This window comes from Pseudomonas sp. AC083 (assembly GCF_979253165.1).
On sequence record NZ_CEEDDH010000002.1, the window covers coordinates 1 to 113,019 of the forward strand.

105 protein-coding genes, 1 rRNA gene and 1 pseudogene (1 of these 107 only partly in view) are annotated in these 113,019 nt (G+C 59.0%); 49 read left to right on the plus strand and 58 right to left on the minus strand.

All coding sequences use genetic code 11. From position 1 onward, the window contains the following. Positions 1-205 precede the first annotated feature (205 nt). A 5S ribosomal RNA gene (gene rrf / locus AC0IXA_RS03025) occupies positions 206-321 on the plus strand. A gap of 191 nt (positions 322-512) precedes the next feature. Then, positions 513-2,405, plus strand: coding sequence for a penicillin-binding protein 2 (gene mrdA / locus AC0IXA_RS03030; protein ID WP_341637048.1), 1,893 nt, complete (start codon positions 513-515; stop codon positions 2,403-2,405). Positions 2,406-2,450: 45 nt separating this feature from the next. Here the strand turns inward: mrdA and AC0IXA_RS03035 are convergent, their stop codons facing one another. Together AC0IXA_RS03035 and AC0IXA_RS03040 are read right to left on the minus strand one after the other, a co-directional pair. Beyond that, positions 2,451-2,855 (minus strand): lysozyme inhibitor LprI family protein, encoded by a 405-nt coding sequence (locus AC0IXA_RS03035; protein ID WP_341637049.1) that lies wholly within the window; start codon positions 2,853-2,855, stop codon positions 2,451-2,453. Positions 2,856-2,895: 40 nt separating this feature from the next. Next, positions 2,896-3,810 carry an ADP-ribosylglycohydrolase family protein gene (locus AC0IXA_RS03040; RefSeq protein WP_341637050.1) on the minus strand — a complete coding sequence of 305 codons (915 nt, stop codon included), beginning with the start codon at positions 3,808-3,810 and terminating at the stop codon, positions 2,896-2,898. Positions 3,811-3,986: 176 nt separating this feature from the next. On the opposite strand from AC0IXA_RS03040, the gene AC0IXA_RS03045 reads away from it, so the two are divergent. After that, the gene (locus AC0IXA_RS03045; protein WP_341637051.1) at positions 3,987-4,475 is read left to right on the plus strand and encodes an SRPBCC family protein; all 489 of its coding nucleotides are present in this window, start codon (positions 3,987-3,989) and stop codon (positions 4,473-4,475) included. Between the two features lie 314 nt (positions 4,476-4,789). Here the strand turns inward: AC0IXA_RS03045 and acnA are convergent, their stop codons facing one another. Continuing rightward, the gene (gene acnA / locus AC0IXA_RS03050) at positions 4,790-7,531 is read right to left on the minus strand and encodes an aconitate hydratase AcnA (RefSeq protein WP_471811643.1); all 2,742 of its coding nucleotides are present in this window, start codon (positions 7,529-7,531) and stop codon (positions 4,790-4,792) included. A gap of 222 nt (positions 7,532-7,753) precedes the next feature. On the opposite strand from acnA, the gene rlmM reads away from it, so the two are divergent. Both rlmM and tusA read left to right on the plus strand, forming a co-directional pair. Next, the gene (gene rlmM / locus AC0IXA_RS03055) at positions 7,754-8,827 is read left to right on the plus strand and encodes a 23S rRNA (cytidine(2498)-2'-O)-methyltransferase RlmM (RefSeq protein WP_041477361.1); all 1,074 of its coding nucleotides are present in this window, start codon (positions 7,754-7,756) and stop codon (positions 8,825-8,827) included. A 144-nt stretch (positions 8,828-8,971) separates the two neighbouring features. Then, on the plus strand, positions 8,972-9,220 hold the full coding sequence (tusA, locus tag AC0IXA_RS03060; RefSeq protein ID WP_122699495.1) for a sulfurtransferase TusA: 249 nt from the start codon (positions 8,972-8,974) through the stop codon (positions 9,218-9,220). A 48-nt stretch (positions 9,221-9,268) separates the two neighbouring features. Here the strand turns inward: tusA and AC0IXA_RS03065 are convergent, their stop codons facing one another. After that, positions 9,269-10,678: an MATE family efflux transporter gene (locus tag AC0IXA_RS03065; protein ID WP_471811646.1), complete on the minus strand. Its 1,410-nt coding sequence runs from the start codon at positions 10,676-10,678 to the stop codon at positions 9,269-9,271. Between the two features lie 160 nt (positions 10,679-10,838). On the opposite strand from AC0IXA_RS03065, the gene pdxB reads away from it, so the two are divergent. Then, positions 10,839-11,981, plus strand: coding sequence for a 4-phosphoerythronate dehydrogenase PdxB (gene pdxB / locus AC0IXA_RS03070; RefSeq protein WP_471811648.1), 1,143 nt, complete (start codon positions 10,839-10,841; stop codon positions 11,979-11,981). 167 nt (positions 11,982-12,148) lie between these two features. On the opposite strand, the gene AC0IXA_RS03075 is transcribed toward pdxB, so the two are convergent. Next, positions 12,149-12,328 (minus strand): PA1571 family protein, encoded by a 180-nt coding sequence (locus AC0IXA_RS03075; protein ID WP_016775501.1) that lies wholly within the window; start codon positions 12,326-12,328, stop codon positions 12,149-12,151. 258 nt (positions 12,329-12,586) lie between these two features. On the opposite strand from AC0IXA_RS03075, the gene AC0IXA_RS03080 reads away from it, so the two are divergent. Continuing rightward, entirely contained in the window at positions 12,587-14,359 is a 1,773-nt protein-coding gene (locus tag AC0IXA_RS03080) for an ABC transporter transmembrane domain-containing protein (RefSeq protein ID WP_471811651.1), read from the plus strand. Positions 14,360-14,450: 91 nt separating this feature from the next. Here AC0IXA_RS03080 and AC0IXA_RS03085 read toward each other — a convergent pair whose 3' ends face one another. Then, entirely contained in the window at positions 14,451-16,379 is a 1,929-nt protein-coding gene (locus tag AC0IXA_RS03085; RefSeq protein ID WP_071173063.1) for a transglycosylase SLT domain-containing protein, read from the minus strand. A 214-nt stretch (positions 16,380-16,593) separates the two neighbouring features. On the opposite strand from AC0IXA_RS03085, the gene AC0IXA_RS03090 reads away from it, so the two are divergent. Continuing rightward, positions 16,594-18,516 (plus strand): ATP-binding cassette domain-containing protein, encoded by a 1,923-nt coding sequence (locus tag AC0IXA_RS03090; protein WP_341637057.1) that lies wholly within the window; start codon positions 16,594-16,596, stop codon positions 18,514-18,516. A 192-nt stretch (positions 18,517-18,708) separates the two neighbouring features. Here AC0IXA_RS03090 and AC0IXA_RS03095 read toward each other — a convergent pair whose 3' ends face one another. After that, complete coding sequence (locus tag AC0IXA_RS03095) at positions 18,709-19,146, minus strand: universal stress protein (RefSeq protein WP_016775498.1); 438 nt, start codon at positions 19,144-19,146, stop codon at positions 18,709-18,711. A 103-nt stretch (positions 19,147-19,249) separates the two neighbouring features. On the opposite strand from AC0IXA_RS03095, the gene AC0IXA_RS03100 reads away from it, so the two are divergent. The 7 genes from AC0IXA_RS03100 (at position 19,250) to AC0IXA_RS03130 (ending at position 27,653) form a co-directional block, all read left to right on the plus strand. Then, positions 19,250-19,687, plus strand: a complete 438-nt coding sequence (locus AC0IXA_RS03100) for a hypothetical protein (RefSeq protein ID WP_341637058.1) — start codon at positions 19,250-19,252, stop codon at positions 19,685-19,687. 526 nt (positions 19,688-20,213) lie between these two features. Next, positions 20,214-22,361 (plus strand): fatty acid oxidation complex subunit alpha FadB, encoded by a 2,148-nt coding sequence (gene fadB / locus AC0IXA_RS03105; protein WP_024013640.1) that lies wholly within the window; start codon positions 20,214-20,216, stop codon positions 22,359-22,361. A 29-nt stretch (positions 22,362-22,390) separates the two neighbouring features. Beyond that, complete coding sequence (gene fadA, locus AC0IXA_RS03110) at positions 22,391-23,566, plus strand: acetyl-CoA C-acyltransferase FadA (protein ID WP_016775495.1); 1,176 nt, start codon at positions 22,391-22,393, stop codon at positions 23,564-23,566. A 93-nt stretch (positions 23,567-23,659) separates the two neighbouring features. Beyond that, a complete protein-coding gene (locus AC0IXA_RS03115; RefSeq protein ID WP_024013639.1) occupies positions 23,660-23,896 on the plus strand; it encodes a DUF1653 domain-containing protein in 237 nt (78 codons plus the stop codon). A gap of 114 nt (positions 23,897-24,010) precedes the next feature. Then, positions 24,011-26,644, plus strand: coding sequence for a type I DNA topoisomerase (gene topA / locus AC0IXA_RS03120; protein WP_016775493.1), 2,634 nt, complete (start codon positions 24,011-24,013; stop codon positions 26,642-26,644). Between the two features lie 144 nt (positions 26,645-26,788). After that, positions 26,789-27,313 carry a DUF6586 family protein gene (locus tag AC0IXA_RS03125; RefSeq protein WP_471811656.1) on the plus strand — a complete coding sequence of 175 codons (525 nt, stop codon included), beginning with the start codon at positions 26,789-26,791 and terminating at the stop codon, positions 27,311-27,313. A 106-nt stretch (positions 27,314-27,419) separates the two neighbouring features. Then, on the plus strand, positions 27,420-27,653 hold the full coding sequence (locus AC0IXA_RS03130; protein ID WP_003226592.1) for a hypothetical protein: 234 nt from the start codon (positions 27,420-27,422) through the stop codon (positions 27,651-27,653). Between the two features lie 96 nt (positions 27,654-27,749). Here AC0IXA_RS03130 and sulA read toward each other — a convergent pair whose 3' ends face one another. Then, positions 27,750-28,223: an SOS-induced cell division inhibitor SulA gene (gene sulA / locus AC0IXA_RS03135; protein WP_041477346.1), complete on the minus strand. Its 474-nt coding sequence runs from the start codon at positions 28,221-28,223 to the stop codon at positions 27,750-27,752. Between the two features lie 10 nt (positions 28,224-28,233). Then, entirely contained in the window at positions 28,234-28,842 is a 609-nt protein-coding gene (lexA, locus tag AC0IXA_RS03140) for a transcriptional repressor LexA (protein WP_016775490.1), read from the minus strand. 229 nt (positions 28,843-29,071) lie between these two features. Here lexA and AC0IXA_RS03145 point away from each other — a divergent pair, with 229 nt between their 5' ends. The 4 genes from AC0IXA_RS03145 (at position 29,072) to AC0IXA_RS03160 (ending at position 35,001) form a co-directional block, all read left to right on the plus strand. Continuing rightward, positions 29,072-29,779: a TetR/AcrR family transcriptional regulator gene (locus AC0IXA_RS03145; protein ID WP_016775489.1), complete on the plus strand. Its 708-nt coding sequence runs from the start codon at positions 29,072-29,074 to the stop codon at positions 29,777-29,779. Positions 29,780-29,937: 158 nt separating this feature from the next. Then, the gene (nagZ, locus tag AC0IXA_RS03150) at positions 29,938-30,948 is read left to right on the plus strand and encodes a beta-N-acetylhexosaminidase (protein ID WP_471811659.1); all 1,011 of its coding nucleotides are present in this window, start codon (positions 29,938-29,940) and stop codon (positions 30,946-30,948) included. A gap of 12 nt (positions 30,949-30,960) precedes the next feature. Then, positions 30,961-31,698 carry an S-methyl-5'-thioinosine phosphorylase gene (locus tag AC0IXA_RS03155; protein ID WP_071173058.1) on the plus strand — a complete coding sequence of 246 codons (738 nt, stop codon included), beginning with the start codon at positions 30,961-30,963 and terminating at the stop codon, positions 31,696-31,698. A gap of 9 nt (positions 31,699-31,707) precedes the next feature. Next, entirely contained in the window at positions 31,708-35,001 is a 3,294-nt protein-coding gene (locus tag AC0IXA_RS03160; protein ID WP_471811661.1) for a DEAD/DEAH box helicase, read from the plus strand. 122 nt (positions 35,002-35,123) lie between these two features. Here AC0IXA_RS03160 and AC0IXA_RS03165 read toward each other — a convergent pair whose 3' ends face one another. Genes AC0IXA_RS03165 through mfd form a run of 3 tightly spaced genes read right to left on the minus strand, consistent with a single transcriptional unit; the run spans position 35,124 to position 41,852 of the window. Further along, positions 35,124-37,814: an SNF2-related protein gene (locus AC0IXA_RS03165; protein ID WP_471811663.1), complete on the minus strand. Its 2,691-nt coding sequence runs from the start codon at positions 37,812-37,814 to the stop codon at positions 35,124-35,126. Positions 37,815-37,825: 11 nt separating this feature from the next. Next, entirely contained in the window at positions 37,826-38,392 is a 567-nt protein-coding gene (locus AC0IXA_RS03170) for a CsiV family protein (protein WP_471811665.1), read from the minus strand. Between the two features lie 10 nt (positions 38,393-38,402). Beyond that, on the minus strand, positions 38,403-41,852 hold the full coding sequence (gene mfd, locus AC0IXA_RS03175) for a transcription-repair coupling factor (RefSeq protein ID WP_024013632.1): 3,450 nt from the start codon (positions 41,850-41,852) through the stop codon (positions 38,403-38,405). Between the two features lie 354 nt (positions 41,853-42,206). Here mfd and AC0IXA_RS03180 point away from each other — a divergent pair, with 354 nt between their 5' ends. Beyond that, on the plus strand, positions 42,207-43,670 hold the full coding sequence (locus AC0IXA_RS03180; protein WP_101158759.1) for a glyceraldehyde-3-phosphate dehydrogenase: 1,464 nt from the start codon (positions 42,207-42,209) through the stop codon (positions 43,668-43,670). 172 nt (positions 43,671-43,842) lie between these two features. Here the strand turns inward: AC0IXA_RS03180 and tcuC are convergent, their stop codons facing one another. Continuing rightward, positions 43,843-45,141: an MFS transporter gene (tcuC, locus tag AC0IXA_RS03185; protein ID WP_016775481.1), complete on the minus strand. Its 1,299-nt coding sequence runs from the start codon at positions 45,139-45,141 to the stop codon at positions 43,843-43,845. 75 nt (positions 45,142-45,216) lie between these two features. Between tcuC and AC0IXA_RS03190 the strand changes: the two genes are divergently transcribed. Further along, on the plus strand, positions 45,217-46,263 hold the full coding sequence (locus AC0IXA_RS03190; protein ID WP_471811668.1) for an FAD:protein FMN transferase: 1,047 nt from the start codon (positions 45,217-45,219) through the stop codon (positions 46,261-46,263). A 201-nt stretch (positions 46,264-46,464) separates the two neighbouring features. Next, positions 46,465-47,859, plus strand: a complete 1,395-nt coding sequence (sthA, locus tag AC0IXA_RS03195; protein ID WP_016775479.1) for a Si-specific NAD(P)(+) transhydrogenase — start codon at positions 46,465-46,467, stop codon at positions 47,857-47,859. A 42-nt stretch (positions 47,860-47,901) separates the two neighbouring features. On the opposite strand, the gene AC0IXA_RS03200 is transcribed toward sthA, so the two are convergent. Beyond that, positions 47,902-48,624 (minus strand): glycerophosphodiester phosphodiesterase, encoded by a 723-nt coding sequence (locus tag AC0IXA_RS03200; RefSeq protein ID WP_008087738.1) that lies wholly within the window; start codon positions 48,622-48,624, stop codon positions 47,902-47,904. A gap of 14 nt (positions 48,625-48,638) precedes the next feature. Beyond that, positions 48,639-49,220 carry a PilZ domain-containing protein gene (locus AC0IXA_RS03205; RefSeq protein WP_350570859.1) on the minus strand — a complete coding sequence of 194 codons (582 nt, stop codon included), beginning with the start codon at positions 49,218-49,220 and terminating at the stop codon, positions 48,639-48,641. A 94-nt stretch (positions 49,221-49,314) separates the two neighbouring features. On the opposite strand from AC0IXA_RS03205, the gene AC0IXA_RS03210 reads away from it, so the two are divergent. The 3 genes from AC0IXA_RS03210 to AC0IXA_RS03220 all read left to right on the plus strand — a co-directional run bounded on the left by AC0IXA_RS03210 (position 49,315) and on the right by AC0IXA_RS03220 (position 52,564). Beyond that, positions 49,315-50,565 (plus strand): lipoprotein-releasing ABC transporter permease subunit, encoded by a 1,251-nt coding sequence (locus tag AC0IXA_RS03210; protein WP_471811672.1) that lies wholly within the window; start codon positions 49,315-49,317, stop codon positions 50,563-50,565. After that, a complete protein-coding gene (lolD, locus tag AC0IXA_RS03215; protein ID WP_471811674.1) occupies positions 50,558-51,256 on the plus strand; it encodes a lipoprotein-releasing ABC transporter ATP-binding protein LolD in 699 nt (232 codons plus the stop codon). The genes AC0IXA_RS03210 and lolD overlap by 8 nt, the downstream gene beginning before the upstream one ends. Before the next feature lie 63 nt (positions 51,257-51,319). Beyond that, complete coding sequence (locus tag AC0IXA_RS03220) at positions 51,320-52,564, plus strand: lipoprotein-releasing ABC transporter permease subunit (protein ID WP_024013627.1); 1,245 nt, start codon at positions 51,320-51,322, stop codon at positions 52,562-52,564. A gap of 97 nt (positions 52,565-52,661) precedes the next feature. Here the strand turns inward: AC0IXA_RS03220 and AC0IXA_RS03225 are convergent, their stop codons facing one another. Further along, positions 52,662-54,011, minus strand: a complete 1,350-nt coding sequence (locus AC0IXA_RS03225) for a heavy metal sensor histidine kinase (RefSeq protein WP_471811676.1) — start codon at positions 54,009-54,011, stop codon at positions 52,662-52,664. After that, positions 54,011-54,691, minus strand: a complete 681-nt coding sequence (locus tag AC0IXA_RS03230) for a heavy metal response regulator transcription factor (protein ID WP_123441992.1) — start codon at positions 54,689-54,691, stop codon at positions 54,011-54,013. Before AC0IXA_RS03230 ends, AC0IXA_RS03225 begins: the two co-directional genes overlap by 1 nt. A 166-nt stretch (positions 54,692-54,857) precedes the next feature. Here AC0IXA_RS03230 and copI point away from each other — a divergent pair, with 166 nt between their 5' ends. Both copI and queF read left to right on the plus strand, forming a co-directional pair. Further along, positions 54,858-55,391 carry a copper-resistant cuproprotein CopI gene (gene copI / locus AC0IXA_RS03235; RefSeq protein WP_471811678.1) on the plus strand — a complete coding sequence of 178 codons (534 nt, stop codon included), beginning with the start codon at positions 54,858-54,860 and terminating at the stop codon, positions 55,389-55,391. A gap of 61 nt (positions 55,392-55,452) precedes the next feature. Further along, entirely contained in the window at positions 55,453-56,283 is an 831-nt protein-coding gene (gene queF / locus AC0IXA_RS03240; protein ID WP_471811680.1) for an NADPH-dependent 7-cyano-7-deazaguanine reductase QueF, read from the plus strand. 187 nt (positions 56,284-56,470) lie between these two features. Here queF and AC0IXA_RS03245 read toward each other — a convergent pair whose 3' ends face one another. Then, on the minus strand, positions 56,471-56,734 hold the full coding sequence (locus AC0IXA_RS03245; RefSeq protein WP_471811682.1) for a DUF4404 family protein: 264 nt from the start codon (positions 56,732-56,734) through the stop codon (positions 56,471-56,473). A gap of 108 nt (positions 56,735-56,842) precedes the next feature. Next, positions 56,843-57,463 (minus strand): HAD family phosphatase, encoded by a 621-nt coding sequence (locus AC0IXA_RS03250; RefSeq protein ID WP_341637065.1) that lies wholly within the window; start codon positions 57,461-57,463, stop codon positions 56,843-56,845. 199 nt (positions 57,464-57,662) lie between these two features. Between AC0IXA_RS03250 and AC0IXA_RS03255 the strand changes: the two genes are divergently transcribed. The 3 genes from AC0IXA_RS03255 (at position 57,663) to rssC (ending at position 60,360) form a co-directional block, all read left to right on the plus strand. Further along, on the plus strand, positions 57,663-58,352 hold the full coding sequence (locus tag AC0IXA_RS03255; RefSeq protein WP_016775470.1) for an MlaA family lipoprotein: 690 nt from the start codon (positions 57,663-57,665) through the stop codon (positions 58,350-58,352). 344 nt (positions 58,353-58,696) lie between these two features. Beyond that, entirely contained in the window at positions 58,697-59,878 is a 1,182-nt protein-coding gene (rssB, locus tag AC0IXA_RS03260) for a two-component system response regulator RssB (protein ID WP_024013622.1), read from the plus strand. Further along, positions 59,878-60,360, plus strand: coding sequence for an anti-sigma factor antagonist RssC (gene rssC / locus AC0IXA_RS03265; protein ID WP_003226553.1), 483 nt, complete (start codon positions 59,878-59,880; stop codon positions 60,358-60,360). Before rssB ends, rssC begins: the two co-directional genes overlap by 1 nt. 221 nt (positions 60,361-60,581) lie before the next feature. On the opposite strand, the gene tal is transcribed toward rssC, so the two are convergent. After that, entirely contained in the window at positions 60,582-61,508 is a 927-nt protein-coding gene (tal, locus tag AC0IXA_RS03270; RefSeq protein WP_016775468.1) for a transaldolase, read from the minus strand. Between the two features lie 202 nt (positions 61,509-61,710). Next, complete coding sequence (locus AC0IXA_RS03275) at positions 61,711-62,667, minus strand: glycosyl hydrolase family 5 (protein WP_122508323.1); 957 nt, start codon at positions 62,665-62,667, stop codon at positions 61,711-61,713. A gap of 289 nt (positions 62,668-62,956) precedes the next feature. Between AC0IXA_RS03275 and AC0IXA_RS03280 the strand changes: the two genes are divergently transcribed. The 8 genes from AC0IXA_RS03280 to AC0IXA_RS03315 all read left to right on the plus strand — a co-directional run bounded on the left by AC0IXA_RS03280 (position 62,957) and on the right by AC0IXA_RS03315 (position 72,604). Then, positions 62,957-63,397, plus strand: a complete 441-nt coding sequence (locus AC0IXA_RS03280; protein ID WP_041477312.1) for a low molecular weight protein-tyrosine-phosphatase — start codon at positions 62,957-62,959, stop codon at positions 63,395-63,397. A 39-nt stretch (positions 63,398-63,436) separates the two neighbouring features. After that, entirely contained in the window at positions 63,437-65,659 is a 2,223-nt protein-coding gene (locus AC0IXA_RS03285; protein WP_471811686.1) for a polysaccharide biosynthesis tyrosine autokinase, read from the plus strand. Between the two features lie 40 nt (positions 65,660-65,699). Then, the gene (locus AC0IXA_RS03290) at positions 65,700-66,782 is read left to right on the plus strand and encodes a glycosyltransferase (protein ID WP_122603757.1); all 1,083 of its coding nucleotides are present in this window, start codon (positions 65,700-65,702) and stop codon (positions 66,780-66,782) included. Positions 66,783-66,797: 15 nt separating this feature from the next. Then, the gene (locus AC0IXA_RS03295; protein ID WP_041477306.1) at positions 66,798-67,910 is read left to right on the plus strand and encodes a polysaccharide pyruvyl transferase family protein; all 1,113 of its coding nucleotides are present in this window, start codon (positions 66,798-66,800) and stop codon (positions 67,908-67,910) included. Further along, positions 67,907-69,139: an oligosaccharide flippase family protein gene (locus AC0IXA_RS03300; protein ID WP_341637070.1), complete on the plus strand. Its 1,233-nt coding sequence runs from the start codon at positions 67,907-67,909 to the stop codon at positions 69,137-69,139. The genes AC0IXA_RS03295 and AC0IXA_RS03300 overlap by 4 nt, the downstream gene beginning before the upstream one ends. After that, a complete protein-coding gene (locus AC0IXA_RS03305) occupies positions 69,130-70,233 on the plus strand; it encodes a hypothetical protein (protein WP_024013616.1) in 1,104 nt (367 codons plus the stop codon). Before AC0IXA_RS03300 ends, AC0IXA_RS03305 begins: the two co-directional genes overlap by 10 nt. A gap of 12 nt (positions 70,234-70,245) precedes the next feature. Beyond that, entirely contained in the window at positions 70,246-71,295 is a 1,050-nt protein-coding gene (locus AC0IXA_RS03310; protein ID WP_341637071.1) for an acyltransferase family protein, read from the plus strand. Positions 71,296-71,473: 178 nt separating this feature from the next. Then, positions 71,474-72,604, plus strand: a complete 1,131-nt coding sequence (locus tag AC0IXA_RS03315) for an SGNH/GDSL hydrolase family protein (RefSeq protein WP_341637072.1) — start codon at positions 71,474-71,476, stop codon at positions 72,602-72,604. A 178-nt stretch (positions 72,605-72,782) separates the two neighbouring features. On the opposite strand, the gene AC0IXA_RS03320 is transcribed toward AC0IXA_RS03315, so the two are convergent. Together AC0IXA_RS03320 and galU are read right to left on the minus strand one after the other, a co-directional pair. Continuing rightward, positions 72,783-73,196, minus strand: coding sequence for a mannose-1-phosphate guanylyltransferase (locus AC0IXA_RS03320; protein ID WP_071173032.1), 414 nt, complete (start codon positions 73,194-73,196; stop codon positions 72,783-72,785). 31 nt (positions 73,197-73,227) lie between these two features. Beyond that, positions 73,228-74,061 carry a UTP--glucose-1-phosphate uridylyltransferase GalU gene (galU, locus tag AC0IXA_RS03325; protein ID WP_024013613.1) on the minus strand — a complete coding sequence of 278 codons (834 nt, stop codon included), beginning with the start codon at positions 74,059-74,061 and terminating at the stop codon, positions 73,228-73,230. Between the two features lie 387 nt (positions 74,062-74,448). On the opposite strand from galU, the gene galE reads away from it, so the two are divergent. The 6 genes from galE (at position 74,449) to AC0IXA_RS03355 (ending at position 80,650) form a co-directional block, all read left to right on the plus strand. Beyond that, the gene (gene galE / locus AC0IXA_RS03330) at positions 74,449-75,465 is read left to right on the plus strand and encodes a UDP-glucose 4-epimerase GalE (RefSeq protein ID WP_016775458.1); all 1,017 of its coding nucleotides are present in this window, start codon (positions 74,449-74,451) and stop codon (positions 75,463-75,465) included. Between the two features lie 230 nt (positions 75,466-75,695). Next, complete coding sequence (locus AC0IXA_RS03335; protein WP_016775457.1) at positions 75,696-75,932, plus strand: hypothetical protein; 237 nt, start codon at positions 75,696-75,698, stop codon at positions 75,930-75,932. A 91-nt stretch (positions 75,933-76,023) separates the two neighbouring features. Beyond that, entirely contained in the window at positions 76,024-77,139 is a 1,116-nt protein-coding gene (locus AC0IXA_RS03340; protein WP_177180896.1) for a polysaccharide biosynthesis/export family protein, read from the plus strand. Positions 77,140-77,151: 12 nt separating this feature from the next. Beyond that, positions 77,152-77,817, plus strand: a complete 666-nt coding sequence (locus AC0IXA_RS03345; protein WP_471811691.1) for a YjbF family lipoprotein — start codon at positions 77,152-77,154, stop codon at positions 77,815-77,817. After that, complete coding sequence (locus AC0IXA_RS03350) at positions 77,814-78,575, plus strand: capsule biosynthesis GfcC family protein (protein WP_471811693.1); 762 nt, start codon at positions 77,814-77,816, stop codon at positions 78,573-78,575. Before AC0IXA_RS03345 ends, AC0IXA_RS03350 begins: the two co-directional genes overlap by 4 nt. After that, entirely contained in the window at positions 78,572-80,650 is a 2,079-nt protein-coding gene (locus AC0IXA_RS03355) for a YjbH domain-containing protein (RefSeq protein ID WP_341637074.1), read from the plus strand. Before AC0IXA_RS03350 ends, AC0IXA_RS03355 begins: the two co-directional genes overlap by 4 nt. Before the next feature lie 340 nt (positions 80,651-80,990). On the opposite strand, the gene AC0IXA_RS03360 is transcribed toward AC0IXA_RS03355, so the two are convergent. The 3 genes from AC0IXA_RS03360 to AC0IXA_RS03370 all read right to left on the minus strand — a co-directional run bounded on the left by AC0IXA_RS03360 (position 80,991) and on the right by AC0IXA_RS03370 (position 84,453). Next, positions 80,991-82,385, minus strand: coding sequence for an undecaprenyl-phosphate glucose phosphotransferase (locus AC0IXA_RS03360; protein WP_016775452.1), 1,395 nt, complete (start codon positions 82,383-82,385; stop codon positions 80,991-80,993). Between the two features lie 390 nt (positions 82,386-82,775). Continuing rightward, a complete protein-coding gene (locus AC0IXA_RS03365; protein WP_122699470.1) occupies positions 82,776-83,435 on the minus strand; it encodes a winged helix-turn-helix domain-containing protein in 660 nt (219 codons plus the stop codon). A 277-nt stretch (positions 83,436-83,712) separates the two neighbouring features. Beyond that, a complete protein-coding gene (locus AC0IXA_RS03370; protein WP_341637075.1) occupies positions 83,713-84,453 on the minus strand; it encodes a winged helix-turn-helix domain-containing protein in 741 nt (246 codons plus the stop codon). Between the two features lie 490 nt (positions 84,454-84,943). Between AC0IXA_RS03370 and AC0IXA_RS03375 the strand changes: the two genes are divergently transcribed. Continuing rightward, positions 84,944-85,777 (plus strand): undecaprenyl-diphosphate phosphatase, encoded by an 834-nt coding sequence (locus tag AC0IXA_RS03375; protein ID WP_016775449.1) that lies wholly within the window; start codon positions 84,944-84,946, stop codon positions 85,775-85,777. Here the strand turns inward: AC0IXA_RS03375 and AC0IXA_RS03380 are convergent, their stop codons facing one another. Together AC0IXA_RS03380 and dusA are read right to left on the minus strand one after the other, a co-directional pair. Beyond that, on the minus strand, positions 85,778-86,149 hold the full coding sequence (locus tag AC0IXA_RS03380) for a DUF2388 domain-containing protein (RefSeq protein WP_073471416.1): 372 nt from the start codon (positions 86,147-86,149) through the stop codon (positions 85,778-85,780). A gap of 75 nt (positions 86,150-86,224) precedes the next feature. Beyond that, on the minus strand, positions 86,225-87,238 hold the full coding sequence (gene dusA / locus AC0IXA_RS03385; RefSeq protein ID WP_471811697.1) for a tRNA dihydrouridine(20/20a) synthase DusA: 1,014 nt from the start codon (positions 87,236-87,238) through the stop codon (positions 86,225-86,227). Positions 87,239-87,336: 98 nt separating this feature from the next. On the opposite strand from dusA, the gene AC0IXA_RS03390 reads away from it, so the two are divergent. Then, positions 87,337-88,488, plus strand: a complete 1,152-nt coding sequence (locus tag AC0IXA_RS03390; RefSeq protein ID WP_471811699.1) for a site-specific integrase — start codon at positions 87,337-87,339, stop codon at positions 88,486-88,488. Here AC0IXA_RS03390 and AC0IXA_RS03395 read toward each other — a convergent pair. The 9 genes from AC0IXA_RS03395 to AC0IXA_RS03435 all read right to left on the minus strand — a co-directional run bounded on the left by AC0IXA_RS03395 (position 88,463) and on the right by AC0IXA_RS03435 (position 94,411). Continuing rightward, on the minus strand, positions 88,463-88,738 hold the full coding sequence (locus AC0IXA_RS03395) for a pyocin activator PrtN family protein (RefSeq protein ID WP_186566141.1): 276 nt from the start codon (positions 88,736-88,738) through the stop codon (positions 88,463-88,465). The genes AC0IXA_RS03390 and AC0IXA_RS03395 overlap by 26 nt on opposite strands. A 592-nt stretch (positions 88,739-89,330) precedes the next feature. After that, complete coding sequence (locus tag AC0IXA_RS03400; protein ID WP_471811701.1) at positions 89,331-89,588, minus strand: hypothetical protein; 258 nt, start codon at positions 89,586-89,588, stop codon at positions 89,331-89,333. Between the two features lie 77 nt (positions 89,589-89,665). Further along, on the minus strand, positions 89,666-89,962 hold the full coding sequence (locus tag AC0IXA_RS03405) for a hypothetical protein (protein WP_471811703.1): 297 nt from the start codon (positions 89,960-89,962) through the stop codon (positions 89,666-89,668). 48 nt (positions 89,963-90,010) lie between these two features. Next, the gene (locus tag AC0IXA_RS03410) at positions 90,011-92,725 is read right to left on the minus strand and encodes a toprim domain-containing protein (protein WP_471811705.1); all 2,715 of its coding nucleotides are present in this window, start codon (positions 92,723-92,725) and stop codon (positions 90,011-90,013) included. A gap of 6 nt (positions 92,726-92,731) precedes the next feature. Next, the gene (locus tag AC0IXA_RS03415) at positions 92,732-92,965 is read right to left on the minus strand and encodes a hypothetical protein (protein WP_086793340.1); all 234 of its coding nucleotides are present in this window, start codon (positions 92,963-92,965) and stop codon (positions 92,732-92,734) included. 75 nt (positions 92,966-93,040) lie between these two features. Then, the gene (locus AC0IXA_RS03420) at positions 93,041-93,412 is read right to left on the minus strand and encodes a hypothetical protein (protein ID WP_258448566.1); all 372 of its coding nucleotides are present in this window, start codon (positions 93,410-93,412) and stop codon (positions 93,041-93,043) included. After that, positions 93,409-93,699, minus strand: coding sequence for an Ogr/Delta-like zinc finger protein (locus AC0IXA_RS03425; protein ID WP_038979812.1), 291 nt, complete (start codon positions 93,697-93,699; stop codon positions 93,409-93,411). The genes AC0IXA_RS03420 and AC0IXA_RS03425 overlap by 4 nt, the downstream gene beginning before the upstream one ends. After that, complete coding sequence (locus AC0IXA_RS03430; protein WP_471811708.1) at positions 93,696-94,169, minus strand: YmfL family putative regulatory protein; 474 nt, start codon at positions 94,167-94,169, stop codon at positions 93,696-93,698. Before AC0IXA_RS03430 ends, AC0IXA_RS03425 begins: the two co-directional genes overlap by 4 nt. A gap of 29 nt (positions 94,170-94,198) precedes the next feature. Then, positions 94,199-94,411 (minus strand): DNA-binding protein, encoded by a 213-nt coding sequence (locus tag AC0IXA_RS03435; RefSeq protein ID WP_471811710.1) that lies wholly within the window; start codon positions 94,409-94,411, stop codon positions 94,199-94,201. A gap of 84 nt (positions 94,412-94,495) precedes the next feature. On the opposite strand from AC0IXA_RS03435, the gene AC0IXA_RS03440 reads away from it, so the two are divergent. From AC0IXA_RS03440 to AC0IXA_RS03450, 3 genes are all read left to right on the plus strand, one after another. Then, on the plus strand, positions 94,496-94,843 hold the full coding sequence (locus AC0IXA_RS03440) for a helix-turn-helix domain-containing protein (protein WP_471811712.1): 348 nt from the start codon (positions 94,496-94,498) through the stop codon (positions 94,841-94,843). An 87-nt stretch (positions 94,844-94,930) separates the two neighbouring features. Further along, the gene (locus AC0IXA_RS03445; RefSeq protein ID WP_471811714.1) at positions 94,931-95,707 is read left to right on the plus strand and encodes a zinc ribbon domain-containing protein; all 777 of its coding nucleotides are present in this window, start codon (positions 94,931-94,933) and stop codon (positions 95,705-95,707) included. Positions 95,708-96,111: 404 nt separating this feature from the next. Continuing rightward, on the plus strand, positions 96,112-97,974 hold the full coding sequence (locus AC0IXA_RS03450; protein ID WP_471811716.1) for a P-loop NTPase fold protein: 1,863 nt from the start codon (positions 96,112-96,114) through the stop codon (positions 97,972-97,974). Positions 97,975-97,976: 2 nt separating this feature from the next. On the opposite strand, the gene AC0IXA_RS03455 is transcribed toward AC0IXA_RS03450, so the two are convergent. The 21 genes and pseudogenes from AC0IXA_RS03455 to AC0IXA_RS03555 all read right to left on the minus strand — a co-directional run. After that, on the minus strand, positions 97,977-99,242 hold the full coding sequence (locus AC0IXA_RS03455; RefSeq protein ID WP_471811718.1) for a phage late control D family protein: 1,266 nt from the start codon (positions 99,240-99,242) through the stop codon (positions 97,977-97,979). After that, the gene (locus AC0IXA_RS03460; RefSeq protein ID WP_150694807.1) at positions 99,239-99,679 is read right to left on the minus strand and encodes a phage tail protein; all 441 of its coding nucleotides are present in this window, start codon (positions 99,677-99,679) and stop codon (positions 99,239-99,241) included. Before AC0IXA_RS03460 ends, AC0IXA_RS03455 begins: the two co-directional genes overlap by 4 nt. 6 nt (positions 99,680-99,685) lie before the next feature. Continuing rightward, positions 99,686-102,409 (minus strand): phage tail tape measure protein, encoded by a 2,724-nt coding sequence (locus tag AC0IXA_RS03465; RefSeq protein ID WP_471811720.1) that lies wholly within the window; start codon positions 102,407-102,409, stop codon positions 99,686-99,688. Next, positions 102,399-102,518 (minus strand): GpE family phage tail protein, encoded by a 120-nt coding sequence (locus AC0IXA_RS03470; protein ID WP_041752072.1) that lies wholly within the window; start codon positions 102,516-102,518, stop codon positions 102,399-102,401. Before AC0IXA_RS03470 ends, AC0IXA_RS03465 begins: the two co-directional genes overlap by 11 nt. Before the next feature lie 8 nt (positions 102,519-102,526). Next, positions 102,527-102,859: a phage tail assembly protein gene (locus AC0IXA_RS03475; RefSeq protein WP_471811722.1), complete on the minus strand. Its 333-nt coding sequence runs from the start codon at positions 102,857-102,859 to the stop codon at positions 102,527-102,529. 32 nt (positions 102,860-102,891) lie between these two features. Then, positions 102,892-103,407: a phage major tail tube protein gene (locus AC0IXA_RS03480; protein ID WP_471811723.1), complete on the minus strand. Its 516-nt coding sequence runs from the start codon at positions 103,405-103,407 to the stop codon at positions 102,892-102,894. A gap of 46 nt (positions 103,408-103,453) precedes the next feature. Further along, a complete protein-coding gene (locus tag AC0IXA_RS03485; RefSeq protein ID WP_471811724.1) occupies positions 103,454-104,623 on the minus strand; it encodes a phage tail sheath protein in 1,170 nt (389 codons plus the stop codon). A gap of 120 nt (positions 104,624-104,743) precedes the next feature. Beyond that, positions 104,744-105,295, minus strand: a complete 552-nt coding sequence (locus AC0IXA_RS03490) for a DUF4376 domain-containing protein (protein WP_471811725.1) — start codon at positions 105,293-105,295, stop codon at positions 104,744-104,746. Then, positions 105,292-107,109 (minus strand): phage tail protein, encoded by a 1,818-nt coding sequence (locus AC0IXA_RS03495; protein WP_471811727.1) that lies wholly within the window; start codon positions 107,107-107,109, stop codon positions 105,292-105,294. Before AC0IXA_RS03495 ends, AC0IXA_RS03490 begins: the two co-directional genes overlap by 4 nt. After that, the gene (locus tag AC0IXA_RS03500) at positions 107,102-107,725 is read right to left on the minus strand and encodes a phage tail protein I (RefSeq protein ID WP_346833842.1); all 624 of its coding nucleotides are present in this window, start codon (positions 107,723-107,725) and stop codon (positions 107,102-107,104) included. Before AC0IXA_RS03500 ends, AC0IXA_RS03495 begins: the two co-directional genes overlap by 8 nt. Next, a complete protein-coding gene (locus AC0IXA_RS03505; protein WP_471811728.1) occupies positions 107,725-108,636 on the minus strand; it encodes a baseplate J/gp47 family protein in 912 nt (303 codons plus the stop codon). Before AC0IXA_RS03505 ends, AC0IXA_RS03500 begins: the two co-directional genes overlap by 1 nt. Further along, positions 108,633-108,977 carry a GPW/gp25 family protein gene (locus AC0IXA_RS03510; RefSeq protein WP_471811730.1) on the minus strand — a complete coding sequence of 115 codons (345 nt, stop codon included), beginning with the start codon at positions 108,975-108,977 and terminating at the stop codon, positions 108,633-108,635. The genes AC0IXA_RS03505 and AC0IXA_RS03510 overlap by 4 nt, the downstream gene beginning before the upstream one ends. After that, positions 108,974-109,546 (minus strand): phage baseplate assembly protein V, encoded by a 573-nt coding sequence (locus AC0IXA_RS03515; RefSeq protein ID WP_471811732.1) that lies wholly within the window; start codon positions 109,544-109,546, stop codon positions 108,974-108,976. Before AC0IXA_RS03515 ends, AC0IXA_RS03510 begins: the two co-directional genes overlap by 4 nt. A gap of 91 nt (positions 109,547-109,637) precedes the next feature. Beyond that, positions 109,638-110,180: a hypothetical protein gene (locus AC0IXA_RS03520; protein WP_471811734.1), complete on the minus strand. Its 543-nt coding sequence runs from the start codon at positions 110,178-110,180 to the stop codon at positions 109,638-109,640. Positions 110,181-110,224: 44 nt separating this feature from the next. Next, complete coding sequence (locus AC0IXA_RS03525) at positions 110,225-110,686, minus strand: phage virion morphogenesis protein (RefSeq protein ID WP_471811736.1); 462 nt, start codon at positions 110,684-110,686, stop codon at positions 110,225-110,227. Next, positions 110,683-111,159 (minus strand): phage tail protein, encoded by a 477-nt coding sequence (locus AC0IXA_RS03530; RefSeq protein WP_471811738.1) that lies wholly within the window; start codon positions 111,157-111,159, stop codon positions 110,683-110,685. Before AC0IXA_RS03530 ends, AC0IXA_RS03525 begins: the two co-directional genes overlap by 4 nt. Further along, positions 111,156-111,341, minus strand: a pseudogene (gene lysC / locus AC0IXA_RS03535) (Rz1-like lysis system protein LysC); the annotation flags it as partial. The pseudogene lysC and the gene AC0IXA_RS03530, both read right to left, overlap by 4 nt. Further along, positions 111,256-111,699 (minus strand): Rz-like lysis system protein LysB, encoded by a 444-nt coding sequence (lysB, locus tag AC0IXA_RS03540; RefSeq protein ID WP_471811740.1) that lies wholly within the window; start codon positions 111,697-111,699, stop codon positions 111,256-111,258. The pseudogene lysC and the gene lysB, both read right to left, overlap by 86 nt. Then, a complete protein-coding gene (locus AC0IXA_RS03545) occupies positions 111,696-111,902 on the minus strand; it encodes a hypothetical protein (protein WP_471811742.1) in 207 nt (68 codons plus the stop codon). Before AC0IXA_RS03545 ends, lysB begins: the two co-directional genes overlap by 4 nt. Beyond that, complete coding sequence (locus AC0IXA_RS03550; protein WP_471811744.1) at positions 111,899-112,741, minus strand: N-acetylmuramidase domain-containing protein; 843 nt, start codon at positions 112,739-112,741, stop codon at positions 111,899-111,901. The genes AC0IXA_RS03545 and AC0IXA_RS03550 overlap by 4 nt, the downstream gene beginning before the upstream one ends. Beyond that, positions 112,738-113,019, minus strand: partial view of a phage holin, lambda family gene (locus AC0IXA_RS03555; RefSeq protein WP_197047888.1) — the 3' portion only. 42 nt of this gene lie beyond the right edge of the window; only the last 282 of its 324 coding nucleotides appear in the window; the start codon falls outside the window, past its right edge; its stop codon occupies positions 112,738-112,740. The genes AC0IXA_RS03550 and AC0IXA_RS03555 overlap by 4 nt, the downstream gene beginning before the upstream one ends.

Sequence of the window (113,019 nt, forward strand, 5' to 3'; positions counted from 1 at the left end):
TGTGAGGCGTTGAGCTAACCAATACTAATTGCCCGTGAGGCTTGACCATATAACACCCAAGCAATTTGCTGACCTGAGAAGGCACCAGATTGCGGTGTGTGAAGACGAAATGAACCGAAAATTCGAAGCGCACAAACACCGAAAGCTGTCACATACCCAATTTGCTGAAGCGAGACCATCTGGTCACGAGTCAGTACCCGAATTTCTTGACGACCATAGAGCGTTGGAACCACCTGATCCCATCCCGAACTCAGCAGTGAAACGATGCATCGCCGATGGTAGTGTGGGGTTTCCCCATGTGAGAGTAGGTCATCGTCAAGATTAAATTCCGAAACCCCAATTGCGAAAGCAGTTGGGGTTTTGTTTTGCCTGCGGGAAAGTTTTCAGCCTGCTACCGGGGAAATTCATCCTGAAGTGGATGGCGAGTTTTGGTATGGTGCAGCTCGTTTTTTAACGGACTGATATCCGGCCCACGGATCGGCACTCATTTATGTCAAAGAGTTGCTGTAGAAATGCCTGAACCAATCCCAATCAAGGATCATGAAAAAGAGACGCGGCTGGTCAACAAACGATTGATCGCCTGCGCTCTGTTTGTCTTCGCCATCAGCTGCGCTCTGGTGGTGCGCCTGTACATCCTCCAGGTCGTGGAATTCGACTATCACTCGACCATCTCCGAAAACAATCGCGTCCATGTCCTCCCGATACCGCCGACGCGTGGATTGATCTACGACCGCAACGGTGTGTTGCTCGCCGACAATCGCCCCAGCTACAACCTGACCATCACCCGTGAGCGTGCCACCGACGTCAATCAAGAATTGGACGAAGTCATCAACTTGCTGCACTTGCCTGCTGAAGACCGCACGATATTCGACAAGGCGATGAAGCAATCCCGGCATCCGTTCACACCGGTCACCCTGTTTTATGAGCTGACGGAAGAGCAGATTGCCGTCCTGGCGGTTAATGAATTTCGTCTGCCGGGTATTGATGTCGAGCCGCAGTTTGTCCGGCACTATCCCCTTGGGGCCCATTTCGCCCATTCGATTGGTTATGTCGGTCGGATCAATGAAAAAGAATCGAAGACCCTCGATTCCGTTGAATACCGAGGTACGCAATCCATTGGTAAAACTGGTATCGAGCGTTTTTATGAAGCGCAGTTGCACGGCCATGTCGGTTACGAAGAAGTGGAAACCAATGCTCAAGGCCGCGTGCTGCGGGTGCTCAAGCACACGGATCCGGTTCCAGGTAAAAACATCATCCTTAGCCTCGATGTAAAGCTGCAGGAAGCTGCCGAAGCTGCTTTGGGTGACCGTCGTGGTTCAGTGGTAGCCCTTGATCCGTCCACGGGAGAAGTGCTGGCGATGGTCAGCAATCCGAGCTTCGATCCGAATCTGTTCGTGACTGGCATCAGCTCAAAGGAATATTCAGCGTTGCGTGATTCCATCGACCGTCCGCTGTTTAACCGCGTACTGCGCGGCCTGTACGCCCCAGGCTCGACGATCAAACCGGAAGTCGCCATCGCAGGGCTGGACGCAGGCGTCGTGACCCCGCAGACCCGCGTATACGATCCCGGCTACTACCAATTACCGGACTTCGATCACAAGTATCGCAACTGGAACCACAGCGGTGATGGTTGGGTGGACATGGACGCGGCGATCATGCGCTCGAACGACACCTACTTCTATGATCTGGCGCACAAGCTTGGCATCGATCGTCTGCACGACTACATGGCGATGTTCGGCCTTGGTGAAAAAGTCTCGCTGGACATGTTTGAAGAGTCCCCCGGTCTGATGCCGTCGCAAGCGTGGAAACGCGCTACACGGCGGCAGGCCTGGTATCCCGGCGAGACAGTTATTCTCGGCATCGGCCAGGGCTACATGCAGGTCACCCCGCTGCAATTGGCCCAAGCCACGGCACTGATTGCCAACAAAGGGATATGGAATCGGCCGCACCTGGCCAAGTCGGTCGACGGTGTAGCGCCGGTTGACGAGCACCCGATGCCGAACATTCTGCTCAAGGATCCGCGTGATTGGGAGCAGGTCAACCACGGTATGCAGATGGTCATGCACGATGCTCGAGGCATCGCCCGAGCGGCGGCTGCGGGGGCGCAATACCGCATCGCTGGCAAGAGTGGTACGGCGCAAGTGGTGGCGATCAAGCAGGGTGAGCGCTACAACCGTGAGAAAACCCTCGAGCGCCACCGTGACAACGCCCTGTTTGTAGGATTTGCACCGGCCGAACATCCAAAGATCGCCATCTCGGTAATGATCGAGAACGGCGAGGCGGGTGGTCGTGTTGCCGGTCCAGTAGTGCGGCAGATCATGGACGCCTGGTTACTCGATCAGGATGGTCACCTTAAACCTCAATACGCTGCGCCGAGCAAAGCGCCGGGCGATCCTCACGTCTGAGGCGTAACGGTTTCACAGCACAGGCTCCCGTAAGTGAGCCTGTGATTACGCACCGGGTACCGGGCAACTCATATCACCTTCCTCACATTTCAAATACTGCTTCAGCGTTTCTACTCTGGCCTTGGTTAACGCGTTAAGACAACTACTGTAAACCAATGGATAAACACTCCCGCCCGCCACCCCGGATGCCGAAAACTTGCACTCGGCATCCCGAAAGCTGACCCATGCCCGCTGCGCGTTGACCAGCAGCTTCTTTCCGTCCGGGTTGTCCTTAAGGCGCCCGGTGACCTGCTGATAGAGCGTATTCAATTCCTTGTCCGCCGCTTTGAAGGCTTGCCCCGCGCATTGATTCATCGTCGCCTGATCGCTGGCGTTGGCGCAATCAACGGCGGCATGGGCGAAAGGGGCAAACAAAAAAGGCACAGAGGCCATAAGCAAACGTACTGACATAAGGTTCTCGCTATCTCGAGTGGAAAGAGTGTATCGATTGTTATGTACGTAGCCGGGAGGCCTCAAGCAAGCGATCCGCAGTGGCGGTGATTTCCTCGCCTTCATGCAACTGCTCCAGCCAGTGTTCGGGAATCGCCCGAGCGCCGTAGTAAGCACCTGCCAACTGACCGACGATAGCAGCCGTTGTATCCGCATCATCACCGAGATTGGCTGCTTTCAACACCGCTTCGGCGAATGTCTGCGTATGGTGAAAGCACCACAAAGCGGCTTCCAGAGCTTGCACGCTGTAACCGCTGCCTTTGATTTCGTTTGCCGTTTTTTCGAGGTACTCACCTCGCGCAATCGCAACCACCTTAGGCTGGGAAAGCTGGAGCAGTGGCGACCGCCGAAGCTGTGTTTTCTCCGCTCCCTCAAGCGCTCGTGCGATCAGATCAGCCAGCAATTGGCAGCACTCGATTGCCTCCGGCGCCGCATGGGTTGTGCGCGAACTGTCGGCAGCTTGGATCTGGATCTGTCGAGCGTCCGGAAAATAAAACAGCACAACTGGTGCCAACCGCATCAGCGACCCGTTACCAGCAGTCAACGGATCAGTCGACCCTGCGAAAGGCTCTCCGGTTCGCTGATACTGTTGCAGCGCCTGGCTGACGGTCATGCCGATGTCGAAACATTCTCCGGTGGAGCTTAGGTATCCCCATTTCCACCAATTGAGATAGCGGCCCATCTGATCAGCCGCGTCGAAACCGTTTTTGCGCAGCAGGCTCTCAGCCAGGCACAGTGCCATTGAAGTGTCATCGGTCCATTGCCCTGGCTTGAGCTGGAACGGGCCACCGCCGACCATGTCGCTCAGCGGCTGGAATGATCCTCGCGGCTGGAACTCAACCGTTGTGCCGACCGCATCGCCGCAAGCCAGGCCGAGGAGGGCGCCGCGATACCGATCGGCAAGAGAGGGCTGCATGATTCGTCCTTGTTTCTGCGGATTCGCTGGAAAGATAACAGGTCATGCGGCGCCGATCACAGAGCGCAAACTACCGCAGAATGTGTCCGCTCGAATCGGTGTCTGCAGCGCTTCGATACAACTTCGCATTGGACATGTGGTCATACAAGCCTAGTGTTCAGAACAGGAGGTGACGTATGAAACCAGTACCTAACAGTTTCGAACGCAAGATCAAGCTCAAGGCGTCGCGTTCCCACGTCTGGCGTGCATTGGTCGATGCAGAGGCGTTTGGCCAGTGGTTTGGCGTGGCGCTCGAGGGCCGGCGTTTCATTGCCGGCGAGTGGACGCAGGGCCAGGTCACGTACCCCGGTTATGAACACGTATTGTGGAATGTGCTGATCGAGCGGGTCGAGCCGCAGCAGTTGTTTTCTTTCCGCTGGCACCCGTATGCGGTCAACCCGAAGATCGACTACTCACAAGAGCCGACCACGCTGGTCAAGTTCGAATTGCAGGACTTCGAAGACGGCACACTACTCAAGGTCTCGGAATCCGGCTTCGCGCACATCCCTGATATCCGTCAGAAAGAGGCGTATTACATGGACAGTCGCGGCTGGGAGGAGCAGTTGAGCAGGCTTGAACAGTTTCTCGCCGAAAGCGCCAGGGCTCGTGAAAGCGGCGGTGCCTGACAGGTCTAAGGGTTTTCGGAAGTGTTTGTATGGCGAATGTCTTACACGCGTTGGTAGCTTTTACGACTATTGCTGATTGGATCCACTGGGTAATCTACACACATCAACTGAGACACAGGGAGTGTTTCAGGATCATGGACGATCGACCATCGCAAGGATCGCTGCCGACAGGGAGTCGATAATGGTCTTGGGAAAAACCCGCTTCGGCGGGTTTTTTTTCGCCTGAATGCAGGAGCCGCCGAAGGCTGCGATCTTTTGATCCTGCCTTTGAAAGCCAAGTCAAAAAGATCACAGCCTGCGCGAATTTCACTCCATTACGAAGCAATCAACTGCCGCAACACATAATGCAGAATCCCCCCGGATTTGAAGTACTCAACTTCATTCAAGGTATCAATCCGGCACAAGACTTCAATCTTCTCCTGACGCCCATCCTCGCGAGTGATAACCAGCGGCAGGTTCATCCGCGGCGTCAGCTCGACGCCGGTCAATCCCAGAATCTCGAACGTCTCTTTGCCGGTCAGATTGAGGCTCTTGCGGTTCTGATCAAGCTTGAACTGCAACGGCAGCACACCCATGCCGACCAGATTCGAGCGGTGAATGCGTTCGAAGCTCTCCGCAATCACGGCTTTAACGCCCAGCAGATTGGTGCCTTTCGCCGCCCAGTCACGGCTCGATCCTGTGCCGTACTCCTGACCGGCAATCACCACCAGCGGCGTGTCCGACGCCTGATATTTCATCGCTGCATCGTAGATGGCCATTTTTTCCCCGGTGGGGATGTAAATGGTGTTGCCGCCTTCCTCGCCGCCAAGCATTTCGTTGCGAATACGGATGTTGGCAAACGTGCCGCGCATCATCACTTCATGATTGCCGCGACGGGAACCGTAGGAGTTGAAATCGCGCGGTTCGACGCCTTTTTCCTGCAGATACCGCCCGGCCGGGCTGTCGATCTTGATGTTGCCGGCGGGGGAGATGTGGTCGGTGGTCACTGAATCGCCGAGCAAGGCCAAAACCCGCGCACCTTTGACGTCTTTGACTTCCGGCAGCGGGCCGGAAATGTCGTCGAAGAAAGGTGGATGCTGAATGTAGGTCGAATCGTCCTGCCAGACGTATGTGGCCGCTTGCGGCACCTCGATGGCCTGCCATTGTTCGTCGCCGGCAAACACTTCGGCGTATTCCTTGTGGAACATCGCCGTATTGACCTGATTCACCGCTTCGGCGATTTCCCGGCTGCTCGGCCAGATATCGCGCAGGTACACCGGATTGCCCTGCTGATCCTCGCCCAGCGGTTCGCTGCTGATATCGGTGCGCACGCTGCCAGCCAGTGCGTAAGCGACGACCAGCGGAGGCGAGGCCAGCCAGTTGGTTTTCACCAGTGGGTGTACGCGACCTTCGAAGTTGCGGTTGCCGGACAGGACTGATGCGACGGTCAGATCGGCCTTTTGAATGGCTTTCTCGATCGGCTCCGGCAGTGGCCCGGAGTTGCCGATGCAGGTGGTGCAGCCGTAACCGACCAACGAAAAACCGAGCTGATCAAGGTACTGAGTCAGCCCGGCAGCCTTGTAATAGTCGGTGACGACTTTCGAACCGGGGGCCAGTGAGCTTTTGACCCAGGGCTTGCGCGTCAGACCTTTCTCGACGGCTTTCTTCGCCAGCAACCCGGCCGCCATCATCACGCTCGGGTTGGAAGTGTTGGTGCAGGAAGTGATCGCGGCGATGACCACGGCACCGTTTTTCAGGCGATAGGTCTTGCCCTCGTATTCGTAGTCCGCTTCACCGACCAGATCGGCGTTGCCCACCGCCACGCCGCCACCGCCCTCGCTTTCCAGGCGTCCTTCTTCCTTGCTGGTGGGTTTGAATTGCAGGTCGATGAAATCACTGAAGGCCTGCGCGACGTTCGGCAGCGAGACCCGATCCTGCGGCCGTTTCGGCCCGGCCAGACTGGCTTCGACGCTGCCCATGTCCAGCGCTAGGCTGTCGGTGAACACCGGCTCCTGACCCGGCAGACGCCACAGGCCTTGAGCCTTGGTGTAGGCCTCGACCAGCTTCACCACTTCCGGCGGCCGGCCGGACAAGCGCAGGTATTCCAGCGTGACATCGTCGACCGGGAAGAAGCCGCATGTCGCACCGTATTCCGGGGCCATGTTGGCGATGGTCGCGCGGTCGGCCAATGGCAGGTCGGCGAGACCGTCGCCATAGAATTCGACGAATTTGCCGACCACGCCTTTCTTGCGCAGCATCTGCGTCACGGTCAACACCAGGTCGGTTGCGGTGATACCTTCCTTGAGCTTGCCGGTGAGCTTGAAGCCGATCACTTCCGGAATCAGCATCGACACCGGTTGCCCAAGCATCGCCGCTTCCGCCTCGATCCCGCCAACGCCCCAGCCGAGCACGCCGAGACCGTTGATCATGGTGGTGTGGGAGTCGGTGCCTACCAGGGTGTCAGGGAACGCGTAGGTGCGGCCATCCTCGTCTTTGGTCCAGACGGTGCGGCCGAGGTACTCAAGGTTGACCTGGTGGCAGATGCCGGTACCCGGCGGGACCACGCTGAAGTTATCGAACGCACTCTGGCCCCAGCGCAGGAAGGCATAGCGCTCGCCGTTGCGTTGCATTTCGATGTCGACGTTCTGTTCAAACGCACTGGCGCTGGCAAACTTGTCGACCATCACCGAGTGGTCGATCACCAGATCCACCGGCGACAACGGGTTGATCCGCTGCGGGTCGCCTCCGGCCTTGGCCATCGCCGCACGCATGGCGGCGAGGTCGACCACGGCGGGCACACCGGTAAAATCCTGCATCAATACGCGGGCAGGGCGGTACTGGATTTCGCGATCGGAGCGGCGCTCCTTGAGCCAGGCGGCAATGGCCTTGAGGTCAGCGCCGGTGACGGTTTTTTCGTCTTCCCAGCGCAGCAGATTTTCCAGCAGGACCTTCAATGACATCGGCAGCTTGTCGAGATCGCCCAGGCTTTTGGCGGCTTCCGGCAGGCTGAAATAGTGGTAGGTCGTGGCGTCGATTTGTAGGGTTTTCAGTGACTTCAGACTATCGAGGGACGGCATTACGATCACTCCTTTGAGTCCGCACGGCTACGGACTGAGGGGACGGGCAGAGCATTAAACCTAGCCCTGTTTTGAGTAGCTGGCTAATAACTGGACTCTATCGGCGCAACCATGGTTCCGACTTCAGCTATCATGCGCCGGTTTTCGTGACAGGCATTGCGGCAACGCAAGGCTTGAGCATCGCGCAGCGGCCGAATGATCGACCGCTGCCCAGGAGTAAGAATGAACACCCTATTCATGCATTGCCGGCCCGGCTTCGAAGGCGAAGTCTGTTCGGAGATTTCCGATCTCGCCGCCCGTCTCAATGTCGCCGGTTACGCCAAAGCCAAAACCGCCACGGCCTGCGCCGAGTTTGTCTGCACTGAAGCGGACGGCGCCGAACGCCTGATGCGCGGTCAGCGTTTCGCCGAATTGATCTTCCCGCGGCAGTGGGCGCGGGGCTTTTTCATTGATCTGCCGGAAAACGACCGGATCAGTGTGATTCTCGCGCACATGGCCGATTTCCCGGTGTTTGGCAGTCTGTGGCTGGAAGTGGTCGATACCAATGACGGCAAGGAACTGTCGAACTTCTGCAAGAAGTTCGAAGGCCCGCTGCGCAAGGCGCTGACCGCCGCTGGCAAACTGGTGGAAGACGCCAGCAAGCCGCGTTTGTTGCTGACCTTCAAGAGTGGCCGCGAAGTATTTCTCGGCATGGCCGATGCCGGCAATTCGGCGATGTGGCCGATGGGCATTCCGCGCCTGAAGTTTCCTCGCGAGGCGCCGAGCCGTTCGACCTTGAAGCTGGAGGAGGCGTGGCACCACTTCATTCCACGTGATCAGTGGGAAGATCGTCTGCACAGTGACATGACCGGCGTCGACCTCGGTGCCGCGCCGGGCGGCTGGACCTGGCAACTGGTCAATCGTGGCATGCTGGTTACCGCCATCGACAACGGCCCGATGGCCGAAAGCCTGATGGAAACCGGACTGGTCCAGCATCTGATGGCGGACGGTTTTACCTTCAAGCCGAAGCAGCCGGTGGACTGGATGGTTTGCGACATTGTCGAGAAACCGGCGCGCAACGCGGCGATGCTGGAAGAGTGGATCGGCGAAGGACATTGCCGCGAGGCAGTGGTCAACCTGAAGCTGCCGATGAAGCAGCGTTATGCCGAAGTGAAACGTCTGCTCGAGCGCATTGCCGATGGATTCAAGGCGCGTGGGATCAAGGTTGATATCGGCTGCAAGCAGCTATACCACGACCGCGAGGAAGTGACTTGCCATCTGCGCCGGCACGACACCAGGAAAACCAAATCGCGCTGATACAACACTGAACCTGTGGGAGCGAGCCTGCTCGCGAAAGCGGTGGGGCTGACGGATTGCCTTCGCGAGCAGGCTCGCTCCCACATGGGTTGGACGATATCCCAAGCAATGCGCGACAATGCCGGCCAGTTTCTGGAGTGAACCATGAGTGAAATGATCGATACCCCGGTCGACGGCACCCTCGACGCCACCGGCCTCAATTGCCCGGAGCCGGTGATGATGTTGCACCAGCACATTCGCGATCTGGTACCCGGCGGCCTGCTCAAGGTGATCGCCACCGATCCCTCGACCAAGCGCGATATCCCCAAGTTCTGCGTGTTTCTTGACCATGAGCTAGTCAGCCAGCATGAACAGGCCGGCACCTATCTGTACTGGATTCGCAAGAAGTCCTGAATCAGGGCAAAAAAAGACCTGCAAAAGCAGGTCTTTTTTTATGGGTGTTCAACCCGCCGAACGACTGATCCGAATCCGCTTGCGCGCGCTGCGTGTCAGACGAATCGACAGCATCAACGCTGCGCAGCTCAAACCGACGATCAAACCCTGCCACAAACCGCTCGGACCGCGTGGCTCGCCGAGCCAATCGGTCAGGCCCAGCGCATAACCGACCGGTAAACCAATCCCCCAGTAGGCGAAGAGAGTCAGGATCATCGTCACCCGAGTATCCTGATAACCACGCAGTGCGCCTGCCGCAGTCACCTGGATCGCATCGGAAAACTGGAACAGCGCTGAATAGACAATCAGCATCGCCGCAATGTGAATCACCGTTGGATCAGCGGTATAGATCGCCGCAATCGGCTCGCGCAGCGCCAGCATCAGGCTCGCCGACAGGCAGGCGTAGGCCAGCGCCGTGCCCATGCCGACTCCAGCGGCAAAACGCGCCTCACGCGGTTCCTCGCGGCCCAGCGCCTGGCCGACACGCACGGTAACCGCCATGCCCAGCGAGTACGGGATCATGAACACCAGCGAGCTGACGTTCAGCGCGATCTGATGCCCGGCCACCACCGTCGCGCCGAGGCTGCCGATCAGCAGGGCGATCACGGCAAAAATGCTCGACTCGGCAAACACCGCGATGCCGATCGGCAAACCAATCGACAGCAGACGTTTGATCACCGCCCACTGCGGCGAGTCGAAACGGCTGAACAGTTCGCTTGAGCGATAGGCTGGTGCCCAGCTTTCGTAGCCGGCCAGGCCCAGCGCCATCACCCACATCACGATTGCCGTGGCCCAGCCGCAGCCGACGCCGCCCATGGCCGGCACGCCGAAGTGGCCGTAGATGAAGATGTAGTTCAGCGGGATGTTCAGCGCCAGACCACACAGGCCCAGCACCATGGCCGGGCGGGTGCGGCCGATGCCGTCGCTGGTGCAGCGCAGCACGTGATAGAAGGCCACCGCCGGCAAGCCGCTGGCGATGCCGTGCAGATATTGCATGCACGGGCTGATCAGCTCCGGATCGACTTTCATCAGATGTAGCACCGGCTCGGCAGCGATCAGCATCGAGGTGGCGATCAATCCGACTACCAATGCCAGCCACAACGCCTGACGCACGATCGGGCCGATCTCGCTGTGCTTGCCGGCGCCGAAACGCTGGGCGACTTTTGGTGTGGTGGCCAGCAGGGTGCCGGTCATCAACAGAAACACCGGGACCCAGATCGAGTTGCCCAGTGCCACTGCCGCCAGGTCCTTGGGCCCGACGCGCCCGGCCATCACCGCATCGACGAAGCCCATCGCCGTGGTCGCCAGTTGCGCGATGATGATCGGCAGGGCGAGGGCGAGCAGGTTTTTCAACTCCAGGCGAATCCGCGCAGGGCGGCTCAGCGAGACGGCGACAGGTTGGTCAGTTACAGGGTTCACAGGCAAAGCGTCCAGAAAGTATTGATGCGCAGAGCGGCGCATTCTACGCCGCTGACGCCTCGGTCAGGAAATATCCTCTGTTGCGTATTTGTAAGCGCAAACCCTGCTGGCTGATCGACGCGTCAGCACCTAAACTGCCGATCCGCCCAAGGAGCCCGCCATGCTGATTGTTGCCGACGAAAATATCCCGCTGCTCGATGCCTTTTTTGCCGGTTTCGGCGACATCCGCCGAGTGCCGGGCCGCTCCATTGACCGCGCGACGGTCGAGCACGCCGATGTGTTGCTGGTGCGTTCGGTGACCAACGTCAATCGCGCGCTGCTTGATGGCAGCAAGGTGCGCTTTGTCGGCACCTGCACCATCGGCACCGATCATCTGGATCTCGATTACTTCAACGAGGCCGGGATCTGCTGGTCGAGCGCGCCGGGTTGCAATGCCCGTGGCGTGGTCGATTACGTACTGGGCAGTCTGATGACGCTGGCCGAAATCGAAGGGGCTGATCTGACGCAGCGTACTTACGGCGTTGTCGGCGCCGGTGAAGTGGGGGGGCGCTTGATCAAGGTCCTCAAGGGCCTGGGCTGGAACGTCAAGGTTTGCGATCCGCCGCGTCAGGCTGCCGAGGGCGGCGAATATGTCAGCCTCGAGCAGATCATCGAACAGTGCGACGTGATCAGTCTGCATACGCCATTGACCCGCAGCGGCGACTCTGCAACCTGGCACCTGTTCGATCAACAGCGTATGCAGCAACTCAAGCAGGGTGCATGGTTGATCAACGCGGCGCGCGGCCCTGTGGTGGATAACGTTGCGCTGCGTGAGGTGCTGCTGGAGCGCGAGGACCTGCAAGCGGTGCTCGACGTCTGGGAGAAGGAGCCGGAAGTCGACCCTGCGCTGGCCGAGCTCTGCGTATTGGCCACGCCCCATATTGCCGGTTACAGCCTCGACGGCAAGCAACGCGGGACCGCGCAGATCTATCAGGCCTACTGCGCTTTCATTGGCCAACCTGCGGCTATCGCGCTCAGTGATCTGCTGCCAGCAACCTGGTTGTCGGAAGTTTCCCTGCACGGTGACAGCGATCCGGCATGGGCGCTGGCGATGTTGTGCCGGGGCGTATATGACCCACGCCGCGATGATGCGGATTTCCGCCGCAGTCTGGTGGGAAATGTCGCTGAGCAGCGTGCGGCGTTTGACGTGTTGCGCAAGCAGTATCCGGTGCGCCGCGAGATTGAAGGGCTGAAGGTGCGAATTGAAGGTGATGCGCCCAGGTTGCGGCAGATTGTGGCGGCGCTGGGGGCGGTGGCTGTCTGAATCAGCGCTGGCCTTTTCGCGAGCAGGCTCGCTCCCACAGGGGATCTACAGTGCAGCAAAGTTAAAGGTGGGAGCGAGCCTGCTCGCGAAAGCCACACCACCAATCCCGAATTGCAGACATAAAAAACCCGGCCAATCAGGGCCGGGTCGGGAAGACGGTGGCTACATCACTCTTGTTCGGCAGGCTTGACCAATCGCTTCTCCAGTTCGCGGCAAGCGTCCTGGATCATGTCTTCAGTGATCGGTACTTCGCGGCCCTGCTCATCGATAATCGAGCAACCCAGAGACTGACCGGGTTTGGTGCGCATCACTTCAATCTTGTCTTCGCTGCTGTGTTGCAAGGACATGGCCTGTCTCCTCATCAGGTTGTGTGCCTAAGTTAAAACCGCCACGTGACCAGGCTGTGACAACTCCCTGCGGTCTGTCGGCGGGCGGCATCTCTACTCAAACAGAAATGACCGCTCGTCTCAACCGCAACCTTAGACCAATCGTTTCTAGCATCCGGACATCCCGGGCATATTTAACCTGACTCATTGTGATTTACAGAGTTCCACCCCATCTGAGTCTGTAGGCTGGCCCGATCCATCTGCGCAGACGTGAACTCCATGATCTCCATGCTTTCTTCCCGACACCGGCGCGCCCTGCGCCTGACCAGTCATTTTCTCCTGCCGTACCGCTGGCATGCCTTCGGCGCTTTGCTCGCGCTGATCGTCACCGCCGGCATTACCCTGTCGATGGGGCAGGGCATCAAGTTGTTGGTAGACCAGGGTTTCATGACCCGTTCGCCGCATCTGCTCAATCAGTCCATCGGCATTTTCATGTTGCTGGTGCTCGGGCTGGCGCTGGGCACCTTTGCCCGTTTCTATCTGGTGTCGTGGATAGGCGAGCGCGTGGTCGCCGACATTCGCCGTCAGGTGTTCAATCACCTGGTGTATCTGCATCCGGGCTTTTATGAGGACAACCGCAGCTCGGAAATCCAGTCGCGCCTGACCGCTGACACCACGCTGCTGCAATCGGTGATCGGCTCGTCGCTCTCGCTGTTCCTGCGCAATCTGCTGATGGTGATCGGCGGTGTAGTGCTGCTGTTCATCACCAATCCGAAGTTGACCAGCATTGTCGTGATTGCACTGCCGCTGGTGATCGCGCCGATCCTGATTTTCGGCCGCCGCGTGCGCAATCTCTCGCGCCAGAGCCAGGACCGTATCGCCGACATTGGCAGCTATGTGTCGGAAACCCTCGGCCAGATCAAAACCGTGCAAGCCTACAACCACCAGGTTCAGGACGAGCAGCGTTTCGCTTCGACCGTCGAGCAGGCGTTCGAAACCGCGCGCAAACGGATTTTCCAGCGAGCGTGGTTAATTACTTTGGTGATCGTGCTGGTGCTTGGCGCAGTGGCGGTGATGTTGTGGGTCGGCGGCATGGACGTAATGGCCGGGCGTATCTCGGCCGGCGAGCTGGCGGCATTCGTTTTCTACAGCCTGATTGTCGGCAGCGCGTTCGGCACGCTGAGCGAAGTGATCGGCGAACTGCAACGCGCTGCGGGTGCCGCTGAACGCATCGCGGAATTGCTGCGCTCGGAAAACATCATCCAGCCACCGTCGACCGGACTGGTCACTCTGCCAGCGCGAGTCAAAGGAGAACTTGAACTGCGCGACGTGCGTTTTTCCTATCCGTCGCGTCCGCAAAGCTACGCAGTTGATGGCTTGAATCTGACGGTGAGGGCGGGCGAAACCCTGGCGTTGGTGGGGCCGTCGGGCGCGGGCAAGTCCACGGTTTACGACTTGTTGCTGCGCTTCTACGATCCACGCGAGGGGCAGATTCTCCTCGATGGCGTGCCGCTGACCAGCCTTGACCCGCTGGATCTGCGCCGCTGTTTCGCCCTGGTCTCGCAAACCCCTGCATTGTTCTTCGGCAGTGTGGAGGACAACATCCGCTACGGTTGCCCGACGGCCACGCTTGAACAGGTCAAGGAAGCTGCGCGAATTGCCCACGCCCACGACTTCATCGAACAAATGCCGGACGGCTATCAAACTCATCTGGGCGACGGCGGCCTCGGGTTGTCCGGCGGTCAGCGCCAACGTCTGGCCATTGCCCGCGCCTTGCTGGTAGACGCGCCGATCCTGCTTTTGGACGAAGCCACCAGCGCCCTCGACGCACAGAGCGAGCATCTGATCCAGCAGGCCCTGCCAACGCTGATGGAAAACCGCACTACGTTGGTGATCGCGCACCGACTGGCCACGGTGAAGAACGCTGACCGCATTGCAGTGATGGATCAAGGCAAGCTGGTAGCGGTGGGGACACATCAGCAATTGATCGCCAGCAATCCGCTGTACGCACGGCTGGCGGCGTTGCAGTTTAATGATGGCCAGCCTGATTAACCGACCCAGTAACCGACCCAGTAATGCGCCATAAAAAATGCCCGTATCTCACGATACGGGCATTTTTCATTCTCCGGCGGTCGCTGCCTGCTCATTGATCATCAAAATACCGCTCATGCCAATCCACCAGCGGTTGCGGCGAGTTGAGCTTTTGCCCATAGATCACCGAGTAAGACAACACGTTCTGCACGTATTGACGGGTTTCGTCGAAAGGGATGCTTTCCACCCACACGTCAAAGCTCAGGTGATCAGCGCCGCGCAGCCACTGACGCACACGGCCGGGGCCGGCGTTGTAAGCGGCGGAGGCGAGCACGCGGTTGCCGTTGAACTGGCTGTGAACCTGGCTGAGGTAAGCGGCGCCGAGCTGGATGTTCTTATCCGGATCGAGCACTTGCTGCGGTGAGGCCAATGGAATGCTGAACTTGCGCGCGGTTTCCTTGGCCGTGCCGGGCATCAATTGCATCAGACCGCTGGCGCCGACGCCGGAGCGCGCGTCGTCCATGAAGGCGCTTTCCTGCCGGGTGATGGCGAACACCCAGCTCGAATGCAGGCCGCGAACCTTGGCTTCACGCACGAGGGTATCGCGGTGCGCCATCGGGAAGCGGATGTCCAGATCATCCCAGTACTGCGCCTGACTGATGGTGCGAATCGCCGGGAAGTACCATTTCAGGTCGTAGGCCAGTTTGGCCTGGGCGACCATTTCATCGCGATTGAAATGTCGGCTGACGTGATACCACTCGCGACGCCCGTCGACGATCTGCCCACGTGCATGAAACTCCAGCGCGCGACGTACGCCGGGGGTGTTACGGACTTTGTTGATCAACGCCTGGCTGAGCACCAGCGGCTTGTTGTTCAGCGAGTAAGGCGATTGTGAACGGTCTGCGGCGAGGAAGCCGTAGAAGTCTCGTTCCCGCGCCAGATTCTTGTACAGGGTCAGCGCTTGCGGGTTTTGTGGCTCGGCCAGTTCCAGGCTGCGCGCCTGCCAGTAGCGCCAACGGTTGGTGGTGGCCAGGTCTTGCGGCAGACGTTTGGTCAGCTCATAGGCATCATTCCAGCGTGCCAGACGCAAGAGCAGGCGCAGGCGCCATTCCGAGACGGTGTTGTCGCGCAGCTCCGGATCGTATTTGGTCATGACGTCCAGCGCGCGGCTGTCGAAGCGGCGCGCAAGGGTCAGGCCGATCTCGCGAGCAATCGCGACTTTTTCATCACGAGAGAAATGCATGCTGCTGGCGTAACCGTCGAGCAAAGCCATGGCCTTGTCCGGATCCTGCCGAGCGAGGCGGCGCAGGCCGAGGCTGACGACGTCTGACATCGGCTCGTCGGCCGGGGTGAAGCGCGACGGCTGGTTGAGCAGTTCGGGTTTCTGCGCCACGTCGACCAGCAAGCGACCGCGCGGAGCGAGGGTGGTCAGGCCGTTGATCAGGCTGTTGGCCAGCGGATAGTTGCGTGCCTGCGCGGCAAGTTTGGTGCGCTCCCAGCGTTTCTGCTCGGTGAGCTGGCCATCGGCGGCCCAGATTCCGAACAACGCGTCACACGCAGCCGGTTGCGATTTGCCGGTCAGCCAGAGTTTTTCCGCACTGGCATACCCTTCGGCTTTCTTGTCGTGGCTGATCTGGTACTGCGCGTTGAGGCAGTCCAGTTCGGTGAAATTCAGCTTCGGATCGTAATACTTGACGAAGGTCGCCCAGTCGCCACGGTCGGCGAGCCAGCGCAACCAGCGCAGTTTCATCCAATTGGCCTGCGGCAAATCACCGTGTTCGGCGAGGAATTTCTCGATCTCGGCGTTGCTCGCCGTCTTCAGACGCGCGGTCAGTTCGTCGTAAGCCAGATACGGTTCCAGCGGATAATCGGCCAGCGCCTGGCTGTAACGGAAATACGGGCCGGTATCACCCTTGGCCAAGGCGCGCTTGGCTTCATCGTAATACTGGCGTTGGGTGGACAAGTCCACCGCCTGGACGGATTGAGCGGCAGCGGCGGTAAGAAACAAGCAGGACAAAACGCTGAAAAGGCGACTGCGCATGAGACATCCGGGCAGAGAAATCATGACAAGTGCCGATCGGAATCCGCACTGAATTGCCTATAGCTTAGCCTTTTGCCAGCAAGCGGCGAAAGCTTTGCGAGCCTCGCTGCACAAGTTCGCAACAAATGTTGTGCAGAGTGCTTCGACAGACAAATTGCCGGCCTGCTGAAGCCTCAAGTCAGGTAGAATGCGCGCCCGGTTTTTGGAGAAGCTCATGACCCTGCTCAAATTCAGCGATGTGTCCCTTGCGTTCGGCGCTATGCCGTTGTTGGACAAGGTGTCCTGGCAGATCGCCCGTGGTGAGCGGGTGTGCATCATCGGCCGCAACGGCACTGGCAAGTCCAGCATGATGAAACTGGTCAAGGGCGACCAGAAGCCCGATGACGGCTCGGTGTGGCGTGCCCCCGGTCTGAAAATCGGCGAATTGCCGCAAGAATTGCCAGTGGCCGACGACCGGACGGTATTCGACGTGGTGGCTGAAGGCCTCGATGGTGTTGGCGCCCTGCTCGCCGAATACCATCACCTGAGCCAGAACATCGTCACCGACGCCGATCTGGACAAGCTGATGCACGTTCAGCACGACCTTGAAGCCCGTGACGGCTGGCGCTTGCAGACGCTGGTCGACAGCACCCTCAGCCGCCTGCAACTGCCGGCCGACAAGACTCTCGCCGAACTCTCCGGCGGCTGGCGTCGTCGCGTGCTGCTGGCTCAGGCGCTGGTGTCCGAGCCCGATCTGCTGCTGCTCGACGAACCGACCAACCACCTGGACATCGGTGCGATTGCCTGGCTCGAAGAGGCGCTGAAAGACTTCCAGGGCGCCGTGCTGTTCATCACGCACGACCGTTCCTTCCTGCAAAACCTCGCCACGCGCATCCTCGAACTTGATCGCGGCGGCCTGATCGACTGGAACGGCGACTACGCCAGTTTCCTCGTGCACAAAGAGGCTGCGCTGGCCGCTGAAGAAACTGCCAACGCGCTGTTCGACAAGCGTCTGGCTCAGGAAGAGGTGTGGATCCGTCAGGGCATCAAGGCCCGCCGCACTCGTAACGAAGGTCGCGTGCGCGCGCTGAAAGCCCTGCGCGTTGAGCGCAGTGAGCGTCGCGAGCGTACCGGCAAGGCCAACATCCAGCTGGAAACCGCCGACAAGTCCGGCAAGCAGGTAATGGTCCTCGAGAATGTCAGCTTCGCGCATCCGGGCGGGCCGTTCCTGATCAAGGATTTCTCCATGGTCCTGCAGCGCGGCGACCGTATCGGTCTGCTCGGCGCCAACGGTACCGGCAAGACCACCCTGTTGAAACTGATGCTCAGCGGTCTGCAACCGACCAGCGGTAAGGTGGAAGAGGGCACGCGGATCGACGTGGCGTACTTCGACCAGTTGCGCCATCAGTTGGATCTGGAAAAAACCGTGATCGACAACGTCGCCGAAGGTCGCGACTTTATCGACATCGACGGGCAGAGCCGCCATGTGCTGAGCTATCTCGGCGACTTCCTGTTCAGCCCGCAGCGTGCACGCACGCCGGTCAAGGCGTTGTCCGGTGGCGAGCGTGCGCGTCTGTTGCTGGCGAAGCTGTTCAGTAAACCGGCGAACCTGCTGGTACTCGACGAACCGACCAACGACCTCGATGTGGAAACCCTCGAGCTGCTCGAAGAAGTGCTGCTGACTTTCAACGGCACCGTGCTGATGGTCAGCCACGACCGGGCATTCCTCGACAACGTGGTGACCAGCACCCTGGTCTTCGAAGGCGAAGGCAAGGTTCGTGAATACGTCGGTGGCTATCAGGACTGGATCCGTCAGGGCGGCTCGCCGCGTCTGTTGGGCGTGACTGAAAGCAAGTCGGGCAAGGCTGACCTGAACTCGGCGGTGGTCACCGCTGAGCCTGCTGCGGTGGCTGCGCCTGCCGCTGCCGCTCCGGTTGCCAAGAAGAAACTGAGCTACAAGCTGCAGCGTGAACTGGAAGCCTTGCCGGGCGACATCGACGCCAAGGAGCAGCAGATCGCCGCGGTTGAGGCGGAAATGGCTGAAGCCGGTTTCTACCAGCGTCCGCCGGCGGAAACGGCCAAAGTGATTGCTTCGCTGGAGCAATTGCAGGCCGAGCTGGATGCGTTGGTGGAGCGTTGGGCCGAGCTGGATGCCTGATTGCTGCTGATGTGAAAAAGCCCGGCGCTCAGTGATGAGCGCCGGGCTTTTCATATGTAACGCGATCTACAGGCTGAAACAAATCACCTGCGGTAGCGAGCCTGCTCGCGAAAGCGGTGTGTCAGGCAGTACTCATATTGAATGTGCCGACGTATTCGCGAGCAGGCTCGCTCCCACAAAGAGCAAGACAGATCAGCGTTTGACCAGGTGCACCGCCAGTACATCGCATGGCGCACCGTGCAGCACATCATTCGCGGTCGAGCCGAGCAGCAGTGCCAGGCCATGACGGCCGTGACTGCCGACCACGATCAGATCGCACGCTTGTTCCTTGGCGAAATGATGGATTTCCTGGCGTGGCTGGCCGTAGGTCAGATGGCAATTGGCGCCTTCGAGCTCGGGGTATTTCGATTTGAGTTTTTCAAGACGCTCCTTGGCCTGATCAAACTGCTGTTGTTGCAGTTGTGACAGGTCCATCGGCACGTCGCCACCGAAGGCCATGGCCATAGGTTCAACGATATGCACCAGCGACAACTTGGCAGCGTTGCTCACTGACAGCTCGCGGGCGCGGTGGATCACAGGGTCGCACTCTTCGGTCAGATCTACGGCGACCAGTATGTGGTGGTAGGGCATGAGGTGCTCCTCCTGAGGGTTCGATATTGGTAAGTATGGCTGGTTTCAAGCGCATTGGTTCGCAAGTGACACAATGGGCTCATCAAAAATCGGGAGTACAGATATGACGGTCTGGCTGGTGGTGTCAATCCTGCTGGTAGTTTTAAGTCCACTGGCATGGTTGCGCCCATCGCGCACGCAGAGCGGGCGCATGGCCTTGCGCATGGAGGCGCGACGCATCGGCCTGGCGATGCAGCTGGCGCCGCAGGAGTGGCCGCACTGGCTGCTGCCGGAGCCGCCGAATCCCTGCGCCCAGTACCACCGACCGCGGCGTGGCAGACAACCGGCGTGCTGGACCTATTGGCAGAAAACCCCGGGCGTGTGGGTCAATCAATGGCAAGAAGTCTGCGATGACCGGACCCTGCTCGATTATTTCGAAAAATTGCCGGGCAATGTTTTCAAGATCGAAGCGGACAAGCAGATGATCGCCTTGTACTGGGGCGAGAAGGGCGAGGCGACAGTTCTGCAGGATATCGACGCGACCCTGAAAGCACTGGCGTGATGCGCGGACTTTTCTCACTGCAACGGTGTGAAACGTCCGGCAGACGCGCAATAAAAAGCCCGACATGATTCGTCGGGCGGGTTGGCCAGGCAGGCCGGTAATCTTTTTTTGCGGCAGGCGCTTTGATCGCCCCGGCAAATTTCCTCGCAGTCCACCCAGCGTAGCCTTATGAACAGGGCTCGGGAGAAATTAGGGCGACTTTTCTAACAATTGATTCTATGAATGGCTCAACATCGAGACGGGTGTTGCTGCTCATCATGGTGCAGAAATGACTGCAAAGTCGCATTTCAGCCCGAATTTAGGGCGATTGACAATTGTCAGAAATTCCGTGAAGGTGACGTACCCGAATCAAACGGGCGTATGAATTGAGCGTTTGTCTTACAGACTGCTCCTACAGAATCCCGACTATCGCGTTGGCGGGTGTGCCAGGCGGACGGTGTCAGTATCGACGAGCAAAGCGTCCTTCTGAGCCATAAGCCTGCGTCCGACGTGTACTGTTCAGCTTCCATATCGTGGAGATCAGTTGATGATTTACGAAGGTAAAGCCATCACGGTTAAAGCTCTTGAAAGTGGCATCGTCGAATTGAAATTCGACCTCAAGGGTGAGTCCGTCAACAAGTTCAACCGTCTAACCCTGAACGAACTGCGTCAGGCCGTAGACACCATCAAGGCAGATGCTTCGATCAAGGGCGTGATCGTCAGCAGCGGCAAGGACGTGTTCATCGTCGGCGCCGACATCACCGAATTTGTCGACAACTTCAAGCTGCCGGATGCCGAGCTGGTTGCTGGCAATCTCGAAGCCAACAAGATCTTCAGCGATTTCGAAGACCTCAACGTGCCAACCGTCGCGGCCATCAACGGCATCGCCCTCGGTGGCGGTCTGGAAATGTGCCTGGCGGCTGACTATCGCGTCATGTCCACCAAGGCCAAGATTGGTCTGCCGGAAGTCAAACTGGGCATCTACCCAGGCTTCGGCGGCACCGTGCGTCTGCCACGCCTGATCGGTGTCGACAACGCTATCGAGTGGATTGCCGCCGGCAAGGAAAACCGCCCGGAAGACGCGCTGAAAGTCAGCGCCGTCGACGCCGTAGTCGCCCCTGAAAAATTGCAGGAAGCTGCCCTTGAGCTGATCAAGCGCGCCATCTCCGGCGAGTTCGATTACAAGGCCAAGCGTCAGCCGAAACTTGAAAAACTCAAGTTGAACGCCATTGAGCAAATGATGGCTTTCGAAACCGCCAAAGGTTTCGTGGCTGGCCAGGCCGGCCCGAACTACCCGGCGCCGGTTGAAGCGATCAAGACCATCCAGAAAGCCGCGAACTTCGGTCGCGACAAAGCACTGGAAGTGGAAGCTGCAGGCTTCGTCAAACTGGCCAAGACCTCTGCTGCGCAGAGCCTGATCGGCCTGTTTCTGAACGATCAGGAACTGAAGAAAAAGGCCAAGGCCTACGACGAAATCGCCAAGGACGTGAAGCAGGCTGCCGTACTCGGCGCTGGCATCATGGGTGGCGGCATCGCCTATCAGTCGGCCTCCAAAGGCACGCCGATCCTGATGAAGGACATCAACGAGCACGGTATCGAGCAGGGTCTGGCCGAAGCCGCCAAGCTGCTGGTCGGCCGCGTTGACAAGGGTCGCATGACCGCTGCGAAGATGGCTGAAGTGCTCAACGGCATTCGTCCGACGCTGTCGTACGGCGACTTCGGTCACGTCGATCTGGTCGTCGAAGCTGTGGTCGAGAATCCGAAGGTCAAGCAAGCGGTGCTGGCTGAAGTCGAAGACAAGGTCAAAGAGGACACCATCCTCGCGTCCAACACCTCGACCATTTCCATCAGCCTGCTGGCCAAGGCCCTCAAGCGTCCGGAAAACTTTGTCGGCATGCACTTCTTCAACCCGGTGCACATGATGCCGCTGGTGGAAGTGATCCGTGGCGAGAAGTCCAGCGAACTGGCGATCGCCACTACCGTTGCCTACGCGAAGAAAATGGGCAAGAACCCGATCGTCGTCAATGACTGCCCGGGCTTCCTGGTGAACCGCGTGCTGTTCCCGTATTTCGGCGGTTTCGCCAAGCTGGTCAGCGCCGGTGTCGACTTCGTCCGCATCGACAAAGTCATGGAAAAATTCGGCTGGCCGATGGGTCCTGCGTACCTGATGGACGTGGTCGGCATTGACACCGGTCACCACGGTCGCGACGTCATGGCTGAAGGTTTCCCGGATCGCATGAAGGATGACCGTCGTTCGGCCATCGACGTGCTGTACGAAGCCAAACGCCTCGGCCAGAAGAACGGCAAGGGCTTCTACGCCTACGAGGCCGACAAGAAAGGCAAGCAGAAGAAAGTCGCCGATCCGTCGGTACTCGAAGTGCTCAAGCCGATCGTTTACGAGCAGCGCGAAGTCACTGACGAAGACATCATCAACTGGATGATGATCCCGCTGTGCCTGGAAACCGTGCGTTGCCTGGAAGACGGCATCGTTGAAACCGCCGCCGAAGCCGACATGGGTCTGGTTTACGGTATCGGTTTCCCTCCATTCCGTGGCGGTGCGCTGCGCTACATCGATTCGATCGGTGTTGCCGAGTTCGTTGCCCTGGCTGACCAATACGCTGATTTGGGCGCGCTGTACCACCCGACCGCGAAGCTGCGCGAAATGGCCAAGAACGGTCAGAGCTTCTTCGGTTAAGCGCCCCCAATTAGAGTGAGAGTGAACTTATGAGCTTGAATCCTAGAGACGTCGTGATTGTCGACTTCGGTCGTACTCCGATGGGCCGCTCCAAGGGCGGCATGCACCGCAACACCCGCGCCGAAGACATGTCGGCGCACCTGATCAGCAAACTGCTGGAACGCAACAGCAAGGTCGACCCGGCGGAAGTCGAGGACGTGATCTGGGGCTGCGTCAACCAGACCCTGGAACAGGGCTGGAACATCGCGCGCATGGCGTCGCTGATGACCCAGATCCCGCACACTTCTGCTGGCCAGACCGTCAGCCGCCTGTGCGGTTCGTCGATGAGCGCGTTGCACACCGCTGCGCAAGCGATCATGACCGGCAACGGTGACGTGTTCGTGGTCGGCGGCGTCGAGCACATGGGCCACGTGAGCATGATGCACGGTGTCGATCCGAACCCGCACATGTCGCTGTACGCGGCGAAAGCCTCGGGCATGATGGGCCTGACCGCTGAAATGCTCGGCAAGATGCACGGCATCACCCGTGAGCAGCAGGATGCCTTTGGCGTGCGTTCCCACCAGTTGGCCCACAAGGCAACCGTGGAAGGCAAGTTCAAGGACGAAATCATCCCGATGCAGGGTTACGACGAGAACGGTTTCCTGAAACTGTACGACTACGACGAAACCATTCGTCCGGAAACCACCCTGGAAAGTCTGGCGGCGCTCAAGCCGGCATTCAATCCGAAAGGCGGCACCGTGACTGCCGGTACTTCGTCGCAGATCACCGATGGTGCTTCGTGCATGATCGTGATGTCGGCGCAGCGTGCCCAGGACCTGGGCATCCAACCAATGGCGGTAATCCGTTCGATGGCAGTGGCCGGTGTGGACCCGGCAATCATGGGCTATGGTCCAGTGCCGGCGACACAAAAAGCCCTGAAGCGTGCGGGCCTTGGCATCAACGATATCGACTTCTTCGAGCTCAACGAAGCTTTCGCCGCACAGGCCTTGCCAGTGCTGAAAGATCTGAAAGTGCTCGACAAGATGAACGAGAAGGTTAACCTGCACGGCGGCGCGATCGCCCTGGGTCACCCGTTCGGTTGCTCCGGTGCACGTATTTCCGGCACCCTGTTGAACGTGATGAAGCAGAATAGCGGCACCTTCGGGGTGGCCACTATGTGCATTGGTCTCGGCCAAGGCATCTCCACCGTCTTCGAACGCGTTTAAGCGTCTCGTCGATGGAAGCCGGGGCCCAGTGCCCCGGTTTTTGTTTTTGGGTTTTTTATTTATTTTTGAAAAGATTTCAGTGAGGGCCGAAGCATGCCGATACAACCTGGGCTCTACCAACATTACAAAGGTCCGCAATACCGTGTATTCAGTGTTGCGCGGCATTCCGAAACCGAAGAAGAAGTGGTCTTTTATCAAGCCCTGTATGGCGATTACGGCTTTTGGGTGCGCCCGTTGAGCATGTTCGTCGAGTCGGTCGAGGTTGACGGCGAGCAGGTGCCGCGCTTTGCTTTGGTGCAAGCCGAACCGAGCCTTTTTGACAAGGTTTGAGGCGACTGCGCAGACAACCCTGCGCTTGACCTCACCTTGTATCAACTATATATAGCGGTGCCGCGTCAGGCGCCAACCGCCTTTCACTTCTAGAATTCAGGAATTTTCTGATCCATGGGCAAATCGCTGGTCATTGTGGAATCCCCGGCTAAGGCCAAGACCATCAACAAGTATCTGGGTAACCAATACGTGGTGAAGTCGAGTATCGGCCATATCCGAGACCTGCCCACCAGCGGTTCGGCTAGCGCCAGCAAAGAGCCAGCCGCCAAGCGCGGCAAGGCGGCTGCGGGCGAAGGTCCGGTGCTCTCGCCGAAAGAGAAAGCGCGCAAGCAGCTGGTCTCGCGCATGGGCGTTGATCCCGAGCACGGCTGGAAAGCCCAGTACGAGATCCTTCCGGGCAAAGAAAAGGTCATCGAAGAGCTGCGCCGGCTCGCCAAGGATGCTGACACCATCTATCTCGCAACCGACTTGGATCGCGAGGGGGAAGCCATTGCCTGGCACCTGCGCGAAGCCATCGGTGGTGACGACAGCCGTTACAAGCGCGTGGTGTTCAACGAAATCACCAAGAAGGCGATCCAGGAAGCCTTCTCCGAGCCGGGCGAGCTGGACATTGATCGTGTCAACGCCCAGCAGGCGCGTCGCTTCCTCGACCGCGTCGTCGGCTACATGGTCTCGCCGCTGCTGTGGGCCAAGATCGCCCGTGGTCTGTCCGCCGGTCGCGTGCAATCGGTTGCGGTAAAACTGGTGGTCGAGCGTGAGCGCGAAATCCGTGCGTTCAATCCCGAAGAATACTGGGAAGTGCATGCCGATCTCGGCACTGCCAAAGGCTCGACCGTGCGTTTCGAAGTGGCTCGCGAAAAAGGCGAAGCCTTCAAGCCGCTGAACGAAGCCCAGGCCATGGCTGCGCTGGAGAAGCTAAAGTCCTCCAGCTACAGCATCGTCAAGCGCGAAGACAAACCGACCAGCAGCAAGCCATCGGCGCCGTTCATCACGTCGACCTTGCAGCAGGCCGCAAGCAATCGCCTTGGTTTCGGCGTGAAGAAAACCATGATGATGGCCCAGCGTCTGTACGAAGCCGGCTACATCACTTACATGCGTACCGACTCGACCAATCTCTCGGCCGACGCCGTGGCGATGGCGCGCACTTACATCGAGGACGAATTCGGCAAGAAGTACCTGCCGGAAACGCCGAACGTCTACAGCAGCAAGGAAGGCGCGCAAGAGGCTCACGAAGCGATTCGTCCGTCCGACGCCAACACCACGCCAAGCAAGCTGGCGGGTATGGAGCGTGACGCCGAGCGTCTGTACGAGCTGATCTGGCGCCAGTTCCTCGCCTGCCAGATGCTGCCGGCGCAGTACCTGTCGACCACCGTCAGCGTCGGCGCTGGCGACTTCGAACTGCGCGCCAAGGGCCGTATCCTCAAGTTCGACGGTTACACCCGCGTGATGCCGCAGATTGCCAAGCCTGGCGATGATGACGTGCTGCCGGACATGGCCCAGGGCGATGTGATGAAGCTGATCAAGCTCGATCCGTCGCAGCATTTCACCAAGCCACCGGCGCGTTACTCCGAGGCCAGTCTGGTCAAGGAAATGGAAAAGCGCGGCATCGGTCGTCCTTCGACCTACGCTGCGATCATTTCGACCATTCAGGATCGCGGTTATGTGACCCTGCACAACCGTCGTTTCTACTCGGAAAAGATGGGCGACATCGTCACCGAGCGTCTGTCCGAGAGCTTCTCCAATCTCATGGACTACGGCTTCACCGCCGGCATGGAAGAGAACCTCGATGACGTGGCGCAGGGCGAGCGCGACTGGAAAAATGTGCTGGACGAGTTCTACGGCGACTTCAAGAAGAAGCTCGAAGTAGCGGAAAACCCGGACAGCGGCATGCGCGCCAACCAGCCGGTCATGACTGACATTCCGTGCACCACCTGCGGTCGTCCGATGCAGATTCGTACCGCATCGACTGGCGTGTTCCTCGGCTGCTCGGGCTACAGCCTGCCGCCGAAAGAGCGCTGCAAGGCCACCGTCAACCTGGTGCCGGGCGATGAAATCGCAGCGGACGACGAGGGCGAATCGGAATCGCTGGTACTGCGTGGCAAGCATCGCTGCCCGATCTGCAGCACGGCGATGGACGCCTATCTGCTGGACGAAAAGCGCAAGCTGCACATCTGCGGTAACAACCCGGATTGCGCCGGTTACGAAATCGAAGAGGGCAGCTATCGCATCAAGGGCTATGAAGGTCCGAGTCTGGAATGCGATAAGTGCGGCAGTGAAATGCAGCTCAAGACCGGCCGTTTCGGCAAGTTCTTCGGATGTACGAACCCGGAGTGCAAGAACACCCGCAAGCTGCTGAAGAGCGGTGATGCGGCGCCGCCGAAGATGGATCCGGTGAAGATGCCTGAGCTGAAATGCGAAAAGGTCAACGACACCTATATCCTGCGCGACGGTGCCTCCGGTCTGTTCCTGGCCGCCAGTCAGTTCCCGAAAAACCGCGAGACTCGCGCTCCGCTGGTGATCGAGATTCTGCCGCACAAGGACGAGATTGATCCGAAGTACCACTTCCTGTGCGAGGCTCCGCAAAAGGATCCTGACGGTCTGCCAGCGGTCATCCGCTACAGCCGCAAGACCAAGGAGCAATACGTACAGACCGAAGTCGATGGCAAACCGACAGGCTGGAAGGCGTATTACGACGGTGGCAAGTGGACTGTTGAAGACAAGCGCAGCGCAAAGGCCAAGGCTGAGTAAGCGCTAGTCTGAACAGCGAAAAGGCCGCATGAAACCTTGAGGGTTTCATGCGGCCTTTTTGTTTTGTGCTTGCGGTGGCATCGGCTGATCCACGACACTGTCCGACCCGTGTGAAGCAATTATTTCGTTGTGGAGGCTGCCGTCATGGCCCACGAACTCTATACCCGCACCAACCAGAAGATCTATTTCGCTGGGCTGTCACTCGAAGCTCTGGCTCGTGCTGAAGAAGGGCGGGCGATGAATTCTCTGGCGCTGATCCAGGCCGGGCGTGAGTCGGCGTTGTTCCACCTATACGGCGCGCTGCTGGGCTTGTGTCATGAGATCGCTGGCTTTTATCGTCTGCCGCAGGCCAATTCGCCGAGGGCAGAGGAGTTGCTGAGGCGCGAAGTGCTGGAATCGATAGCGATCCCGGAGCTGGCGGAAATGGTCGAGCTGGCCGGTAATCCGGAAACCTGGCTGGCGAAACTGCTGGCGGCGCACGCAGCACTGTTTCAGCCACCGAGGGCGCCACGCAAGCCGAAAGGCGACGTGACGCAGCCGCTGATCCAAGCGATTAATCTTGATGAAGAAGAGGCGTTACAAGAGCTCAGTCGAGATGAGCTGGAGAGCTGGCGGCAGAACCTCAAGGGCCTTGCCCTGCGTTTCCGGGAAGGCTTGAACGAGTGCTGAGGTAGTTTGGCGCAGTGGCAATCTGAAACATGCTGCTGGTCAAGATCCTGAGCGAAGCTCGAATGATGTCTATATAATCGCTGCCTTTCGTGGAGAACAGACCTATATGCCAACGTCCTTTCTAGAAATTGTCGAGTTACCAGACGGCCGAATCGAACTGCGCAGGGCTGAGGACGAAGGTTCTCTGGTGACGCTGGATTTCTCCGAGGATGCCAAAGCGTTCCTGCAGGGCCAGCACGTTGAAATCGCCAAAGCGATGTTGAGCGTCGGCGTGCAGATGGCAGGTCGTATGGTGGAAGGCGAGTTTGATAAGGAAGAGGGGCCGCGGGTTCTTCATTGATTCACGCTTTGGCCTTTGCTCGGTCGCTTGCGCTTCAGATCGGCTTCTCTGTCCCTGGAGAAGCCCTGCGCTTCACACAGCGCGCATTATCATCAATCAACCCAAACGAATGTTCAGGCTCTGCGCTTCGCCCGTACGCGCGGCGCTGATCAGTTGTTGCCGCGAATTGGCATTCAACGGGTTTAGCCATGTCACTACGGTGTGGCTGCGACCCAGTCGCAACGCTTCGCACGCCAGTTGCTGAGCACTTTGAGTGCCGCGCGGTTGCAGCAGTAGAATGCGTTCGCGATTCAGGCCGGCATCGCGCAGCCAGGTTTGCGTCAGGCTGGCGGGTGGGGCGATCAGCGTCAGCCAGCGAGCATCCTGATCCTCGCTGAGCTCACGCAGGATCGGGGCGAGCAGGTTCAGGCAGTTCCCGGCCGCACCGCGCAGTGATAGCTCACTGAAGGCGTCAGGTTTGGCATTCCAGTCACGCTCGACCACGTCTTTGAGGATCGGCGCTATCGGCTGCGCCAGAAACGCTTCAAACAAAGGCAGTTGTGTTTGCTGAGGTGTGTGTGGGAACTGCATGGAGCCTCCTTTAGCGGCGAATGACGCCGACACTCAAGCCTTCGATCACCAGTTCCTGATCTTTCAGGTCGACTTCGATAGGGGCGAACTCGGGGTTTTCAGCGATCAGCCAGACTTTGCTGCCTTCACGCTTGAAGCGTTTGACCGTCACTTCGTCGCCGATACGGGCAACCACAACCTGGCCGTTACGCGCTTCGCGAGTAGTGTGAACTGCCAGCAAGTCGCCGTCGAAGATGCCGATGTCCTTCATGCTCATGCCGTGCACACGCAAAAGGTAGTCGGCGCGAGGATGGAAAAAGGTCGGATTGATGTTGCAGGATTCTTCGATGTGCTGCTGGGCGAGGATCGGCGCGCCGGCAGCCACTCGGCCAATGATCGGCAGGGTGGAGTCGTCGGCCTTCGCTTCGAAGCCGGGAATACGGATGCCGCGGGAAGCGCCCGGGGTCATCTCGATCGCGCCCTTTCGGGCCAGGGCCTTGAGATGTTCTTCCGCCGCATTTGGCGATTTGAAACCCAGTTCCTGAGCGATTTCCGCACGGGTGGGCGGATAGCCGTTGTCTTCGAGGCAACGTTTGATAAAGGCCAGAATCTCGGCTTGGCGTGGCGTCAGCTTTAGCATATTGATCGCTCTGTCTTTTTATACAGTGACTGGGATTATATACAGTGAAGCGGTCTTGGCAATGGGCGTTTTTTTGCCGCCCGCCGAGCGGTCGCGCAGGGCACTTATTAATGCTGGCGCCTTGTGTGGTTAAATAGCTGACCGACCATTCCCAAAACGAACCGGCAGGCTTGACAAGGCACAGGCTGAAACGTATGTTTCAAACAAGTGTTTGTCAGGCGGAGTAGCCATGGCCCAGTCGGAAACCGTTGAACGCATTCTTGATGCTGCCGAGCAGTTGTTCGCGGAGAAAGGATTCGCTGAAACCTCATTGCGTTTGATCACCAGCAAGGCTGGCGTCAATCTGGCTGCGGTGAATTATCACTTCGGCTCGAAAAAGGCGCTGATCCAGGCGGTATTCTCGCGCTTTCTCGGTCCGTTCTGCGTGAGCCTCGATAAAGAGCTGGAGCGCCGTCAGGCCAAGCCTGAGAACAAGCCGACCCTCGAGGAGTTGCTGGAAATTCTCGTCGAGCAGGCGCTCGTCGTGCAGCCCCGCAGCGGTAACGATCTGTCGATCTTCATGCGTTTGCTCGGCCTCGCGTTCAGCCAGAGCCAGGGCCACTTGCGGCGTTATCTGGAAGACATGTACGGCAAGGTGTTTCGCCGCTACATGCTGCTGGTCAATGAAGCGGCGCCACGCATTCCGCCGATCGAACTGTTCTGGCGCGTGCACTTCATGCTTGGCGCCGCTGCGTTCAGCATGTCCGGGATCAAGGCCTTGCGCGCGATTGCCGAGACCGATTTCGGCGTCAATACTTCCATCGAACAAGTGATGCGCCTGATGGTGCCGTTCCTCGCTGCGGGCATGCGCGCCGAAACCGGCGTCACCGATACAGCCATGGCCAGCGCGCAATTGCGTCCGCGCAGCAAATCCATGCCGGTCGCCGCCAAGGTTTGACCGCGCACGGGTGGGCGCGGCAGCTGGTATCCGCTAAGCTAGCCGGCCATGCCGACTCTCGTACTGAACCCGATCTGCATGAATTCTGCTAACCGTCCGGGCGTTGCCCACGGTAGCGAATGCAAGCAGATCGGGTTTTTCGTTTTCAAGGAATCTCTATGACTGCTGGCCTGCAAGGCTCGTTGATGGTGGACGTCGCCGGTACCTGGCTGACGGCCGAAGATCGCCAATTGTTGCGTCAGCCCGAAGTGGGCGGCCTGATCATTTTCGCCCGCAATATCGAGCATCCACGCCAGGTGCGCGAACTGAGCGCCGCGATCCGCGCGATTCGTCCGGATCTGCTGCTGGCGGTGGATCAAGAGGGCGGGCGTGTGCAGCGCTTGCGTCAGGGTTTCGTCCGTCTGCCAGCGATGCGCGCCATCGCCGATAACCCGAATGCAGAGTATCTCGCCGAGCAATGCGGCTGGATCATGGCCACCGAAGTGCTGGCGGTCGGGCTCGATCTGAGTTTCGCCCCGGTGCTGGATCTGGACTATCAGCGCAGCGCCGTGGTGGGCACCCGTTCCTTCGAAGGCGATCCCGAGCGCGCAGCCTTGCTCGCCGGTGCATTCATTCGCGGCATGAACAGCGCCGGCATGGCTGCCACCGGCAAACATTTCCCGGGCCACGGCTGGGCCGAAGCAGACTCCCACGTGGCGATTCCGAACGACGAGCGCAATCTCGACGAAATCCGCGCCAATGATCTGGTGCCCTTCGCCCGTTTGAGCAAGCAGCTGGCCGCCGTCATGCCGGCCCACGTCATCTATCCGCAAGTCGACTCGCAGCCCGCCGGTTTCTCCCGACGCTGGCTGCAGGAGATCCTGCGTGGCGAGTTGCAGTTCGACGGCGTGATCTTCAGCGATGATCTGTCGATGGCCGGCGCCCACGTGGTCGGCGACGCTGCCAACCGCATCGAAGCCGCGCTGAGTGCCGGTTGCGACATGGGTCTGGTGTGCAACGACCGCGCGGCAGCCGAGCTGGCGTTGAGTGCCGCCCAGCGCATGAAGGTCAAGCCTTCCGCGCGCATCGCGAAGATGCGCGGGCAGGCCTTCGCCAGCACCGATTATCGTCAGGACCCGCGTTGGCTCACCGCCCTCGGCGCGCTCAAAGACGCTCAACTGATCGATTAAGGATTTTTCGTTATGACCGTTTACGCAATCATCGGTGGCACTGGCCTGACTCAGCTCGAAGGCCTGAGCATTCGCCAGTCGCTGGCAGTCGACACCCCGTACGGCGCGCCTTCGGCCGAGGTGCAGATTGGTGAATACGCCGGCAAGGAAGTGCTGTTCCTCGCCCGTCACGGTCACCCGCATCGTTTCCCGCCGCACAAGGTCAACTACCGCGCCAACCTCTGGGCGCTGAAGCAGGCCGGTGCCGAAGCGATCATCGCCGTTAACGCGGTGGGCGGTATTCATCCGGCCATGGGCACCGGGCATTTCTGTGTGCCGCACCAGATCGTCGACTACACCAGCGGGCGCGAACACACCTATTTCGCCGATGATCTGGAACACGTCACCCACATCGATTTCAGCTTTCCCTACAGCGAGCCGTTGCGTCAGCAATTGATTGCAGCAGTCGCCGCCGAAGGCTGCGAATTCAGCGATCAAGGCGTGTACGCCTGCACCCAGGGTCCGCGTCTGGAAACGGTCGCCGAGATCGTGCGACTGGAACGTGACGGCTGCGACATCGTCGGCATGACCGGCATGCCGGAAGCGGCGTTGGCCCGTGAGCTGGATCTGGATTACGCCTGTCTGGCGCTGGTGGTGAATCCTGCAGCCGGCAAGACCACCGAAGTCATCACCATGGCTGAAATCGAGCAGGCCCTGCACGACGGTATGGGCAAGGTGAAATCAACGTTGGCCCGGGTGCTGGCCAGCTAAGGACTGTCCATGAGCATTTTCATCGAGCGGCTCAAAGGGCTGACATGGACCCACGCATTCAGTAGCAAGGCGTTGGCCAAGGCCCGGGCTTATGCCGCCGATGACCGGGTCGAGATCCTCGAGATCGATGACAAGAAGATAGAGGCGTTCTGCGTCGGTTCTCAACCCCAGACGTATGCGCAAAGCATTTACCTGTCCGAAGATCGGCTGGGATCGATAAACCTGCGTTGCCTGTGCAGCTGTCCTGTTGCAATCGACTGCAAGCACAGCGCAGCGGTGCTCTATCACCTGCTGGGCACTGGCGAGGATGCGTCTGGAAGTGACGCGCAGACCCCGTTGGGACGAGCGCTGGAGCATTGGCTTTCGACAATTCCCGTGCCGCCCAAGCCCGCTGAAGAAAGTGCGCAAACCGCAGGTACGCGTCTGTTTTACAAGCTCAAACCGACGTCTGCGAACGGCAAGTGGCTGCTGGATATTTTCAAGGTCTACCAGCTCAAGAGCGGCGAGTTACGCGAGGCCAAACCGATGTACTCGCTCTCGGAAATGCTCATGCGCCAGCCCGGCTACCTGTCCGAGCTGGATCTGCGCATCGCCCGGCTGTTGGTCGCCATGCATTCCCATCACGCCTATTACAGCGGCTATCCGCTGGAAGGCAGCAGTGGCGCCGAACTGCTGGAAATGCTCCTGCGCACCTCGCGACTGTTCCTCGACTTCGAAGACCTGCGAGCGCTGACACCGGGTGCGAAACGCGTGGGTCAGTTCTCTTGGGCTGAGCAGGCTGACGGCGGATTCCGCGCGCAATGGAGCAGTGCCGAAGCCGCGCAGGAAACCGTGCTGGCGCTGGAGCCGCTTTATTACCTTGATCGTGAGCAGCGCCAGGTTGGCCCGCTGTTCACTGAGCTGGAAGAAAAGCTCGCCTGCCATTTGACCCTGGCGCCAGACATTCCGGCGCGTCAGGCCATGCAGTTCAGCCATCGCATGAGCGCGGCGACCCAAATTGCGCCACCGCACAAGCTCACCGAACGGATCATCGATGACGTGCTGCCGCAGCCGCAACTGACCCTGGTCAGCGGTCGGGAACGTTCGCACTGGGAATATGTGCTGGAGCACCGCGCCGCTCTGCTGTTTACCTACAACGGTCATCCGGCGGTGGATCGCAACCCGGAGGTGATGATCCTCAGCGGCACAGAGACCCAGCGTATTCAACGCCAGCCTGCGCTGGAAAAGAAGCTGCGCCAGAACCTGCAAAAACATGGCTTCAAGAAAGCCACGCGCAAGAGTGCAATGGATCGTCCTGGCGAGATGTTTACCTTGCCGGATGATTCCACCTGGCTCGGGTTCATGCACGAAGGGCTGGCCACACTGCGCGCCGCAGATTGGAAAATCGAGATCAGTCCCGGTTTCCATTTCGATGTACAACCGGTTGAACAGTGGTACGCCGAGGTCGAAGAAGAGGCCACGCATCAGTGGTTTGATCTGCAGTTGGGTATCGTCGTCAACGGCGAACGTTACAGCTTGCTGCCGATCCTTCTGCACCTGTTGCGAACCCAGCCGCGCTTGCTCGACCCGGTCAATCTGGCGCAGCGCAGCGATGATGAAAAACTCCTGATCGAGCTCAAGCCCAGCGGTTTTGGCGAACCGGCGGGCGCCAAAGTCGCGTTGCCGCTGAGTCGGGTCAAACCGCTGATGGCGACGCTGGGCGAGTTGTACCTGGGCGGCCATCAGGGTGATGCGCTGCGCTTGACCGCTCCAGACGCCGCGCGTCTGAGTATGCTCGATGGCGTGCCGCTGGATTGGCAGGGCGGCGAACGTCTGCGCACTTTTGCCAAGCGTCTGCAGAAATCCAGCCACGCCCAGGTTGCTGCGCCGGCCGGCCTCAACGCGCAGCTGCGTCCGTATCAGCTCGAAGGCTTGAACTGGATGCAGACCCTGCGCGAGCTGGAGGTCGGCGGCATTCTGGGCGATGACATGGGCCTGGGTAAAACCCTACAGACCCTGGCGCATCTGCTCACGGAAAAACACGCCGGGCGTCTGGACTGTCCGGCACTGGCGGTGATGCCCACCAGCCTGATTCCCAACTGGCTCGACGAGGCCGAGCGCTTCACGCCGCAGTTGAAAGTCCTGGCGCTGCACGGCACCGGGCGGCAAAAGGACTTTGCCAATCTGGGCGAATACGACTTGGTGCTGACCACTTATGCATTGCTGCCCAGGGACCTGGAAATCTTGCAGCCGCAGTCATGGAGCGTGCTGATTCTCGACGAAGCGCAGAACATCAAGAACCCGCTGAGCAAAGCCGCCCAGGCCGCCCGTGACTTGCAGGCCCGTCAGCGCTTGTGTCTGAGCGGTACGCCGCTGGAAAACCACCTCGGTGAGCTGTGGTCACAGTTCCATTTCCTCATGCCCGGCTGGCTCGGCGACAGCAAATCCTTCAACCGCGATTACCGCACGCCGATCGAGAAGCACGGCAATGTCCAGCGCATGCAGCACCTGACCGCGCGCATCAAGCCGTTTTTGCTGCGGCGCAAGAAGGATCAGGTCGCCACCGAGTTGCCGCTGAAAACCGAGATCATCCACTGGGTCGAACTCAGCGATGGTCAGCGCGACGTCTATGAGACGGTGCGTGTGGCGATGGACAAAAAGGTCCGCGACGAAATCGCCCGCAGCGGTGTGGCGCGCAGTCAGATCATCATCCTCGATGCGCTGCTCAAGCTGCGCCAGGTCTGCTGCGATCTGCGCCTGGTCAATATGCCGCTGACGGCGAAGGCGTTGCGCTCGGGCAGCGGCAAGCTGATCAGCCTGATGGAGATGCTCGAAGAACTGCTCGGCGAAGGTAGGCGCATTCTGCTGTTTTCGCAGTTCACCTCGATGCTGGCGCTGATTGAGCAGGAATTGCAGCAACGCGGGCTTGCCTACTCGTTGCTGACCGGCGACACCACCGATCGGCGCACGCCGGTGAAGGATTTTCAGAGCGGCAAGGTGCCGTTGTTCCTGATCAGCCTCAAGGCCGGGGGCACTGGTCTGAACCTGACGGCGGCGGACACGGTGATTCACTTCGATCCTTGGTGGAACCCGGCGGTGGAGAATCAGGCGACTGATCGGGCGTATCGCATCGGCCAGAACAATCCGGTGTTCGTCTACAAGTTGATTGCCAAAGGCACCGTCGAAGAGAAGATCCAGGCGTTGCAGCAGGAGAAAGCGGCGCTGGCCGGGGCGGTGCTTGAGGGTGGCACGACGGGCGGATTCAAACTGGAACAGAGTGATATCGAGGCGCTGTTTGCGCCGTTGCCGGTTTCCAGAGGTTGAAGGGTTTGAATTGCAGTGTGGCCATTCGCGAGCAGGCTCGCTCCCAAATTTGATCTTCAGTGAATCTGGATCGTGTGGGAGCGAGCCTGCTCGCGAAAGCTATCTAACCAGCAACGCCGCTTTCAGCGCTTGTCGATCTTGTCCGGCAACGGCGCAAACAGCGCTTCAATATCATCGCTCTGCAACTTCCAGTCCCCGGCCTTGCGCCCATCGAGCACGCCCGCTGCCAGGTCAGACTTTTCCTTCTGCAGGTGCTGAATCTTCTCTTCCACTGTGCCCCGGGCAATCATCTTGTAGACGAACACCGGTTTTTCCTGGCCAATACGATACGCGCGGTCAGTCGCCTGATTCTCGGTTGCCGGGTTCCACCACGGGTCGTAGTGAATCACCGTATCGGCTTCGGTGAGGTTCAAACCGACACCGCCAGCCTTCAGGCTGATCAGGAAGATCTGACGCGTGCCGCTCTGGAATTCCTTCACCGGTGTGCGCCGGTCACGGGTCTGGCCAGTGAGAAGGGCGTAAGCGATCTTGCGTTTTTTCAATTCCTCTTCGATCAATGTCAGCATCGAAGTGAATTGCGAGAACAGCAGAATCCGCCGGCCTTCCTCGAACAATTCTTCAAGCATTTCCATCAGGCTGTCGAGTTTGCCCGAGGTGCTGCCGCGTGCGGGCAGGGTGGCGTCGTTGACCAGGCGCAGATCGCAGCAGACCTGGCGCAGCTTGAGCAATGCTTCGAGAATGATGATCTGGCTGCGTGCCACGCCTTTGCGAGTGATCTCGTCACGGACCTTCTTGTCCATCGCCAGGCGCATGGTCTCGTACACGTCGCGCTGCGCTTCGTTGAGTTCGACCCAATGGATGATCTCGGTTTTCGGCGGCAGCTCCGTGGCGACCTGCTCTTTGGTGCGGCGCAGCAGAAACGGTTTTATCCGACCGTTGAGGTGTTGCAGTCTGACTTCACTGCCGCGCTTTTCGATCGGCACACGGTAATCGGCATTGAAGCTTTTCACGTCGCCGAGCCAGCCCGGCAGCAGGAAGTGGAACAGCGACCACAGCTCGCCCAAGTGGTTTTCCAGCGGCGTGCCGCTGAGGCACAGGCGCTGGCGTGCATTCAGCTCGCGGGCGGCCTGGGCGGCTTTGCTGTTGGGGTTCTTGATGTATTGCGCTTCGTCCAGCACCAGAACGTGCAGCGGCTGTTTGGCCAAGCGCTCAAGGTCCTTGGGCAACAGGGCGTAAGTGGTGAGGATCAGGTCGAAGTCGGCCAGATTGTCGAAGTGTTTCTTGCGCGTGGCGCCATACAGGGCGAGCACTTTCAGCTGCGGAGTGAAGTGCGCCGCCTCATCGAGCCAGTTCGGAATCAGGCTGGTCGGCATCACCACCATGCACGGACGATCGAGGCGTCCGGCGTTCTTCTCGCTGAGAATATGCGCCAGGGTCTGTAGGGTTTTGCCCAGGCCCATGTCATCCGCAAGAATCCCGCCGACTTCCAGTTGCCGCAGCGATTGCATCCAGCTCAAGCCTTCAAGCTGATACGGGCGCAGCGTTGCATTCAGACCTTGCGGCGCTTCGGCAGTGAAATCATGGATGTCGCGCAGGCGCTGGGCGAAGGTGCGGATCTGCTCGCCGCCTTCCCACAACAGCGGCAGGCCTTCCAGCGAATTGAGCCGGGTGGCGTCAGCCTTGCTCAGACGCAAGGTGGTTTCGCCCGGCTCCTGCAAATAGAACTCGCCCAGCGTCATCAATACCGGCTTCAAGCGACCAAGCGGCAGCGCCACTTGCAACGGCCCATGCTCGCTGCTGCGTTGCGGAATGTTGACCAGAATCAGCTCGTCATCGCGACGCCGGGCGAGGCGTTCCGGGTTGAGGATCTCGGTGTGCGAGCGCATCAGATTCAGCAGAATCGGCAGCAGGCTCAGGCGCTCGCCGTTGACGATGATGCCCAGCTCCAGATCAAACCAGTCGCGCTCCGGCGCCTGTTCGACGGTGGCGTACCAGTCGTCGACGGCGGTCAGGTCGAAGCCGAATTCCTCATCGATCTGCAACTCCCAGCCTTGGCTGCGCAATTTCGGCAAGTCATTCAACGTGAAGGTCAGCCAGGCGCTGTCGTTGACCATCTCGTAGAGTTCGCCGGCGCTCTCCGGCAGGGCTTTGCTTTGCCGGGTGGCGATGCGGAAACCGAGGATGCGTAACTGTTCGCGGTAGGACTGTTCGACGTCCGGGTGACGTTTTATCCGCAGGGTCTGCGCTTCCTGACGGATCAGGATATCGCTGTGTTTTTGCCCGCTGACGTATTCGTCCAGATAGCTGAACGACAGCGCCGCGCGGTGCTGAATGTAGCGCTGCATCTTGCCGTTGCGCGGCTCGAAGGCGCTGAACTCGACGCTCGCCAGCCATAGGCGTGGCACCGGTTGCACGTTGTCCACCAGCACTTGCGGCGGCGCTTTCGGGCTACGGTTTTCCAGCACGGCCTGGAGCTTCTCCAGCAGCTCGGCATCTTTCGCGGCGGCGGGGTAGTCGAGGGTTTCCTGGATTTTCAGCAGCACCGCCGCGCAGTGTTTGCAGTTGCTGCGCACCGGACAGGTGCAGGTGGCGTCGACCAGCAACAGCGTCGCTTTGGCTGACTCGCGCAGATGGATGGTCTGCCGGTAGACACTGCCGCCAGAACCTTCGCAACTGGCGGTGATGGTCGCATCGCCGACCTGAGCGATGCGCACCCGATTCTCCAAAGCGTAGCGGCGGCCGCGCTCCAGACTCTGTTCTTTGAATCGGCTGACCCACGACGGGGCCAGCGGTTTGCTCAGGGGCGGCGGCATAAGGACTTCGATCAGTCCGGCACGACTTCAGGCGCTTCGCGAGGCGCTGGCGCGGTCAGGGAAGTGATCTTGATCAGCAGGGCCAGGTGGCCGTTGTCGAGGTAATTGAGCTGGCCGTTCTTGGTGTGGCGGTCCTGACGCAGGCGCTCACTGGCAGTGACCAGGCCATTGGCGTCGATCTGATTGACCCAGAAATCGGCGGTCACGTCGGTGAAGCGGCCGAGTTTCATTTCCAGCGTGCCCTCGATCGGGAACTGGCCGAACTGCTCCTGACCTTCGCTCACTGCGACTTTCGCCGGCGCTTCGCCGAGGCTCTGCTGCCAGGCTTTGTGCATCAGCACGGTGTACTCGCCGCTGGCGGTGAGTTTGTTCACTACATCATTCAGCGCCGGGGTGCGCTGGCTGTCGCTGCCCAGACGCTGGGCGCCTGCGGCCCAGTCTTCCGGGGCGGCGCGGCTGACGATGGCCGGGACGGCATTCTGGCGCACCAGGATCATTTCGACCTGATACGTGTCATCGGCAAACGCCGTCGGTGCTGCAAGTGCAAGCAACAAAGTCAGAGAGCGGAACAGGCGCATCGGACGTCCTTCAAGCGGATTTCGGGATGAGACGCTCAAACAGCGCCTCGACAGTATTGAAACGTTCTTCCGGGCGCTCCATCGGCACCTGGAATTTAAACATCGTCGCGCCTTCGAACTTGTAGCGCTTGGGCTGTGTCTGGATCAGCTTGATCAGGGTCATCGGGTCAACCGGCGTCTGCGCTTCGAACTCGATACGCCCGCCTTGCGGCCCGCCGTCGACTTTCTTGATGCCGAGCTTTTCCGCCTGCAATTTCAGCGCGGTGATCCGCACCAGGTTCTTGGTCGGCTCCGGCAACAGGCCGAAGCGGTCGATCATCTCCACCTGCAGATCCTTGAGGCCTTCCTCGTCGGTGGCCGAGGCGATGCGTTTATACAGAATCAGCCGCGCATGCACATCCGGCAGGTAATCTTCCGGAATCAGCGCCGGCACCCGCAGATTGACTTCCGGGCCGCCGCCCAGCGGTTGATCGAGGTTCGGCTGCTCGCCCTTGCGGATCGACTTCACTGCGCGCTCGAGCATTTCCATGTACAGGGTGAAGCCGACGGCCTGTATCTGCCCGCTCTGACCATCGCCCAGCAGTTCGCCGGCGCCACGGATTTCCAGGTCGTTGGTCGCCAGCACGAAACCGGCGCCGAGGTCCTGGGTATTGGCGATCGCCTCCAGACGCTTTTCCGCGTCGGAAGTGATCTGCTGGCGCGGCGGCGTCAGCAGGTAGGCGTAAGCCTGGTGGTGACTGCGGCCAACGCGGCCTCGCAACTGGTGCAGCTGGGCCAGGCCGAACTTGTCGGCGCGCTCGATGATGATGGTGTTGGCGCTCGGCACGTCGATGCCGGTCTCGATGATGGTCGAGGCGATCAGCACGTTGAAGCGCTTGTGGTAGAAGTCGCTCATCACCTGTTCGAGTTCACGTTCGCGCATCTGCCCGTGGCCGATACCGATGCGCGCTTCCGGCACCAGTTCGGCGAGGTCGGCGGCGCATTTCTCGATGGTCTTCACATCGTTGTGCAGATAGTAAACCTGACCGCCACGCAGCAGTTCACGCAGCAGGGCCTCTTTGACCGTGCTCTTGTTCTGCTCCATGACGAAGGTGCGCACCGACAGGCGCCGCGCTGGTGGCGTGGCGATGATCGACAGGTCGCGCATGCCCGACACCGCCATGTTCAGCGTGCGCGGAATCGGCGTCGCAGTCAGGGTCAGAATGTCGACCTCGCTGCGCAGGGCCTTGAGCTGTTCTTTCTGGCGTACGCCAAAGCGGTGTTCTTCGTCGATGATCACCAGCCCGAGGTTTTTGATCTTCACATCATCGGACAGCAGTTTGTGCGTGCCGATGACGATGTCGATCTTGCCTTCCGCCAGATCGGCGATCGCCGCGTTGACTTCCTTGGCCGATTTGAATCGACTCATCACTTCGACCGTCACCGGCCAGTCGGCGAAGCGGTCGCGGAAACTGTTGTAGTGCTGCTGGGCGAGCAGGGTGGTCGGCACCAGAATCGCCACCTGACGACCGCCGTGCACGGCGATGAACGCGGCGCGCATGGCCACTTCTGTCTTGCCGAAGCCAACGTCGCCGCAGACCAGCCGGTCCATCGGTTTCGGCGCGAGCATGTCTTCGCGTACCGCCTCGATGGTCGCTTGCTGATCGGGTGTTTCTTCGAACGGGAAACCGGCGCTGAAGGTGGCGTAATCGGCCTTCGGGTCGGCGAAGGCGTAACCTTCACGGGCGGCACGACGGGCGTAAATGTCGAGCAATTCGGCGGCGACGTCACGCACCTGCTCGGCGGCTTTGCGCTTGGCTTTCTGCCAGGTTTCCGAACCGAGGCGGTGCAACGGCGCGAGCGAATCGTCGCTGCCGGTGTAGCGCGCGATCAGGTGCAGGTTGGCCACCGGCACGTAAAGCTTGGCGTTCTCGGCGTATTCGAGGGTGAGGAATTCGGCGGCCTGATTGTCGATTTCCAGAATCGTCAGGCCAAGGTAGCGGCCGACGCCGTGATCGATATGCACCACCGGCGCGCCTTCACGCAGTTCGGTGAGGTTCTTGATTACCGCATCGTTGCTGACGTCGCTGCGCTTCTCGCGGCGACGACGTTGCATGACCCGTTGGCCGAACAGCGGACTTTCCGCCACCAGCGCCAGCGCCGGGTCGTCGAGCAGCAGACCTTCGTCGAGCGGGGCGATAGTGATCGCCAGACGATCCTTGCTGGCAACGAAGTCTGGCCAGCTGTCGACGGTTTTCGGCCGCAACTTCAGGCGTTCCAACAGTTCCAGCAGGACTTCGCGACGACCCGCCGATTCGGCGGTGAACAGCACGCGACCGGGGAATTCTTCGAGGAAACCGGCCAGCGCCGCCAGTGGTTGCGTGGCTTTGGCTTCGATGGCCAGATCCGGCAGCGCGTGCGCCGGGAATCGTTCACGGCCGACACCGCTTTCAACGTCTTGCTGACTTGCGACGACTCGCGGCCAATTCTTCAGACGCGCGAAGCAATCTTCTACCGGCAGGAACAGTTCGGCCGGTGGCAATAAAGGACGCGAAGGATCGACGCGGCGTTCTTCGTAACGATTGCGCACGTCGTTCCAGAAGTTTTCCGCCGCCTGCTCGATGCCCGGCAGCGAGAACACCTGGGTGTCCTGGGGCAGGTAGTCGAACAGCGTCGAGGTTTCGTCGAAGAACAGCGGCAGGTAGTACTCGATGCCGGCCGGGGTGATACCGCTGCTTAAATCTTGAAAGATCGGGCAGCGGCGAAAATCGACGTCAAAGCGCTCACGGAAACGCGCCTTGAAGCGGGTGACTGCGTCTTTCTGCAATGGAAACTCGCGGGCCGGCAGCAGCTTGACCGACTCGACCTTGTCGATCGAGCGCTGGGTTTCCGGATCGAAGGTACGCAGGGTTTCGATTTCGTCGTCGAACAGGTCGATGCGATACGGCAGCTTGCTGCCCATCGGGAACAGGTCGATCAGCGCGCCGCGTACGGTGAACTCGCCGTGCTCGTACACCGTGTCGACATAGCGATAGCCGCTGGCTTCGAGCCGCGCGCGCATCTGTTCGACGTCGAGCTTCTGGCCGATGTCCAGCACCAGGCTGCTGCCGAGGAGGAACTTGGTCGGCGCCAAGCGATGCAAAGCGGTGGTGATCGGAACCACCAGCACGCCGTGGGCCAGTTCCGGCAGGCGATACAGGCTGGCGATGCGCTGGGAGATGATGTCCTGGTGCGGCGAGAACAGGTCGTAGGGCAGGGTTTCCCAGTCGGGGAAATGCAGTACGGGCAAATCCGGGGCGAAGAAACTCAGCTCCTGTTCCAGCCGTTCGGCGCTTTGGCTGTCGGCGGTCAGCAGCAGGGTAAAGCGCTTGGCAGCGCTGGCAGCCTCGGCAATCGCCAGGCTGAGGGCGGCACCGGGCAGATTGCCCCAGTGCTGTTTACCTGCTTCGGCAGGGAGTAGCGGTAGACGCAGAACAGGCACGGAAAGTTGAGCTCCAGGCGTTGCGACAAAGTCGGTAATTGTAGCGGCCTCCGGTGCCGCCTGTCAGTTGTAGACTGCGTCTATCTTCACGGTTTGGACGAAATGTAGTGGTAACCATAAAAACGAGCACTTTTTTCATGGTTATGTAGTGCCGAAACCGGGTGGTGTTACGGAGGGTTACAGACATCGTCTAACAGTCGTCGAAAAATTGACTGCGCTGAAAGCCCCGGTTTTACTGGGCTGGAGAAAGGCGTAAATTTTTTGAACGGGAATTTGTTACCGATTGCGCGACAAGCGCGCATTGCTGAAAGGGCTTGTCGGCGGCATAATGTAGCCCCTTTTTTCTGCCCCTACATGTGGAAGGTTACCGTGACTCAGAAGCCCGACCAGTGTCTTGGTGAATGGATCGACCGTGAAGCACTCGCAGAAGCGATGATCCCGCTTATCGGTCAGCTCTACCGCAATAACAACGTGGTTAGCTCGATCTATGGCCGCAGCCTGATCAACCAGTCTGTCATCGCGATTCTCAAAGCTCACCGCTTTGCTCGCCACCGTTCTTCGGACGACAGCGAACTCTCCGTCCACGAAACATTCCCACTGCTCAAGGCCATGAGCGAGCTCAAGCTCGGCGCGGCGTCGGTGGATCTGGGCAAGCTGGCGTTCAAATTCCGTAACGAAGGCAACGGCCGCAGCGCCGAGCAGTTCGTGCGTGAAGAGATGGCTGACGTGGTTGGCCAGCAGAACGCCTCGGCCCGCAAAGGCACCGACGTTGTTCTATACGGCTTCGGTCGTATCGGCCGTCTGCTGGCGCGCATCCTGATCGAGAAAACCGGTGGTGGCGACGGCCTGCGTCTGCGCGCCATCGTCGTGCGCAAAGGCGCCGAGAACGACCTGACCAAACGCGCCAGCCTGCTGCGTCGCGATTCGGTACACGGTTCGTTCAACGGCACCATTACCATCGACGAAGAAAACAACACCATCACCGCCAACGGTAACCTGATCCAGGTGATCTACGCGAAGAACCCGACCGAGGTGGATTACACCCAGTACGGCATCAAAGACGCGCTGCTGGTGGACAACACCGGTGTCTGGCGTGACGCCGATGGCCTGGGTCAGCACCTGGCCTGCCCGGGCATCGACCGCGTTGTTCTGACCGCGCCTGGCAAGGGCAAGCTGAAGAACATCGTTCACGGCATCAACCACGGTGAAATCACCGCTGACGACAAGATCGTCTCGGCTGCGTCCTGCACCACCAACGCCATCGTGCCGGTGCTCAAAGCGGTCAACGACAAGTTCGGCATCATCAACGGTCACGTCGAAACCGTTCACTCGTACACCAACGACCAGAACCTGATCGACAACTTCCACAAGGGCGATCGCCGTGGCCGCAGCGCCGCGCTGAACATGGTGATCACCGAGACCGGCGCCGCCACCGCTGCTGCCAAGGCTCTGCCTGAGCTGGCCGGCAAGCTGACCGGTAACGCGATCCGTGTGCCGACGCCAAACGTGTCGATGGCCATTCTCAACCTCAACCTTGAGAAAGCCGCCACCCGTGAAGAGATGAACGAGTACCTGCGCTACATGGCGCTGCACTCCGATCTGCACAAGCAGATCGACTTCGTCAATTCGCAGGAAGTGGTGTCGACCGACTTCGTCGGCTCGCGTCACGCTGGTGTGGTCGACGCTGAAGCGACCATCGTGCAGGACAACCGCGTCGTTCTGTACGTTTGGTACGACAACGAGTTCGGCTACAGCTGCCAGGTAGTTCGCGTAATGGAAGACATGGCTGATGTGAATCCGCCAGCGTTCCCGCGCTAAGCCTCAGGCTTGAATGAAAACGCCCCGGCATTTTGTCGGGGCGTTTTTGTTTGTGGGCCTGTTGGATCTTCGGTGTCCTTGCCGGCCTCTTCGCGAGCGGGCTCGCTCCCACACTGGATCAGTGTCGTTCACAATCTTCTGTGGGAGCGAGCCTGCTCGCGAAAGCATTCTGTCAGGCGCCGCTGGCTACCGAAGCCTGCGCCGTGCGCAACTCATGCCGGTTGCCACGGAACAATACCAACGTCGCAATCAACCCCAGTACCGCCGCGCCACTGAGCCAGATCCCCGGTGCTGCCTTGTTGTCCAGCACATGAATCAGATAGGTGCACGCCGCCGGAGTAAACCCGCCGAACGTCGCCGTTGCCAGGCTGTAGGCCAAGGAAAACCCGGTCGTGCGCACTTCCACCGGCATGATCTCGGTCAGTGCCACCACCATCGCGCCGTTGTACGAGCCATAAAGAAACGACAGCCACAGTTCGACAATCAGCAAATGGCTGAAGCTCGGGTTCGCCACCAGCCACGACAATGCCGGATACGCCGTGAGGATCGCCAGAATCGTCGCCGCCAACAGTAGGGGTTTTCTCCCGATCTTGTCGGATACCGCGCCCATCACCGGTAGCCAGAAGAAGTTCGACAAGCCGATGCACACCGTCACCAGCAAGGCGTCGAGGTCCGACAGATGCAGCTCAGCCTTGCCAAACGTAGGCGTGTACGCAGTGATCAGGTAGAACGACACCGTGGTCATCACCACCAGCGCCATGCCGGCAATGACGATGCCGAAGTTCTGGCCGATCGAGCGGACGATTTCGCCGAGGGTAGGGCGGTGGGTTCGCGCTTGGAATTCCGGAGTTTCTTCCAGCGAGCGACGGATGAAGAAAATCACCGGCACGATCATGCAGCCAATCAGGAACGGCACGCGCCAGCCCCATTCGCCCATTTGCTCCGGACTCAGCCAGTGATTCAGAGCAACGCCGAGCAAGCCAGCGAACACCACGGCTGCCTGTTGGCTGGCGGACTGCCAACTGACGAAAAAGCCTTTACGCCCCGGCGTAGAAATTTCCGCCAGATACACCGACACGCCGCCCAATTCCACGCCCGCCGAGAAGCCTTGCAGCAGGCGGCCGAACAACACCAGTAGCGGTGCTGCGACGCCGAGCGTCGCGTAACCGGGCACGCAGGCAATCAGCACCGTACCGGCGGCCATCATCGCCAAAGTGATGATCAGCCCTTTGCGCCGTCCGTGACGGTCGATATAGGCGCCGAGGAAAATTGCCCCCAGCGGGCGCATCAGGAAGCCGGCGCCGAAGGTCGCCAGCGACAGCATCAGCGAAGCGAAGGCGCTGTCGGTGGGGAAGAAGGTTTTGGCGATGGCCGTGGCATAGAAGCCGTAGACCATGAAGTCGAACATTTCGAGGAAGTTGCCGCTGACAACGCGAAAGATCGCTTTGCCTTTGCCCGTGGTGGAGGACATGGGAGGTACTCACTGTTCAATTTTGTATAAAGGCGTTGCAGCCATGGGGAAGCGAGCGGGCGCTTGTAGTTCATAATGGCCGCCGTGGTTTTGCGGGGAGATGAAGAATTGTTAACTGGACGCTGGTGGGGGTCTGTGGTGTTGGCGGTGGCAATCGGCGGCTGCGGCACCAGCGATTCCCTGGAACAGGTTGGCGGTTCGACCATGGGCAGCACCTGGTCGGTCAAGTACGTGCGCCACGCCGGGGTCGCCGATCCATCAATGGTGCGCGGCGAAGTGGAGGCTATCCTCGGCGAAGTCGATCGGCAGATGTCGACTTACCGAAGTGATTCGGTGATCGAACGTTTCAACGCATTGCCCGCCGATAGCTGCCAATCCATGCCGGCGGCGGTGCTCGAATTGGTCCGCATCGGCGAACAGCTTTCAATGCAAAGTGAAGGCTCCTACGACCTGACCGTAGAGCCGCTGCTGGACCTCTGGGGATTCGGCCCGCAAGGACGCGAAGAAAAGATCCCTGATGCGGCCGCTGTGGCCGAGGTCATGCAGCGAGTCGGTCATCAGCATCTGCGCATCGACGGCGAGCAGTTGTGCAAGGACGCCGCCGTCGAAGTCGACTTCAACAGTATTGCCGCCGGTTACGCCGTGGATGCCATCGCCGCCAGATTGCAGGGCATGGGCATCGACAATTATCTGGTCGAAGCCACGGGCGAACTCAAAGCCCGGGGCAAGAAGCCGGATGGTTCAGCGTGGCGCATCGCTCTCGAAGAGCCTCGCGATGACCAGCAAGTGGCCGAGCGGATTATCGATGTCGATGGCTACGGCGTGTCCACCTCCGGTGACTACCGCCATTATTTTCTGCAGGACGGTCGGCGTTATTCCCACACCTTCGATGCACGCAGCGGGCGACCGGTCCTACATGATCTGGCGTCAGTCACGGTGATTCATCCTTCAGCGTTGATGGCCGATGGACTATCGACGCTGTTGCTGATTCTCGGGCCGGAAAGGGCGCGGGACTATGCCCAAAAGCATGACATTGCTGCATTCTTTGTCCTGCGTGCCGATACAGGTTTTGTCACCCGCAGCAGTCAGGCATTTGCGCAGCTTGTCGGTGAAAAAAACTGACCGAAGACAAGACGAAAGCTGGCGTTGTAGTGCAGGCAAAAGTAGCCTACGACGCGACCAAGGGTTAATGTGCGCGGCGTTGACGCTTCTATAGACTGTGTCCGGGTTCTTCACTGGCCCCCAATTGTTCCTTCGCGCCGCCGTTCGGCGTGATTTAGCCGCCGGTGCTGCTGGCACCGCGGCCTGTTCTGAGGAGTACGCATGGCTGTCTACAACTACGACGTGGTGGTACTGGGTTCCGGCCCGGCGGGAGAAGGCGCGGCAATGAACGCCGCCAAAGCGGGGCGCAAGGTCGCGATGGTCGACAGCCGTCGTCAGGTCGGCGGCAACTGCACCCACCTCGGCACCATCCCGTCCAAGGCACTGCGTCACTCGGTGCGGCAGATCATGCAGTTCAACACCAACCCGATGTTCCGCGCGATCGGCGAGCCACGCTGGTTCTCCTTTCCGGACGTGTTGAAAAGCGCCGAAAAAGTCATTTCCAAACAAGTCGCATCACGCACCGGCTACTACGCCCGTAATCGCGTCGACGTGTTCTTCGGTACCGGCAGCTTCGCCGACGAGCAAACCATCGAAGTGGTCTGCGGCAACGGCGTGGTCGAGAAGCTGGTGGCGAAGCACATCATCATCGCCACCGGTTCGCGTCCGTATCGCCCGGCGGACATCGATTTCCACCACCCACGTATCTACGATAGCGACACCATCCTCAGCCTCGGCCACACCCCGCGCAAACTGATCGTTTACGGCGCTGGTGTGATCGGTTGCGAATACGCATCGATCTTCAGTGGTCTGGGTGTGCTGGTCGAGCTGGTCGACAACCGTGGCCAGTTGCTGAGCTTCCTCGACTCGGAAATTTCCCAGGCGTTGAGCTACCACTTCAGCAACAACAACATCACCGTGCGTCACAACGAAGAGTACGACCGCGTCGAAGGCGTGGACAACGGTGTGATCCTGCATCTCAAATCCGGCAAGAAGATCAAGGCCGACGCCTTGCTCTGGTGCAACGGCCGTACCGGTAACACCGACACGCTGGGTCTGGAAAACATCGGGGTCAAGGTCAACAGCCGTGGCCAGATCGAAGTCGACCAGAACTACCGCACCTGCGTGGAAAACATCTACGGCGCCGGTGACGTGATCGGCTGGCCAAGCCTGGCCAGTGCCGCCCATGACCAGGGTCGTTCGGCCGCTGGCAGCATCGTCGACAATGGCAGCTGGCGCTTCGTCAATGACGTGCCGACCGGCATCTACACCATTCCGGAGATCAGCTCGATCGGCAAGAACGAGCAGGAGCTGACCCAGGCGAAAGTGCCGTACGAAGTCGGCAAGGCGTTCTTCAAGAGCATGGCGCGGGCGCAGATTGCCGGTGAGCCGCAAGGCATGCTGAAGATCCTCTTCCACCGCGAAACGCTGGAAGTGCTCGGCGTGCACTGCTTCGGTTATCAGGCGTCGGAGATCGTGCACATCGGTCAGGCGATCATGAACCAGCCGGGCGAGCTGAACACCCTGAAGTATTTCGTCAACACCACGTTCAACTACCCGACCATGGCCGAAGCCTATCGGGTCGCGGCGTACGACGGCCTCAACCGGCTTTTTTGACGGGCTCCGGCCGGTGGCCTGAGCCGGCCGGGGAGACCGATTTCAGCAATTCTCAAGGGTGGCAGTGGCCAAACCGGGAAAGTCTGTAATCAGGCTGTCAACGCCGAAGTCGGCGAGTCTGCGCATCAGCGCAGGCTCGTTGACGGTCCACACCGACACATGCAGGCCCTGACGCTGCGCCTTCTGCAGGCGTTCCGGCGTACACAGCGTCCAGTTCAAGGCGAGAATCTCGCAGCCGTAGCTCGCCGCGACTTTCAGCGGATCGAGCCAGGCATATTCGGCCACCAGGCCACGGGATACGTCGGGTACCAGATCCAGCGCTGCCTTCAAGACTTCCCGCGAACTCGAAGTGATCGTCACCTTGTCGAGCAGGCCGTGGCGCTGAGCCATTTCCCGAATCGCCAGCACGGTAGTCGCCGCGCGGGTGCGTGATGCGCTTTTGACTTCCAGCTGCCAGTGCTCGAAATCACATTGCTCGAACAACTCTTCCAGCGTCGGAATCGGGCACGGCTTGATCCAGCCCGGGCCGCCCTTGCGCGCGTCGTAGGTGACCAGCTCGGCAGCGGTGTGCTCGACGACTTTGCCGCGACGGTCGGTGGTGCGCTTGAGGGTCGGGTCATGAATGACCATCAGCTCGCCGTCCTTGGACAGGTGCAGATCCAGTTCGCAGCGGCGCACGCCGTGCTTGAGGCATTCCTGAAAGCTGCTCAGGGTGTTTTCCGGTGCTTCGCCCTTGGCGCCGCGGTGGCCGTAGATGAGGGTCACGGTGCTTCCTTAAGTTAAATGCCAGATTCGTTCTGTTCGCGGGCCAGACGGCGTTCCTGAGCCTGCTTCTGCAAGATGTAGCGCGCGAGCAATTGGCGCTGGGCATCGGTCGGGCGCTCGAACTCGGTGCCGACGTCATAGCCATCGCCCTTGGGATCGCAATGGGTGACCCGGGCACGCAGCAGCAGGCCGAGTGCCTGCGGCATCAGCACCAGTTTCACCGACAGGTGTGCGCCAGTGGCAATCGGGGTCGGGTACTGAAAGTCGATCCCGCCCTCGGAGATGATCACCGGCTGCGGCTCGCCGATTTGGCCGAGCACGGTCAGGGCGATGACCTGGCTGAGCAGGTCGATGCGTTTGTTCTGCGATTTGAGGAACGCGGCGATGGCGCGGTCGCGCTCGCTGATCTGCCGCAACAGGTGCTGCGACTCGAATTCGCTCAGGTGCAGTTCGCTGAGCAGGTTGAAGAGTGGGGAAGCATCCTGCAACACTTCCTGGCCTGCGGCTTCGGGAGCGGACAGGGGCCGAATTTCCAGTGCGATCGTGTCCTCGATACGGTAGTATTCGCGGCGATCTTCTTCATCTAATGTCGACATGGCGAACCCATGGTAGCGGCGGTGGTCTGAGTGTAAAGCTGGTTTTCGACCCCCGCCACAAGGACGTTCCTTTTCCCTCCGAACAAGCCCCGACATGTTCAGACCTCTCTTCGTATTTATCGGCACGCGTTATACCCGTGCAAAGCGTCGCAATCATTTTGTGTCATTCATTTCCCTGACTTCGATGATCGGGCTCGCCCTTGGCGTGGTCGTAATGATCGTCGTGCTGTCGGTGATGAACGGCTTCGACCATGAGATGCGCACCCGCGTGCTGGGCATGGTGCCCCACGCCACTCTCGAGACCGGCGAGCCGATCAATGACTGGCAGAGACTGGCCGACAAGGTCAAGCAGAACCGGCAGGTCACGGCGGTGGCGCCGTTTACCCAGATGCAGGGCCTGCTGACCAACAACGGTCAGGTTTCCAAGGTGTTGCTCAATGCCATTGATCCTGCGCTCGAGCGCAATGTGTCGATCATCGACAACTTCATGAAGCAGGGCAAACTCGACGACCTGACTCCCGGCAGCTTCGGCATCGTCATCGGCGACAAGGCGGCGACCAAGCTCGGCGTCGGCATCGGTGACAAGGTCACCTTCGTCGCGCCGGAGGTCAGCGTGACCCCGGCCGGGATGTTCCCGCGCATGAAGCGCTTCACCGTGGTCGGCATTTTCCATGTCGGCGCCGGTGAGCTCGACGGCTACCTCGGCGTGACCAATCTGCAGGATCTGGCGAAAATGCATCGCTGGAAAGCCGATCAGGTGCAGGGCCTGCGGCTGAAGTTCGACGACCTGTTCCAGGCACCGCGTGAGGCGTGGAACATTGCCCAGCAGCTCGGCGAAGATCGTTACTACGCCCGCGACTGGACCCGCACCCACGGCAACCTGTATCAAGCGATCCGCATGGAAAAAGCCATGATCGGGCTGCTGTTGCTGCTGATCGTCGCCGTTGCCGCGTTCAACATCATTTCCACGCTGGTGATGGTGGTCAACGACAAGAAGGGCGACATCGCCATTCTGCGTACCCTCGGCGCGACACCGGGCACGATCATGCGCACGTTCATGGTTCAGGGCACGGTGATCGGCGTGGTCGGCACGGCCATTGGCGCGGTGGTCGGGATCCTTGCGGCGCTGAATGTCAGTGCGGCCATTTCGGCGCTTGAAGGGCTGATCGGCCACAAGTTCCTTAATGCTGACGTGTATTTCATTGATTATCTTCCTTCGCAGGTCCAGAGCCAGGACGTCGTCATGGTCTGCGCCGCTGCGTTGGTCCTGAGTTTCCTCGCCACCCTGTATCCCGCCTGGCGTGCCGCGCGCACCCAGCCGGCGGAGGCGTTACGTTATGAGTGAGTCGGGCATGAGTGAACAAGCAATTCTGAGCTGCCGTAACCTGGGCAAATCCTACGAGGAGGGTCCTGAGTCGGTACAAGTGCTGGCCGGCCTGCAACTGGAGTTGCACCCGGGCGAACGTGTAGCGATCGTGGGCAAATCCGGTTCCGGCAAAAGTACCTTGCTCAACCTGCTCGGCGGCCTCGATACGCCGAGCAAGGGCAGCGTCTGGCTCGACGGCGAAGAGCTGTCGGCGTTGAGCGAGAAGAAGCGTGGCCTGCTGCGCAATCGCGCGCTTGGTTTCGTTTATCAGTTTCACCACTTGCTGCCGGAATTCACCGCGCTGGAAAACGTCTGCATGCCGCTGTTGATCGGCAGGACCGCCATCCCGGAGGCGCGTCAGCGTGCCACGTCATTGCTGGAGCGTGTCGGGCTGGGCCATCGTCTGGAACACAAACCGGCGGAACTGTCCGGCGGCGAGCGTCAGCGCGTGGCCATCGCCCGTGCCCTGGTCAACAACCCGGGGCTGGTGATGCTCGATGAGCCAACCGGCAACCTCGACCTGCACACCGCCGAAGGCATCCAGGATCTGATGCTGGAGCTGAGCACGTCGATGCGCACGGCGTTCCTGGTGGTGACGCACGACATGAACCTGGCTCGCCAGATGGATCGCGTTCTGCAGTTGCAGGAAGGTTGCCTCACTCCCATCTGACTGGCTGAAACCCGGCGCCCGTAACGGCGCCGGGTCTTTTATTTCTATACGGTGCCCCAGCGAATGTTCAGACCGTTATCGATCTTTATCGGCACGCGCTATACCCGCGCCAAGCGCCGCAATCGCTTTGTTTCGTTCATTTCGATGACCTCGATGATCGGCCTCGCCCTCGGCGTGCTGGCGATGATCGTGGTGCTGTCGGTGATGAATGGCTTTCAGCGCGAAATGAGCTCGCGCATCCTCGGCATGGTGCCCCATGCGACCATCGTTGGCGTCAAGCCGATCGATGACTGGCAGCCGGTGGCCGCCGCCGCGATGAAAAATCCCGAAGTGACGGCCGCCGTGCCGTTCACCGAGATGGAAGGCATGCTGTCCTACAAGGGTTCGATGCAGCCGATTCAGATCAGCGGCGTTGATCCGGCCCAGGAAGGCAAGGTGTCGATCGTTGCCCAGCACATCGTCCAAGGTCGTCTGGATGCCTTGAAGCCGGGCGAATTCGGTGTGGTGATCGGTGAGATCACCGCGCGGCGTTTTCGCCTCAATGTCGGCGACAAGATCACCTTGATCGTTCCGGAAGTCAGTACCGCACCGGGCGGTATCACCCCGCGCATGCAGCGCCTGAATGTGGTTGGCGTGTTCAAGGTCGGCGCCGAGCTGGACGGCTCGATGGGCCTGATTCACGTCGCCGACGCCGCGACCATGCAGCACTGGCAACCGAATCAGGTGCAGAGTGTGCGTCTGGCGGTCAAGGATCTGTACGCTGCGCCGAAGGTGTCTGCGGACATTGCCGGTGGCCTCGGCGCTGACTTCAAGGCTGACGACTGGACTCACACCCAGGGCAGCCTGTTCAGCGCGATGAAGATGGAAAAAACCATGATCGGCCTGCTGTTGCTGATGATCGTCGCGGTGGCGGCGTTCAACATCATCGCGACGCTGATCATGGTGGTGAACGACAAGGGCGCCGACATCGCCATTCTGCGCACCATCGGCGCCACACCGCGACAGATCATGGCGATCTTCATGGTCCAGGGCACGGTGATCGGTATTGTCGGCACCATCATTGGCGGCGTGCTGGGCGTGATTGCGGCGCTCAATGTCAGCGAACTGGTCGGCTGGGTCGAGCGTGTGACCGGCCAGCATATCTTCAGTTCGGACGTGTATTTCGTCAGCAACCTGCCCTCGGAATTGCAGGGCGGTGATGTGCTGTTGATCTGCTCGGCGGGGTTCATTCTGAGCTTCCTGGCCACGGTGTATCCAGCGTGGCGGGCGGCGAAGATCGAACCGGCGCATGCGCTGAGATACTCGTAACCTTTAGACCGCCTTCGCGAGCAGGCTCGCTCCCACGGTTGGAATGCATTTCCCTGTGGGAGCGAGCCTGCTCGCGAAGGGGCCGGACCTGCTGGCCTCAGTTCTGCTTCGGTAACTGGATCACAAACCGCGTAAACCCCGCCTCCGATTCGCAATGAATCGTCCCGCCATGTGCCCGCACGATCGACTGGGTGATCGCCAACCCCAACCCCGCATGCTCACTGCTGCCTTCCTGCCGCGCCGGATCCGCTCGATAGAAGCGGTCAAACAGACGTGGCAGTAATTGCGCTGAAACCCCCTCGCCACTGTTTTCGACGCAGACGCGCACGATCTCCCCCTCGTCGACGATGCTCAAGCGCACATAACCCTCGGCCGGGGTAAACCGCAGTGCGTTATCCAGCAGGTTCGACAAGGCCCGGCGCAACATGCCGCGATCACCTTCGATTTGCGCTTCACCTTCACGGCTCAAACTCACGCCAGCGTCTTCCGCCAATGGCGCAAAAAACTCGAGCAACATGTCAGCTTCATCCGCCAGTTCCAGCGGTTCGCGCTTGGGCATCAGCAAGCCGTGGTCTGCCTTGGCCAGATAGAGCATGTCGTTGACCAGTTGCGCCATCCATTGCAGTTCTTCGAGGTTGCTGTGCAGCGCTTCGCGGTAGTCCTCCAGTGCGCGTGGGCGGGTGAGGGTGACCTGGGTGTGGGTCAGCAGATTCGACAACGGTGTGCGCAGCTCATGGGCGATGTCGGCGGAGAATGCCGAGAGGCGCTGAAACGAGTCGTCGAGGCGTTCGAGCATGGCGTTGAAGCTGTAGGCCATTTCTGCAAGCTCTGGCGGCATCTTCTCTTCAGGCAGTCGGGCATTCAGCGATTGCGCGGAAATCCCACGGGCCACTGCGCTCATCCGCCGCAACGGGCGCAGACCGCTGCGCGCGGCCCAGGCCCCGAGCAGGGCAGTAGCCAGCGCCGACAGGCCGACGGTCAGCCAGATCAGATGCTGCATGCGCGTAAGAAAATGCTGGTGATGGGTGATGTCCAGCAGCAGCGTCAGTTGTGGCGAATCCGCTGCGTCCGGGTAGAGCGGGGCGCGCAGCACGCGGTAATCGGTGCCGTCATGGCTGATGGTCGACAGGCCGGTTTGCAGCGGCAGATTCTTCGGAATCTGCACCGAGCTGTCATACCAGTGCTGGCCATCGCCACTGGTGATGCGCAACGACAGATCCGCCTGACGGCTGAGTTCATCGGCCAGCCGCGCCTCGCGCTGGGCAGGTTGGAGATCCTGCAAGGCGCGGCGCAGGCCGATCAGTTTCGTCTCCAGTTGTTGCTGATCAAGTTCGATGAAGTGCGCCTCGCTGGCGCGGTCGAACAGCACCCCGGCGAACAGCGAGACCACCGCAGTGCAGGCGGCAAACAACAGCGCCAGGCGCGTGCTCAAGGACAAACGACGCATCACAGCGAACGCTCTTCGAGCACGTAACCCATGCCGCGCACGGTGTGGATCAACTTGTTGGGGAAGTCATCGTCGATCTTCAGGCGCAAGCGGCGTATCGCCACTTCGATGACGTTGGTGTCGCTGTCGAAATTCATGTCCCAGACCTGCGAGGCGATCAGCGATTTGGGCAGGACTTCACCCTGACGGCGCAGGAGCATTTCCAGCAGGGCGAATTCCTTGGCGGTCAGGTCGATGCGCTGGCCGCTGCGTTCGACCCGGCGGCGGATCAGATCCAGGCGCAGATCGGCCAGTTGCAGACTGGTTTCCTGGGCGATTCCGCTGCCGCGCCGCAACAGGCTGCGCACCCGCGCGAGCAGCTCGGAAAAGGCGAATGGCTTGACCAGATAATCGTCGGCGCCCAGTTCGAGGCCGTGAACCCTATCCTCCACCGAGTCTTTGGCGGTGAGAAAAAGTACCGGCGTGTCGAGGCCGGCGCTGCGCACCGCTTGGAGAATCTGCCAGCCACTGCGCCCGGGCAGCATTACATCGAGGATCAACAGCGCGTAGTCGCCGCTCAAGGCCAATTGCTGGCCGCTGATTCCGTCGGCCACCAGCTCGGTATTGAATCCGGCCTCGGTCAGGCCCTGACGCAGGTATTGGCCGGTTTTCGCTTGGTCTTCGACGATCAACAGTTTCATGGGCGACTCGGGCGGGGTTGGTATTTGGAAGGGCGAGGGCGTTATACCGTGAGATCCGGCGATAAGCGCCAAGCTGACAAAGTTGTAATCTGCCTGTCAGGTCGAAGCCAGCCCGGGGTGGTTAGAGTTTCCCACAGGCTGAACCTTCTCTTGTTGGAGTACGACCATGTTTTTGCGCACCTCCCTGAAAATAGCCGCCTGTCTGCTGGCATTGAGTACGCCAGCATGGGCGACACCGGTGCACACCTTTGCCTTCGGCCAGCCGGCAGCGGCGAGCCAGGCCACGCGGACTATCGAAATCGTCATGGGCGACATGAACTTCGACCCGAAAGCCATACAGGTCAAGGCCGGTGAGACCATTCGCTTTGTGCTGGTGAATAAAGGCCAGTTACTGCACGAATTCAACCTCGGTGATGCGGCGATGCATGCCAGTCACCAGCAGGAAATGTTGCAGATGCAGCAAAGCGGCATGCTTACGCCTACCGGCATGAAAGAAATGCCCCACGACATGGCAGGCATGGATCACGCGGCGATGGGCCGTGGCATGCAGCATGACGACCCCAACAGCGTACTGGTTGAGCCCGGTAAAACTGCTGAGTTGACCTGGACCTTCAGCAAGGCAACGGCGCTCGAGTTTGCCTGCAATATCCCCGGGCATTATCAGGCTGGCATGGTCGGCAAACTCACAGTCAGTCAGTAAGCACTCAAAGGCGCGGGCAAAGGCTGGTAGAATCCGCTGATTCTTCAGTCAGGTTTCCGCCATGCATCCCGCAGCCGAACATTCGCCGCTGGGCAAATCCAGCGAATACATCGCCACGTACACACCGTCCCTGCTGTTCCCGATTCCGCGTACCGCGAAATGGGCCGAGCTGGGCCTGACCGCCGAAACCCTGCCGTATAAAGGCGTGGATTTCTGGAACTGCTTCGAGCTGTCGTGGCTGCTGCCCTCGGGCAAGCCGGTGGTGGCAATCGCTGAATTCAGCATCCCGGCGGATTCGCCGAACATCATCGAATCGAAGTCGTTCAAGCTCTACCTCAACTCGCTGAACCAGACGCCGTTCGCCGACGTCGCGACATTGCAAGCGACGCTGGTCAAGGATCTGTCCGCCGCTGCCGGCAAACCGGTGGGCGTGCGGGTGCGCAGTCTGAAAGACGTGGAAGCTGAAGGTGTGGTGGCGTTGCCGGGCGTGTGCATCGACGATCTGGATATCAGCGTCAGCAACTATGAGCATCCGCGTCCGGAACTGCTGCGTTGCGATGCTTCGCGGATCGTTGAAGAGAGCGTGCACAGCCACTTGCTCAAATCCAACTGCCCGGTGACCAGCCAGCCGGACTGGGGCAGCGTCGTGGTGGAATATCGCGGCGCCGCGCTGGATCACGCCAGCCTGCTGGAGTACATCGTCAGCTTCCGCCAGCATTCGGACTTCCATGAGCAATGCGTGGAGCGGATTTTTCTCGATCTGCAGCGGTTGTTGAAGCCGGAGAAACTCACGGTGTTTGCGCGCTATGTGCGCCGGGGTGGGCTGGATATCAACCCGTATCGCAGCACTGAACAGGTGCAGTTGCCGAATCACCGGCTCGTACGTCAATAAAGAAACGGAATGTGCGATATCCCTTGTGGGAGCGAGCCTGCTCGCGAATGCGGTGGTTCATTCAACGATGATGTCGACTGACATGACGCCTTCGCGAGCAGGCTCGCTCCCACAAGGGCTTGCATGCACATTTTGCAAATGAAAAAGCCCTGCCATCGCTGGCAGGGCTTTTTTGTGCGGCGGGGCGTCAGATGCCCATGCTGCCCAGCGTATTCATGATATTGCGCAGGGTGCCGGCGATCGCCGGGTGTTCGACTTCGAAGCGCTCGACCGCCAGGTTCACACCATCGGCGATGCTCGCGTCCTGGGTGGCGGTCTCCAGCTGGATCTTAGATTCAATCTGCGCCATCAACTCACGCAGATCCTCACGCTCGACTTCCGACAGCGGTGGATTCTGTTCCAGCTGCTCGCGCAGGGTATCGAGCTGTTTTTGCAGTTCATGGGCGGGCATGGTGGTTTCCTTTTATCAATAGGCACTGGCATTGACCGCAGCCGCGCGCCAAAGGTCTATGGCTGACCTTTAGATTAATCCACTCTCGGTAAACCTGCATGACGCCGATCAGGGCTTTTCGCCTTTGGCGCGGCGCAGGCTGATGTCGGCGAGGCAGGCGTCCAGTTCGCCGAGATGATCGATCACCGAATGCACACCCAGGCCGAACAACTGCACGGTTGCCTTGCCGCGCAACTGTTCGCGCTCCTTTTGCGAGAGCGCCTGCCATTCGCTTGGGTTAAGGCCGCACAGCGAGCCGCAGGACGCCAGACCAATTGTCCATAATCCGGCGTTCAGGCCGGCCTGTAACAGCCGCGGTTCACCGCTGACCAGTACGCAGCCATCGAGGCGATCGATGTTCAGATCCATCAATGCCTGCCAGCACGCATTGGGCGCTGGCCATGGATTCATTGTTGCTGAATGTTGCGGCGGTTTGATCCAGTCTGGCAGCGAGGCGGCCAGTGGCTGAGCGAGGGCAGGGGGCAATTCGTCGAGCCACGCGCAGGGAATTCCCTGGCGCTGCAAACTTTTCAGGCTATCGAGTGCGCCGGGCGTAGTTTGGGCATGTTCCGGCTGGGCGTTGAGCTCTTGCGCGGCGCGGGCACCGAAATCCACCAGGCAACCGCTCAGGCCGAACAGCACGGCAGTCAGGCCGGGCGCGGCGACGGGCAAGGTTTCGGCGTGAGTCATGGCAACGTCCCTGAAATAACGCTCAAGACTAGGGCGCTGGGGTGACAGTTGCATGACAGGCGGGTGAAAGCCGGCGTAGGAAACTTCCTGCATATCCTTGCAGCGGCAGACTGCCCAAATTGCCGTTTACGCTTATACTAGCGGCCTTAATGCCCGGGCCGAGAGGACCGCGCCAGTATCGAATCCAAGGAGTTTTTCTATGCGCTGGAGCCCTTCGCTCACTCAGCTAAGTGTATGTGCCAGCCTGTTGCTGGCGCCGTTCGCCACCCAGGCGGCCACCGAAGAAGACCCTTGGGAAAGCGTCAACCGGCCGATTTTCCAGTTCAACGACTTCGTTGACACCTACGCGCTGAAGCCATTGGCGCAGGGTTATGAGTTCATCACCCCGCAGTTCGTTGAAGACGGCATTCACAATATGTTCCGCAACGTCGGTGACGTGACCAACCTGGCGAACAACATCCTCCAGGCCAAACCGGCTGCGGCGGGCGTTGATACCGCCCGACTGATTTTCAACACCACCTTCGGTCTGCTCGGTTTCTTCGACGTCGGCACCAAGATGGGCTTGAACCGCAGCGACGAAGACTTCGGTCAGACCCTCGGTTACTGGGGCGTGGGCAGCGGCCCGTACGTGATGCTGCCGCTGATGGGCCCGAGCACCCTGCGTGACGCACCGTCGAAATACGTCGACAGCTTCACCGGCGCGTACCGCTACATCGACCACGTGCCGACGCGTAACTCGATCTTCGGCCTGAACATCGTCGACACCCGCGCCAGCCTGCTGTCGAGCGAGAAGCTGATCAGCGGCGACAAATACACCTTCATCCGCAATGCTTACCTGCAAAACCGCGAGTTCAAGGTGAAGGACGGTCAGGTCGAAGACGATTTCTGATTTCGACCGGCGACAGAAAGGCGACCCTCGGGTCGCCTTTTTTGTCCGCGCCAGAGCGTCACCGGCGACTGCCGCTACCTTCCATCGGGTTACCGTTGGAGCGGTTCTTATAACTCCCGGTGATTTGACAAACAAAGTCGTCAAGCGACAATCGGCGCATGCTTGAAACGCTCTGCGGATGGGAGTACCGTCTGCGCCTTAGAAGGGCACCTCTGTTTAAAACCGCGCGCCAGGCGAATGCTTGAAAGCGCTGCAACAGAGAGGCTAGAAAGCGAATCCAGTAGTCTGCGCAGGGCCGTTGCCCCGCTCACTACGCCAACCTAATTCTGGCGCCGTTTGCCCACATGCCAAAAACCAGTGCCACGCTGCTGATAATCGATGATGACGAGGTAGTGCGCGCGAGCCTCGCGGCCTATCTGGAAGACAGTGGTTTCAGCGTCCTGCAGGCCGGCAACGGTCAACAGGGTCTTCAGGTATTCGAGCAAGACGAGCCCGATCTGGTCATCTGCGATCTGCGCATGCCGCAGATGGGCGGTCTCGAACTGATCCGTCAGGTCACCGAGCGCTCACCCGATACGCCGGTGATCGTGGTCTCGGGTGCCGGGGTGATGAATGACGCGGTCGAGGCCCTGCGCCTGGGCGCGGCGGATTACCTGATCAAGCCTCTCGAAGATCTGGCTGTGCTCGAGCACTCCGTGCGCCGGGCCCTGGATCGTGCGCGGCTGCTGCTGGAAAACCAGCGCTACAGCGAGAAGCTGGAAAAGGCCAACCGCGAGCTCGAAGCCAGCCTGAACCTGCTCCAGGAAGACCAGAACGCCGGTCGCCAGGTGCAGATGAACATGCTGCCGGAAAGCCCGTGGAGCATTGACGAATTCAATTTTGCCCACCAGATCATCCCGTCGTTGTACCTGTCGGGTGATTTTGTCGACTATTTCCGTGTCGACGAGCGCCGGGTCGCGTTTTATCTGGCGGATGTTTCCGGGCATGGCGCGTCATCAGCCTTCGTCACCGTGCTGTTGAAGTTCATGACCACGCGTTTGCTCTTCGAATCGAAACGCAGCGGTACCTTGCCGGAGTTCAAGCCTTCGGAAGTGCTCGGTCATATCAACCGGGGGCTGATCAGTTGTAAGCTGGGTAAACACGTCACAATGGTCGGTGGAGTCATCGACGAGGAGACCGGTTTGTTGACCTATAGCATTGGCGGCCATCTGCCTTTGCCTGTGTTGTACACGCCTGACAGTGTTCGTTATCTCGAAGGCCGTGGCCTGCCGGTGGGGCTTTTCAATGAAGCCACTTACGAAGACCACGTGCTTGAGCTGCCGCCGACGTTCAGCCTGACGCTGATGTCTGATGGCATTCTGGACCTTTTGCCGGAAGCAACGCTCAAAGAAAAAGAGGCTGCTTTGCCCGAACGGGTGAAGTCAGCGGGCGGCAGCCTGGATGGTCTGCGGCAAGTGTTTGGTTTGGCCACGCTAGGGGAGATGCCGGATGATATCGCCCTGTTGGTGTTGAGCAGGAATCTTTAATGAGTACCGGTAGAATCCAGTTCGCCGAGCAGGACGGCACCTTCGTCCTGAAGTTCGTCGGTGAAGTTCGCCTGACCCTGTGTTCGGCGTTGGATGCGACTATTGAGAAAATCTTCACCGCGCTGAATTTCAACGCGATCGTGATCGATTTGACCGAAACCCGCAGCATCGACAGCACCACCTTGGGCCTGCTGGCCAAACTGTCGATCCTGTCGCGGCAGAAGGTCGGCCTGTTGCCGACGGTTGTCACCACCCACGAAGACATCACTCGGCTTTTGCAGTCGATGGGCTTCGAGCAGGTGTTCAACATCGTCAACCACCCGGTGCCGTGCCCGGAGTGCCTGGACGACCTGCCGGATCAGGACCAATCCGAAGAAGTGGTGCGAATCAAGGTGCTGGAAGCGCACAAGATTCTCATGGGCCTGAACGATTCCAATCGTGAAGCGTTTCATGATCTGGTCAATGCGCTCGAAAGACATTGATTTCATGAAGTGATGGTGTCTGGGCTGGCCTCATCGCGGGCAAGCCCGCTCCCACAATGATCGCGTGAAACCTCAAACTTGGGTTCTCCACATACCCTGTGGGAGCGGGCTTGCCCGCGATGGCGTCGGGTCGGTCGATACATTTATCAGTGCAGGCAAAATGAAAAAGGGCGAACCCTCACAGGTTCGCCCTTTTTGCATTTGCATTCTACAAACTCAAATCACAGCTTGGCCTGCAGCAACGCTTCCAGCTTCTCCTGGTCGCGCGCGAACTGACGGATGCCTTCAGCCAGTTTCTCGGTGGCCATCGCGTCCTCGTTGGACAACCAGCGGAATTGCGCTTCGTTGAGGCTCAGACGCGCTTCACCGGCATTGCCTGGCGCCAGTTTGCGTTCCAGCTTGCCGGTATCGGCGGCCAGCTTCTCCAGCAGTTCCGGGCTGATGGTCAGGCGATCACAGCCAGCCAGTTGTTCGATCTGGTTGATGTTACGGAAGCTGGCCCCCATGACTACGGTCTTGTAGTCATTGGCCTTGTAGTAGTTGTAGATGCGCGTCACCGACTGCACGCCAGGATCATCGGCGCCGGTGTAGTCGTTGCCGTTGGCCTTCTTGTACCAGTCGTAGATACGGCCCACGAACGGCGAAATCAGGAACACCCCGGCGTCGGCGCAGGCGGCCGCCTGGGCGAAGGAGAACAGCAGGGTCAGGTTGGTCTGGATGCCTTCCTTCTCGAGGATCTCGGCGGCGCGGATGCCTTCCCAGGTCGAGGCGATCTTGATCAGCACGCGGTCACGGCCGACGCCGGCCTTGTCGTACAGCTCGATCAGACGATGCGCACGCTTGAGGATCGCATCCTGATCGAAGGACAGGCGCGCATCCACTTCGGTGGAGATGCGGCCCGGAACCACGTTGAGAATTTCCTTGCCCACTGCGACGCCGAAACGGTCGCTGGCCAGGCCGACATCGCCCTTGCAGTCGCGAACGCAATCGTTCAGCAGTTCGGCGTAACCGTGAATGGCCGAAGCCTTGAGCAGCAGGGAAGGGTTGGTGGTGGCATCGGTCGGTTTGACTCGGGCGATCGCTTCGAAGTCGCCGGTGTCGGCAACTACGGTGGTGAACTGTTTGAGTTGTTCCAGCTTGGAAGTCATGGGCGTGCTCTATCCTATGGGTCTGAAGACATTACCCGAGCGCTGACGGGCACTCAAGGGTGCATTCGTGGATCGATGGCCCCTGCGGCAACAACCTGAAAACGATTGTTTGAAAGGCGGGGCGCGGTGTCGCTGAATACGATGCCAAAACAGCCCACAGGTTCAAAGCAACCGACCTGTGAACAGACCGGTTGCCCAAGGTTTACTCAGCGTTCAACAGACCTTCTACCGACAAGCGTGCCGGTTTTGGCTGGCCGTCAGAGGTGAGAAAGCCGAAGTTCTTCTCGCGATCGTTGCTGCCCGAATCACTGTTCCGCCATTCATAGATAGAGGTCAGGGGAATATTGAGGCGTTTAACGTCGGTAATAAACGCGTTGATTTTGCTCGCTTGTCCTTCAGGGCCACCGTTGGAGGCGAGGGCCGAAACCCCCCATTCACTGATGACCCCCGGCAGATTGAAGTTCTGCTGGATGAACGTCTGCGCGTTGCTGATCTGCGTGGCGGTCATGCCGTAAGGGTGATAGGACACGGCGTTCAAGCATTTGGGGTAATCGCTGACGATACTTTTCATCGCCACCGTCGACGCCGAGCCGGCGCTGGGCGGCCGGGCGAAGCCGAAACCGACCCGTGGCGTCGTCTGCGGCTGACCTTCGAATGCCTTGCACATGCCAGCCATGAACGGCACGAAGGTGGTGTCGAAATTGCGCGTCGGCCAATAGGTTTCCAGGTCAGGCTCGTTCCAGATTTCGATCGCCACCAATTGCGAACTCCAGGTTTTTTCCAGCCCGGTCACGGTGTTGGCGAACTTACCGCCGGCGGCGTTCAGCTCCTCCGGCGAAGTGGCCGGCAGTGCCTTGATTGCGCGCACCGTCAGCAGCACCGGCAGCCCGGCGGAAGCGGCGGCGGCGAAGGCGTCACTGACCTGTTTCTGATACGTCTTGGCGGTGAGGCTGTCGCTCCACACGCCGAAGCGCACAAAGCTGAAGCCTGCGGCCTTGATTTGCGCGGCATCGGCGGCGGTGAAGCTCTGGATTTTCACCTGCACGCCGATGGTTTTTGCTGGAAGGTTGGGGAACAGCTCACTGGCGTGAACCTGGCTGGCGGCACCGAGCGCCATCAGGGCGAGGGCGGCGAGTTTATTGCGCTGTGCTGTTTTCATGTCTGCTCTCCTGAAGAGAATGACAACTACGAATATTTGTCCCGTTACTCAATTTCCGATAACGGTGATGGCACTAAGTGCGCGAATGTTATTTTTTGTCAGGAAAACAGCAACTGAAAATCACAGTTATTTTTAGTCCGCTAATTGTGGTTGGGGCGGCTTAAAACGCTGTGGTACTTAATGTTCCTGTACTAACAGGGCGAAGCTATTTCTGAGTGCAGGAAAGTCGAGAGGGTTCATTAACTTTCACGGCATGTTGGCTGTTTGATATTACACAGGAAAGCAAGACTTGTTCAAAAAGATCCTCGTTGTCTGCGTGGGCAATATCTGCCGAAGTCCTACGGCTGAACTGCTGCTGCGCAACGCGCTGGGCCAGTCCGCCATCACCGTGTCCTCTGCCGGGCTGTCCGCCCGCGTGGGCGAGGGCGTGGAGGCCTCGGCGCGGCAGGTTCTCGAAGAGCACGGGCATTGCGCCGAGGCCTTCAAGGCGCGGCAACTGACCTCGGACATCGTCAATGACTCGGACCTGATCCTGGTCATGGAAAAGACCCACGTCAATCAAGTGCTGAAGATTGCCTCCCACGCCCGAGGCAAAGTGTTTCTGCTCGGCAAGTGGCAGAGCGAGCGCGAAATACATGATCCGTATCGTCAAGGCAAAGCCGCGTTTATTCATGCCCACGCATTGATTGAAGATGCTGTTAGTTCATGGGCAAAGCGTCTCGGGCATTGATGAATCTTCTTCAGAACAGTAAATGGTAAGAACAGACTTATGCAGTTACCGTCCGTAATCGGCACCCGCGACAATGATCAAGACAGTATTGATCTGCTCGGCATCTTCGGCAGCCTGATCGACCAGAAGTGGCTGATCGGCGCGCTGACCGGTGCCTTCATGGTCACCGGCGTCGCCTATGCGGTTCTGGCAACGCCGGTTTACCTGGCGAACGCGCTGGTGCAGGTCGAACCGAAAAAGAACGACATGCTCGGTTTCTCCGACCTCAACAGCATGCTCGGCGGGCAATCGCCGTCGGTGACCGAAATCGGCATCATCAAATCCCGCGCGGTGATCGGCAAAACCGTTGACGACCTGCGCCTGGATATCGACGTCACCCCCAACACGTTCCCGTTGATCGGTGGCTTTCTTTCGCGGCGTTATCGCGGAGACAGCGAGACCAGCGTCGCGCCGCCGCGTTTCGGTTTGAACAGTTACGCCTGGGGTGGCGAGCGTCTGGAGTTCAACCGGCTGCAATTGCCGAAAGACTTGCTCGGCAAGAAACTTACCCTGATTGCCGGCGAGCAGCAGCGCTTTGAGCTGTTCGATGAAAACGACAATCTGCTCGCCGAAGGCGTGGCCGGCGAAGCGTTTGCCAACGACGGCGTAGAAGGGCAGATCGCGCACTTGTCGGCCAACCCCGGCACGCGCTTTCAGGTGGTGCGCAATCCACGCATCGTGACCATTCAGGGCTATCAGGACGCGCTGGATATCTCCGAACAGGGCAAGGAGTCGGGGATCATTCGTCTGGCGCTGGCCAGCTCGGACGCGGCCGAGGCGGTGAAGATCCTCAACAAGATCGCCTCGCTCTACGTCGAACAGAACGTACGGCGCACCTCGGCGGAAGCCGCGCAGAGCCTCGCTTTTCTGCAAAGCCAGTTGCCCCAGGTCAAGCGTGATCTGGCCAAGGCCAGCGACGCCTTGAATGCTTACCAGACCCACGGCAAGACCGTGAACATTTCGCTGGAAACCCAGTCGGTGCTGGGCCAGTCGGTGGCGCTGGAAACGCGCATTTCCGAGCTGAAAATGCAGCAGGCCGAACTCGATCGCAAGTTCACCAAACAGCACCCGGCCTATCGCGCCTTGATGACGCAGATCGGCGAATTGACCCAGCAGAAGAAATCCCTCGAAGGCAAGGTTCAGGACTTGCCGGCCACCCAGCAGGAACTGCTCAACCTGACCCGCGACGTCGAGGTGGCTTCGCAGATCTACACGCAGTTGCTGAACAAATCCCAAGAGCTCGACATCGTCCGCGCCGGGGCCGTCGGCAACGTGCGCCTGATCGACACTGCCGATGTCGACCTGACCAATCCGATCAAACCGAAGAAACCACTGATCGTGCTGATCGCGACATTGCTCGGCGCGTTTGTCGGCGTGGCGCTGGTGCTGCTGCGCAAGTCCCTCAGCCGAGGCCTTGAAGGTCCGGAGGGCATCGAGCAGTTGGGCCTGCCGGTTTATGCGTCGATTCCCTACAGCGCCTTGCAGGAAGAAGAGGACAACAAAAAGGGCCGCGCCCGCGATGGCGTCGACAAGCCGGCGTACCTGCTGGCGCTGCGCAACCCGACTGATCTGTCGATCGAATCGATCCGCAGCCTGCGCACCTGCCTGCACTTTGCCGGGCTCGATTCGACCAACAACCGCATCATGATTTCCGGGCCAAGCCCGCAGGTCGGCAAGACCTTCGTCTCGTCCAACCTTGCGGCGGTCATGGCCCTGAGCGGCCAGCGCGTGGTGCTGATCGATGCCGACATGCGCAAAGGGCATCTGCACAAAACCCTCAACACCCCGATCAGCAATGGTTTGTCCGACCTGCTGGTCAAGCGCTGCACCCTCGAACAGGCGATCAACAAGGTCGAAGTCGACAACCTGCATTTCATCAGCCGGGGGCAAGTGCCGCCCAATCCTTCCGAATTGCTTATGCACGCCAACTTTCGCGAACTGCTGGCAGAACTCAGCGAGCGCTACGACCTGGTGATCATCGACACGCCGCCGCTGTTGGCAGTGACCGATGCTGCCATCGTCGGTCGCGAAGCCGGCATCAGCCTGATCGTCACCCGCTTCGGCGTGAACCCGGCCAAAGAGATCGAACTGACCATTCGCCGCTTCGCCCAGAACGGCATCGAGTTGAAAGGCGCGGTGTTCAACGGCGTCGAGAAGCGTGCGGCCAGCTATTACGGCGGCACTGGCTATTACAACTACGAATACGCGTCCGACAAATCCTGATGGTTGCCGATTGTTCTTTCCTGTTTGAAGTGGGTGAGTTGTGAAAAAAATACTGCACGTGGCAGAGACGATCAAAGGTGGCGTGGCGACGGTGATCCGCACGATCTCGGCATCCCCCGAAGATGACGCGGCGAATTATCAACTGGTCTATCTGGTGCCCGAGGATCAGGCCAGGGAGCTGCACGGCATCGCCCCGCAGCAGGTGCGCACCTTTCCACGCAGTGGTCGCAACGTGCCATCGCTGCTGCGTTTCGCCTGGCGTCTGAGCCAGGTGCTGCTCAAGGAAAAACCCGACGTGGTGCATTTGCACAGCACCTTTTCCGGGGTGATCGGCCGTGTTGTGTGCGTGCTGTTGCGACCATGGCGCAAGCCGAAAATCGTCTACTGCCCGCATGCGTTTTCGTTCCTGATGGAAAGCTCGCCGACCAAGCAGAAGGTCTATGCGTGGATCGAGCGGGTGTTGCAGAAAGTCACCGACGTGATCATTTGCGTCAGCCAGTACGAGCTGGATAAAGCCGCGCGTTTCGGCATCGAACGCAAGCGCATGAAGCTGATCTACAACGGCATTCATCACAAGGATGACGCGCCGAAAAGCGCTGGCGCCGAGCCGATTCATCTGCTGTTCGTCGGGCGCCTGGATTACCAGAAAGGCTTCGACGTGCTGCTCAAGGCCTACGCCAAGGTCAATCGCAACGACCTCAAACTGACGGTGGTTGGCAGTGCGGTAAACGAGGACTCGGTGGAGTGCCCGCCGATGGATTCGGTCGAGTACCTGCCGTGGGTGACCCCGAGTGAAGTGCAGGCGCTGTATCAGAAAGCCGATGCGCTGATCGTGCCGAGTCGCTGGGAAGGCTTTGCCATGGTGCCGCTGGAAGGCATGGCCATGGGGCTGCCGGTGATTGCCAGCAACTGCACTTCACTGCCGGAACTGGTCACCAACGAAGTGTCCGGCTACGTGTTTCCGTCCGGCGATCACCAGGCGCTGGCCGACGTGTTGACGATCATCCAGAAGCCGCGCCTGCTCGACCTCGGCAACGAAGGCCGGAGCATTGTCCGCGAACGCTTCAGCGCCGCGTTGATGATCCGCCAGACCTACGACCTGTATCACGCTCCCACTTATTAAGTAGAACTCAAGCTTATGAACGTAACGATTTTGCATGGCTACAGTGCGTCCAACTCCGGTGACGGTCTGCTCGTCGATCTGGCCATTGCTCTGGTGCAGCGTAACTTCGGCGACGACACCGCGATCAGTGTCGTGGCGTCCGACCCTGAGTCGTTCAACTATCTGCCGCACCCGCGTTTCGATGCGCCGGTGATGGCGGCCAAGGGTCTGGGGCGGGTCAAGCAAGCGGTGTTTCTCAATCAGTCCTACGCCGGGCTCGCCGATCTGCTGAAGAAGACCGATCTGATCGTCGGTGTCGGCGGCGGCTACATGCGTTCGAAAAGCGCCTTCGAGCACATCAAGCTTAAGCTTGGCCACGCCAAGCAACTGGAAACCGCGATTCTCAGCAAAGTGCCTTCGGTTTACCTGCCGCAGAGCATCGGCCCGTTTCATGGCGAGAGCAGCAAGATCGTTGAACACTACGCCAGCGCTGATGCGGTGTTCGTGCGTGACAACCGTTCCTCGGCAATTTTTGATGCTTGCGAAAACGTCTACCGCGCGCCGGATCTGGCCGTGCAGTCGCTGGCGAGCAAGATTCTTCAGCAACCGAAATTCACCCGCTGCGCCGCCTCGCCGGCGACGGTGTGCGTGGTGCTGCGCAAGCCCCCGGAGTGGAGCAAAGAGAAGAAGGTCGCCTACGTGGCCAATCTGAAACTGCTGCTGCAGCGTCTGAAGAACAAAAGCAAAGTGGTCTGCGCCGTGCAAAGCGCCGTACGTGGCAACGATGACGGCGCGTTCTACCGCGAGCTGGGCATCAACGAAGATCTGCTGTCGCTGAAGGCAACCATTGCCAAGTACCAACCGGACCTGGTGATCTCGGTGCGTCTGCACGGCGCCATCGAATCGCTGCTCTCCGGCGTGCCGGCGTATCACATCAGCTACGAGCGCAAAGGCTTTGGCGCCTATCAGGACATGGGCGTCGAGGACTGGGTGATCAACGGCGGCGATATCGACGTCGACACCATCATCAACACCGTTTACGCACCGAATGCGCTGGCGGATTTCGGCAAGCGCCTGACCGACACCTGCCGCGAAATCGAAGCGAAAACCGTGGCCATGGACGAAATCATCAAGGGTGTCGTTCGATGATATTTCGGCTGTTGCTTCGCGGCGGAGCCTTGGGCGCGAAGTTCTTGCTGGTGTTGGCCATCACCCATTACCTCGGTTACGAGGCGCTGGGCTTTTATGGTGTGGTGGTCGCGGCGTCGTTGATCGCTTCGAAGTTCTACAGCGTCGGCTTCAGTTCCGAAATAAACCGGCTGATCAGCGTCGGCGGCAGTTCGCGGCGGGTGGTCGACAAGGTTCTGCTGCTGTATCTGGCGGTGGGGCTGTTGCTGTCGGTGCTGACGGTACTGATCTATTCGCTGTTCCAGTCGGTGGAAGCAACCGCCACGTTGATCCTGTGCGTGACGCTGGTGCTGCTCACCGAGCACCTGTCGTTCGAAATCAATTCCTTCGTGTTTTCCGCGCAGAAAGCCACCGCCGGTGCCTTGCTATTCTTCATCAAGACTGGCCTGTGGGCGGTGTTGGCGGTGGGCGGCATGGTGCTCGGCTGGGTCGCGGGCATCGCCAGTGTGTTGTGGCTGTGGGTCGCCGCCAACGTGCTGGTGATCGTCGCTGGTTATTTGATCGTGGTGAACGTGCACAAGGGCCGCGAAGCCGCGCCGCTGGACACCGCCACGGTGTGGAAGGCCGGGTTGCCGTTCTATCTTGGCACCGGTCTGATCGCCCTGAGTCAGTACGCTGAGCGCTTTCTGATCATCGACCTGGAGCCCTACGCCAGCCTCGGTAAATATGTGTATGCGTGGTCGGCGGCCAACACTTTGCAGGCGTTGTCCTATGCGGTGGTGGCAGTGGTCGGCATTCCGGTGTTGGCCAAGCGTTTCCAGGCCGATCAGCAGGCATTTACGGTCAGGCAACTGTTCGTCAACAAATGGGTGATGCGCTCGCTGGTGGTCTCCGCCGTTGTGGCCGTGGCGATCTATGTGTTTTTCAATGTGCTGCTCGATTACGTCGCCGCCAGCGTGCCGCGTCCGGATAACGCGCTCCTCGCGGTGCTGATCTTTTCGTTCGCCTTGCGGGCGATTGGCGACATTGTCTGGGGCGGTTTGATTGCCTCGAAAAACAGCCGGGTGTCGCTGGCCAGCGCGGCGCTCTGCCTGCTGATTTCAGTGCCGGTCAGCTATGTGCTGATCAAGCATTACTCGATCTATGGCGCGGCGTGGGGCAATGTTTTCGCCATCGTCGTGCAGCTCAGTGTGATTGCAGTGTTGACCCGTGTCACCGGCGCGAAAAAGGCTGCGCTGTCATGGGCCTGAAACTGCCGCGCATCGAGTTTCGTGGGCGCAAATTCGATTCGTCGATTTCCTTTCTGATTCTGTTCACCGGGCTGTTTCTGTCAGTGGCGATGCCGCTGTTGGTGCCGCGCGATCCGGGGCCGGATGCGATGACCTTGTGGTCGTCGTATGCGCGCGCCGACAACTGCAATTTCTGGAATCCGTTCTCGCCGGATCGCTCGTCCTACGAGTGTTCGGCGTTCCTGCTGCGGCCCACCGGGATCAACCTGACCAATGCCTGGGCCTACGGCATGTTCTGCAATTTCTTCCTCACCGCAATTCCGGTAGTGGTGTTCCGGCGCATGCCGTTGACCATTTTCGGCACCCTGTGCCTATGGGGCATCGTGCGTTCGTTTTTCCTCGAGAACCTGACCAAGGAAATCATCGTGTCGGTGGCGGTGTTGAGCATTCTGCTCAGCGCATTGACGCGCAAATATCGCGGCGGTTTTTTTCTTTCGGCGGTGATTTACGGTGTGCTGATCCGGCCGTACTGGATTCTGTTTTCGCTGTCGTGGGTCGGCGTCTGCGTGATGAAAAAGTACGTCTCGCGTTTCACCTTCTTTCTGATGCTGTTCCTGTTTTATCTGGCGGTGGCCATGGCCATTCAGCTGGCGCTGGGCTTTCCGGTGTCGTCGATCCGCGCCAGTAACAACGAGCTGCGCACGGCGGGCGAGGAGGGCTCGAAATCGCTGATCGTCTCGTGGCTCAGCGGCAGTGACTTCGTCTCCCAGGCACTGGATTCGATGATCATTTTCTTCCGCCTGTCGTTCCCGGTTGAGCTGATTCTGCTGTCCGGGCCGGGGCAGGTGATCTTTGTTGCGCTGATGATCATGACTGCACTGCTGCTGTTCAAGGTCATCACTTCGACCGACTACAAGGGCGCGCCGATCCAGACCAAACCCAAGGAACTGATCGCGATTCCGCTGGCGTTTCTGTTGGTACAAGGCTTGTTCGAGCCGGACTTCGGCTCCTTCGCCCGCCACTTCTCGATGGTCGTGCCGGTGTTGTTCGTTGGCCTGGGCTTGATGCTGCGCGCGAACAAACCGGCGCAGGTCGAATCAAGAATTCTCACTTAAGGCAGGTGCTCTATGTCGAGCAAGAAAAAATCCCTGGAGATCGAAACCCTGCGCGGCCTGGCGTGCCTGCTGCTGGTGCTCTATCACGTCATCGGCCCGCTGGGCGGCGGCTTGAAGATCGACATCGGCTCACCGTTCCGGGTCATCGCCGACTCGATGGTGTACGTGCGCATGCCGCTGTTCACGTTCATCTCCGGCTACATCTATTCGATCTACAAGATTCGCGGTAATGACTTTTCCGCCTTCTTCGCTGGCAAGGTGCGGCGGCTGATCGTGCCGCTGTTCTGCGTCGGCGTGCCGTTCTCGGTGCTGCAAGCGGTGGGGCCGGGGGTGAACAAGGACGTCGGCGTGATCGATGCGTTGTTGTCGTTCTGGGTACCGATCAACCACTTCTGGTTCCTGCAGGCGGTGTTCAGCATTTTCATCTTCGTCGGCTTGCTGGAGTGGCGCGGCCTGCTGCGTTCGGCGACGCGGTTGTATGGTTTGTTTGCGTTTGCGGCGGTGCTGTTCCTGCTGCCGCCGTTGCCGCTGGATGCGTTCGGTATCAACGGTGCGATTTACCTGCTGCCGTTTTTTGTTGCAGGGATGATCGGTCAGGAAAATGTCGATATTTTGAAGCAGCGTTTCAAAGTGATCGGGCCGCTGTTGTTTGTGCTGATCTCGCTGACGCTGTTGTACGTCGCGGCGATCGATCGTGAGCTGATTGTCGATCGCCGCAGCCTGATTGGTTTAGCTGTGGGTTGCGTGTCTTGCATCGCGTTGCTGTCGAGTGACATGCGCTCGAAAGCGCTGACCTGGCTCGGTGGATATTCCTATGCGATTTTCCTTTTTCATGTGCTGTTCGCAGCGACCTCGCGGTTTGTCCTCGGGCGCCTCGGCGTGAAGGATGAGAGCTTGCTGGTGCTCGGTGGTCTGAGTTGTGGATTGCTCGGGCCGGTGCTGTTGGCGATGGTGTTCAGCCGGTTCAATTTCACCTCGGTGCTGTTCCTTGGCGAGCGCGCGGCGAAGCGGAAACCGTTGGCGCCCATCACCCCGGTGGTACAGACGCAATCCTCCCTGTAGGAGCTGACGAGTGAAACGAGGCTGCGATCTTTTGATCTTTTGTCGTGGCTTGCGAAGGTCAAAAGATCGCAGCCTCGTTTCACTCGTCAGCTCCTACAGTGGATTCGTGCAAGTCACACCATCCTTGTGGGAACGAGCCTGCTCGCGAAGGGGCCATCTCGGACAAAGGAAATATTCAATGATGCCAGTAGACGCCCCTCCACCAGTCGCCACTTCGGCCATCACGGTAGACGATGCCCGCCAGCGTTTTGCGCAATGGCGCGAGGGCAAGGCCGGCAAGGTGTTGGCGGTTTCGGTGATCGGCGACAGCTACACCGCCGGGCAGGATTTCTACCTGAACAAACTGGTGCAGCGAGTGGCCGCCGAGGTGGGTTTTGCCGGCCCCGGTTACGTCGGTTTCAACCACGGCGCGGCGCTGGGCGGCACGCACTTCAAATACACCCGCAGCAGCGACAAATACTTCGGCGGCGGCTGGAAGGTTTCCGAGCTGGGCCAGGCCAGTCCGGACAGTCGCACGATCAGCGGCAAGCCGGGCGCCTGGTTGCAAGTCTCTGCCAGCCCTTCGCCGCGCATCGATACCACGGTCACTCAGGCGAAACTGTTGTATCTGGGCAACGGCGAAGCCGACGAGCTGCGCTATCGCTGGTCGCCCGCGCAAGCCTGGCAACCGTTGAAACTCGCAGGCTCGGGCGTTCAGGAAGTCGCGCTAGCGGGCGTTCCATCAGCCGCAGACTGGTCATTCAGACTGGAAGTGGTGAAGGGCGCGCCCACGTTGTTCGGCCTTTGGATGACGAATGATGAGAAGGGCATTCGGGTGTCGAAACTGGCGGCCTCCGGCGCGGCATCCGCGGATTTCTATCACGCCGGTCGACAGTGGCAGGCGCAATGGAAAGCGGTGGTGTCGAAGATCCCGGCCGACGTTTACCTGATCATGCTCGGCGGCAACGATCAGGGCTTCGGCGTCAAACCTGCGCAGTACCTGCAAAACGTTCAGGGCCTGGTGAGCATGCTGCGCGAGATTCAGCCGGCGGCGAGCATCAACCTGATCATGCGCCAGGACACCACGCGCTCCAGCGCTTATCCGATGTCGGCCTACGCGCAGGTGCTCGAACCGTGGGCGCGTGAGCAGCAGCTCGGTTTTGCCAACCTGCAATGCGCGTTCGGCCCCGACGTCAAACGCTACGCCAGCGCGATGATCGGCCCGGACAAGATTCATCCGTTGCCGGCCACGGGCGGGAAGGTGATTGCCGATTATTTTTATGGCTGGATCATGGGTACGAGTACCGGTTGCGACGACTCGCCACCATGATCGTTCCCACGCTCCGCGTGGGAATGCCGCCCGGGACGCTCCGCGTCCCTCCGCAGTGTGACGCAGAGCGTCACTGGATGCATTCCCACGCGGAGCGTGGGAACGATCAATGCTGACTGTGCCGCCGCTTTCGCGAGCAGGCTCGCTCCCACAATGGATTGGCGTGAAGCCCGGGTGATCAGGCGTCGTGTTTGAAGGCGTCGATGAGCCCCAGCAGTTCGTCAAGCTTGCGCGGCATCAACCGCGCGTCACAGCGGGTCTCGACGTTGATGATGATCGCCGGATCGTTGCAGCAGATGCGCACGCGAAAGCGCCAGTCGCTGAAGATCACTTTCAGGCCATCGCGGTCATCCATTTCCAGCGCCTGTTCGCCATACAACGCTTTCAGGTGTGCGAGCAGTGGATAAGGATCGCGCATCGGCCGGCGTATATCGCCGGACGCAGGAAACACACCGATCCGCTCCACCAGCAGAATCGTGCCCAGCCAGGTCTCATTGGCGCTGGGCAGCGGTTGATGGCGCGACAACCAGCTCATCACCCCGAGGTTGCCCACCTCACGTTCAATCTCTGTCGAATGTTGTGCAATGTTCATGGTTGCCTGCCTCTGGTGATGGGGAGCCGTCTCAGCGGCCCTTGAGGTACACGTTGTCATAGCAGAAGTTGGTCGCCTGCAGATAACCCTCGGCATCGCCGCAGTCGAAGCGCAGGCCTTTGAATTTGTAGGCCAGCACGCAGCCGTTCTGCGCCTGTTTCATCAGTGCGTCGGTGATCTGGATTTCGCCGCCCTTGCCCGGTTCGGTGTCGGCAATCAGGTCGAAAATGTCCGGGGTGAGGATGTAGCGCCCGATGATCGCCAGGTTCGACGGCGCGTCCTGCGGCGCCGGTTTTTCCACCATGTTGTTGACCCGGTAGATGCCCTCGGAAATCAGCTCACCGGCAATCACCCCGTACTTGTGAGTCTGGTCGGCCGGGACTTCTTGGATGGCGACGATCGAGCAGCGGAACTTCTTGTACAGCTGAATCATCTGCGACAGCACACCGTCGCCTTCGAGGTTCAGGCACAGGTCGTCGGCCAGCACCACGGCAAACGGCTCGTCGCCGATCAATGGGCGACCGCTGAGAATGGCGTGGCCCAGGCCTTTCATTTCCACCTGACGGGTGTAGGAGAAGGTGCAGGTGTCGATCAGCTCGCGGGTGCCGGCGAGGAATTTCTCTTTCTCGGTGCCACGAATCTGGTGCTCGAGTTCGTAGCTGATGTCGAAGTGGTCTTCCAGCGCGCGCTTGCCCCGGCCGGTGACGATGGCCATGTGTTGCAGGCCGGCGTCCCGTGCTTCTTCAACGGCATATTCGATCAACGGCTTGTTGACGATCGGCAGCATCTCTTTCGGCATGGCTTTGGTCGCCGGCAAGAAACGCGTGCCGTAACCGGCAGCGGGGAACAAACATTTACGAATCATAAAAGTATCCTGGACAGTCATGGAACACAGGCGACGGTTGCGCACCACAAAGTGGCGGCAAGTTTCAATGATTATTGAAGGCTTACTTTAATACCCGAGTCAGGTTGTTGCTGGCAATTAGTTGCGCTGTTAAAAAGCGCTAATGTTATGAGATGTCGACTACTTGGTTATTAGTTATTTTTAGTCGGTATCTGTCGATAGTGATAAGTGTCCAGGGAGTGCTAATAAGTACCCGTCAAACAGTTTGACCGGCAAAAATAATTATTGCCAGTGGTTGAACTAAATTTGTTTGAGGTTGTTGTCGCCCTGTTTGTGTGAATTGCTCCGCATCTCCACCAGGCATGGCTTGACACGCTACCGGGTATTTATTCAATGACGGACCGCGCTATGAAGATTCTGGTAACGGGTGGTGCCGGCTATATCGGCTCGCATACCACACTTGCATTGCTTGAAGCAGGTTATGAAGTTGTCGTTCTGGATAATCTTTGTAACAGCAGCGACGCAGCACTTCACGCCGTTGAAGCCATTTGCGGCAAAAGTGCATGGATGATTCGCGGCGATGTCTGCGATCGGCCGCTGCTCGACCGGATTTTCCGCGAGCATCAGATCGACGCCGTGCTGCACTTCGCTGGGTTGAAAGCCGTGGGCGAGAGTGTGCGCAAGCCGCTCGAATACTACGAAACCAACGTCGGCGGCAGCATCACCCTGTGTCAGGCGATGGCAGCGGCGGGGGTGTTCCGGCTGGTGTTCAGTTCCTCGGCGACGGTGTACGGCGAGCCTGAAGAGATGCCGATTCGCGAGGATTTTCCTACGGGCAATCCGACCAATCCCTACGGTCAGTCCAAGCTGATCGTCGAGAACGTGCTGCGCGACCTGAGCCTCGCCGAGCCGCGCTGGAGCATTGCGCTGCTGCGCTATTTCAACCCGATCGGCGCCCACGCCAGCGGGCACATGGGCGAAGACCCCAACGGCATCCCGAACAATCTGGTGCCGTATATCAGCCAGGTTGCGGTCGGCAGCCTGCGCGAGCTGTCGATCTTCGGTAACGATTACCCGACCGCCGATGGCACCGGCGTGCGCGATTACATTCATGTCGTCGATCTGGCGGACGGGCATTTGAAAGCGTTGCAGTCGATCAGCGAGCGCACCGGCATTCACACCTGGAACCTCGGCACCGGCGATGGCTACAGCGTGCTGCAAGTGCTGCATGCCTTCGAACAGGCCTGCGGGCGGCCGGTGCCGTACCGGATGATGCCGCGCCGCGCCGGTGATATCGCCGAGAGTTTTGCCGATGCTTCGAAAGCGGCGAAAGAGCTCGGCTGGAAAGCCACGCGCAACTTGCAGGACATGGTTGCCGACACTTGGCGCTGGCAATCGAATCATCCCAATGGTTATTCGCGATGATGGCCATTTAGTCCGATGTTAGTTTCAGTCAGGTTGTTAGATAACGTCGGGAAATTACACTGGCAATGCCATTTGCAAATCCGTAGATATAAACCTGCCGTTCGACTTTAGCAGTTGCACAGGACTGTGAAAGAACAACGGATCTTGTTCGCGCTCTTTGCGGACTTGAAAGCTACCAGCTCTGACACAGATCTGTTTTTTAACAGTTCGAATGTTAGAAAGGAGTTGTTATGAAAAAAGTGATGGCAGTTGCCCTGTTGACGATGTTGAGCAACTGGGCTGCCGCCGCTGAAGCGCCGTTGACAGCGGTAACCAATGTAGGTGGCAGTGTGGCGGCTTCGCAAGCGCCCGCGGCCAGTACTGCAATGGTTGCCAGTGCTGTAGCGGCGTCCAACAGCGGTGGCAGTGCCAACGGCGGTACCACCGGTACGACGGGTACCACCGGTACAACCGGCACGCATAACTAACAGGAACATTTGTTAGTGCAGTACAGAGTCGCCCGACGCAAGTCGGGTGACTTTGTTTTTTGGATTCGCCCTTGAATAGCGTAGTGCCATTATGACTCGTAGTGTTTATCTTTTAATGTTGGCAAGTCTCGCTTTGCAAGGTTGCATGTTTTCCCCCGGCCAGTACCTGAGCACCAGCGATATCACCCGCCAGGGTGCCAGCGAAAGCAGTCGGGTCGAGCTGATTCCGATCACCCCGAAGCTGATCGCCATGAACCGCGCCACCCAGAAGCGTGAGTCGCTGCCGGCGGAGCTGCTGGTGACGCCGGCGGAATATCGCATCGGCAACAATGACGTGCTGTACATCACCGTCTGGGATCATCCGGAGCTGACCGCCCCCTCCGGCGCGCAACAACAGATCGATGCCAACGGCCGTCTGGTGCGCTCCGATGGCACGCTGTATTACCCGTTCATCAAGGAAGTCCAGGCCGCTGGCCGGACTATCCAGCAACTGCGCGCGGACATCGAACAGCGCTTGTCGGCGTTCATCGCCGAGCCGCAGGTCGACGTCGCGGTGCTGCGCTTCGCCAGCCAGAAAGTCGTGGTCACCGGCGCCGTCACGAAGGCCGGCCCGCAAGCGATTTCGACCAATCCGCTGAGTGTGGTCGAAGCCCTCGGTTCTGCTGGCATCGACACCAATAACGCCGACTTGTCGGGCCTGCTGCTGACGCGCAACGGGCGGGTCTATCCACTCAATCTCGACACGCTCAATCAGCAGGATTCCGAACTGCAGAACGTCTACCTCAAGGGCGGCGATCAGCTGTATCTGCCGTACAACGACAACAAGCGCATCTACGTCATGGGCGAAGTCAACCAGCCGCGCGCGCTGAGCTTCAAGACCGCGACCATGAACCTCTCTGACGTGCTCGGTTCGGTCGGTGGCCTGAGTCAGACCAGTTCCAACGGCAACGCGGTGTACGTGATTCGCGGCGTGGAAAACCTCGACGTCGAGCCGGCAAAGATTTATCAGCTCGAAGCCGAATCACCGACCGCCATGGCGCTTGCATCGCACTTTCAGGTGCGGCCGCAGGATGTGGTCTACGTCGGCCCGGCCAACGTCACTCGCTGGAACCGTTTCATCAGCCAGTTGGTGCCGTCGGCGTCGATTGTCGGCACCGGGGCTTCGGCAGCGAAGAACTGGAGCGAATACAGCAACAACAGCAAATAAGGCCGCCCGACTGTGAACCTATTGAAAGTGGGCGTCTGCCTGATGGCGGCCTCGTTGCTGTGCGGCTGTAACCCGCTGATGAGCGCATCGCTGAACAACCTCAAGGCCGCCGTCGTCGGCCCCGACGAGGTTGATGTGACAGCGGCCGAAGTCGCCGGGGTCAACTACCCGCAACTGAAACTGACCACGCCATCCGGCTCAGGTGTACTGGCGCTGGTGCGCGAGCGCGAAGACCTGCAATTCTGGGTCGCCTCCGGCAAACAGGTTTTGCTGCTGCGCGATGGTCTCGCCGTGCGCAGCATCGGCCTCGGCCTGCAAGGTGATCTGGATGGCACGCGGCTGACCGATGACTCGCCGTTCAAGCAAGGCCTGCATCACGTTGCCGACGGTTTCACCACACGGCGCTGGATCGATCTGTACAAGGGCCAGGAAGTCGGCGTGATCGTCAACAGCCGCTTTTCCCGCCGTTCCACCGAGACCCTGGAGATTCTCGACAAGGCTTACTCGGTGCTGCGCGTCGATGAACAGATCGACGCGCCAGCCATCGGCCTCAGTGCGACCAACCGTTACTGGGTCGACCCGCGCGACGGTTTCATCCTGCAAAGCGAGCAACAACTGACCTCGCAACTGCGCGTGAAGCTGGTGCAATTGACTCCTGACCGCAGGCATCTGCCGTGAAGCGCTTAAGCCTAATCGCGGCGGGTCTTCTGCTGATCGCAGGGGCGAGTCAGGCCGCCGTCACTGTGTCCGGCGACGTCGCCAATCCCGGTCCGATCGCGTTGCCGCCGGGTGGACGCCTGTTCGATGTGATCAGCGAAGCCGTGCCCAATGCCGAAGGCTATTGGCTGGCGGGCGGCTTGTTGCGCCAGTCGCTGGTCGAGGAGCAGACGCGGCTCAAGGTCGGCGTGCTGTTCGATCTCGAGGTGCTGCAACGCATGGCGACGCTGTTCGATCGGCCAAGCCGCGCGGCATTGGCGCAGCGCATTGCCGAAGAGGTTCGACAAATGCCAGTGACCGGACGGCAGATCGCTGACCTCGATCCGGTGGCGGTGGAAGTCGGCTTCGCGCGCAACATTCGTCTGGATGACGGCGATCGGCTGATCTATCCGAAACTGGTTGATGAAGTGCAGGTGTTGGGCGCGGTCACCGAGCCGTGCCACCTGCCGTACCAGCCATTGCAGGAGGCCCGCGAATATCTCGAAGGCTGCTCGATTCTCGACGATGCCGAGGCCGATTACCTGTGGTTGATCCAGCCCAACGGCGTGTCGCGGCGCGTCGGCATCGCCCACTGGAATCGCGAGTCCGGGCAGTTTCCGGTGGCCGGCAGCAGGATTCTGGTGCCGATTAAAAATGATGATCTAGATCCGCCTCTTCCTGAACTGAATCAGCAGTTGGCCGAATTCATTGCCACGCAGCTGGCCGAGGTGGTTCGTTGAAGTTACGTTTTGCAGCTGTGTTGTTATTGCCCTGCGGTCTGGCTCACGCCGAGCCGCGCGTTACTCAGAATGACTTCGGTGGCGCCGGTCTGTTGCAGACGCCAACGGCGCGCATGGCCCCGGCCGGCGAGCTGAGCGTCAATGCCAACCGCACCGACCCGTACAGCCGCTACAGCGTGTCGTTGCAACCGCTGGACTGGCTCGAAGGTTCGTTCCGCTACACCGCGATCACCAACCGGCCGTACGGCTCGGAGGCCCTCAGCGGCAGTCAAAGCTACAAGGACAAGGCGGTCGACGCCAAAGTGCGCCTGTGGCAGGAAAGCCACTGGGCGCCGGAAGTGGCGCTGGGCTTTCGAGATATCGGTGGTACCGGTTTGTTCTCCAGCGAATTCTTCGTCGCCAACAAGCGCTTCGACAATTTCGACTTCAGCGCCGGCATTGCCTGGGGCTACATCGGTAATCGCGGCGACTTCGACAACCCGCTGGGCTACGTCAGCAATCGCTTCGATACGCGCCCGGCGCTGGAAGGCACCGGTGACGTCAACTCCGGCTCGTACTTTCGCGGCAAGCCTTCACTGTTCGGTGGCGTGAGCTACCAGACGCCTTGGGATCGGCTGAGTTTGAAGCTTGAATTCGAAGGTAACGACTACAAAAACGAGCCGAAGGACAACGAGATCAAACAGGACTCGCCGATCAACCTCGGGGCAGTGTTCAAGGTGACGGATTCGATCGACCTGAGCGCCGCGTGGGAGCGGGGCAATACGGCGATGTTCGGCGTGACCTTTCACACCAATTTCGTCAGCCGCAAGGCGCCGGCCAAAACCTACGACCCGACCCCCGAACCGCTGCCGGCGAAGGCGCCGACGACCTCGATGGAACAGGTCAACTGGGCCGATGTGTCGCGGCGTTTGCAGCAGAATGCCGGGTACAAGGTCGAGCGCATCAGCCAGCGCGATTCCGAACTGATCGTCTATGGCGAGCAGCAGCGTTATTTCCATTCGTCCAAAGCCGTTGGCCGCGCGAGCCGGATTCTCGACAACAGCGTCAACGACGACATCGACTGGTTCACCGTGGTCAACAAGCGCTACGACTTGCCGCTGGAAGAAACCAGCCTGCCGCGGCAGACCTTCCGCGAAGTGATCAACAACGAAGAGCCCTTGGAGGCGCTGCACCGCACCACCGAAATCAACCCGGCGATGCCGCACAACGAGAAGACCCTCTACACCGAAGCGCCGCAGCATTTCAGCTATGGCGTGGGTCTGGGCTTCAAGCAGAACGTCGGCGGCCCGGATGGTTTGCTCTATCAATTCAGTGCTGATGCGGACGCGGAATATCGCTTCAACCGCAACACCTGGTGGAGCGGATTGCTCAGCGCCAACCTGGTCAACAACTTCGACAAATTCGTCTACGACGCGCCGAGCGGATTGCCCCGCGTGCGCACGGATCTGCGTCAGTATCTGACCACCTCAAACACGACCATGCCGTTGTTCCAGCTCAGCCATGCCGAGCAGTTGGACAAGGATTTGTACGGCATGGTGTACGGCGGCTATCTGGAGTCGATGTTTGCCGGCGTTGGCGCGGAAGTGTTGTTCCGCCCGACCGGCGAGCGCTGGTCGCTGGGCGCGGATCTGAACTGGGTGCGCCAGCGTGATTTCGATCAGGGCTTTGCCTTGCGCGATTACTCGGTCGTGACCGGGCATATCACCGGCTATACCGATCTGCCGTTCGACACGCTGGCGGCGGTCAGTGTCGGTCGCTATCTGGCCGGAGACTGGGGCACCACCGTGGACATCTCGCGCGAGTTTTTCAACGGCGTGCGCGTCGGTGCCTGGGCAACCATCACCACGGCCAGCAGCGCCGAATATGGCGAAGGTAGTTTCGACAAAGGCCTGTACCTGTCGATCCCGTTCGACGAAATGATGAGCATGTCGACCATGCGCCGCGCCAACCTGGTCTGGGCACCACTGACCCGAGATGGCGGCGCCAGACTGAGCCGCAGCTATCAACTGCACTCGATGACGGATAGCCGGGAAGGGGACATGTTCTATCGCAACTTCGAGAAGATTACCGAGTAGGCGCCAGAGTCCGGGCGCAACTCGAACCCTGTGGGAGCTGGCTTGCCAGCGATGGGCCGCTCAATTACAACTCCATTGCCTGGGCTAACGCTATCGCTGGCAAGCCAGCTCCCACATGCGGCTTGTGTTACACCGCAATTATCGACCCAATCCCTAATCCCTGTGGGAGCTGGCTTGCCAGCGATGGGGCCGCTCAATCACAACTCCATTGCCTGGGCTAACGCTATTGCTGGCAAGCCAGCTCCCACAATGATCCTGTGTGGTTGAGCAATACCGGTTACCCAAATCCCGCGCACAAAAAAGGGGACTTTCGTCCCCTTGTGATCTGCAGCGCTGAACCTCAGTAAATATCCTTCGACAACAACGTAAACGGCGTTTTCACCAGGATCTTCAGATCCAGCCACAACGACCAGCTGTTGATGTACTGCAGATCGATCTCGACACGCTTCTGCATCTTGTCGATGGTGTCGGTCTCACCGCGGCAGCCACTGATCTGTGCCAGGCCGGTGATGCCCGGTTTGATTCGGTGACGCGCCATGTAAGCGAGGATCTTGCCCGAGTAGTAATTGTTGTGCGCCACCGCATGCGGCCGTGGACCCACCAGCGCCATATGCCCCTGCAACACGTTGAACAACTGCGGCAGCTCGTCCAGCGAAGTTCGGCGGATAAAACGACCTACTGCGGTAATGCGCGAGTCATTGCGGCTGGCCTGTTTTACTTCGCGGTCATCGTGGACACGCATCGAGCGGAATTTCCAGACCTTGATCACCTTGCCGTTCCAGCCATGGCGGTCCTGCTTGAAAAATACCGGGCCGGGCGAGTTGATTTTCACCGCCAGAGCGATGATCAACAGCAGCGGACTGAGCGCGATGATCGCCAGGAATGCCACGGTTTTTTCAACCAGACTCTTGCTCAGGGCAGCGGTGGGGCGGCTGGTCAGCGGACTTTCGTTCAAGTAGATCGCCGGTAGGCCGTCCACGACTTTCACGGAGTGGTTGAGCAGGGTCAGGCTGTTCAAGTCCGGCACCCACACCACATCGACGTTGGCCCCGAGCAAATCGACATACATCGCTTCGATTTTCGCTGCTTCGCACAGCGGCAGGGTGATGTACAAGCGGCGGATGTCGTGGGCTTCGATCAGCTCGAGCAACTCATCCTGAGCGCCAACGACACGCGGTGCGTCGGAAGCGAGGACCGGTTTGTCACCGTTGCTGACCAGACCGATCAGCGGCAGGTTTTCCAGTTGGCTGAGCTTTTTCGCCAGGCCCAACGCCAATTCGCCAGTACCGACGATCAACGTCCGGTGTTCGCTTTTACGCGAACGCTGGTAGTACTTGGAAAACGCATGCAGCGGCGCGTAGAGGAACGCCTGACCGAGGAAGCCATACACCGCCCAGCTGAGAATCACCTGACGGGAAAACAGCTCATCGGCCTGGCAGACAAACGCGATGCACGCCAGCGCGGCCATGGTCATCGACCAGCCCATGAACAAGCGGCCGAGGCCGGTCAGGTAGTTGTCGCGTTTGCGATAAACGCCGCTGAATGTGTAAGCCGGCACCGACGCCAGGACGGCGAGGGTGGCGCACATTCGGTAGTAGAACGCGACGGTGCCGGTGTGCTGTTCAGCGAGAATGAACAGCAGCGTCACAACGAAAGCCTGTGCCAGCGCCCATTGGCCCCAAAAGGTCAGTCCCTTGAGGCCCGTGCTTCGATTAATACTGAGAGAAAGATCCATACGATATCCCCAAAAGACGTCCATTCAGGTTTCAACAGTTGAAAGCCGAGTTGTTATGCAGACTTATTGTTTTTGTTTTAGCGAGTGTCTTGAGGTAACAACATCGAGAGCCGAACTGTCGTCAGCCAATAGACTAAGTTATTGCCGGGAATGGTGTCTGACGAGTTCTAACAAGATGGCACAATGCCAACTTTTTAATAATTAAATAGAAGGTTGTTAGAAAAGGTCGTAGAGCGGGGGATGAAAAAGCGAGGGCGTATTTGTTACTGTTGAAGGGTGGAGGCAGGGAAGCTTTTATTGAATCAGGGAGGGAAAACCAAACAGAGTGCTCTTCTTGTTGTTGTAGTCGCACTTTATATCTGTTTGTCTCGGTTTGTGTGTCGCTTGTGATTAAGCGACGACTTCCTGGATTAGGCAATATCCGCGATTTCTTACGGCTCGGAACAATCGCTCGCCATTACTTGCGCTCTTGAATTTATCCTGCAATCGGCTCAGGCACATTTCCAGGCCACGGTATTGCTCGGGTTCCCGACCAATGCTGATGATCAAGTCATCACGACTGACCACGCGCTCTTCATGGCTCAGCATTTTCCTGACCAGAGCGGTTTCCAAACCAGTCAGGCTGATCGCAACATTGTCCTTGAGCAACACGCCTTGTTCATCGTCAAGATGCCAGGTGTCGCTGCAAGGCTCAGTGCTCTCGCAGACATTGGAGATATGAGCGCGTTCTGCACTGCGTGTCGGGAAGCTTTGAAACGGATTGTCTGTTTGCGCAGCTCGCCATTCATTTTCAAGGGTGGCCAGTATGCGTTGGGTATCATGTTCGATACTGCGCGCAACATTCTTTCGGCTGAGGCTTGGGTAACTGAACTCCATGACCATCGGGGCGGAAGAGGGCGAAGCAACACCTTCAACAAACATTTGTGCCTGCGACGTGCCAAACGAATTGAAACGCTCACTGGACAAGATGCTTTCCAGTTCACGTTGCGACGTTGTGCTGTGCGTCACAACAACAAAATATTTTCTGGGGAGGGTTGTACTCGTTTCCATGTCTCTCTCCTAAATACACACCAAAATTGGCTAAAAGATAAATCGGCAGGCGAGCAATGACTTCCTCGGAAGTAATCGTAGGCAGGGTTCTGGCCGAAAATGGCCATCGATAAATTCCACTCGATCTGCTGCTATGTTATGGAGTTTTATTGTTATGTGGCGTGATGCCGTGCTCATTCAAGTGCTTGAGTTTTAATAAGTATGAGGCGCAATTGAAACGATATGGCTGCATCAGACGATCCTTCGTACGTATGCAAAAGGGAAGACTGCCCGAGACTCAGGCAGTCGATATCAGGCCCCGCATCAGGCGATAGCCGTAGCCGCGGATGCTCTGAATCGCGTTTGTACCATACATGTCCTTGATTTTTCCACGCAAGCGACTGATTGATTTTTCCAGTGCCCGAGGGTCGTAGAAATTGGTGTTGAGGCCCATGATGCTGGCGATTTCATCATGACTCAGAATGTGATTGCCGGTGTGCGCAAAGGCCTCGAGGATCTTCATTTCGGCGAAAGAGATATCCAGTTTGCGCCGACTGTCCATCAGGCAGATCCGCGTCGGATCAAGCGTGAGATTGATATCTCGTTGCCAGTCTTCGCTGTTGAAGAACTCCGCCAGCAAGTCTTCGCTGTCATCGCTCAATGTGTTGAGCTTGATACAGGCATCTGCCCCGGCGAGGAAATATTTGATCTTGTTGACGGCACCGCGGCCGGTAACGACAGCGCAAATAAGCGGCTTCAAGTTGTCATCGCGCAGGTTCTGCACCAGGGCCAGATTTTCTTCGATAGCTTGTGGATTATCGATGATGACGAAAATGGCGCGGTAGGAACCGATGTAACCGTGCTGCTTATATGAACGAGTGAAAGCACCTGTTTCCAGGATCATATCGGGCTGCACGTGCTTTGCGATCAGCGATCTGAAATGATCAGCCACACCCAGTGTACGACCCAGCGCAAGAACACCGGATTCATTATTTGTCGGGCGCGGACTTCTCGTCGCCAAGTTCCCTGAGAGCATCATGCGTTGACTCGAATTAGGTGCTGACATCGGGATGTTAAAGCACCGGTTCTTATCTGTGACTGACAATTGGTAACATTTGCGCGGATTTTAGACGTGTCTCCCGAGATTTCTAACAATAACTAAGCTTTTCAAGCTTTTAGTTGATTTTCTCGGGGTTGTGAACTAGCGCGTAGATGATGGCTATATGCAATGGTGCCACTATTTTGAGCTTGTGGCGATGGCTTTGTCTATGTCCTTTTGCCACTGATTGGCCATGTCAACAGTGTGTGAAGTTGATCACACTTCATATCTGAACTGAAATATTTGTAGTAATAGATGTAAATTTCTTCCGTTTAGTTCGTCGGCCGACGATTACTAACAGCTCTTGAGTCTAACTCTGCATAAACCCTATTCTTCCGGATCGGCGAATCGCTGTATGAATTACTTCAGATACTCAACCCCTGAGTGTTATTGACTGGTCGCTCACCCTGAGTGCTCTGACGGAGGATTAATGGATTTCTGGACCCTTTTCCAGGTATTGATATTGGGCGCGGTTGAAGGCCTGACCGAATTCTTGCCCATTTCAAGTACCGGCCACCAGATTATTGTCGCCGACCTGCTCGAGTTTGGCGGCGAACGCGCCATGGCGTTCAACATCATTATTCAACTGGGGGCCATTCTTGCTGTGGTTTGGGAATTTCGTCCGAAGATCTTCGAAATCGTCAAAGGCCTGCCCACCGAGCGCAACGCGCAACGTTTCACCCTTAATCTGCTGATCGCGTTTTTCCCGGCCGTTATCCTCGGCGTGTTATTCGCCGACGCGATTCATGAATACCTGTTCAACCCAATCACCGTTGCGGTGGCCCTGGTTGTTGGCGGCATCGTCATGTTGTGGGCCGAACAGCGCAGCCATGTAGTCAGCGTCGAACATGTCGACGACATGCGCTGGTCCCACGCGTTGAAGGTCGGTTTCGTACAATGTCTTGCGATGATTCCCGGCACCTCGCGCTCCGGCTCGACGATCATCGGCGGCCTGCTCTTCGGCCTTTCACGCAAAGCCGCCACTGAGTTCTCGTTCTTCCTCGCCATGCCGACCATGGTTGGTGCCGCCGTTTATTCCGGCTACAAATACCGCGACCTGTTCCAACCCAACGACCTGCCAGTCTTCGCCCTCGGCTTCGTCACCGCATTCATCTTCGCCATGATCGCCGTACGCGGCTTGCTCAAGTTTATTGCCAACCACAGCTATGCCGCGTTCGCGTGGTACCGGATCGGTTTTGGATTGTTGATTCTGGCGACGTGGCTGTTTGGTTGGGTCAACTGGACCGCCGCAGCGGCCGCCTGATCACTGCGCGCTGATCAACGCCGCCACGGCGAGATCGTTTAACGTCGAATCCGACGACTCCTGACGAAAGCGCTGCAAGGCCGAGGTGAAATACGCGGCTTGCAGCATGCCGTCGCTGGCCAGATAGAGTCGCGCGTCTTCTTGCTCCTCTGCAGAGTAAACACGCTTGTGACTGTCGGTCGTTTCCTGGCTAGACGAAATAGGTGCGAGGATTAAAGACACCAAAGTGAAGCCGGAAAGCTGCGTCACCTCCCACGGCGTATCGGTACGGCCCATGCAAAAGCCATCGCAGTGCGCATAAACGTCGGAAGTGAAGCTGAACAAGGCGAGGAGGGTGAAACGCTTGAAACCTGAAAAAGTAAACGCGGGCATAAACAAAAGACATCCTGTCAGTACATCAAAATACCGGGCAACGCTCATGCGCCGCCCGCACACTCAAACCATCAATCAACGCCCTTCAAGCAACTCAGCCGCCTGATCCAGCAACGCCAGCGGATCCTTGGCCTTGTGAATATCCACCGACAACAACTGACGAAACTTGCGCGCCCCGGGGAACCCTGTGCCCAGGCCCAGCACATGCCGAGTGATGTGATGCATCGCACCACCGGCCAGCAAATGCTCGGCGATATAAGGCCGCAACTGCGCCAACGCCTCAGCCCGACTGATCACCGGAGCGGTACTGCCGAACAGTTGCTGATCGACCTCCGCTAGCAGATAAGGATTGTGATAAGCCTCACGCCCCAACATCACGCCATCGAACGTCTGCAGATGCTCATGGCAGGCCTCCATCGTCTTGATCCCGCCATTCAGCACAATCTCCAGCTCCGGAAAATCCGCCTTCAACTGCGCCGCGACGTCATAGCGCAACGGCGGAATGTCGCGATTCTCCTTCGGCGACAACCCCTCCAGAATCGCAATCCGCGCATGCACGGTAAAACTCGTGCAGCCGGCATCCCGCACTGTGCCGACGAAATCACACAGCTCCGCGTAACTGTCCCGACCGTTGATGCCGATCCGGTGCTTCACCGTCACCGGAATCGACACCGCATCACGCATCGCCTTCACACAATCGGCCACCAACTGCGGATGCCCCATCAGGCACGCGCCGATCATCTTGTTTTGCACACGATCGCTTGGGCAGCCGACGTTGAGGTTCACCTCGTCGTAGCCGTGTTCCTGGGCCATGCGCGCGCAGGCAGCGAGATCGAGCGGAACACTACCGCCGAGCTGCAACGCCAGCGGGTGCTCGGCTTCGTTGTGACGCAGGAAACGTTCGTGATCACCGTTGAGCAGTGCGCCGGTGGTGACCATTTCAGTGTAGAGCAGGGCGTGCTTGGACAGGATGCGGAGGAAGTACCGGCAGTGGCGGTCCGTCCAATCCATCATGGGTGCCACACTGAAGCGCCGAGACGGCTCAGGCCGCGTATTCTCTGGCTTTGACCCTGTTTTTGCGGTGTTCATATTCAACGTGTTTTGTACCGATTTTCGGGGGTTTTGGGGCGTTTTTACCAAGCGGTTGGTACAATGTACCAACCGAAACAGGGCTTGTACCAATTCTCATGGCAACGATCAGATCACGCAAAAAGGCCGACGGCTCTACCAGCTACACAGCTCAGGTCCGCATCAACCGCGACAAAGTCACAGTCTACCAAGAGAGCCGGACCTTCGCCCGGAAACAGGCTGCCCAGGCCTGGGCGCGCAAGCGTGAATCCGAACTGGATGAACCAGGTGCGATCGAGCGGGCGAGCCGCAAAGGCGCCACCGCCAAAGAAATGATCGACCAGTACCTCCGCGAAGTTGAAAAGGCGCGGCCGCTGGGCAAAACCAAGAAGGCCACGCTCACGGCGATCGGTGCCAGCTACTTCGGCAAGCTCAATGACACTGACATCAATACGCAGTGCCTGGTGGACTTCGCCCTGTGGCGGATGAGCGCCGAAGGCGGGGGCGTACTGCCGCAAACGGCTGGCAACGACCTCGCGCACCTCGGCGCTGTGCTTTCCATTGCTCGGGACGCATGGGGCTATCAGGTCGATCCGCTGGCCATGGGCGGCGCTCGGCGAGTTCTGCGCAAGCTCGGCTACAACCTCAAGAGTCGCGAGCGGGACCGCCGTCCGACACTGGAAGAGCTGGGCAAGCTCATGACGCACTACGAGGAAATGCAGGCCCGCCGCCGCAGCGTCACCAACATGCTGAAGGTCGTCGGCTTCGCCCTATTCTCAACCCGCCGTCTCGATGAAATCACCCGCATTCGTTGGGCGGACGTGGACGAGGCCGGCCAGCGAGTCCTGGTTCGGGACATGAAAAACCCCGGCCAGAAGATCGGCAACGACGTCTGGTGCTACTTGCCTGATGAAGCGTGGCAGATCCTCCAAACGATGCCGAAGGCCGGCGAAGACATTTTTCCGTACAGCCCTGAGTCTATTTCCACCTCCTGGGCGAAGGCCTGCAAATTCCTGGAAATCGCTGACCTGCACTTTCACGACCTCCGGCATGAAGGTGTCAGCCGGTTGTTCGAAATGGACTGGGACATTCCGCGCGTGGCGAGCGTGTCGGGGCACAGAGACTGGAACTCGCTGCGACGCTACACCCACCTGCGCGGTAAGGGTGATCGGTATGTGGGGTGGGAGTGGCACGAAAAGATATTGAGGGCGCCCGTCCAACTGGGCGCCGCATCAATGAAGTGGCTCAAAAGGCGGGTTTTAAGCCGTTGAGCTGGTTGTTCTCTTTCACCGCGGCGGCGCGCTGGAGATCGAGGTAAGCCGCCAGGTCGCCGATGTGGATGCCCTTGGCGGACTTCTGGCTCGGCTCGAGTCGGGTGATCGGGATTTTGATCTGCCCACTCATCACCTTGCGCTGGAACATATCGGGCGTCAGGTGTGTGAAGTAGTCCCGGCACACCCGATCAAGCGGGATAATCGCTTGGCCTTCGTACTGGGCCATCAGAATAAAAGCTGTGTTCATGATGCTCCCCTCACATCCGAAACGATTGATGAATGAACCTTGGCCGGGCTACTTTTTCCGCCGGAGTTGCGGCATCCGTCTGAATCTCGCAGACGAATTGGTGCCGCTCTCGATTTGTGGCAGTCAAGGCTTTGGTTAGGCCCGGAATGGCTTCAACGCAGCGCTCATAAGCGGCATTGCCCACCCAGCGCTGGGCTGGAATCACTTGGCAATCCGTCCGAGACACATCCGAGCACAGATACAGCAGCAGGAAAACAGTCATAGCGCGGCCTGCTGTTGCGAGACGTTCAGTTCGATCCGTTTGAGCGTTTGCATGGTGCTTCTCCCTTTGCGGACGATGGGGAGTTGCAGCTCCCCATCGTCCGTATTTCAAATCAGCGCGTGTAACGCCGTGGTTTGTTCTTCTTCTCTTCCGCCCGTGCGGCCATCAACTCCGCCCACTCCGCAGACTTGCGCTGCTGCCTGATCCGGCTACAGCTTTGATGCTTGCGGGTGGATCGGGCTTTGCCGCAGATGTCGCAGCAACTGGGCAGGTCCAAGCGGTGGCTCGCCATGGGCGGGCGTGTGCGCGGAGTAGGATCGGGATCTGCGTTCATCGCGCCTCCACGTTTGCCGCACCTACCGCGCCTACATTGATCGCCGTCAGCCGCAGCTCATCGAGAAATCGGCACATCTGCAACTGGGTCTGTCTCGTTCGATTTTTCGGGTTTTCACAGGTGTGCTTGACTGATTCCCTGAACTGTCTGAGTTGTTCCACCTCACGCAGCAGGGTGTCGAAGTCAGCGACGCCGAATTCCAGTGGCTTCGTGATAGCCTCTGTGCTGCTGCCACTTGGGTTTTGTGCTTGCATGGTGCTTCTCCTTTGCGGTGGTCGGTGTCGAGGGGTTGCAGCCCCTCGGCATCACTTCTTTCTGGCATGAACTTCGTTCAGCCCGCGCGGCGAACCAGGTGAATCGCCAAGTCTTTGAACCGCTCGTTGCCATCGACCTCCCGTTGCCACTGCAAAACCTCCTCGATCTGCTTGCTCGAGCAATCGTCGACAAGCAGCGTCCGCTCGCCGCGTTCCAACCTGACCTCCAAGGCGATGAGCAGGCCTCGATGCGAATACGCTTCCGCGTACATGATCGCGGCCGGTTTGCCTTCGGCCAGTTGCTGGGCCTCGATCGACCTGAGTTTTGTCGTCTTGCCCATGCCGGCGTTGCCGGTGATGACTTGAACTTGCATGGTGCTTCTCCTTGGGAAGGTGCCCAGCGTTGCAGCGCTGGTTGCGGTTTACGCGCTCTGAAAAATCCAGCAGCGCACAGTGGTGGGTTTGTTGAACATCGCGTTGCCGGCGGCTTGTGAGGCGCGCACGGCGCTGTAAACGGCCTTGTTCGATTCCAGCCATTTATGGCTGCGGCTGTTGACCAGCAGCCCGCGCAACGTCTTGAGGTCAGCGAGGTTCTGCCGATGCTCGCTGGCCTTTTCAGCGAACTCGTTTAGGTTGATGGCGATGAGTTTTGGGTCGGTGCTGTGGTTGACCTGCGGGCCTTCGCCCAGGCTTTCGAGGTATTCGTAGACTTCCCAGAATTCGGCAACCAGCGGGTGGTCGGCACTGATCGCGGCTTGCCGCTCCAGCGCCATGACCATCAACGCCTGATGCGTTGTGGCGACGTGGTTGTCATCCAGCGGGCAAACCAGGCGCAGGCAATCGACCAAAGCCATCAACTGGCTGTGGTTCTTGATAATCCGTTCCACGCGGATTTCTTTGAGCTTGCGCAGCTGCTGTTCGTGAACCAGCACGCGTTCAGCAAACTTGGCCATCACCTGGGCTTCGGCGCGCACGGCCAGCAACAGGAAATGGCTCAATTGCTCGACCGGGATCAGGTTCAGGTTGTCGGCCGCGGCACGGCTTTCGGTGGTGACTTCCGGACGCGCAAAGTGGGATTTGATAATCCGGGTCAGGATCGCTTCGGACGCACTGACGTCGGCGTTCTGGCTGATCGCAATCGCGCCCCGGAACGGCGGTTCGTAGGTCTCGTTGCCGCTGGTCTTCATGCCCTTGGTGCCGAGCGTGCCGCCGCCGTAGAAGTCTTTCAGTTCGTCCCAGTCAAAGCCCTTGGCGTGCGCCTTGTCCGGCTCATTGCGGTCGCCCTCGATCAGCACAACCGGCATGTTTGAGACTTGGCCCATGGCGCGCTGTCGGCCGGCACGGGTCGATTTCGACGGGTCAAAACCCTCATGCTCACGGCCGAGCAGTTTCCACAGGAAGGTCAGCAGCGTGGTCTTGCCGGCGCCGGCTTCGCCGGTGACCTCAAGGAACGGATAGGACTTGTACTGCGCGCGGATCTGCTCGGCGAACAGCGAGCCGAACCAGAACGCCAGGGCGACGATTCCTTTGGCACCGAAGCACAGCCACAGCATCGGCAACCAGTCGGTGCGGTACTGCTTGCTGTCGCGCTGAATGTGCATTGCGATCGACTTTTGCAGCGTCTTCAGCCGCAACTTGCCGAACTCGAAAAAGTCCTCCTTGTTCACCACGCTGACGATGCCGCCGCGTACCGCGAGGTCGCCAAACACATAGCAGCCGTGCAGTTTGCTGTAGCCGATGAAGTCGATTGTCTCGACCGTTTTCAGGCCGAACAGCTGGTCTTTCATGATCTTGTCGAGCTGCTGCCCGCTGCCGGTGAACACGGCGCCGGCGGCCATGCTGAGCAAGCGTTTCTTGAATTCGCTGGCGGCCGCAACCTGGCCACCGGTGAAAGTGTTTTTGACGCTACCGCTGTCGTGCGGGAAATCGACGCGGAAGTAGTACCAGGATTCGTCGGTGACTTCGTTGCGCTGGAAGTACAGCGCCTGTGGGTAGCAGTTAGCAATTTCCACCACGCCACCGCATTGGCGCAGGGCCTTTTCGCGACGCTGCTTTTCGTTGAGCAACTGGTCTTCGTGGCGCTCGGAGGACTCCAGCGCCTGCATGGCCTTGTTGAATTTCTCCAAGTCCATCTTGAACCAGTAGAGCCGGCTGTCGAAGCCGAAGTGAAATTCGTGGCGCTCGCGCCATTCGTACATCAGCACGCCTTTCTCAGACGCGCTTTCGGCGATCAACAGGGAGCCGTGATAGCGAGCGGTGGCCAGGTCCTTGTCGATCCGCTCGGCACGTTCGCTCTCGCCATCGATGAATGCCCAGCGCTGATGCAGGTCGTTCCAATCCACCTTGCGGCTGTCCGATTGGGGAATCTGTGCCGCTTCGCATTCGTAACCCAGGGCGCGAGCCTGACGCACCCAACGCTTGGTGTATTTGTGCGCGCTGGGTTCGTTGTCCAATGCCCAAATGAGCTTGGGCAATTTACCGCCGCGCAGCAGGGCCAGCTCTTTCAGAGATTCTTCAGGGAAGAAGGCCGACGACATTGCCGACACGGCTGCAATGCCGTTATGCACCAGAGCGATGGCGTCGAAGATGCCCTCGACAATCCACAGCTCTTTGACGTCCAGCAGCTCGACACATGGCGGGCACCACCAGTACCCACGCGGGCTATCGCCAGGCTTGAACCGCGCTTTCATCTTGCCGAACCGGTGCGGCCGGTCGATCAGGCGCTCCCAGTAGCCACCTTTCTCCAACGCGAAGCGCACCGTTGCGCTGCCGGCATTCAGTTCGCCGGAGAAATACGTTTCCTGCGTGAACCAGCCTTGAATCAAATCAAGCCGAAAGCCTCGGGCAAACTCCAGATAGGCACGGGCGGTGGCGCTGGGATGTTGCTCACTGGCCGGGGCGCGTTTGCTCCAGTCCTCGAACAGGTCTTCGTAAATTTCTTTAACGTGCCAGGTCTGGCCACACTTGCCCCGGCCGCAACGAATCATCCACGGGTCATCATGGAAGGCGTACAGCTCCTTTTTCTTGCACGCCGGGCATTCGCCCTGGCGCATGTATTTGCCGGCTTTGTGCTTGAGTCCGTAATCGGATTCAAGGCGTTGCAGAATGTCGGCGCGCAAATCGTGTTTCATGTTCATCGGGGCTTACTTCACTTCGCCGAGACTGTGTTTAAGGGCGCCGATCAGGCGTTTTTGGGCTGCCATCACCGGGAAGGCCGACAGCAGCGAGCCGTGCCGTAAACCCTCTGGGATCATGCGAAAGCGATCGTCATACCAGTACTCGTTGAACTGCATCGAGTACTGGGCGCGCAGTGCCTGGAGCAGGGCTTCGGCCTGTGCACGGGGCAGTTTTGCGGTGATGGCGATGTCGATTTCCATGATCCACCTCGGATTTCAGGCAAAGCTCACCCAAACCCACGGGAAGCGGGGCAGGGCGGGTTGTTTAAAAAGGGGTTACTGAGGGTGGTGCTTGTGCGCGGAACCGCGCTGTGCGAGCAGGCTTTGCGGTAGCAGCCTCGCCGGTACCGGGTAGCGCAGATCAGCACGGGTGTCGATCAAGTGCACGACCGTGCAGCCGGGGCTGTTGCCCCAGTCCACACCGATCCACTTGCGCTGATTGATCACTTGCAGTTCAGTCCAGGCGTTGTGCACCAGTCGCTCCGCCATGAAGACAGGCACCTCCAGCGACGTGGCCAAGTGGCGAACGCAGTTTTCATAAAGCAGGTCCGAGTCCACCAGGTACTGCGCTTCGTGCCGTTGTAGGTAAGCGAACGCGGCACGTTGCATGCTGCTGCGGTAGTCGTGGGTCAACTGATCGTGGTTCATTGCGCACACTCCATTTCCATTTGGTCGAGCAGGTCGGGTTGATCGTTGGCGGTCTTCATCGCGGCGCGGCGCAGGGCGATATCGGCGATGGGCAAACGCACCGATGGGTTGGCCATGCCGCTGGGACTCATTTCGTGAGTCATCTCGAACTCAGCACGCACCGACCAGCCGCAGGCCTCGTTGGTGCATTGCAGGTAGGCCACGCGCAGGAAAATGTGTGTGCCTTCGCTGGTGCGGATGCGCATGCGGCCGAGGCAGTGCGGGCAGACAAGCTTGTAAGTACTCACCCGGCGAACCCCCGACCGTGCAATTGAATAGTGGCCAGCACTTCGGCGTAGCGGGCAGACATGTAGTGCATCAGCGCGTTGATGATGGCTTGCGCTTCGCAGGACTCGATGACGCCGTCGTCGAGTGCTTTAGCGATGATCTGGTCCACCATTCCGCGTTTGGCGGCGGCTTTAACTGAGCGGTTGTACAGCTCGACGTTGTCCAGGTCCGCAGGCGCAGTCAGTGGGACGAACATGCCGCCGTATTTGGCAGCGATGTAATCCGGCAGGAAGGTCGTTCCTGCTACCTGTTCGAGGCGGTGGATGTGGTCGTCACTCAGCGGACGACTGCCGGCGTTTTCATAAGCCTGATTGTCGAACTTTTTAAGCGGCATTCCCAAGTCGGCGGCGGCGTAAACGCGGCCTCCCTGATAAGCACCGATTACTGCGCTGACCACGTCTTTCCTGTTGGCTAGAACTGGGCGTTTCATCTTCTGGTTTCCTCCCTGAGCCAACAGGCTTAGTTTTCAATCACGCCGTCTTTGATACCGAGCAGTACAGCGGCGCGATGAGACTCGCCCCGCAGACATTTTTTCTGTCCGTTCAGCACGGCGTACACCGTAGAAGGCGTGAGGTTGTGTTGATCGGCCCAATCCTTGGCAGATAGACCTTGATGCGCGAGGCGCTCGCGGGCGTCTTGGCACGCTTGCTCCGTGGGGTATCCGTTCGGCATAGTCTCGTTTCGTGTGATTTCGTGTGATGACAGGCGAAGTATTTCCCATGATTGTGGGAGTGTCAAATCGCTATGGAGACATTTGTGGGAATTGGTGATCGCCTGAAAGAAGAGCGCGAACGGTTGGGCTTCAATCAAACCGATTTCGCAGCGAAGGCTGGTGCCTCAAAAAACAGCCAATACAACTACGAGAAGGGCGAACGTAGCCCTGATGCGACCTATCTAGCCGCAGTGGCTGAGAAGGGAGTCGACGTGTTGTATGTGGTGACCGGTGAGCGCAAGCCCACGACGGTCGAAAGCATCAGTCCCGACACGGCAAAATTTCTTGAGTTCTATCAGCACGTCACGGACTTGGATCGAGAGGTGCTGCTTCGCATGGTTTCGGCTTTTGCAAAAGCCGCGAGCATTGATGGGAAAAAGGAAAGCGACTGACCTGGTCAATGAATGCTCAGGTGAGTAGGCGCAATACGCCGGCCACGATGGCCGGCTTTTTCATGGATATAGAAAGGAGCGGTTCGAATGGCTTTGAAGCCCTGCAAGTCTTGCAAACACAAAGTAGATATTTCAGCGAAGGTTTGTCCCAGCTGCGGCGTTGCCGATCCGGGAGTCACCCTGGGCCAGAAGATCGGCGGATTTGTCATTCTGGTGATCATCATCGCTGTGACAGTGTCGATGTGCTCTCGGGGTAACAAAGACGAGCCTGTCGAAAAGGTAACGCAAAGCGTTGCGACCAAGGCTTACACGATCACTAAAGACGATTTCCAAGAGGGACGACCTCGTAAGGTTGAAGTCGTTTTACCCAAGCGTGTAAGTGACGCGGAATTGGCTGAAGTAGCTAAGGCCGTTCGCGCCGATACGAAGTCGAAGCCTAAAACGACGTTCATCGGTTTCAGGGTCGAAGGCCAAAACGACAAGGCGTACTGGGCCAATGCCAGTTTTGATCCTGACTACAAAAGCTCTCTAATCGGCCTCAGCGCGCAGGATTATGAAACTCTGAAAGGCTTGGACCTGAGGGAGTATCCAGATCGGCTTGGTTCTTGGCTGCGAGACGGTGCTCTTGGTCATTTGATCGTGTTGTACAAACGCGATGGCAAATATGTCATGGATCAAATTTTTGCCAGTGGTGGGAAAAATACATATAGCTATCGAGCAAAGAAGCTTGCTGATGGCGGATTACGCCTGGATGAGCCAGACAACATGTTTGATGAGTACTACGTAGTCGATGCAAAGGGGAACTTGCAGGGATGGGGTGAGAACGGTGTCTACATGACCCTGCCACCGCGTCCGGTACTGTAAAACCCGGCGCAACTGCTGCTTACATTTCCAACGTGGTGCATAGGTACGGGAGTAGCCATCTGGGAGGCGACACCCATTCAGCCGGCCCCCAAATTGTCGGGGCTGGTGGCACAGAAAAACGTGCTGAGAATGGGTGACTCCCGGGCGGTTCAGGTGCTGCGAATGGCGCCCCGCCCATCACAAGGAAATGGAGTACGCACGATGGAAAACCTTACCCCTTTGGAGCACCTCTTTTTGCAGCTTCTCGCAAAGCTGGATTATCAGCAGCGGCAGGATGTGCTGAGGATAATGGAGGCACTTGTGAGATCTTCCGAGTGAAGCAATAGGTCAGGCAGTTCCGGCTAGCGTCGGAACTCCTTAAGTAAGCTTTCTGCTAACGTTTTGCGAAGTGCGGTGAGGGGTTTATGACAGATTTGAGTTCTTATTGGTCTGAGGTTTTGGGTGAGTATTTAAGTTCTGATCGCACGGGGGCCTTAGCTATTACTGGTGAGTGGGGAAGTGGTAAAACATTTCTTTTTAAAGGTGTCATTCGTGAGTTGTTAGAGAAGGCTGGGAAAAAGTGCTTATATGTTTCGCTTTATTCCTACGGTATTTCCGGTAAAGGTTTGGATGATTTTCTTATTGAAGAGCTTTCAGGCTTGAAAGATATTGATGATCAGTCGAAGAGCGGGGCGGGGGCTCTGTTGACCGGATTGTTCACAAGTATTACTTCTGAAGCAAAAAATGCTGGAGTTTTGAGCTCCGCAGTTATGGCTGTCGGTGGTGCGGTTAAGAAAAGGATAATAAATGCCATTGATGATTACGTGCTGTGTTTCGATGATTTAGATCGCCTAGATGAAAAAAATTTTCTGAAGGCGTGGTCCGAGATAAACTATTTCTCAGAGTTTAAATCAAGAAAGGTTATTTTGCTTTTAGACGAGACAAAATTAGTGGGCGGGTCGGTGCATGCACCTGACTACGAGAAAAATATATGGAGAGACGTGCCAATCAGAATTGCTCCAGAGGATGCGCTTGAGCAGTCTTTTGAAATGATTTCTCGTGAGTTGGCCGTTGAATTAGATGAGGTTCGGTATAGCCACCTCCTTCCTGTTGTTAAAGCACTTGATGTAAAAAATATTAGAACGGTATTCTCCTCCTTGGAGGCTCTGAAGAGAGTTGTTCTGTATAAGGAGTCAATAGGAGCGAAAGAAAAGCTTCGAAGTGGTCGCGTCGAGTCGCTATATCAGATAGTGTTCATGTCTTTCTTGATTTCAAAGATCTATGGAAAGAAAACGGAAGCTCAGAAGGGGCTGATCAGAACGATATGTAACGGATATTACAATAGACAGCTTAACATTATGATGCAGTCTCGACAGCCCACAGCGCTTCCACTTACTTCTGAGGATGAACTGATTCAGTCTTTGCCTGAGCTTAGTTGTAGCACTGCTTCAGGGTTTGAGTTTGTTGAGCAATATATACAACAAGATAAGTTGGATATTTCAGATTTAATGCGTGCGTTGATCGATTTTCAAAAAGTAACGCATTTGAATAATAAGCCGGTTTGTCTTGCTTACGAAAAGCTGATGGAGAGAATGGAATATGACGAGGCTGAATATCTAGAGTGTTTTGAAGAAGCGCGAAATGCTGTAAATAATCCTGTGCCGGGTGTTTGTAGCATAAGGAAGGTCGCGATGATTATTTCCGAGTTCTGCTATGATGCAAAGCGAGGAGGACTGCCGGCTAAGTGGGAGGATCTGGTTGTTGAGTTTGAAGGAAGCATCAATCGCTGGCGGAGTTTGGTAGGAGTGAAAGGGTATTTCTTTGAGAGTTGTGGTGAGGATTTTTTCTTTTTTCGCCGCGGAAATTCTGAAATACCAAGCTTAGAACGCTTAATCCAAGATTGGGATAGAGAGGTTCAGGATCTTGAAACAATTGAAGCCTATACTACTAAACTGTCTGGGTGGGAAAAAGATCCAGAGTTAAAGGTGTTGTACGAATGCGCAAATAATTACGATATGCCACTGTTCAAGCACTTGCCTGTTGAGATGTTGCGGGATTTTTTGAAGGTCGCTAATGGAAAAACGTTAGGTAAATTTAACGCCCTTATCAAAAAGCGCTTTGCAATGATGGGGGCGGATAAAGTATTACTGGAAGAGCGGGATGCCTTAACTGAGTTGCGGAAAATGTTCGAAGTTGAGGAGGGGTTTGGTTTTAGGCGAGTCCAATTTGCGGATGGCCTGACTGCCGTAGATGAAGCTCTCTCTTGTTTGAATAAAAAGAGAACCTAGGTTCATTCTCTAGACGGGAGCCTGAAAAACTCCCGGTCCACCGCCCGCTTCGCTGCCCTCTTTGAAGCGTATAACCACCGTAACCGTCGCGGGTTGCGTTGATCGCCAGCAGTCACCGTTTTCTCGTCTCCTGTTTTCGTGTCGCGGTAGTGGGCGATGACTCCCGTGAAATCACCTTTATTCTCTTCTGCCAGATCCTCAACCGTATCCTCCGGTAACTTGCTTTCCAGCTCCAGGCTGACGATGTATCCATTGTCTGCACTGAGCGTGTGCTGGACATTCCCGCCGTACCAGATGATTTCGTCAATCTCAGGCTTCACACCTTCCAACGTATAGGTCAGCTCCGGTATCAGATCCGGCCGGCCAATGGCCAGGGTGTAACTGAGCGTCGCACTCCCACGTTGTAGCCGGTTGAACTCGGCCCGGGCCGCGCGCAAGGCTGATTGACGATCGCTAAAGGTGTGGCGCAGATCCTTGAGGTTTTCGCCGCCACCGGCGATGGCTTCCTGTTTCTTGGCGCTGTTCACATCATAAAAATAGGCGCGTACGCCGTCGTAGCTGTCTCGGTCGGCTTGCAGGTAGCGATGCTGGTCGCCATCGGCGCGGGTGAGAGTGATGTGGGGCAGCTCGGCGCCGCTGGCGGTCTTGCCACCGCCGGCGGGCAGGCAAAGCAGGCAACCGGCTTTGACTGTGACCACGGCGTCGAACTCTTCGCCGACACGACTGATCAGGTTGGCGTCGGACTCGTTGGCCTGGTCCAGTTGCAGGATAGGCAAACCGTCGAGCGCGCCGGCGATGGTGGCGGTCAGACCGTTGCCTAGGGCGATATCGCCCAACACGTCACCGAGCGTGGTGTTGCTCCAGCTGCGCTCGCGTTTGGTTTTCAGGCCTTTGCGGAGATCTGCGGACCGGGCGCGGATGCTCAGCACGTCGGGCGCGCCGGAATGCTCGGTTTCGTCGACGGTGTAGGTGCCCTTGTCGACCAGTCCGGTATCACTCCAACCGAGCCACAACCGGACCACCGCGCCCTTGGGCGGGATGGCGAGCAGTCCGTCGTGGTCGCTGAGGGTGATGCTCAGTTGATCGGCCTCGATGCCGCGATTGTCGGTGAGGTCGAGGCTCATCAGGCGCGGGCTGATGAGTTGGGCGATGTCGTTGCCGTCCACGGTGATGCGGAACGCCGGTACCGGGTAGGCGGCCTCGCGCTTGTAGCGTTCGATGGTCTTGTCCAGAAAACCGGTGACGCGAGAGAGGGCGGCATCGATCACAGCAGCGCCCTCATGATGCTGACGCCAGCGCTGGTACCTGCGCCGATCAGGTCGATGCGGTCGTCATCGATACGCTTGAGGCTGAGGGTGAATTCGATGCGGCGCGGCGTGCCGTCGCGGAAGAAGATCGTCTTGGTTTCGCTCAGGCTTTCGATGATCCACAGGCCATAAATCCGGCCGCTGCCTTCGACCATTGGCCATGCCTTGCCGGTGTTGGCCATCAGGCGCAAGGCGTCGAGGCTGAGGGCGCTGCCGGCGAGTTCCGGCAGGATGATGCCGGGCAGGGTGATGGAGTCATCACCCCGGCCGACAAACTGGCGAGCCGGCGCGGCGCCGACGCGGTTGCTGCTGGCGTGGCGCCATTCGGTTTGGCGTTGCAGTTCCTGGTAAGCGGCGGTAGAGAGGCTGAAAACGAACATGCCCAGGGCAAGCATCATGGCGGGTTACTCCAGGTCGGATAGTTTGCTGCGCTGGCGGGCGCTCTTTTCGCTGGAGACGCGGGCCAGTTCGGCGCGCACGGCACGGGCGATGGCGCGCTCGTCCATGCCGGGCGTGGTGTGGATGTTGATTTCGTAGGTGTCGTGACTGTCGTAGGCTGCGGCCGGTGCCGGACTGATGGGCGCGCGATTGTCGATCGACACTGAAGAGGATGCGGCGGCGCCAGTTGGCAACTGCGGCAGCCCGATGGCGCCGAGCGGACCAGCCACGGCGCCAAGTGCACGTTGCCCGGCGGACACGACTTGTTTGCCCATGTCAGTGATGGCGCCCAGCGGGCCGTCCTGACCGCTTTGCAGACCTTGGGTCAGACCGGCCATGGTGAAGCCGCCAAGCGCGGTGAACACGCGGGACGGGCTGTGAATGCCGAGCTTTTCCTTGAACATGTTGATGGCCGAATCAGCCACTGAGCTGACGGCGTTTTTGATCTGGCCCAACCCTGCGAGCAGTCCGTTGACCAGGCCGTTGACTAGCATGTTGCCGAACTCGGTAAAGCGGCTCGGCAGATCCACGCCGAGGTAGCTCAGTACGCCAGCGAAGGCCTGGTAGATCAGACCTATGGGGCTGAAGTTGGCGAGTGTGGTGAGGATGCCACCAATGCCACCACTGAAACCGGCTTTGATCTCGGTCCAGGCGTTGCTGAAGTAGAGTTTAACCGCGTCCCAGTTGGTGTAGATCAGGTAAGCCGCACCGGCGAGGACGGCAACCACGGCACCGATAGCAAGCGCGACCGGGTTCGTGGCGAGGCCCCACAGTGCAATGCTGACGGTTCGCAGGGCAGTTACCAGTGCGCCGCTGAGTGTGCTGGCCAGCGTGCGTAGGCCTTGGCCCAGCATAGGGAGTGCATTGCGAGCCAGACCGGTGATGGTGGGGGCGAGCTTTTGCATGACTCGCAGCGTGCCACCACCCTGCATGCCGAACATCGCCATGCCGTAACGAATCACTGCAAACGGCCCGAGCAGGCTGGCCATGCCGATGGCCAAGCCACCGAACACGAACGACAGACCCGCGACAAGCGCCACGACTTTGACCAGTCCGCCGGCGAGCTTTGGGTTTTCCCGCGCCCAGGCGCCGACGTTGTTGGCGACTTCGCCGAGGGTGTTGATCAGCTCTTTCAATTCCGGCGCGACGGCGGCGCCGAACTCGGCCATGGCGTTGGTAAAGCTGCCTTCCGCGGCTTCCATGACGTTGGTCAAGGTGCTGAGTTGCTCGTTGACGCGCGTGCGCAGGTCCGCCTGATTCTGGAGCTTCTGCTGCACCTCTTTGTAACCCGCCAGCCCCTTGTTCATCATGGTGTTCAGGGTGGTCATGGTTTCCGAGTCATCACCGAACAAGTCCTTGATGGTCTCGGTACGGTCTTCGTCGTTCAGCCCCTTGAGCTTTTCGACCTGGGCGAACAGGTTCTCCAGCCCGGCGAAGTTGCCTTCCTTGTTGGTGAAGCTGAATTGAATCTTCTGGCCCTTGAGTTGGCGGATCTTGTTGACGTCGTCGACCTTGTCCTTGTTCAGGCCTGCCTGAAAGATTTTGCGGAACGCGTTACCAGCAGCGCCGCCTTCCATGCCGGCCTGGTCCATCATGATCAGCAGCGGGGCCAGTTCGTTGGCGGCCTCAATCCCGGATTTCTTGATGGTGTCCATCACCGGGGCGATCTTGCTGAAGCCCTGAAGCATGTTGGTCGAATCGACACCGGAGTAGAACCCGCGCTGAATGGTGTCCATCAGCGCCATCATGTCCTTCTCGGTGGTGCGCGTGGCGTCCTGCATCTTGGCAGCAAACTCGGCGGCTTCGGCCACCGGCATTTTCAACTGTACGCCCAGGTACGCGGCCGCTTCGCCGGTACCGCCGAGGATGCTTTGTGCGCTGAGGCCTTGGCGCCGCAGCATGGTCATCATTTCTTGAAAGTCGGCGGTGGTGCCAGGCAATCGGTCGCCGAGTTTGGTGGCGAGGTCGGTGATCTTTTGGAAGTCCTCGGCGACCTTGCCGGTGTTGTCCATCATCGACACTTTCAGCTGTGTGGCTGAGTCTTCGTTCGGTGCAAATGCGCCCACGGCTTTGGCTATCGGGCGGCTGGCGGCGTAACCAACGCCCAATCCGGCCGCACCGTTGACCGCCATGTCACTGGCAAGGCCTTGGGTCTTCGCCAGTTTGGCGCGTTCGGCGGCCATGCGTTTTTGCTGGGCATTCAGCGCGACCAGCCGTTTGCCCTGTTCGCTGATTGTGGTGTTGGTGGCGCCGATCTGCTCGCGCAGCTGGCGTTCGTGAGTGCGGAGGTCTTTGGTGCTGATGCCTGCGCTGTACAGCTTCGAACGCAGGGTCTGTAATTGTTCGGACTGCTGCTGGTGTTGTTCCTTGAGCCGCTGAGCCTCACGCACAGCGGTTCGGAAGTCCTTGGCCAATGCCTTGGTCGGAACGCCCGTGGCGGCAAACTGTTGGCTGAGCGCGCGCACTTTGTCGCGGGCCGAGGTTAGGGCGGTTTCGGTCTGTTCAGCGGCGGCGCGCTGGGTGCGCCAGGCGCTGACGTCTTTCTGTTGGGCGTTAAGCTCCTTGAGGCGGTCGCGCGCGTCCTTGAGTGCGCGGGCAGCGCCGATGCTGCCCTTGTCGATGGCTTTCAGGGGGCCGCTCGCCCGGTCAATTGCGTTGAGCAGTACCTGAAGTTTTAAGTCATTCGCCATCGGTGGAACTCCGCACCCTGGCGCGCTCGCGCCAGTCCATCAGTTCTTGCAGGCCGAGCTGATCCATATCAGCCGGCGCCCAGTGAAAGACCACGGCCAGATCGGCCATGGCGTCCTCTACGCAACGAGGGAGGCGTCCGTCTTCACCGACTTCTGCAACAAAAAATGTGCAACCTTGTTGCCGCAGGCCAGCAGATCGGCCGGGTCCATGCCGGCGGCTTCGGTAGCGGTGATGCTCGGCGAGGTGATGCGGGGCAGCACCTTGAGCAGGGCGGCGACGTCGAGGTTGAGCAGGTCCACCAGGTGCACGCCGCGCAGTTCGCCGGATGACGGTTTGCGCAGGGTGAGGCTGGTCATGTAGGACTTGCCGCGAACGATGGGCGTGTCGAGGTTGACGGTGTTGTCATCGACTGCCGGCAGGGCTTCGGTGTTGGTCTCTTCGGTGTTCATGTGTTGCTCCGGGTAATGGTTTTAGGGGGCGGTCAAAGGCCGATGGCAGAACGCTGTTTCTCCAGCATGTCCACGCCGTTGACCTTCTCGATGAAGTTGAGCAAGTCGATCTCGATGATGTCTTCGTTGTCGACGATGAGCTTGTAGTAGCTGCATGTGGTGGTGATGCTGTGTTCGGTGTCTTCACCAGGCGCCGCGTCGCCCATCTCGATGGTCTCGTGACGGCCACGCACGATGATTTCCACGGCGCTGACTTCGCCGGTGTCGTCCTGCTGGAAAGAGCCGGCAAAGCGCAGCTGCACGCCGGACGCGTTGACGCTGGCAAATTGCCGAAGCGCGATCAGATCCAACCCGCCGGTTTTCCATTCGAACTGGATGCCGTCGTCGGAGAAGCCGAGGTCGGCCTTGACCGGGCCGTTCATGCCGCCGCCGCGATAGCTTTCCATCTTGCGACCGAGCGGCGGCGGGGTGACGCTTTTGGCAACGCCTTGGTAGGTGTTGCCGTCGTTAAACAGGTTCATGTTTTTAAGTTTGCGAGGCATGGCCATGGCGTTGGTCTCCGGGGTACGGACTCCCCCGCAGGGGAGCGCCGATTCAGGCGTTCACTTTGCTGGCGAACTGGATCAGGTAGCGGTCGGTGATGCGCTGGCGAAGGGTCAAGTCTTCCAGCGGCGGCACGGGCGTGTAGTCATAATCGAGGTAGAGCTTGCCGGCCTTGAGCGTGTCCTTGTCGTTGATCTCTTCCGGGTACCAGCAGTCGCCACCAATGAGGTAACCGCTGCCGACCATTTCGCGGAACTTGGCCTTGATGCTTTCGATCATGTCGCGCACCAAGGACGGGTGCATGGGCTTGTCCACGGCCCACATCTGCGCCTCGGCCATGGTGTCGGCGAGGATCTGCGCGGTGCGGGTGTAGTTCTCGAAAGCAAACAGCGGATCGTCGCTGCACGTGCGGCTGCCCCAGAAGCGGAAGCCGCCCTCGTTGATCAAGGTGGTGACTTCGTTGCCGTTGAGGTAATTGGCATCGGTGGCCGGGTTTTGCAGATCCCAGAACACGTCGGCGCTGATGCCAGTAACGCCGTTAACCGCGACGTTGGACAGGGTTTTGTGCCAGCCCACTTCCTGGTCGATCTTGGCGCGCAGACCGAGTGCACGGGCGACGGCCGAGGCCTTGACGGTGGCGCTGGTGACGGTGTCCCAGTTCTGGAAGTCCGGCCAGATCACCATCACTTCACGGGCACCGAAGTTCTCGCGGTAGGCGACGGCTTCTTCCTTGGTTTTGCAGTCCCAAGCGCTGACATAACTGAAGGCGCGTAGTTGTTGAGCAATGCTCGCCAGAGCGGTGGCCACTGGTTGGCTGTCGAGGCCTGGCACGCCGAGGATGCGCGGCACCATGCCGACTTTGGCCTTTGCGGCGAGCAAGGCTTTCATGCCGGTGTATTTGCCTTCGGCGGTGGTGGTGCCGATCAACGCGCTGGCCGTTTCCGCCTCGGTGGCGCCTGCCTTGACGCGCACGACGATGGTGTAGGGCTTGGTCTGGTCAGCGATGGCTTGCAGGCTGGCGGCGAGGGTGCCGGTGGTGCCGGCTTTGCCGACGGCGGTCTGCACGTTGGTAAGCAGCACCGGCGTGTCGAGCGGGAAGACGGTAGCGTCGGCATCGTCGGCCGTGCAGACCATGCCGATGACGGCGGTGGGGATGGTGCGAATGGGGCGGGTGCCGTCGTTGAGTTCGAGCACCCGCACGCCGTGAAGATAATCGGCCATGGATTTGCCTGCGCAGTAAATGGGATGACAGTGCACAGGCTGCCGCGCGCGCGCCGGATGGGCGAGGGCTGGGACTTGTAGGGAGAGGCGCTACAGGACAGCGCCTCCCGACGAGACAGATTACGATTCGCCGGTTGGTGTCTTCGAATCCGGCCAACCCTCATTGAGCATTTCATCGCGATACTCGCCAGCTTCAATCGCCTGCAACAATGCATGTTCGCGGTCGAAACATGCCTGAACGTGTGCACGCACGGCCTTGGCTATGGCAATAATTTGCGCCGATCCGATCTCGACGAAACCGGCGGCCGTTTTGAAGTTGCAGCGATAGTCCGGATCCAGGACTGCGGACAATCCGGTACTGGCAATCAACGCCTGGCTGTCGCGTGTCGTCTCGATGGACAGCCCTTCGACTGTGACGCCGGTGCCCTCCCGCCTGAAACGCTCGGCGGCGATAATTTCACTCAGCGGTTGAGGAACCACGACGGGCAACCCTGGCGGCGAAAATTGCCACGCTCCGTCCATCTCGATCGCTTTCCAGCCAATGGCCGGCGCTGGCTCGATGCCGTCCATACACACCCAGATCATGGAGGGGTGATACATCGTCGAGATATCGCCGCTCACCTCGACAAACTCAAACACCTGATCGGCATATATCCGCGCATAAATACTCATGTCCACTCCTCAACATCGACCCAGCCATCAGCACCATGGCCACCACGCAAATGAGCAGGGTAGGAAGGAAGCGCAACCGCACCGCCACCACCCGCACCCGGATTGACCGCATCAGCCCCCTGCGAGCTGGTTGAAATTGAGTTACCACCCGGCCCCATTTCGCTCGCACCGCCCTCGCCAGACACGACAAAATCCGTTTTTGGCCCAATGACGCCACCGCCACCCTTGCCCGAACCGTTCTTGATAGTCGCGCCGACTGCCGGCTGTGAATTCGGGGTCTGGCCGAGGTAAAGCGGCGGCACCATGTTCGCCGACAACCCGCCACCGATTCCGCCCGGCGCGGTGACATGTGATCCGAACGAAGTTGCGCCGCCGTTATTGCCTGGACCAACGAGCACACCGGTGCCGCCCTTACCGATTGTGACCGTCACACCATCGAAACCGCTGGTGATCCACGTATCAAATGGCGCTCCCGCACCGCCGCCGCAACCGGCGGAAACCTGACCGCTCGCGGTTGATGCCGCACCGCCGCCAGCAGCGCCGGCACCCTGTCCCTTCACCCGGACTTTGTTGGTACCAGGTGTCGACCAGTAAACCTGCGTTGCGCGAATTCGCCGCGTGCCGATCAGACGCCCCGTCGCCTTGCGCACTTCATCGGCCAAAACACCGACGTCAATCACGCCCTGATTAACCGGCGCACTCCAAGCCTTGATACACCACATCACCGCGACGTTACGCGGCCGGGCGACGCCGCCGCCGGAAGGGTACGCACCAGCGGTTACGCCCGCTGTCGTGTAAGAGATTCCGACATTGGGATAATCCGAATCCTTATAGGTATCCGCCTGAGCCTCGACCGCCGTAGCGCGTGCGATATCAACCGATGCGCCGCCGCTATAGTTGCTGTCAAACACCACGAGCGTGCCGAGCTGGGCGCTGCCAATCGCTCGCCCCGCATCAATACCCCGGCCATGATCCCAACCCCGGAGGAACTCAGCGCGCAGATCCGGCAGACGGAAGTTGCCGGCGCCTTCGTTCCCCTTGTTGAAAGCGGTCCCGAGATAAGCCGACAGATCCGGATAGACGGTGCTGCTCTTCACGCTGCCATCCAGCTCAACAAAGCCGGCCGGCATCTTGTTCAGCGGGAACGACACGACGGTACCCACTGGCATTGCCGTCGCTTTGGCAATCAGCTCGTCTATTTCGGCCGCTGTGTAGGTGTCCTTGATGCCCATCGCGGCCAGTGTGTCCGGGTTATCTCCCGACAGTACGACCCCTCGATTATCGGTCTTGACGCGAGTGAATTGCCCCGCCTGTTTGTCTGCGGGCAGCGCACTTTTTACTGAGTCATCGACGTATTTCCGTGTCGCCAGCACTACCGACGGATCAATCTTTAACTGAATGTTCGACGTGCCGCTGGTGATGATGTGCATCCGCACCACCTGGTTGCGGCCAGAGCCTTGGGCGAGCAGAGGCTTGTAGCTCGGCGCGACGTTGGCCACCGCGCTAAACACGCCGTCCTTGTCTTCAAGGGCCAGTTCACGGATCCACCAGCCGCCGACGTCGGGCGGCAACACCAGTTCGGCAATCAGGACGTTTTCATCGGTAGGTGAAACGAACAATTGATTGATCTGAGCGCGATACCGCTGATTGATCAACTTGGTCTGAGAAGGACTCGGTACCGGGTCGGTGCCATTGGCGTCGCCAATCAGCATATGGCTCGGCTTCCACGGAATACCGAGGGCGTCGCAGTTGGTTTTCTTTGCGGCGCCCTGCGTCGTCAGCATGCCGCCGAAAATAGAATTCTGATCAACCATGGGGATAAACGTCCAGTTCGTCGAGGGTGTAAAGGCTTACGCCGCTGTAACCCCGGATCGCGACATCGATGTCCGGGTTGTTCCAGGGGTACACGTCGATTTCATCGCCGTCGTAAACAGCGAAACCAACGAAGGCGTCGAGTTTGGTTTCAAGCACGATGTCGAGACCGGTCAGGTGCCGGGTAAGGGGTTTTGCGTCGTCGATCAGCCAGACCAGTTCCTGGTACATCGCTTCGGTGATGCCGGAGTCGAGAACGCCGATGCGCAAGGCGAAGGTGCCCGGTGTGCCGGGGGGAACGGTCTGCCACCATTCGGCGACCTCGATCAGGTAGCCGAGCGGTTCAACGACCCGGCGCAAAGCGCCGATGGTGCCCTTGTGCGAGTGCACGTAATACGCGGCACGGCAGGCTGCGCGCTTGGCGGCTTCTGACCATTTGCTGTCCCAGCGATCGACCGAAAACGCCCAGGCCAGGTACGGCAATAAGGGCAGGGGACACAGGTCAGGGTTGTAGAGCGTGCGCAACGGAATCGGTACGCGCTGGATTTCTGCCAAGGCCTGCGCGGCTTGGCGCTCCAGTGGTGTCGAATTGCCCGGCAGCAGGGGTTGGTAGGTCATCACTCAACCCCCAATGTCAGTTCCACGTTCGTGCAATACGGCGCCTGGTATTTGGTGGCGACGATGTCTTCCCAGTCTTCCAGCACGACTTTGCGCACGCCCTCGACGTGCAACGCGGCATGCACGATGGATTCAGAAACCTCCAGTGCCAGGCGTCGGCGCTGATGCACGAACTGGAGCAACTGGGCTTCGGCTGCTGCGAGCACTAGTTCGGTTTCCGGCCCGTTGGTGAGTGGGTAGATCTTGGCCTTGATTTGGTAGTTGATGATCTCCGCGCCTTGCACAGTCAGGCGATCTGCAACTGGTCGACGGTCGTCGTCGCTAAGGTAGGCCTTGACCTGATCGAGCAGTGCCGGCGACGCGGTGCCATCGCCCAGCACGGATTGCACGGTGACCACGGCTTCGGCCGGGGCCGGGCTTTCGGCAGTAGCGTCGGCGACCTGACCGTCAGCGGACCGGGCGTGGAAGATGTAGCTGTTGCGCGGGCCGGCGGTGCTGAGGCCTTCCCAGGCCATTTGCGCACGCTCGCGCAGGCTGTCGTCGCTTTCCATCAGCTTGGGGAGGGGCGGCACGGCTGTTGGATTTGCAGCTTGAATGACCAGCCGCTTCACGTTGAAGTTGGCGGCGAGCTGTTCGAGGTCGGTGCCTTTGGCCAGTGCGAGCATATTGGCGACGGATGCTTCGTTGACCCGCTGACGCCAGACAGTTTCGCGGTAGGCGTTTTCCTCGAGTAATTTGGTCAGCGGCTCCGACTCCATGTTGAGGCGGGCGGCAATCTCGGCTTGTTCCTCAGCGGGCCAGAGGCTGACGGCGTAGGCCTTGCGCTCGGCGAGGATCTGCTCGTAATCGATCTGTTCGACGATCTGCGGCGCTGGTAGTTGGCCGAGGTCGATGGCGACGAAAGTATTCATACGCTGCCTCCCAGTTGCAGAGGCACGCTTAGGCTCAGCGGCTGATTGTTGTCGACGATGGTGCCTTCGAACTCCAGCGACGCCTGGCCCTGAAGGTTCGCGCCGATGAACTGGATACGGCTGAGGCTGATGCGGGTTTCCCAGCGCATCAGCGCCATGACGGTAGCGGCGAAGACCTGCAAACGGGTGAAGTCGTTAAACGGCTGATCGACCAGCTCAGGGAGCAGACTGCCGTATTCGCGGCGCATGACACGGGTGCCGATGCGAGTGGTCAGGATGTCGGTGATCGACTGGGCAATGTGTTCGATTAGGTCGAGGGCTGCGCCGGTTTCTCGGTTCATTCAGGTTTCCCTGTTTTCGCGCCGCCATGCATGACACCACCGTGCAGGTGCTTCACCAGACTGATGCCGGCCGCGATGACATCTTCGGACACAGTGACCGCGCCGGTGATGTTCTGGTTACCGGTCTGGGTGTAGTCGCCCTCGTGGGTGATCGGGCCGACGATGTGGATGCCTCCCGTGCTGATCAGGTTGGTGGTGCCGCCTTCGGCCAGCGTGGCGTTGAGGTAGTGCGTGACGCTGTCGTACTCGATGACCGTGCCGTCGCGGTAGGTTGTTCGGTGCAGCCCTTCGCGGTCGCCATTGGCCGGCATGTCGTCACTGAAAACGCCTGTCAGGACCACGCCGTTGCCGAGTTGACCGGATGGGCTGAACAGAATGACCTGCTCGCCTTTAGTGGGCGGGTTCCATTCCCGGTCGGCGCCGGCGCGCGCGGCGATCCATGGGAGCCAGCCGGTGGTGAGCGATCCAGTTTTGACCTGCACGCGCGGGGGCTTCATCTGGACGGCAGCGATGGTGCCGAGGCGGATGAGGTTTTCGATCAGGCGGGCGAGGGTGGCTAAGTCGTTCATGGCGCCGATGGTGGCGCCATCCACTTGCAGGTGCAGTCTCTGGTGCTTGTAAACAAGCGTCGTACACGTTTACTCAGTTACGTGGAGTGAGTCATTTCACGATCAAAGTACCGATGGCAACGGTAAGAATCACAGCAACGCAAGACAGAATCAAAAAGTTGAATTTTCTATTCAGATCTTTTGAGTGCTTTAGCAGCTGTTCAATTTTTTCAGTGTTATCTATGGATTGCGACACAGTACTTATCTTTGCGCGGTATTCGCGAGTATTTGTATCGGCGTGGTTTGCGATTATGCTGCCCCCAGCTCCTGAGCAAGCAAGCAAAATCACTTGGTTGAGTAGTTCTATTTGTTTGCCAATATCTTCAGGTACTAGTAGTGGGTGCATCCAAAGTTTTAGATACTCTGGATAAAAAATTGGGTAAAGAACGGCTAGCGCAATTAGCCACATTCCCTTAATGAATCGATCCTGTTCAATCTCCAATAAGGTGATGAATACAATCGCTATCCCCATGACGGTGCATAAGAATCCAAGTTCGGCATATGCTGAGCTCAAGAGCTTTGGTGTTCCGTAGAAAAGAGCGAAACAGCCAACTAGAAAAATCACAAGCAGCATGATTTTTTGTTTTTTTGTCATGTCTAATTCAGTCCTTTAAAAAGCGGTGAAAAAATATTAGCGAATTAAATGCCTGTGAGATAGCTCAGTAGTCCATCCCGTATCGTATCGAGGTCGGCTTCTGTAAATCCGAGTAGCTCCCTCATGTCGTATTTAACATCTCGGGCATTAGGTCCTGGTCTATCCCTAAGACCGTATTGGTGAACCCGGGCCATTCGGGCGACCCGCCCGGTAAAACCCAAACTGATGACCTTGTCGTCACCATGCATTTTAAGGAAAGTCGCTGTGCGCAGCTTCTGAAACATCTTCACTTTGCGTTTCATCCGGCCTTGTTTACCTCTCAAATCCCTTCGCTTGCGCGGCGCATATTTACTGCCATCCGGATTCTGCTGGGCAATGATTCGTTGCTGCTGGCTTCGACGCAATGCCTGGCCAACGCTTCGGGCTAACTTGTTGCGCGACGCCGGCTCAAGCTGGCCCAGCAATCCCGCCGCCCAATCCTCTAGCGCTACCAGTCGATCAGTCATTTCGGCAGCACCCACTCACCACCAGTACCCTGCGCACCAGGTATCCACTTTGGATCAAGAAAGTCAGCAGCCCGTTGCGGCTCGCCAGGATGTCGAATGGTGGTGTTGCCCTGATCGTCCTTACCCACCACCACACGCTCGGTCAGCGGCAGCGTCAGGCTCATATCCACTTTGCTGTTGTCGAGAATGTCAGCCTCGAACTGAATGCCGTCAGCGGCTTTGTTCAAGTTCTCCAGCAGTTCGGATTGATGGACGCTCAACCAGCCCAGCAGCGGCAACATGACGCTGTCGGGATGGCCGGCGAAGTCTGTGAGGATGACTTGCAGGTCGAAGCTGTACTCGAACGACAGCGACTGCGCGGCGGTGCAGCGGATTTTGCCGTTGTCGATGAAGATCAACAGTCGATCGGGGTTGTGCTTGAGTTCGGCCACCGTGGCGAGCAGGTGGGCTTTCAGGCTGTCGGGCTTGTTCATGGTTGGGCCTGCTGGTGTTGGTAAACCATGTCCACTTGGCTCGCACAGTCTGCCCAAGCGGCTTCGACGCGATCCTGATCGGTGAGCTGATCGCCGTTACTGCGCGGACTGGTCGCCGGCAGCGTGCACGGCACCACGGCCGGACAGCCACTGACGATAAGCGTCGGCGCCGGTGAAGGCGGGGCGCTCGCGCAGCCGGCGAGCAGCATCAGGCAAAGGCTGGTCAGCCCATTTGCGTAAATCGGCGTTTTCACGTTTCAGAGCCTCAATGGTGAGTTCGCGCTTTGCCAGGCCTTGGCGCAGCTGATCCTGTTGCGCGCGCAGGGAGGTCTGGGCATTGCGTTCCTGTTGCAGGGTGTCGCGCAACGCGTTGGCGTTGGCGAGGTTGCGTTCGGCTTGTTCTTTCGCGCGGCTGGCGTCTTGCTCGGCCAGTTGCTTGTCTTTGTTCGCCCCGCTGATGCGCAGCTCCTGGCTCCAGATCAGCAGCCCCAGCGCTGCAAGTAATGCAACGCCGAGCAAGGCCTGCCGCAGGATGCTCACGCCCGGTACCAGCCGAGCTGATTCATGTCGCCAATGTCCATGTGCTGGATCGGGCCGCGAATGATGATGACTTTGCGCTGAGGGTTCTGGATGCGGAGCGCGTCACGCAGCTGCACCATGTCCTGCTGATCGCTGTCCTCTGGCACTACCAGCAGATCGCCGTCTTGTACATTCAGCCGCTGCACCGCGTCGAAGTCGATCATGCTGCCACCGCTTGCCCACAACCGCAGTCGTCGTGCCGTTCGTAGGCGCGCTGGAGTTTGATGTCGTACAGGTTTCGCTGGTAATCCGGTCCGTTGTAGAGCTTGGCGAACTCGGCCCATTTGCGGCCCTTCAGCGCCTTGTGAAGCACCGGGTCGGTTTCGATGAAGCGGACGAACGCGTCGAACTGATGCGACTCGCCTGCGCTCATGGCGGCGACGAATTCTTGCACGCTGCTGTAGCCCAAGCGCTGCCAGTGAAAGCCCATGATCTGGAACGCGCCCCATGACGCGGATTCCAATGCGGCGGTGTCGTCGATCAGGCGAGCAGTCGCCAGGCGGTGGTGTTCGGCGCTACCGCCGGCGTAGCCGCCGGATTTCGGATTGACGATGGCCGGGTTGGTTGCGGCCAACTGATCAGCGTGGCGTTTGAGCGCGGCGGGGTCGTCGCCTTCGTGGCGGACCTTCGTCAGTTGGCGATACATGATGTGTCGTTCGAACAGGATCACCGGTTTGCAGTTATCGAGAAAGCCACTGCCTTTCGATTCAACTTCATTGACCGAGTAGACGCTGGCCAGCGGCACGCCGAGGCGTTCGGCGGCCTTGACCAGGTCGGCGTTCTTCAGCAACTGCTGGCAGTCGGTGCCGGTGAGCGCGCTGAGTGTCTTGCTGCCGGCGACGCCATCGGCCACTAAACCGATCTTGAGCTGATAGGCACGCACGGCGTGTTCCGTGGCGTCGCCATAATCGCTATCGACGTTCAGTTTGGCGCCGTGTTGGTTGAGGCTCTTTTGCAGATTGCGCACCGCTTGCGAGCGGTCACCGTGGCGAAGTGTGGTCATAGCTGTTCTACCTTGCGGTTGAAAATCTTCTTGGCGGCTGCGCGAGTGCCTTCGACACCGAGCAGGCCAATCACACCGCCGAAGAAAGGCGCAGTGCTTGCCGGAATCCCCAGCAGTGACAGCCCGTGACTGGCGGACAGAGCGAGTGCGCCGCAAAGGGGAGCCTCGATCACCATCCGGCGCACGGTGCCGCCGCCGTAGATCACACGAAGGCTCGCAATGATCACGGCCAGCAGGCCGGAGTAAATGGCGGGCCAGTTCTGTTCGAGCCAAGCGGC

Excerpts from the sequence above, each read along its gene's own strand:
- mrdA (WP_341637048.1), top strand. The coding sequence starts at position 513 with ATGCCTGAACCAATCCCAATCAAGGATCATGAAAAAGAGACGCGGCTG.
- AC0IXA_RS03035 (WP_341637049.1), bottom strand. The coding sequence starts at position 2,855 with ATGTCAGTACGTTTGCTTATGGCCTCTGTGCCTTTTTTGTTTGCCCCT.
- AC0IXA_RS03040 (WP_341637050.1), bottom strand. The coding sequence starts at position 3,810 with ATGCAGCCCTCTCTTGCCGATCGGTATCGCGGCGCCCTCCTCGGCCTG.
- AC0IXA_RS03045 (WP_341637051.1), top strand. The coding sequence starts at position 3,987 with ATGAAACCAGTACCTAACAGTTTCGAACGCAAGATCAAGCTCAAGGCG.
- acnA (WP_471811643.1), bottom strand. The coding sequence starts at position 7,531 with ATGCCGTCCCTCGATAGTCTGAAGTCACTGAAAACCCTACAAATCGAC.
- rlmM (WP_041477361.1), top strand. The coding sequence starts at position 7,754 with ATGAACACCCTATTCATGCATTGCCGGCCCGGCTTCGAAGGCGAAGTC.
- tusA (WP_122699495.1), top strand. The coding sequence starts at position 8,972 with ATGAGTGAAATGATCGATACCCCGGTCGACGGCACCCTCGACGCCACC.
- pdxB (WP_471811648.1), top strand. The coding sequence starts at position 10,839 with ATGCTGATTGTTGCCGACGAAAATATCCCGCTGCTCGATGCCTTTTTT.
- AC0IXA_RS03075 (WP_016775501.1), bottom strand. The coding sequence starts at position 12,328 with ATGTCCTTGCAACACAGCAGCGAAGACAAGATTGAAGTGATGCGCACC.
- AC0IXA_RS03080 (WP_471811651.1), top strand. The coding sequence starts at position 12,587 with ATGATCTCCATGCTTTCTTCCCGACACCGGCGCGCCCTGCGCCTGACC.
- AC0IXA_RS03085 (WP_071173063.1), bottom strand. The coding sequence starts at position 16,379 with ATGCGCAGTCGCCTTTTCAGCGTTTTGTCCTGCTTGTTTCTTACCGCC.
- AC0IXA_RS03090 (WP_341637057.1), top strand. The coding sequence starts at position 16,594 with ATGACCCTGCTCAAATTCAGCGATGTGTCCCTTGCGTTCGGCGCTATG.
- AC0IXA_RS03095 (WP_016775498.1), bottom strand. The coding sequence starts at position 19,146 with ATGCCCTACCACCACATACTGGTCGCCGTAGATCTGACCGAAGAGTGC.
- AC0IXA_RS03100 (WP_341637058.1), top strand. The coding sequence starts at position 19,250 with ATGACGGTCTGGCTGGTGGTGTCAATCCTGCTGGTAGTTTTAAGTCCA.
- fadB (WP_024013640.1), top strand. The coding sequence starts at position 20,214 with ATGATTTACGAAGGTAAAGCCATCACGGTTAAAGCTCTTGAAAGTGGC.
- fadA (WP_016775495.1), top strand. The coding sequence starts at position 22,391 with ATGAGCTTGAATCCTAGAGACGTCGTGATTGTCGACTTCGGTCGTACT.
- AC0IXA_RS03115 (WP_024013639.1), top strand. The coding sequence starts at position 23,660 with ATGCCGATACAACCTGGGCTCTACCAACATTACAAAGGTCCGCAATAC.
- topA (WP_016775493.1), top strand. The coding sequence starts at position 24,011 with ATGGGCAAATCGCTGGTCATTGTGGAATCCCCGGCTAAGGCCAAGACC.
- AC0IXA_RS03125 (WP_471811656.1), top strand. The coding sequence starts at position 26,789 with ATGGCCCACGAACTCTATACCCGCACCAACCAGAAGATCTATTTCGCT.
- AC0IXA_RS03130 (WP_003226592.1), top strand. The coding sequence starts at position 27,420 with ATGCCAACGTCCTTTCTAGAAATTGTCGAGTTACCAGACGGCCGAATC.
- sulA (WP_041477346.1), bottom strand. The coding sequence starts at position 28,223 with ATGCAGTTCCCACACACACCTCAGCAAACACAACTGCCTTTGTTTGAA.
- lexA (WP_016775490.1), bottom strand. The coding sequence starts at position 28,842 with ATGCTAAAGCTGACGCCACGCCAAGCCGAGATTCTGGCCTTTATCAAA.
- AC0IXA_RS03145 (WP_016775489.1), top strand. The coding sequence starts at position 29,072 with ATGGCCCAGTCGGAAACCGTTGAACGCATTCTTGATGCTGCCGAGCAG.
- nagZ (WP_471811659.1), top strand. The coding sequence starts at position 29,938 with ATGACTGCTGGCCTGCAAGGCTCGTTGATGGTGGACGTCGCCGGTACC.
- AC0IXA_RS03155 (WP_071173058.1), top strand. The coding sequence starts at position 30,961 with ATGACCGTTTACGCAATCATCGGTGGCACTGGCCTGACTCAGCTCGAA.
- AC0IXA_RS03160 (WP_471811661.1), top strand. The coding sequence starts at position 31,708 with ATGAGCATTTTCATCGAGCGGCTCAAAGGGCTGACATGGACCCACGCA.
- AC0IXA_RS03165 (WP_471811663.1), bottom strand. The coding sequence starts at position 37,814 with ATGCCGCCGCCCCTGAGCAAACCGCTGGCCCCGTCGTGGGTCAGCCGA.
- AC0IXA_RS03170 (WP_471811665.1), bottom strand. The coding sequence starts at position 38,392 with ATGCGCCTGTTCCGCTCTCTGACTTTGTTGCTTGCACTTGCAGCACCG.
- AC0IXA_RS03180 (WP_101158759.1), top strand. The coding sequence starts at position 42,207 with ATGTGGAAGGTTACCGTGACTCAGAAGCCCGACCAGTGTCTTGGTGAA.
- tcuC (WP_016775481.1), bottom strand. The coding sequence starts at position 45,141 with ATGTCCTCCACCACGGGCAAAGGCAAAGCGATCTTTCGCGTTGTCAGC.
- AC0IXA_RS03190 (WP_471811668.1), top strand. The coding sequence starts at position 45,217 with ATGGCCGCCGTGGTTTTGCGGGGAGATGAAGAATTGTTAACTGGACGC.
- sthA (WP_016775479.1), top strand. The coding sequence starts at position 46,465 with ATGGCTGTCTACAACTACGACGTGGTGGTACTGGGTTCCGGCCCGGCG.
- AC0IXA_RS03205 (WP_350570859.1), bottom strand. The coding sequence starts at position 49,220 with ATGTCGACATTAGATGAAGAAGATCGCCGCGAATACTACCGTATCGAG.
- AC0IXA_RS03210 (WP_471811672.1), top strand. The coding sequence starts at position 49,315 with ATGTTCAGACCTCTCTTCGTATTTATCGGCACGCGTTATACCCGTGCA.
- lolD (WP_471811674.1), top strand. The coding sequence starts at position 50,558 with ATGAGTGAGTCGGGCATGAGTGAACAAGCAATTCTGAGCTGCCGTAAC.
- AC0IXA_RS03220 (WP_024013627.1), top strand. The coding sequence starts at position 51,320 with ATGTTCAGACCGTTATCGATCTTTATCGGCACGCGCTATACCCGCGCC.
- AC0IXA_RS03225 (WP_471811676.1), bottom strand. The coding sequence starts at position 54,011 with ATGCGTCGTTTGTCCTTGAGCACGCGCCTGGCGCTGTTGTTTGCCGCC.
- AC0IXA_RS03230 (WP_123441992.1), bottom strand. The coding sequence starts at position 54,691 with ATGAAACTGTTGATCGTCGAAGACCAAGCGAAAACCGGCCAATACCTG.
- copI (WP_471811678.1), top strand. The coding sequence starts at position 54,858 with ATGTTTTTGCGCACCTCCCTGAAAATAGCCGCCTGTCTGCTGGCATTG.
- queF (WP_471811680.1), top strand. The coding sequence starts at position 55,453 with ATGCATCCCGCAGCCGAACATTCGCCGCTGGGCAAATCCAGCGAATAC.
- AC0IXA_RS03245 (WP_471811682.1), bottom strand. The coding sequence starts at position 56,734 with ATGCCCGCCCATGAACTGCAAAAACAGCTCGATACCCTGCGCGAGCAG.
- AC0IXA_RS03250 (WP_341637065.1), bottom strand. The coding sequence starts at position 57,463 with ATGACTCACGCCGAAACCTTGCCCGTCGCCGCGCCCGGCCTGACTGCC.
- AC0IXA_RS03255 (WP_016775470.1), top strand. The coding sequence starts at position 57,663 with ATGCGCTGGAGCCCTTCGCTCACTCAGCTAAGTGTATGTGCCAGCCTG.
- rssB (WP_024013622.1), top strand. The coding sequence starts at position 58,697 with ATGCCAAAAACCAGTGCCACGCTGCTGATAATCGATGATGACGAGGTA.
- rssC (WP_003226553.1), top strand. The coding sequence starts at position 59,878 with ATGAGTACCGGTAGAATCCAGTTCGCCGAGCAGGACGGCACCTTCGTC.
- tal (WP_016775468.1), bottom strand. The coding sequence starts at position 61,508 with ATGACTTCCAAGCTGGAACAACTCAAACAGTTCACCACCGTAGTTGCC.
- AC0IXA_RS03275 (WP_122508323.1), bottom strand. The coding sequence starts at position 62,667 with ATGAAAACAGCACAGCGCAATAAACTCGCCGCCCTCGCCCTGATGGCG.
- AC0IXA_RS03285 (WP_471811686.1), top strand. The coding sequence starts at position 63,437 with ATGCAGTTACCGTCCGTAATCGGCACCCGCGACAATGATCAAGACAGT.
- AC0IXA_RS03295 (WP_041477306.1), top strand. The coding sequence starts at position 66,798 with ATGAACGTAACGATTTTGCATGGCTACAGTGCGTCCAACTCCGGTGAC.
- AC0IXA_RS03300 (WP_341637070.1), top strand. The coding sequence starts at position 67,907 with ATGATATTTCGGCTGTTGCTTCGCGGCGGAGCCTTGGGCGCGAAGTTC.
- AC0IXA_RS03305 (WP_024013616.1), top strand. The coding sequence starts at position 69,130 with ATGGGCCTGAAACTGCCGCGCATCGAGTTTCGTGGGCGCAAATTCGAT.
- AC0IXA_RS03310 (WP_341637071.1), top strand. The coding sequence starts at position 70,246 with ATGTCGAGCAAGAAAAAATCCCTGGAGATCGAAACCCTGCGCGGCCTG.
- AC0IXA_RS03315 (WP_341637072.1), top strand. The coding sequence starts at position 71,474 with ATGATGCCAGTAGACGCCCCTCCACCAGTCGCCACTTCGGCCATCACG.
- AC0IXA_RS03320 (WP_071173032.1), bottom strand. The coding sequence starts at position 73,196 with ATGAACATTGCACAACATTCGACAGAGATTGAACGTGAGGTGGGCAAC.
- galU (WP_024013613.1), bottom strand. The coding sequence starts at position 74,061 with ATGATTCGTAAATGTTTGTTCCCCGCTGCCGGTTACGGCACGCGTTTC.
- galE (WP_016775458.1), top strand. The coding sequence starts at position 74,449 with ATGAAGATTCTGGTAACGGGTGGTGCCGGCTATATCGGCTCGCATACC.
- AC0IXA_RS03335 (WP_016775457.1), top strand. The coding sequence starts at position 75,696 with ATGAAAAAAGTGATGGCAGTTGCCCTGTTGACGATGTTGAGCAACTGG.
- AC0IXA_RS03340 (WP_177180896.1), top strand. The coding sequence starts at position 76,024 with ATGACTCGTAGTGTTTATCTTTTAATGTTGGCAAGTCTCGCTTTGCAA.
- AC0IXA_RS03360 (WP_016775452.1), bottom strand. The coding sequence starts at position 82,385 with ATGGATCTTTCTCTCAGTATTAATCGAAGCACGGGCCTCAAGGGACTG.
- AC0IXA_RS03365 (WP_122699470.1), bottom strand. The coding sequence starts at position 83,435 with ATGGAAACGAGTACAACCCTCCCCAGAAAATATTTTGTTGTTGTGACG.
- AC0IXA_RS03370 (WP_341637075.1), bottom strand. The coding sequence starts at position 84,453 with ATGATGCTCTCAGGGAACTTGGCGACGAGAAGTCCGCGCCCGACAAAT.
- AC0IXA_RS03375 (WP_016775449.1), top strand. The coding sequence starts at position 84,944 with ATGGATTTCTGGACCCTTTTCCAGGTATTGATATTGGGCGCGGTTGAA.
- AC0IXA_RS03380 (WP_073471416.1), bottom strand. The coding sequence starts at position 86,149 with ATGCCCGCGTTTACTTTTTCAGGTTTCAAGCGTTTCACCCTCCTCGCC.
- dusA (WP_471811697.1), bottom strand. The coding sequence starts at position 87,238 with ATGAACACCGCAAAAACAGGGTCAAAGCCAGAGAATACGCGGCCTGAG.
- AC0IXA_RS03390 (WP_471811699.1), top strand. The coding sequence starts at position 87,337 with ATGGCAACGATCAGATCACGCAAAAAGGCCGACGGCTCTACCAGCTAC.
- AC0IXA_RS03395 (WP_186566141.1), bottom strand. The coding sequence starts at position 88,738 with ATGAACACAGCTTTTATTCTGATGGCCCAGTACGAAGGCCAAGCGATT.
- AC0IXA_RS03400 (WP_471811701.1), bottom strand. The coding sequence starts at position 89,588 with ATGCAAGCACAAAACCCAAGTGGCAGCAGCACAGAGGCTATCACGAAG.
- AC0IXA_RS03405 (WP_471811703.1), bottom strand. The coding sequence starts at position 89,962 with ATGCAAGTTCAAGTCATCACCGGCAACGCCGGCATGGGCAAGACGACA.
- AC0IXA_RS03410 (WP_471811705.1), bottom strand. The coding sequence starts at position 92,725 with ATGAACATGAAACACGATTTGCGCGCCGACATTCTGCAACGCCTTGAA.
- AC0IXA_RS03415 (WP_086793340.1), bottom strand. The coding sequence starts at position 92,965 with ATGGAAATCGACATCGCCATCACCGCAAAACTGCCCCGTGCACAGGCC.
- AC0IXA_RS03420 (WP_258448566.1), bottom strand. The coding sequence starts at position 93,412 with ATGAACCACGATCAGTTGACCCACGACTACCGCAGCAGCATGCAACGT.
- AC0IXA_RS03430 (WP_471811708.1), bottom strand. The coding sequence starts at position 94,169 with ATGAAACGCCCAGTTCTAGCCAACAGGAAAGACGTGGTCAGCGCAGTA.
- AC0IXA_RS03435 (WP_471811710.1), bottom strand. The coding sequence starts at position 94,411 with ATGCCGAACGGATACCCCACGGAGCAAGCGTGCCAAGACGCCCGCGAG.
- AC0IXA_RS03445 (WP_471811714.1), top strand. The coding sequence starts at position 94,931 with ATGGCTTTGAAGCCCTGCAAGTCTTGCAAACACAAAGTAGATATTTCA.
- AC0IXA_RS03450 (WP_471811716.1), top strand. The coding sequence starts at position 96,112 with ATGACAGATTTGAGTTCTTATTGGTCTGAGGTTTTGGGTGAGTATTTA.
- AC0IXA_RS03460 (WP_150694807.1), bottom strand. The coding sequence starts at position 99,679 with ATGATGCTTGCCCTGGGCATGTTCGTTTTCAGCCTCTCTACCGCCGCT.
- AC0IXA_RS03465 (WP_471811720.1), bottom strand. The coding sequence starts at position 102,409 with ATGGCGAATGACTTAAAACTTCAGGTACTGCTCAACGCAATTGACCGG.
- AC0IXA_RS03470 (WP_041752072.1), bottom strand. The coding sequence starts at position 102,518 with ATGGCCGATCTGGCCGTGGTCTTTCACTGGGCGCCGGCTGATATGGAT.
- AC0IXA_RS03475 (WP_471811722.1), bottom strand. The coding sequence starts at position 102,859 with ATGAACACCGAAGAGACCAACACCGAAGCCCTGCCGGCAGTCGATGAC.
- AC0IXA_RS03480 (WP_471811723.1), bottom strand. The coding sequence starts at position 103,407 with ATGGCCATGCCTCGCAAACTTAAAAACATGAACCTGTTTAACGACGGC.
- AC0IXA_RS03485 (WP_471811724.1), bottom strand. The coding sequence starts at position 104,623 with ATGGCCGATTATCTTCACGGCGTGCGGGTGCTCGAACTCAACGACGGC.
- AC0IXA_RS03490 (WP_471811725.1), bottom strand. The coding sequence starts at position 105,295 with ATGAGTATTTATGCGCGGATATATGCCGATCAGGTGTTTGAGTTTGTC.
- AC0IXA_RS03495 (WP_471811727.1), bottom strand. The coding sequence starts at position 107,109 with ATGGTTGATCAGAATTCTATTTTCGGCGGCATGCTGACGACGCAGGGC.
- AC0IXA_RS03500 (WP_346833842.1), bottom strand. The coding sequence starts at position 107,725 with ATGACCTACCAACCCCTGCTGCCGGGCAATTCGACACCACTGGAGCGC.
- AC0IXA_RS03505 (WP_471811728.1), bottom strand. The coding sequence starts at position 108,636 with ATGAATACTTTCGTCGCCATCGACCTCGGCCAACTACCAGCGCCGCAG.
- AC0IXA_RS03510 (WP_471811730.1), bottom strand. The coding sequence starts at position 108,977 with ATGAACCGAGAAACCGGCGCAGCCCTCGACCTAATCGAACACATTGCC.
- AC0IXA_RS03515 (WP_471811732.1), bottom strand. The coding sequence starts at position 109,546 with ATGAACGACTTAGCCACCCTCGCCCGCCTGATCGAAAACCTCATCCGC.
- AC0IXA_RS03520 (WP_471811734.1), bottom strand. The coding sequence starts at position 110,180 with ATGACAAAAAAACAAAAAATCATGCTGCTTGTGATTTTTCTAGTTGGC.
- AC0IXA_RS03525 (WP_471811736.1), bottom strand. The coding sequence starts at position 110,686 with ATGACTGATCGACTGGTAGCGCTAGAGGATTGGGCGGCGGGATTGCTG.
- AC0IXA_RS03530 (WP_471811738.1), bottom strand. The coding sequence starts at position 111,159 with ATGAACAAGCCCGACAGCCTGAAAGCCCACCTGCTCGCCACGGTGGCC.
- AC0IXA_RS03545 (WP_471811742.1), bottom strand. The coding sequence starts at position 111,902 with ATGATCGACTTCGACGCGGTGCAGCGGCTGAATGTACAAGACGGCGAT.
- AC0IXA_RS03550 (WP_471811744.1), bottom strand. The coding sequence starts at position 112,741 with ATGACCACACTTCGCCACGGTGACCGCTCGCAAGCGGTGCGCAATCTG.